112 protein-coding genes, 2 pseudogenes and 2 riboswitches (2 of these 116 only partly in view) are annotated in these 115343 nt (G+C 37.9%); of the genes and pseudogenes, 76 read left to right on the plus strand and 38 right to left on the minus strand.

The genetic code is table 11. The annotated features are described in order from the left end of the window. The 3 genes from R4Z09_RS09920 to R4Z09_RS09930 form a co-directional block, all read right to left on the minus strand. Nucleotides 1-976, minus strand: partial view of an AI-2E family transporter gene (locus tag R4Z09_RS09920; RefSeq protein WP_338452162.1) — the 5' portion only. It extends 122 nt beyond the left edge of the window; only the first 976 of its 1098 coding nucleotides appear in the window; the start codon lies at nt 974-976; its stop codon lies beyond the left edge, outside the window. Nucleotides 977-1133: 157 nt separating this feature from the next. Beyond that, on the minus strand, nt 1134-2495 hold the full coding sequence (locus tag R4Z09_RS09925) for a PFL family protein (RefSeq protein WP_338452163.1): 1362 nt from the start codon (nt 2493-2495) through the stop codon (nt 1134-1136). A gap of 19 nt (nt 2496-2514) precedes the next feature. Next, on the minus strand, nt 2515-2790 hold the full coding sequence (locus tag R4Z09_RS09930) for an ACT domain-containing protein (protein ID WP_338452164.1): 276 nt from the start codon (nt 2788-2790) through the stop codon (nt 2515-2517). A 545-nt stretch (nt 2791-3335) separates the two neighbouring features. On the opposite strand from R4Z09_RS09930, the gene proB reads away from it, so the two are divergent. Both proB and R4Z09_RS09940 read left to right on the plus strand, forming a co-directional pair. Next, nucleotides 3336-4442 (plus strand): glutamate 5-kinase, encoded by a 1107-nt coding sequence (gene proB / locus R4Z09_RS09935; RefSeq protein ID WP_338452165.1) that lies wholly within the window; start codon nt 3336-3338, stop codon nt 4440-4442. An 11-nt stretch (nt 4443-4453) separates the two neighbouring features. Beyond that, nucleotides 4454-5701, plus strand: coding sequence for a glutamate-5-semialdehyde dehydrogenase (locus R4Z09_RS09940; RefSeq protein WP_338452166.1), 1248 nt, complete (start codon nt 4454-4456; stop codon nt 5699-5701). A gap of 187 nt (nt 5702-5888) precedes the next feature. On the opposite strand, the gene R4Z09_RS09945 is transcribed toward R4Z09_RS09940, so the two are convergent. Next, the gene (locus tag R4Z09_RS09945; RefSeq protein ID WP_338452167.1) at nt 5889-6110 is read right to left on the minus strand and encodes a cupin domain-containing protein; all 222 of its coding nucleotides are present in this window, start codon (nt 6108-6110) and stop codon (nt 5889-5891) included. 317 nt (nt 6111-6427) lie between these two features. Between R4Z09_RS09945 and R4Z09_RS09950 the strand changes: the two genes are divergently transcribed. The 4 genes from R4Z09_RS09950 to R4Z09_RS09965 all read left to right on the plus strand — a co-directional run bounded on the left by R4Z09_RS09950 (nt 6428) and on the right by R4Z09_RS09965 (nt 9439). After that, nucleotides 6428-7174, plus strand: a complete 747-nt coding sequence (locus R4Z09_RS09950; RefSeq protein WP_338452168.1) for a Cof-type HAD-IIB family hydrolase — start codon at nt 6428-6430, stop codon at nt 7172-7174. 69 nt (nt 7175-7243) lie between these two features. Then, nucleotides 7244-7663 carry a hypothetical protein gene (locus tag R4Z09_RS09955; protein WP_338452169.1) on the plus strand — a complete coding sequence of 140 codons (420 nt, stop codon included), beginning with the start codon at nt 7244-7246 and terminating at the stop codon, nt 7661-7663. 234 nt (nt 7664-7897) lie between these two features. Then, nucleotides 7898-8710, plus strand: coding sequence for an alpha/beta hydrolase (locus tag R4Z09_RS09960; RefSeq protein ID WP_338452170.1), 813 nt, complete (start codon nt 7898-7900; stop codon nt 8708-8710). A gap of 63 nt (nt 8711-8773) precedes the next feature. Continuing rightward, nucleotides 8774-9439 (plus strand): Yip1 family protein, encoded by a 666-nt coding sequence (locus tag R4Z09_RS09965; RefSeq protein WP_338452171.1) that lies wholly within the window; start codon nt 8774-8776, stop codon nt 9437-9439. A 91-nt stretch (nt 9440-9530) separates the two neighbouring features. Here R4Z09_RS09965 and R4Z09_RS09970 read toward each other — a convergent pair whose 3' ends face one another. Together R4Z09_RS09970 and R4Z09_RS09975 are read right to left on the minus strand one after the other, a co-directional pair. Continuing rightward, nucleotides 9531-9737, minus strand: coding sequence for an aspartyl-phosphate phosphatase Spo0E family protein (locus tag R4Z09_RS09970; protein WP_338452172.1), 207 nt, complete (start codon nt 9735-9737; stop codon nt 9531-9533). A 253-nt stretch (nt 9738-9990) separates the two neighbouring features. Next, nucleotides 9991-10143 (minus strand): YpzG family protein, encoded by a 153-nt coding sequence (locus tag R4Z09_RS09975; protein ID WP_338452173.1) that lies wholly within the window; start codon nt 10141-10143, stop codon nt 9991-9993. A gap of 124 nt (nt 10144-10267) precedes the next feature. Here R4Z09_RS09975 and R4Z09_RS09980 point away from each other — a divergent pair, with 124 nt between their 5' ends. The 9 genes from R4Z09_RS09980 to R4Z09_RS10020 all read left to right on the plus strand — a co-directional run bounded on the left by R4Z09_RS09980 (nt 10268) and on the right by R4Z09_RS10020 (nt 17071). After that, nucleotides 10268-10591, plus strand: a complete 324-nt coding sequence (locus R4Z09_RS09980) for a late competence development ComFB family protein (RefSeq protein WP_338452174.1) — start codon at nt 10268-10270, stop codon at nt 10589-10591. A 346-nt stretch (nt 10592-10937) separates the two neighbouring features. After that, entirely contained in the window at nt 10938-11513 is a 576-nt protein-coding gene (locus R4Z09_RS09985; RefSeq protein WP_338452175.1) for a hypothetical protein, read from the plus strand. A gap of 83 nt (nt 11514-11596) precedes the next feature. Next, nucleotides 11597-11752 carry a hypothetical protein gene (locus R4Z09_RS09990; protein WP_338452176.1) on the plus strand — a complete coding sequence of 52 codons (156 nt, stop codon included), beginning with the start codon at nt 11597-11599 and terminating at the stop codon, nt 11750-11752. Nucleotides 11753-11815: 63 nt separating this feature from the next. Further along, complete coding sequence (mnmH, locus tag R4Z09_RS09995) at nt 11816-12913, plus strand: tRNA 2-selenouridine(34) synthase MnmH (RefSeq protein ID WP_338452177.1); 1098 nt, start codon at nt 11816-11818, stop codon at nt 12911-12913. Nucleotides 12914-12993: 80 nt separating this feature from the next. Continuing rightward, nucleotides 12994-13185 carry a hypothetical protein gene (locus tag R4Z09_RS10000; protein ID WP_338452178.1) on the plus strand — a complete coding sequence of 64 codons (192 nt, stop codon included), beginning with the start codon at nt 12994-12996 and terminating at the stop codon, nt 13183-13185. Between the two features lie 689 nt (nt 13186-13874). Further along, the gene (ltrA, locus tag R4Z09_RS10005) at nt 13875-14645 is read left to right on the plus strand and encodes a group II intron reverse transcriptase/maturase (protein ID WP_338452179.1); all 771 of its coding nucleotides are present in this window, start codon (nt 13875-13877) and stop codon (nt 14643-14645) included. 518 nt (nt 14646-15163) lie between these two features. After that, nucleotides 15164-16408, plus strand: coding sequence for a group II intron reverse transcriptase/maturase (ltrA, locus tag R4Z09_RS10010; RefSeq protein WP_338452180.1), 1245 nt, complete (start codon nt 15164-15166; stop codon nt 16406-16408). A 118-nt stretch (nt 16409-16526) separates the two neighbouring features. Continuing rightward, nucleotides 16527-16760 carry a hypothetical protein gene (locus tag R4Z09_RS10015; protein WP_338452181.1) on the plus strand — a complete coding sequence of 78 codons (234 nt, stop codon included), beginning with the start codon at nt 16527-16529 and terminating at the stop codon, nt 16758-16760. Beyond that, nucleotides 16742-17071, plus strand: a complete 330-nt coding sequence (locus R4Z09_RS10020; RefSeq protein WP_338453240.1) for a group II intron maturase-specific domain-containing protein — start codon at nt 16742-16744, stop codon at nt 17069-17071. The genes R4Z09_RS10015 and R4Z09_RS10020 overlap by 19 nt, the downstream gene beginning before the upstream one ends. An 81-nt stretch (nt 17072-17152) precedes the next feature. Here the strand turns inward: R4Z09_RS10020 and metH are convergent, their stop codons facing one another. Genes metH through R4Z09_RS10040 form a run of 4 tightly spaced genes read right to left on the minus strand, consistent with a single transcriptional unit; the run spans nt 17153 to nt 24733 of the window. Continuing rightward, a complete protein-coding gene (gene metH, locus R4Z09_RS10025) occupies nt 17153-20596 on the minus strand; it encodes a methionine synthase (protein WP_338452182.1) in 3444 nt (1147 codons plus the stop codon). After that, nucleotides 20589-22436, minus strand: coding sequence for a bifunctional homocysteine S-methyltransferase/methylenetetrahydrofolate reductase (locus R4Z09_RS10030; protein ID WP_338452183.1), 1848 nt, complete (start codon nt 22434-22436; stop codon nt 20589-20591). The genes metH and R4Z09_RS10030 overlap by 8 nt, the downstream gene beginning before the upstream one ends. 4 nt (nt 22437-22440) lie before the next feature. Further along, nucleotides 22441-23622, minus strand: a complete 1182-nt coding sequence (metC, locus tag R4Z09_RS10035; RefSeq protein WP_338452184.1) for a cystathionine beta-lyase — start codon at nt 23620-23622, stop codon at nt 22441-22443. Beyond that, nucleotides 23615-24733 carry a methionine biosynthesis PLP-dependent protein gene (locus R4Z09_RS10040; RefSeq protein ID WP_338452185.1) on the minus strand — a complete coding sequence of 373 codons (1119 nt, stop codon included), beginning with the start codon at nt 24731-24733 and terminating at the stop codon, nt 23615-23617. The genes metC and R4Z09_RS10040 overlap by 8 nt, the downstream gene beginning before the upstream one ends. Before the next feature lie 166 nt (nt 24734-24899). After that, a riboswitch (SAM riboswitch) is annotated at nt 24900-25014 on the minus strand. A 248-nt stretch (nt 25015-25262) separates the two neighbouring features. On the opposite strand from R4Z09_RS10040, the gene R4Z09_RS10045 reads away from it, so the two are divergent. The 3 genes from R4Z09_RS10045 to odhB all read left to right on the plus strand — a co-directional run bounded on the left by R4Z09_RS10045 (nt 25263) and on the right by odhB (nt 29692). After that, complete coding sequence (locus tag R4Z09_RS10045; RefSeq protein ID WP_338452186.1) at nt 25263-25445, plus strand: hypothetical protein; 183 nt, start codon at nt 25263-25265, stop codon at nt 25443-25445. A 175-nt stretch (nt 25446-25620) separates the two neighbouring features. After that, nucleotides 25621-28458, plus strand: a complete 2838-nt coding sequence (locus R4Z09_RS10050) for a 2-oxoglutarate dehydrogenase E1 component (RefSeq protein WP_338452187.1) — start codon at nt 25621-25623, stop codon at nt 28456-28458. Continuing rightward, nucleotides 28445-29692: a 2-oxoglutarate dehydrogenase complex dihydrolipoyllysine-residue succinyltransferase gene (gene odhB, locus R4Z09_RS10055; protein ID WP_338452188.1), complete on the plus strand. Its 1248-nt coding sequence runs from the start codon at nt 28445-28447 to the stop codon at nt 29690-29692. Before R4Z09_RS10050 ends, odhB begins: the two co-directional genes overlap by 14 nt. 40 nt (nt 29693-29732) lie before the next feature. On the opposite strand, the gene sda is transcribed toward odhB, so the two are convergent. Beyond that, nucleotides 29733-29864 carry a sporulation histidine kinase inhibitor Sda gene (gene sda, locus R4Z09_RS10060; protein WP_338452189.1) on the minus strand — a complete coding sequence of 44 codons (132 nt, stop codon included), beginning with the start codon at nt 29862-29864 and terminating at the stop codon, nt 29733-29735. 229 nt (nt 29865-30093) lie between these two features. On the opposite strand from sda, the gene R4Z09_RS10065 reads away from it, so the two are divergent. After that, nucleotides 30094-30297: a DUF6501 family protein gene (locus tag R4Z09_RS10065; RefSeq protein WP_338452190.1), complete on the plus strand. Its 204-nt coding sequence runs from the start codon at nt 30094-30096 to the stop codon at nt 30295-30297. A 55-nt stretch (nt 30298-30352) separates the two neighbouring features. On the opposite strand, the gene R4Z09_RS10070 is transcribed toward R4Z09_RS10065, so the two are convergent. From R4Z09_RS10070 to R4Z09_RS10080, 3 genes are all read right to left on the minus strand, one after another. Next, nucleotides 30353-31219, minus strand: coding sequence for a YhcN/YlaJ family sporulation lipoprotein (locus tag R4Z09_RS10070; protein ID WP_338452191.1), 867 nt, complete (start codon nt 31217-31219; stop codon nt 30353-30355). 156 nt (nt 31220-31375) lie between these two features. Next, nucleotides 31376-32158: a membrane protein insertase YidC gene (gene yidC, locus R4Z09_RS10075; RefSeq protein ID WP_338452192.1), complete on the minus strand. Its 783-nt coding sequence runs from the start codon at nt 32156-32158 to the stop codon at nt 31376-31378. A gap of 33 nt (nt 32159-32191) precedes the next feature. Further along, the gene (locus tag R4Z09_RS10080) at nt 32192-32479 is read right to left on the minus strand and encodes a hypothetical protein (protein ID WP_338452193.1); all 288 of its coding nucleotides are present in this window, start codon (nt 32477-32479) and stop codon (nt 32192-32194) included. Nucleotides 32480-32771: 292 nt separating this feature from the next. Here R4Z09_RS10080 and R4Z09_RS10085 point away from each other — a divergent pair, with 292 nt between their 5' ends. Next, nucleotides 32772-34244 (plus strand): nicotinate phosphoribosyltransferase, encoded by a 1473-nt coding sequence (locus tag R4Z09_RS10085; RefSeq protein ID WP_338452194.1) that lies wholly within the window; start codon nt 32772-32774, stop codon nt 34242-34244. A 33-nt stretch (nt 34245-34277) separates the two neighbouring features. Beyond that, nucleotides 34278-35099, plus strand: coding sequence for an ammonia-dependent NAD(+) synthetase (nadE, locus tag R4Z09_RS10090; protein ID WP_338452195.1), 822 nt, complete (start codon nt 34278-34280; stop codon nt 35097-35099). Nucleotides 35100-35148: 49 nt separating this feature from the next. Here the strand turns inward: nadE and pflA are convergent, their stop codons facing one another. The 3 genes from pflA to R4Z09_RS10105 all read right to left on the minus strand — a co-directional run bounded on the left by pflA (nt 35149) and on the right by R4Z09_RS10105 (nt 39048). Next, nucleotides 35149-35904 carry a pyruvate formate-lyase-activating protein gene (pflA, locus tag R4Z09_RS10095; RefSeq protein WP_338452196.1) on the minus strand — a complete coding sequence of 252 codons (756 nt, stop codon included), beginning with the start codon at nt 35902-35904 and terminating at the stop codon, nt 35149-35151. Nucleotides 35905-36019: 115 nt separating this feature from the next. After that, the gene (pflB, locus tag R4Z09_RS10100) at nt 36020-38281 is read right to left on the minus strand and encodes a formate C-acetyltransferase (RefSeq protein WP_338452197.1); all 2262 of its coding nucleotides are present in this window, start codon (nt 38279-38281) and stop codon (nt 36020-36022) included. Nucleotides 38282-38601: 320 nt separating this feature from the next. After that, nucleotides 38602-39048, minus strand: a complete 447-nt coding sequence (locus tag R4Z09_RS10105) for a cupredoxin domain-containing protein (RefSeq protein ID WP_338452198.1) — start codon at nt 39046-39048, stop codon at nt 38602-38604. A 352-nt stretch (nt 39049-39400) separates the two neighbouring features. Here R4Z09_RS10105 and R4Z09_RS10110 point away from each other — a divergent pair, with 352 nt between their 5' ends. Together R4Z09_RS10110 and R4Z09_RS10115 are read left to right on the plus strand one after the other, a co-directional pair. Continuing rightward, a complete protein-coding gene (locus R4Z09_RS10110; protein WP_338452199.1) occupies nt 39401-40588 on the plus strand; it encodes an oligoribonuclease in 1188 nt (395 codons plus the stop codon). A gap of 65 nt (nt 40589-40653) precedes the next feature. Beyond that, a complete protein-coding gene (locus R4Z09_RS10115) occupies nt 40654-40785 on the plus strand; it encodes a YuzL family protein (RefSeq protein WP_338452200.1) in 132 nt (43 codons plus the stop codon). 47 nt (nt 40786-40832) lie between these two features. On the opposite strand, the gene R4Z09_RS10120 is transcribed toward R4Z09_RS10115, so the two are convergent. Then, nucleotides 40833-42455 (minus strand): ABC-F family ATP-binding cassette domain-containing protein, encoded by a 1623-nt coding sequence (locus R4Z09_RS10120; protein WP_338452201.1) that lies wholly within the window; start codon nt 42453-42455, stop codon nt 40833-40835. Nucleotides 42456-42788: 333 nt separating this feature from the next. On the opposite strand from R4Z09_RS10120, the gene R4Z09_RS10125 reads away from it, so the two are divergent. Continuing rightward, nucleotides 42789-42983 (plus strand): hypothetical protein, encoded by a 195-nt coding sequence (locus R4Z09_RS10125; RefSeq protein WP_338452202.1) that lies wholly within the window; start codon nt 42789-42791, stop codon nt 42981-42983. 73 nt (nt 42984-43056) lie between these two features. Here R4Z09_RS10125 and R4Z09_RS10130 read toward each other — a convergent pair whose 3' ends face one another. Next, complete coding sequence (locus tag R4Z09_RS10130) at nt 43057-43656, minus strand: SCO family protein (RefSeq protein WP_338452203.1); 600 nt, start codon at nt 43654-43656, stop codon at nt 43057-43059. Nucleotides 43657-44081: 425 nt separating this feature from the next. Here R4Z09_RS10130 and R4Z09_RS10135 point away from each other — a divergent pair, with 425 nt between their 5' ends. Next, nucleotides 44082-44267 (plus strand): cold-inducible protein YdjO-related protein, encoded by a 186-nt coding sequence (locus R4Z09_RS10135; protein WP_338453241.1) that lies wholly within the window; start codon nt 44082-44084, stop codon nt 44265-44267. A gap of 1276 nt (nt 44268-45543) precedes the next feature. Here the strand turns inward: R4Z09_RS10135 and yhfH are convergent. Further along, nucleotides 45544-45654: a protein YhfH gene (yhfH, locus tag R4Z09_RS10140; protein ID WP_338452204.1), complete on the minus strand. Its 111-nt coding sequence runs from the start codon at nt 45652-45654 to the stop codon at nt 45544-45546. Nucleotides 45655-45981: 327 nt separating this feature from the next. Between yhfH and R4Z09_RS10145 the strand changes: the two genes are divergently transcribed. The 7 genes from R4Z09_RS10145 to R4Z09_RS10175 all read left to right on the plus strand — a co-directional run bounded on the left by R4Z09_RS10145 (nt 45982) and on the right by R4Z09_RS10175 (nt 52655). After that, on the plus strand, nt 45982-48051 hold the full coding sequence (locus R4Z09_RS10145; protein WP_338453242.1) for a PBP1A family penicillin-binding protein: 2070 nt from the start codon (nt 45982-45984) through the stop codon (nt 48049-48051). Between the two features lie 143 nt (nt 48052-48194). Further along, nucleotides 48195-49286 (plus strand): branched-chain amino acid aminotransferase, encoded by a 1092-nt coding sequence (locus R4Z09_RS10150; protein WP_338452205.1) that lies wholly within the window; start codon nt 48195-48197, stop codon nt 49284-49286. A gap of 33 nt (nt 49287-49319) precedes the next feature. Continuing rightward, nucleotides 49320-50120, plus strand: a complete 801-nt coding sequence (locus tag R4Z09_RS10155) for an HAD family hydrolase (protein WP_338452206.1) — start codon at nt 49320-49322, stop codon at nt 50118-50120. A gap of 82 nt (nt 50121-50202) precedes the next feature. Continuing rightward, on the plus strand, nt 50203-50514 hold the full coding sequence (locus R4Z09_RS10160) for an iron-sulfur cluster assembly accessory protein (RefSeq protein ID WP_338452207.1): 312 nt from the start codon (nt 50203-50205) through the stop codon (nt 50512-50514). 145 nt (nt 50515-50659) lie between these two features. After that, nucleotides 50660-51469 (plus strand): uroporphyrinogen-III synthase, encoded by an 810-nt coding sequence (locus R4Z09_RS10165; protein ID WP_338452208.1) that lies wholly within the window; start codon nt 50660-50662, stop codon nt 51467-51469. Nucleotides 51470-51560: 91 nt separating this feature from the next. Beyond that, nucleotides 51561-51998 (plus strand): peptidylprolyl isomerase, encoded by a 438-nt coding sequence (locus R4Z09_RS10170; RefSeq protein WP_338452209.1) that lies wholly within the window; start codon nt 51561-51563, stop codon nt 51996-51998. 183 nt (nt 51999-52181) lie between these two features. Next, complete coding sequence (locus R4Z09_RS10175) at nt 52182-52655, plus strand: N-acetyltransferase (protein ID WP_338452210.1); 474 nt, start codon at nt 52182-52184, stop codon at nt 52653-52655. A gap of 47 nt (nt 52656-52702) precedes the next feature. Here the strand turns inward: R4Z09_RS10175 and R4Z09_RS10180 are convergent, their stop codons facing one another. After that, nucleotides 52703-53635, minus strand: a complete 933-nt coding sequence (locus R4Z09_RS10180; RefSeq protein WP_338452211.1) for a manganese-dependent inorganic pyrophosphatase — start codon at nt 53633-53635, stop codon at nt 52703-52705. A gap of 595 nt (nt 53636-54230) precedes the next feature. On the opposite strand from R4Z09_RS10180, the gene R4Z09_RS10185 reads away from it, so the two are divergent. The 9 genes from R4Z09_RS10185 to R4Z09_RS10225 all read left to right on the plus strand — a co-directional run bounded on the left by R4Z09_RS10185 (nt 54231) and on the right by R4Z09_RS10225 (nt 64923). Further along, on the plus strand, nt 54231-54755 hold the full coding sequence (locus tag R4Z09_RS10185) for an HD domain-containing protein (RefSeq protein WP_338452212.1): 525 nt from the start codon (nt 54231-54233) through the stop codon (nt 54753-54755). A 131-nt stretch (nt 54756-54886) separates the two neighbouring features. Next, entirely contained in the window at nt 54887-55339 is a 453-nt protein-coding gene (locus tag R4Z09_RS10190; protein WP_338452213.1) for an SRPBCC family protein, read from the plus strand. Nucleotides 55340-55730: 391 nt separating this feature from the next. Next, the gene (locus tag R4Z09_RS10195) at nt 55731-56549 is read left to right on the plus strand and encodes a pyruvate, water dikinase regulatory protein (RefSeq protein WP_422392294.1); all 819 of its coding nucleotides are present in this window, start codon (nt 55731-55733) and stop codon (nt 56547-56549) included. Nucleotides 56550-56551: 2 nt separating this feature from the next. Continuing rightward, a complete protein-coding gene (ppdK, locus tag R4Z09_RS10200; protein WP_338452215.1) occupies nt 56552-59224 on the plus strand; it encodes a pyruvate, phosphate dikinase in 2673 nt (890 codons plus the stop codon). A gap of 101 nt (nt 59225-59325) precedes the next feature. Next, on the plus strand, nt 59326-60324 hold the full coding sequence (locus R4Z09_RS10205; protein ID WP_338452216.1) for a zinc-dependent alcohol dehydrogenase family protein: 999 nt from the start codon (nt 59326-59328) through the stop codon (nt 60322-60324). Between the two features lie 71 nt (nt 60325-60395). Further along, nucleotides 60396-60905 (plus strand): dUTP diphosphatase, encoded by a 510-nt coding sequence (locus R4Z09_RS10210; protein WP_338452217.1) that lies wholly within the window; start codon nt 60396-60398, stop codon nt 60903-60905. Nucleotides 60906-60961: 56 nt separating this feature from the next. Continuing rightward, a complete protein-coding gene (locus R4Z09_RS10215; protein WP_338452218.1) occupies nt 60962-61720 on the plus strand; it encodes an exodeoxyribonuclease III in 759 nt (252 codons plus the stop codon). A 183-nt stretch (nt 61721-61903) separates the two neighbouring features. Beyond that, nucleotides 61904-64459: a DEAD/DEAH box helicase gene (locus R4Z09_RS10220; RefSeq protein ID WP_338452219.1), complete on the plus strand. Its 2556-nt coding sequence runs from the start codon at nt 61904-61906 to the stop codon at nt 64457-64459. A 149-nt stretch (nt 64460-64608) separates the two neighbouring features. Next, nucleotides 64609-64923 (plus strand): metal-sulfur cluster assembly factor, encoded by a 315-nt coding sequence (locus R4Z09_RS10225; RefSeq protein WP_338453243.1) that lies wholly within the window; start codon nt 64609-64611, stop codon nt 64921-64923. Between the two features lie 52 nt (nt 64924-64975). Here the strand turns inward: R4Z09_RS10225 and R4Z09_RS10230 are convergent, their stop codons facing one another. Then, nucleotides 64976-65752: an IclR family transcriptional regulator gene (locus tag R4Z09_RS10230; protein ID WP_338452220.1), complete on the minus strand. Its 777-nt coding sequence runs from the start codon at nt 65750-65752 to the stop codon at nt 64976-64978. 306 nt (nt 65753-66058) lie between these two features. Here R4Z09_RS10230 and R4Z09_RS10235 point away from each other — a divergent pair, with 306 nt between their 5' ends. The 13 genes from R4Z09_RS10235 (at nt 66059) to R4Z09_RS10295 (ending at nt 77240) form a co-directional block, all read left to right on the plus strand. Next, nucleotides 66059-67546, plus strand: a complete 1488-nt coding sequence (locus R4Z09_RS10235) for an aldehyde dehydrogenase (protein WP_338452221.1) — start codon at nt 66059-66061, stop codon at nt 67544-67546. Between the two features lie 124 nt (nt 67547-67670). Beyond that, the gene (locus R4Z09_RS10240) at nt 67671-68450 is read left to right on the plus strand and encodes a 2-keto-4-pentenoate hydratase (RefSeq protein WP_338452222.1); all 780 of its coding nucleotides are present in this window, start codon (nt 67671-67673) and stop codon (nt 68448-68450) included. A 39-nt stretch (nt 68451-68489) separates the two neighbouring features. Then, a complete protein-coding gene (locus tag R4Z09_RS10245; RefSeq protein ID WP_338452223.1) occupies nt 68490-69272 on the plus strand; it encodes a 2-keto-4-pentenoate hydratase in 783 nt (260 codons plus the stop codon). Nucleotides 69273-69312: 40 nt separating this feature from the next. Next, a complete protein-coding gene (locus tag R4Z09_RS10250) occupies nt 69313-69504 on the plus strand; it encodes a 4-oxalocrotonate tautomerase (protein ID WP_338452224.1) in 192 nt (63 codons plus the stop codon). Nucleotides 69505-69689: 185 nt separating this feature from the next. Continuing rightward, complete coding sequence (locus R4Z09_RS10255) at nt 69690-70310, plus strand: branched-chain amino acid aminotransferase (RefSeq protein ID WP_338452225.1); 621 nt, start codon at nt 69690-69692, stop codon at nt 70308-70310. Between the two features lie 243 nt (nt 70311-70553). Next, complete coding sequence (locus tag R4Z09_RS10260) at nt 70554-70982, plus strand: cell wall hydrolase (RefSeq protein ID WP_338452226.1); 429 nt, start codon at nt 70554-70556, stop codon at nt 70980-70982. A 51-nt stretch (nt 70983-71033) separates the two neighbouring features. After that, a riboswitch (TPP riboswitch) is annotated at nt 71034-71141 on the plus strand. Between the two features lie 113 nt (nt 71142-71254). Beyond that, entirely contained in the window at nt 71255-72061 is an 807-nt protein-coding gene (gene thiM / locus R4Z09_RS10265; protein WP_338452227.1) for a hydroxyethylthiazole kinase, read from the plus strand. A gap of 12 nt (nt 72062-72073) precedes the next feature. Further along, nucleotides 72074-72880 carry a bifunctional hydroxymethylpyrimidine kinase/phosphomethylpyrimidine kinase gene (gene thiD, locus R4Z09_RS10270; RefSeq protein ID WP_338452228.1) on the plus strand — a complete coding sequence of 269 codons (807 nt, stop codon included), beginning with the start codon at nt 72074-72076 and terminating at the stop codon, nt 72878-72880. After that, a complete protein-coding gene (thiE, locus tag R4Z09_RS10275) occupies nt 72877-73530 on the plus strand; it encodes a thiamine phosphate synthase (protein WP_338452229.1) in 654 nt (217 codons plus the stop codon). Before thiD ends, thiE begins: the two co-directional genes overlap by 4 nt. A 288-nt stretch (nt 73531-73818) precedes the next feature. Then, entirely contained in the window at nt 73819-74085 is a 267-nt protein-coding gene (locus tag R4Z09_RS10280) for a 2Fe-2S iron-sulfur cluster-binding protein (RefSeq protein ID WP_338452230.1), read from the plus strand. Between the two features lie 15 nt (nt 74086-74100). After that, nucleotides 74101-75993 (plus strand): XylR N-terminal domain-containing protein, encoded by a 1893-nt coding sequence (locus R4Z09_RS10285; protein WP_338452231.1) that lies wholly within the window; start codon nt 74101-74103, stop codon nt 75991-75993. Nucleotides 75994-76182: 189 nt separating this feature from the next. After that, on the plus strand, nt 76183-76923 hold the full coding sequence (locus R4Z09_RS10290) for an AzlC family ABC transporter permease (RefSeq protein ID WP_338452232.1): 741 nt from the start codon (nt 76183-76185) through the stop codon (nt 76921-76923). Next, nucleotides 76914-77240 carry an AzlD domain-containing protein gene (locus tag R4Z09_RS10295; protein WP_338452233.1) on the plus strand — a complete coding sequence of 109 codons (327 nt, stop codon included), beginning with the start codon at nt 76914-76916 and terminating at the stop codon, nt 77238-77240. Before R4Z09_RS10290 ends, R4Z09_RS10295 begins: the two co-directional genes overlap by 10 nt. A 71-nt stretch (nt 77241-77311) precedes the next feature. Here R4Z09_RS10295 and R4Z09_RS10300 read toward each other — a convergent pair whose 3' ends face one another. Further along, a complete protein-coding gene (locus R4Z09_RS10300; protein ID WP_338453244.1) occupies nt 77312-77683 on the minus strand; it encodes a cytochrome-c oxidase in 372 nt (123 codons plus the stop codon). A 154-nt stretch (nt 77684-77837) separates the two neighbouring features. Between R4Z09_RS10300 and megL the strand changes: the two genes are divergently transcribed. Together megL and R4Z09_RS10310 are read left to right on the plus strand one after the other, a co-directional pair. Then, nucleotides 77838-79046, plus strand: a complete 1209-nt coding sequence (gene megL / locus R4Z09_RS10305; protein WP_422392258.1) for a methionine gamma-lyase — start codon at nt 77838-77840, stop codon at nt 79044-79046. 214 nt (nt 79047-79260) lie between these two features. Next, nucleotides 79261-80178, plus strand: coding sequence for a CsxC family protein (locus tag R4Z09_RS10310; protein WP_338452235.1), 918 nt, complete (start codon nt 79261-79263; stop codon nt 80176-80178). Between the two features lie 103 nt (nt 80179-80281). Here the strand turns inward: R4Z09_RS10310 and R4Z09_RS10315 are convergent, their stop codons facing one another. From R4Z09_RS10315 to R4Z09_RS10325, 3 genes are all read right to left on the minus strand, one after another. After that, nucleotides 80282-81613, minus strand: a complete 1332-nt coding sequence (locus tag R4Z09_RS10315) for a hypothetical protein (RefSeq protein ID WP_338452236.1) — start codon at nt 81611-81613, stop codon at nt 80282-80284. A gap of 223 nt (nt 81614-81836) precedes the next feature. Beyond that, nucleotides 81837-82625 carry a CsxC family protein gene (locus R4Z09_RS10320; protein ID WP_338452237.1) on the minus strand — a complete coding sequence of 263 codons (789 nt, stop codon included), beginning with the start codon at nt 82623-82625 and terminating at the stop codon, nt 81837-81839. Between the two features lie 302 nt (nt 82626-82927). Further along, entirely contained in the window at nt 82928-83719 is a 792-nt protein-coding gene (locus R4Z09_RS10325) for a CsxC family protein (RefSeq protein ID WP_338452238.1), read from the minus strand. Between the two features lie 181 nt (nt 83720-83900). Between R4Z09_RS10325 and R4Z09_RS10330 the strand changes: the two genes are divergently transcribed. Beyond that, nucleotides 83901-85091 carry a ParM/StbA family protein gene (locus tag R4Z09_RS10330; protein WP_338452239.1) on the plus strand — a complete coding sequence of 397 codons (1191 nt, stop codon included), beginning with the start codon at nt 83901-83903 and terminating at the stop codon, nt 85089-85091. 14 nt (nt 85092-85105) lie between these two features. Beyond that, complete coding sequence (locus R4Z09_RS10335; protein WP_338452240.1) at nt 85106-85495, plus strand: hypothetical protein; 390 nt, start codon at nt 85106-85108, stop codon at nt 85493-85495. Between the two features lie 128 nt (nt 85496-85623). Here the strand turns inward: R4Z09_RS10335 and R4Z09_RS31020 are convergent. Together R4Z09_RS31020 and R4Z09_RS10340 are read right to left on the minus strand one after the other, a co-directional pair. Continuing rightward, nucleotides 85624-86010: pseudogene (locus tag R4Z09_RS31020) on the minus strand (CotY/CotZ family spore coat protein). After that, entirely contained in the window at nt 85988-86185 is a 198-nt protein-coding gene (locus tag R4Z09_RS10340; RefSeq protein ID WP_338452241.1) for a hypothetical protein, read from the minus strand. The pseudogene R4Z09_RS31020 and the gene R4Z09_RS10340 overlap by 23 nt, the downstream one beginning before the upstream one ends. 339 nt (nt 86186-86524) lie before the next feature. On the opposite strand from R4Z09_RS10340, the gene R4Z09_RS10345 reads away from it, so the two are divergent. The 4 genes from R4Z09_RS10345 to selB all read left to right on the plus strand — a co-directional run bounded on the left by R4Z09_RS10345 (nt 86525) and on the right by selB (nt 93247). Then, nucleotides 86525-86725: a cold-shock protein gene (locus tag R4Z09_RS10345; protein WP_150439352.1), complete on the plus strand. Its 201-nt coding sequence runs from the start codon at nt 86525-86527 to the stop codon at nt 86723-86725. A 183-nt stretch (nt 86726-86908) separates the two neighbouring features. After that, entirely contained in the window at nt 86909-88054 is a 1146-nt protein-coding gene (locus R4Z09_RS10350; protein WP_338452242.1) for an exonuclease SbcCD subunit D, read from the plus strand. Continuing rightward, on the plus strand, nt 88051-91191 hold the full coding sequence (locus tag R4Z09_RS10355) for an SMC family ATPase (protein ID WP_338452243.1): 3141 nt from the start codon (nt 88051-88053) through the stop codon (nt 91189-91191). The genes R4Z09_RS10350 and R4Z09_RS10355 overlap by 4 nt, the downstream gene beginning before the upstream one ends. 175 nt (nt 91192-91366) lie before the next feature. After that, nucleotides 91367-93247 carry a selenocysteine-specific translation elongation factor gene (selB, locus tag R4Z09_RS10360; RefSeq protein WP_338452244.1) on the plus strand — a complete coding sequence of 627 codons (1881 nt, stop codon included), beginning with the start codon at nt 91367-91369 and terminating at the stop codon, nt 93245-93247. 61 nt (nt 93248-93308) lie between these two features. Here the strand turns inward: selB and R4Z09_RS10365 are convergent, their stop codons facing one another. Then, nucleotides 93309-94358, minus strand: a complete 1050-nt coding sequence (locus R4Z09_RS10365; RefSeq protein ID WP_338452245.1) for a M42 family metallopeptidase — start codon at nt 94356-94358, stop codon at nt 93309-93311. A 224-nt stretch (nt 94359-94582) separates the two neighbouring features. On the opposite strand from R4Z09_RS10365, the gene R4Z09_RS10370 reads away from it, so the two are divergent. After that, the gene (locus R4Z09_RS10370) at nt 94583-94816 is read left to right on the plus strand and encodes a hypothetical protein (protein WP_338452246.1); all 234 of its coding nucleotides are present in this window, start codon (nt 94583-94585) and stop codon (nt 94814-94816) included. Between the two features lie 22 nt (nt 94817-94838). Next, on the plus strand, nt 94839-97202 hold the full coding sequence (helD, locus tag R4Z09_RS10375) for an RNA polymerase recycling motor HelD (RefSeq protein WP_338452247.1): 2364 nt from the start codon (nt 94839-94841) through the stop codon (nt 97200-97202). Nucleotides 97203-97281: 79 nt separating this feature from the next. Here the strand turns inward: helD and R4Z09_RS10380 are convergent, their stop codons facing one another. From R4Z09_RS10380 to R4Z09_RS10395, 4 genes and pseudogenes are all read right to left on the minus strand, one after another. Next, entirely contained in the window at nt 97282-98916 is a 1635-nt protein-coding gene (locus R4Z09_RS10380; protein WP_338452248.1) for a PhnE/PtxC family ABC transporter permease, read from the minus strand. Beyond that, nucleotides 98903-99673, minus strand: a complete 771-nt coding sequence (locus R4Z09_RS10385) for a phosphonate ABC transporter ATP-binding protein (RefSeq protein ID WP_338452249.1) — start codon at nt 99671-99673, stop codon at nt 98903-98905. Before R4Z09_RS10385 ends, R4Z09_RS10380 begins: the two co-directional genes overlap by 14 nt. Before the next feature lie 12 nt (nt 99674-99685). Further along, nucleotides 99686-100585, minus strand: coding sequence for a putative selenate ABC transporter substrate-binding protein (locus R4Z09_RS10390; RefSeq protein ID WP_338452250.1), 900 nt, complete (start codon nt 100583-100585; stop codon nt 99686-99688). Nucleotides 100586-100996: 411 nt separating this feature from the next. After that, a pseudogene (locus R4Z09_RS10395) lies at nt 100997-101273 on the minus strand (ABC transporter ATP-binding protein); the annotation flags it as partial. On the opposite strand from R4Z09_RS10395, the gene R4Z09_RS10400 reads away from it, so the two are divergent. The 3 genes from R4Z09_RS10400 (at nt 101272) to R4Z09_RS10410 (ending at nt 104443) form a co-directional block, all read left to right on the plus strand. Beyond that, on the plus strand, nt 101272-102222 hold the full coding sequence (locus R4Z09_RS10400) for an L-threonine 3-dehydrogenase (RefSeq protein ID WP_338452251.1): 951 nt from the start codon (nt 101272-101274) through the stop codon (nt 102220-102222). The pseudogene R4Z09_RS10395 and the gene R4Z09_RS10400 sit on opposite strands and share 2 nt — an antisense overlap. 227 nt (nt 102223-102449) lie before the next feature. After that, nucleotides 102450-103364 carry a VOC family protein gene (locus R4Z09_RS10405; RefSeq protein WP_338452252.1) on the plus strand — a complete coding sequence of 305 codons (915 nt, stop codon included), beginning with the start codon at nt 102450-102452 and terminating at the stop codon, nt 103362-103364. Nucleotides 103365-103408: 44 nt separating this feature from the next. After that, on the plus strand, nt 103409-104443 hold the full coding sequence (locus R4Z09_RS10410; RefSeq protein WP_338452253.1) for an amidohydrolase family protein: 1035 nt from the start codon (nt 103409-103411) through the stop codon (nt 104441-104443). An 82-nt stretch (nt 104444-104525) separates the two neighbouring features. Here R4Z09_RS10410 and R4Z09_RS10415 read toward each other — a convergent pair whose 3' ends face one another. Together R4Z09_RS10415 and R4Z09_RS10420 are read right to left on the minus strand one after the other, a co-directional pair. Further along, nucleotides 104526-104798, minus strand: a complete 273-nt coding sequence (locus R4Z09_RS10415) for a hypothetical protein (RefSeq protein WP_338452254.1) — start codon at nt 104796-104798, stop codon at nt 104526-104528. Nucleotides 104799-105021: 223 nt separating this feature from the next. Further along, nucleotides 105022-105915, minus strand: coding sequence for a LysR family transcriptional regulator (locus tag R4Z09_RS10420; RefSeq protein WP_338452255.1), 894 nt, complete (start codon nt 105913-105915; stop codon nt 105022-105024). Between the two features lie 414 nt (nt 105916-106329). On the opposite strand from R4Z09_RS10420, the gene zupT reads away from it, so the two are divergent. From zupT to R4Z09_RS10440, 4 genes are all read left to right on the plus strand, one after another. Then, nucleotides 106330-107136, plus strand: a complete 807-nt coding sequence (gene zupT, locus R4Z09_RS10425) for a zinc transporter ZupT (RefSeq protein ID WP_338452256.1) — start codon at nt 106330-106332, stop codon at nt 107134-107136. A 614-nt stretch (nt 107137-107750) separates the two neighbouring features. After that, the gene (locus tag R4Z09_RS10430; RefSeq protein WP_338452257.1) at nt 107751-108773 is read left to right on the plus strand and encodes a polymer-forming cytoskeletal protein; all 1023 of its coding nucleotides are present in this window, start codon (nt 107751-107753) and stop codon (nt 108771-108773) included. 168 nt (nt 108774-108941) lie between these two features. Further along, the gene (locus tag R4Z09_RS10435; RefSeq protein WP_338452258.1) at nt 108942-109454 is read left to right on the plus strand and encodes a DUF3231 family protein; all 513 of its coding nucleotides are present in this window, start codon (nt 108942-108944) and stop codon (nt 109452-109454) included. 23 nt (nt 109455-109477) lie between these two features. Then, nucleotides 109478-109639 carry a hypothetical protein gene (locus R4Z09_RS10440; RefSeq protein WP_338452259.1) on the plus strand — a complete coding sequence of 54 codons (162 nt, stop codon included), beginning with the start codon at nt 109478-109480 and terminating at the stop codon, nt 109637-109639. Between the two features lie 80 nt (nt 109640-109719). Here R4Z09_RS10440 and R4Z09_RS10445 read toward each other — a convergent pair whose 3' ends face one another. Further along, nucleotides 109720-109839 (minus strand): DUF4023 domain-containing protein, encoded by a 120-nt coding sequence (locus tag R4Z09_RS10445; RefSeq protein WP_338452260.1) that lies wholly within the window; start codon nt 109837-109839, stop codon nt 109720-109722. Nucleotides 109840-110036: 197 nt separating this feature from the next. On the opposite strand from R4Z09_RS10445, the gene R4Z09_RS10450 reads away from it, so the two are divergent. The 5 genes from R4Z09_RS10450 to R4Z09_RS10470 all read left to right on the plus strand — a co-directional run bounded on the left by R4Z09_RS10450 (nt 110037) and on the right by R4Z09_RS10470 (nt 113786). Continuing rightward, a complete protein-coding gene (locus R4Z09_RS10450) occupies nt 110037-110933 on the plus strand; it encodes a DMT family transporter (protein WP_338452261.1) in 897 nt (298 codons plus the stop codon). A gap of 245 nt (nt 110934-111178) precedes the next feature. Beyond that, the gene (locus R4Z09_RS10455) at nt 111179-111949 is read left to right on the plus strand and encodes a phosphosulfolactate synthase (protein ID WP_338452262.1); all 771 of its coding nucleotides are present in this window, start codon (nt 111179-111181) and stop codon (nt 111947-111949) included. Further along, nucleotides 111931-112461, plus strand: a complete 531-nt coding sequence (locus R4Z09_RS10460) for a histidine phosphatase family protein (RefSeq protein ID WP_338452263.1) — start codon at nt 111931-111933, stop codon at nt 112459-112461. Before R4Z09_RS10455 ends, R4Z09_RS10460 begins: the two co-directional genes overlap by 19 nt. A gap of 35 nt (nt 112462-112496) precedes the next feature. After that, the gene (locus tag R4Z09_RS10465; RefSeq protein ID WP_338452264.1) at nt 112497-113210 is read left to right on the plus strand and encodes a phosphoadenylyl-sulfate reductase; all 714 of its coding nucleotides are present in this window, start codon (nt 112497-112499) and stop codon (nt 113208-113210) included. Nucleotides 113211-113324: 114 nt separating this feature from the next. Continuing rightward, nucleotides 113325-113786 carry a YndM family protein gene (locus R4Z09_RS10470; RefSeq protein ID WP_338452265.1) on the plus strand — a complete coding sequence of 154 codons (462 nt, stop codon included), beginning with the start codon at nt 113325-113327 and terminating at the stop codon, nt 113784-113786. Between the two features lie 99 nt (nt 113787-113885). On the opposite strand, the gene R4Z09_RS10475 is transcribed toward R4Z09_RS10470, so the two are convergent. Continuing rightward, nucleotides 113886-114065, minus strand: coding sequence for a small acid-soluble spore protein H (locus R4Z09_RS10475; RefSeq protein WP_338452266.1), 180 nt, complete (start codon nt 114063-114065; stop codon nt 113886-113888). 425 nt (nt 114066-114490) lie between these two features. Then, a protein-coding gene (locus R4Z09_RS10480) for a ribonuclease J (protein ID WP_338452267.1) crosses the window boundary here: on the minus strand, nt 114491-115343 show its 3' portion. Its footprint extends 818 nt past the window's final position; the window shows 853 of its 1671 coding nt (coding positions 819-1671); its start codon lies off the right edge, out of view; the stop codon is at nt 114491-114493.

The following is a 115343-nucleotide window of genomic DNA, read 5'->3' on the forward strand; positions in this document are numbered from 1 at the left end:
TTCCGGCAACAAGGAGAATGATAATGATGGTGGCTGGGTGAGTATCCAATCTTTTTCCCAGTATAAGCGGAGAAAGCACATTCCCCTCAACCTGCTGGGCAATTGTAATGACCACGATAACCAAAATTGCTTTTGTAGGTGAATCAAATAATGCAATAATAACGGCCGGCGCACCGCCCAAAAAAGGTCCGACATATGGAATAATATTTGTAACAGCAACGATTAAGGCCATGACCAGCGCATACGGCAGATCAATAATGACATAACCGATAAAGGAAAGGGTTCCTACAAATAAAGCAACGGTTACCTGACCGTTTATGTATGCGGCCAGTGTTTCGCCTGTTTCTTTCAATGTTTTTAAGCCTTCATCTCGATACGAATGGGGAAGAAATTTTGCAATTAAAGCCGGAAATTTGTCTCCATCCTTGAACATATAAAATAACAAAAAAGGAACGGTCACAATGGTAATAGCAATATCGGCTACTACACCGACAATGCTTGAGATGCTGTTTGTGATTCTCGTAGGAAGTGTGGCAGCATAATTATTAAGTTCTTCTACAATATTGCTTATCGAAATATAGTCTTGTGTCATGACCCACTTGAATTGTTCCGAGTCGGAAAGCTGATCTAAAAATAACATCGTTTGCCGATAATACCTTGGAACATCATTTACGAAGGCTGTTACCTGCTTTGAAATCATGGGAATCAGATTGCCGATAATGAGGCCGATCAGGCCGATAATCACAACATAAATCACAATAATCGCGAGTAAACGCGGTAATTTAAGTCGTTGAAGATACCCGACAAAGGGATTTAATAGAAAAAATAAAAAACCAGATATAAGGATTGGAAAAAATAATGTCGAGAAGAAAATCCCTATTGGTTCAAATAGAAATGAGATTTTAGTTGATAAATAAATAATGCCAATGATAATTAATATTTGCAGTGTCCAATATTGAAATTTCTTTTTTGCCAAATGTTTCACCTTTTCTTCTAAGATAGGATTATTATAACAAAAATAGCGTTATTTACATAATTTTTAAACGAATCTGATGTTAGAATTGGATACAAAAAAGCTTGGATATGTATCCAAGCCAAGGAATGTAATCTGTATACATTAATTAATTAATTAATTAATTAATTAATGATTGCAACGGTGCTGGTATTCTTCCAGCGCGCCGAATCATTTTTTCTGAGCTGTAAGGATTTACGCCCATAACAGGTGCACGACCCAGCAAGCCGCCAAACTCTACCATATCACCTTCTTTTTTACCTGGTACAGGTATGACACGTACTGCGGTTGTTTTTTTATTAATCATACCAATTGCTGCTTCATCTGCGATAATGGCGGAAAGAGTAGCAGGAGTTACATCACCTGTTAAAGCAATCATATCAAGACCAACAGAGCATACACATGTCATGGCTTCAAGCTTTGACAATGTCAGGGCATTATCGATGATGCCGCGGATCATTCCGTTATCTTCACTAACAGGAATAAATGCACCGCTTAAGCCGCCGACATAAGAACTAGCCATGGCTCCGCCTTTTTTTACCGCATCATTCATTAAGGCGAGAGCAGCGATTGTGCCATGGGTTCCAACTCTTTCTAAGCCAATTTCTTCAAGAATTTCTGCGACACTGTCATTTTGGGCATTTGTTGGAGCAAGTGATAAATCCATGATCCCAAATGGAACGTTCAAGCGCTCTGCCACGACACGGCCGATTAATTCTCCGGCACGGGTAATCTTAAAGGCTGTTTTTTTAATGATATCGGCAACTTCGCCAAGATCGGAATCAGGGTATCTTTTCAATGCATTTAATACGACACCTGGTCCACTTACACCAACGTTTAATACAACCTCGCCTTCACCTGCACCGTGAAAAGCTCCAGCCATAAATGGATTGTCTTCCACAGGGTTACAGAACACAACGAGCTTTGCACAGGCAAGTCCGTTTTCATGCTTTGTTCGCTCAGCAGCTTCTTTAATAATGTTCCCCATTTGTTTAACTGCATCCATGTTGATGCCTGAGCGGGTGGAAGCTACAGAAACCGAAGCACATACACGTTGTGTCACACTTAAAGCTTCTGGAAGTGCATCAAGTAATGTTTGATCCCCTTTTGAAACTCCTTTATGTATAAGTGCAGAAAATCCGCCGATAAAATCAACTCCGAGAGAAACTGCCGCCCGGTCAAGTGTCTTTGCTAGTTCGACTGCTTGCTCTTTCGTGGCCTGACCAAGTATCTCTGAAATGGGGGTGATGGAGATTCTTTTATTAATGATTGGAATTCCGAATTCTTTTTCCGCTTTCTCTGCTACATCCTTTAAATCTTTTGCATATGTTGTGATTTTCTCATATACACGCTTGTTCATTTTTTCAAAATCACGATCGGCACAATCGCGAAGATTGATTCCCATCGTTACAGTCCGGATATCTAAATTTTCGACTTGAACCATGCGAATCGTTTCAATCATTTCATTAATAGCAATGTTCATGGATGAAAAACCCCCTTTCTTAAACGCGATGCATTGCTTGGAAAATTTCTTCTAATTGCAGGGTGATGTTTAAACCAAGAGCATCACCAATTTCGGTTAATTGCTTTTGTAGTCCTTCAAGGTCGTGATAATCAGTAACATCGACAAGCATCATCATCGTGAAAAAATCCTGTAAAATCGTTTGACTGATGTCGAGAATATTTACTTTGTTTTCAGATAAAATGGTTGTTACTTTGGCAATAATACCTACTTGGTCTTTCCCAACCACACTTACAATTGCCCGTCTTTGCTTCATTTCGTTCACCTCGGAGTCATAATTTGTCGCGTATTCAAGTCAATATTATTCTCTTTTTTCACTATATATATATATTGTAGAATAATGTGAAAAAATATCAATATTTTTAACACTCATTCATTTCGGAATAGAGCATCAGCCTGGTATGAAGTATTGACATCTGAACTCTTCGTGTGCATAATAATAAAAAATGAACGATATTTGAACGTCGACGATGGATCAGTACGAGATCCTTTTTGTGCAAGAGAGTGAGGTTTGTAGCTGGAAGACCTCATCACAAGAAAGCCTCAGAACCTGCCGTCCGAGTCCTGTGTTAAACACGGGCGCTAAAGTTTAGCGTTATCCAATCAAGCGGAATGCTGATTTCGGCATTCAATGAAGGTGGTACCACGGAAACTAGCCCTTTTCGTCCTTTACATAGAGGATGAAAAGGGCTTTTTGTGTAACGTGGACCACTAATAAAGTCTTATTCTTTTTGAATTAATGTCTGGAAACTGAAAATTATGAATATGTTTGTTAAAATATAAGAAGCAGAGGGTTGAACAATGGAGAAGAAACGAATTGTTGTTAAGATTGGTAGCAGTTCATTAACAAACTCAAAGGGTGAAATTGATCAAGAAAAGTTTAGCGATCATGTTGAAGCAGTTGCTGCGCTGCGAGAACAGGGCCATGAAGTTTTATTAGTATCATCAGGAGCAGTAGCGGCTGGTTTTTCCAGACTTGGCTATCCTACAAGGCCTGTAACACTTAAAGGAAAACAGGCTGCTGCCGCTGTCGGGCAAAGTTTATTAATACAATCGTATATTGAACAGTTCAGTGGCTTTAATATTATACCAGCGCAAATATTATTAACCAGAAATGACTTTTCGAAAAAGGACCGTTATCGAAATGCCTTTCAGACCATTTCCGAACTTTTGGATAGGGGGATTTTACCGATTATTAATGAAAACGACACGGTGTCGGTTCAAGAACTTACATTTGGTGACAATGATATGCTGTCAGCACTGGTCAGCGGACTCGTACATGCTGAACAATTGATTATTTTAACAGATATCAATGGCCTTTATGATTCGAATCCTCAAGTGAATCCTCTAGCAAAGAAATGGACCCACATCGCTGATATTACGGATGAGATGATGAGTGCAGCAGGGGAGTCAGGTTCAAAGGTCGGTACCGGCGGAATGAGATCCAAATTGGAAGCCGCTAAAACAGCATTGTCCCTTGGAGTCAAAGTCTTCATCGGCAAAGGGTCTGGTAAAATGAAATTATTGGAAATCCTTGCTGGGAACGGAGATGGAACCTATATTGGCGACGACACTCTGACAACGATCAATACCCCAAAGCAATGGATTGCTCTTCATTCAGAGGTAGCTGGAAAAGTATATATTGACCGTGGTGCGGAATTGGCCATGACTCTTGAAGGCAGAAGTTTATTGCCAGCGGGGATTTATGATATTGTTGGCAGGTTCGAAAAAGGAGATGTTGTAGAGGTTTTTGGTTCAACAGGTCTAATTGGTAAAGGGGAAGTATATTATTCTTCAGAAGAATTGAAAAAGGTAATGGGAAAACGAAGTGATGAAGTAGAAAAAGAAATGGTAGTCGCAGCTATCGAAGTGATTCATCGGGATAATTGGGTGAAAGTAGACAAATAAGGAGGAAAATCATGAGCGAAGTGTTAGAAAAAGGGAGAGCAGCTAAAAAGGCAAGTTTTCAATTAAACGGAAAAACAACGGCAGAAAAAAATGAAGCGTTAGCGCGCATATCCGAGCAGCTGATCATTGACCAAGCTGAAATTTTGGCAGAAAATTCCAAAGACTTAGAACATGGAAAACAGAAAGGACTGTCAGATTCAGTCTTAGACCGGATTATGCTGAATGAAAAACGAATAAAGGATATGTCAGAGGCTATCCAGCAATTAATTAAACTTGAGGATCCAGTCGGTGAGATCCTTGAGACGATCCATAAGGAAAATGGATTAATCATTGAAAGTAAACGGGTACCGATTGGTGTCATCGGGATGATTTATGAGGCAAGACCAAATGTGACAATTGATGCTGCCACATTGGCAGTGAAAACAGGTAATGCCATCATTTTAAGAGGAAGTTCATCAGCACAATATTCTAATTATGTATTGACGAAGACAATTCATCGCGCACTTGCCAAAACAAATCTGCCAATAGATGCAGTACAATCGATTGAAAATACAAATCGAGAAAGTGCAAAAGAATTGTTCCACTTAAATGACTATTTAGATGTGTTAATTCCACGTGGAGGCAAAAGTCTAATCGATACCGTAGTGAAGGAAGCATCTGTACCGGTTATAGAAACTGGTGCAGGAAACTGTCATCTATTTATTGATGAAAGTGCTAAACTGGAAATGGCTGTTCGTATTTCCATTAATGGGAAAACACAGCGGCCATCTGTATGTAACGCGATTGAATCAATCCTGGTTCATGAAAACTGGTTTAATCAATATGGCGAAGAGCTAGTTGCTGCTTTAACAGAAAAAGGCGTGGAAATTATTGGTGATGAAAAGGTTTGTCAAAAATTACCATCCACAAAACCTGCAAGTGAAGAGGATTGGTACACAGAATTTCTAGCTCTTACAGTTAGTATAAAGGTTGTTTCAAATGTAGATGAAGCGATCGAGCATATCAATAAATACGGCACAAGGCATTCTGAAGCCATCATTACTGAAAATCAAGAGCACGCAAATAGTTTCTTAACTTTTGTTGATGCTGCAGCAGTTTATCATAACGCGTCGACAAGGTTTACGGATGGATTTGAGTTTGGTTTTGGTGCAGAAATTGGAATTAGCACGCAAAAATTACATGCACGCGGACCTATGGGATTAAAAGCGTTAACATCTAATAAATACTTTATTCGCGGCGAAGGTCAGGTACGAGGGTAATAGCCATAGTTACTAAGAGGAAGGATAGTCCAGAGGCTATCCTTCCTCTTGGTATGTAATAAAGAATGGTTATATATTTGGGGTAAATTGATCGCTTGGGATTTTACATAAAGTAACATATAAACTAACTGGTTCATTACTTTAGTTTTTAAATGCAAACTCTTCATCCCCTGATGCATGAATGAGATCATGCCGTAATGCCCGTTTCTTTTCCATTAATGATTAATGTTCCATTGCCTTTTAACACATGTAGAAATAATTCTGAACCTGGATGAGTATGGGTGGGGAGTTCCTTACCAGGTATGAAACTAAGCAAAAATACTGTATTTCCACCCTCATTGAATAAGATTCGTTTCGTAAAACGGTTTTCACTATACTCAATCGCATCTAAAATTGATTTTTTTTCCATTGGTATATACCTCTATTTTTTCAATCTATCATAGATTTTTTACCTTATATTGAAATACGATGCATTTTAGCATCGGCTAAAAGAGATTAGAGAGCTTCGTTGTGGCTGTAATATTGATTTAGGATTATAATAGTGCAAGGGTTACGAAATTCTCATTATTTCTCGGGAAACCGCAAAAATAGACATTTCAGCTCATGTGGTTGTCATCTACTGTAATATCTTTGGGATTTTATTGTTAAATTGTCACAAAGAGGCGGTTTATCAATCAAATGTCACGTATTTTTTAACAAGCATTATCGGTAAGGGAGTCGATAATATTGAATTATTCGCAATCAAATAGGGAAATAAAATTAATCGCATTAGATATGGATGGTACATTATTAAATAACCAGCAGGAAGTATCCAATTCAAACCGTGAAGCGATTAGTCAAGCTAAAGAAAAAGGAGTACAGGTTATACTTTGTACGGGACGCTCGATCATGACATGTCACGAATATGCCAAATCTCTTAATCTGTTATCAAATTTAGTTACAGTAAATGGCGGTGAAATATGGGATCAAGGAAAGCTGTTGGAAAGAAATGCGCTACAATCTGAACAGGTCCAATGGATGTGGGAACTTTCGCAAACATATGGAACAAAGTACTGGGCGACAAGTATTGACCGTGTTTGGCGAAATCAAATGCCTGACAACATTTTAGCTCATCAATGGCTCAAGTTTGGTTATGATATTGATGATACCGAGATTAGGCATGCGATCTTAAAACAGCTCAAAGATAAGCCATTTCTTGAAACGAGCAATTCTAGTCCGGTAAATATTGAAATTAATGCTGCAGGCATTAACAAAGCACAAGCGATAACGAAAGTTTGTGACCGTTTGAATCTATCGTTAGACAATGTTATGGCTATCGGGGATAGTTTAAATGATATCCTGATGATTCAAAAATCAGGTCTTGGTGTTGCAATGGGAAATGCTCAGGAAGAAGTGAAGCATGCTGCTGATTGGGTAACAATCACGAATCAAGAAGACGGAGTAGCAGAGGCAATAAAGCAATGGGTATTATAATATTTCAATTTACTTGAAAAAGTCATGTACCTCCTTAAAATAAGAAATATAGTTATAGGGGGAGAATGTATGTTAAAGACAACGAAAAAGTTAATAAACGAACAAGAAGTGATATGGATATTAAAAGAAATTGTAGAAAAATCTTATGAAGAAATAAAAGATGAGGAAGTTCTGCTTTGTTTGGAATGTGCGGACGTTGATTTGGAAATTGCTACCTCAAATCACTTTGAATTTCAAGAAGCGATTAAAAAGAATTTTGAACTAGATAAATTTGGCGAGATCCTTGATTATGATGGGTATCGACAATTAATGTATGAGTTGTATGATTATTTTATTGAACTGCATATTTCTAGCGGCTTTTTTGACTTTTTTCCTGAAGGTGAATATGAAGTAGAGGGAGAAATGATATTATCCGATTCCGATATTATTGCGCCGAAAGGGAAATTTTACGCTCCGTTTGAGCATGCATTGCTAAACAATAAATCCTGATTGTTTGTTAATGTGAACAGAATCAATTGACAAAACAGTTTTTATTAAATATAGTAGTTTTATATACTTGACGACGTTTATTAAGCATGTAAAAGATAGGATGAGTATCTTCAGGATCTCTTCTTATCTTACTCTATATTGTATAGTATATCGCAAAAATTTTTAACATTAAAACCAAGTAAACTTATAAGATATATTAGAAAAGGGAGTTTTAAAGCGAGAAAGGGGCGATAAATGATGAAAAAATCAGTATTTATAAAATGGAAGAATGAACAATTAGCGGCGGTGATTGATTATCCTACAAACTTGGAGGAAGGGAAAAACTATCCCCTTATCATTATTTGTCATGGCTTTATTGGCAGCAAGGTGGGTGTTGACAGGTTATTTGTGAAAGCTGCAAAAGAACTGACTCAAGATCAATTCATTGTTTTGCGCTTTGATCTCTCGGGCTGTGGAGAAAGCAGCGGTGAATATGGAAGAACAGGATTACATGATTTTATTAATCAATTAGAAACTGTGATTGATTTTGCTTGTCGAGTAAAACACGTGGATCCTGAACAAATCACTGTACTTGGACATAGTTTAGGTGGGGCAACAGCTGTATTAACAGCAGTTAATGATAAACGGGTTAAACGTTTAATTCTCTGGTCTGCTGTGGCTAATCCATATGAAGATATTCGCAGGATTGTGGGCAAAGAAACAGTCCGTTCCTTAAAGTACCGGTCTGAAATTGATTATTTAGGTTACACACTGACAGAGCCTTTCTTTGAATCATTGGCACGCTACCAACCGTTACAAATAGCTGATCGTTTTATTGGAAATGTACTGATTGTCCATGGCACTGGCGATGAAGAGATCCCTGTCCGTTATGCAAAAGACTATGAACAGGCGTTTTCGAAACGGGCATGTGGAAATGCAGCAAGCTATGAGATTGCTGGAGCCAACCATACCATTTCCAATGGCGGACATTTTACAGACCTAATCCATATTACGAGGAAATGGATCAGAAATGACATGAAAATAACCCTAAATCAAAACGTATCTTGAAACTTTTTATCGAGCTTTGCGTTTGAATAACAGATAAGATTATTCAAGGAGTGAGCAGTAGAAATGGAAAAAGAAGTACAGGGGAAAAAGCCAGGACCAATGCTGTTGGGAATGTTTTGGAGTCCAGGGGAACAATTTAATAAGATCCGCCAAAATCAGCGGATATGGATTCCACTCTTGATTGTCACTGTGTTAAATATTGCTGCGTATCTGACTATAGCGTTGTCAATGACAACAGAGGATTTAATGCTGCCTGGTATGACATTTGATGAAGCGGCAATGACGCTTGCAATTGCAAAAGCGACAACCGCTGTGTCCGGATTTGTAGCACCTATTTTTGCTATTTTGGTTTCAACGCTTATTCATTTTATTATTGTGAAGACCGCTAGAAAAGAAACATCATTTAAGCAATTATTCTCAATGAATACATATATTTATTTTATTAGTGCTGTTGGATCATTATTAAATTTCGCTATTATGGCAGTGATCGGCATGAGCAGTACAGATGGGTATATCACAAGTCTTGCTCATTTATTAAATAGTAAATCAAGCGTGTTAGGTGCATTCGAGTTATTTAGTATTTGGACAATGATTTTAACCGCACTTGGGTTACATAAGGTTGGTCAGCTTTCTAAAGCAGTATCCTTTACGATCGTCATTATCTTCTTCTTGATTAGACTTAGTTTTGCTGCACTGGGTACCTTAATTTCCGGGATAACTGGACTATAAGGAAATGAAAAATTTGCATTGGTGTAAACGTGAATAAACAAACAAACAGGGTTTCCTGTCTGTTTGTTTATTCACGTTTTTATGAAAAAACTCAAAGATCTGATGTATTGTTGCAGCTTTGCTTATCAAAAGATTGATATAAATATATATACTCATCTAGTTTTTGACTAAGATGGAGGGTTTTTTCATGATTTAACCCTTCTTTTATCCCGGTAAGAACAAGCTGCTCTCTCAAGGATTGAATATGCTGCAGCAATTTCGTTTTTAATAATGGATGATTGGTCGCCGCTATATCCATCATATACCCCCGTGCTTATTTTATCCTAGTTCTTTTGTAACAGTTTTCGGACCTGTTATATGTGATTTTTCACACAATTCAGTATTATCCTAACCATTTTAACATAAAGCGAAGAAGAATATACAGAAAAAGTCTGTAAATTTCGATTTAGTTTTTTGTTTCCATTTAATTCATTTGTTCCCAAATCATTTGGTTTTTATACAAAAAAGAAGGAAGCTGATTTAACAGCTCCCTTCTACTTGAATCAGCTTTCTTACCAATGATGGGCCTTCGCGTTACTGCGCAAAATAATATTATTTTGACTTCTCTTTGTTTGTCCATTTACTTGTGACTTTTGATGCTTAGGTCTTGTCCAAGTATGAAGGAAAAGCTCAGAGTGAGAATCTACATGATCTCTGTAACTCATCGAATCACCTCTTCATTAGAATCGCTGAAACTAGTGATAACCAATTAAGGTATCATTTTTCAGTATGCAGTAAATAAAGCATTCCTATTCATGTAAAAGGGCAAAATTCTATGGTATGATGAATTTGAAAAAAAGTCATTTAAAATACCCAAGATTGGATGAAATGATGGATAAAGGATTTTATAATGTAATGGAAGAAGTACTTACAACTCTTGTTAATGTTCTCATGATGAGTCCTGATTACCAAACCTTCTGTCATTGTCAAAAATGCAGAAATGATATTATTGCGCTTAGCTTAAATAATCTTCCGAGTCATTATGTAACAACAGAAGAGGGACGAAATAGGGTATTTGAGTATTTAAATAGGGAAGAAAATCGAAAGTGGATAAATAAGAAAATTATTCAGGCCATCCATATTGTCGGAAAGTATCCAAAACATGATCGTTAAATTCCAAAAGAGTAGTGTCAATTATTACAGCTGAATCATCATGATTGCTGTATACTATTTATATCATAGACGAATTGTTATATATATGGCTGTGTTAAGAACAATGCTGGTTTTTAGTTAGCAGGTTGATTGCAGTGGAGGGCACGTAGACTCCTGCGGGAGAAGCGAGACAGGCAAGACCCCACAGACACGCAGTGTCGAGGAGGCTCGGCGGTCGCCCCTAAGGTGCGCGAAGTGCCCGGAACGGAAATCAACAACCATGTTTAACAGAGCCAATTTATTAAATAATTGAACGAAATAATGGAAAGAAATTCTCATGAAAGGATATCTTTCGGAGGTATATAATATGAATATGTATGAAATGATTCTTTCTTATCTCGATCAAACAGGACCGGCGAGTATTCCTTCTATTTGTCAGCAAATAAATTCTGATCCCCAATTTATGAAAGAAAGAGACAAGCCTGTTAAACAAACACATATCAAATCAGTAATCACTAGAAAAAGGGATCTTTTTTATGTTCATAATGATATTGTCTCGTTGCTTCCGGATAGGAATATTGTTTCATTAACCGCTAATGTTGATAAATGTGGAGGTCCTTGGTTACGAGTAAAAGTCGACTTCATCCATAATAACTTTATCTTTTTTGAAATGAATCTTGATCCTTCCCAACATTTAGAATATAAGCCGGTTGCACCCGGAAGTACTGAAGAGTTTAAAAGGGAGATTTACCGTTTGAATATATGGGACTGGCAGGCAATTTATGAGAAGCAAGGAATTGTTCTCGATGGTACGAGCTGGTCTATTTGCTTGGAAACAAGGTCTAAAATATTTAAAAGTGAAGGACTGCAATGTTTTCCTAAAGGATGGGCAGAATTCTGCCGAGCGCTTACAAAGTTAACAGGAAAAGATTATACAACCTGACATTACCGGAAAGAATGTGGACGTATAGGATTTCAATAATTGTGAAAAATGATACGTAAACATGTTATTTGGAGGTATTGAGGTTGAAAGAGGAGAGAAACAGCTGCAGCGATGAAAAGGACATTTTACATCATCTTTTAGAAGAACAAATTGCTATTATTTGCGTAAAGGAAGAAGAAGAGCAGTTACGGAAAGAATTGACGAACAATCATTCTCAAGGTAAAAGAGAAGGATATTAGAGAAACTAATATCCTTTTTATCGTGAAGATTATGAAAGCAGTATAGTTACGGAGGCAGTTATTTTGAAAGATATTACCGTTAAAGAATTATTAGAAATGGAGCATGTTGTACCGGTTGATGTAAGATCACCAGGTGAATATGAGGAGGCGTCGATTCCAGGTGCAATAAATATTCCAATTTTTACGAATGAGGAGAGAAAAGAGGTTGGAACCCTATATAAACAAAAAGGGCCCCAAGAAGCGAAATGGCGGGCAATGGAAATTGTTTCACCAAAGCTTGTACATGTACTCGGCTCCATAAAAAGTATGAAGGAAGAAGGGAAACATCCAGTGTTATATTGCTGGCGGGGTGGGATGAGAAGTGGATCGATCGCAACCTTCTTAGATTTTTCCGGCATTGAATCTATTCGTGTATCTGGAGGTTATCGCGCATATCGACAGTATATTTTAGAGCAGATCCCAATGTTAATCCCCGATCAGGCTCTTGTTTTACATGGTATGACTGGTACTGGAAAAACGGAAATATTAGTTCAACTGCAGAAAAAGGGCTATCCAGTTATAGATTTAGAAGGAATTGCCGCTCACCGCGGGTCGCTTTTTGGTGCAGTAGGCTTTGCGATTGATGGGAACAATCAAAAAGTCTTCGACAGCTTATTATACGAGAGTCTGAGAAAGATCCAAGGGTCTTCATATTTTATCGTCGAGGCGGAGAGCAAGAGAATTGGAAAAGCAGGCCAGCCAGATGAACTTTATGAGAAAAAAATTAATGGTTTAAATATTTATTTAAAAGCTTCAGTAGAAACAAGAGTCATGCGAATATTTGATGAATATGTAAAACCAAATGAACATGAGCAATGGTTTCATGACACAATTCTTGAAAAAGTTGGATTACTAAAAAAGCGAATAAAGAATGATGAAGTTTATAACGCTTTATTGGAAGTTACAAGAAACCATCAGTATAAAGAGGTCATTCGTTTATTATTGATCCATTATTATGATCCACGCTATCAATATAAACAGAATGAATATAAAAATGATTTCACGGAAATACAGGCAGATGATCTCGATACGGCGATCGCAGAAATTGAAACGTATATTGAACATCATTTGCCGGACAGTTGTAATAGCACCGGAACTGTAAACAGCCTGTCATCTTTTTGATGGACAGGCTGTTCTTTTGCTGAAATTGGCAGACATAAGTTAAATGGCTGGGGTTAATCTTATAGTAAGGAGTGATTAACGTGGCTAAAGCAAAAACGAAAGATTATCTTACGACTGCTCCCAAAAAGGAAATGATGACGATTGAAAACGGTTCGATTTTTCCAAATGAAAAAATTGTGCCCGGTGATTCCGTAGATGAACATAAAAGAATCGAAGAAGCAAATATGATCATCACAGGCGCTGAAATAGGGCAGCAAAATGAGAATTTATAAAAGAACAAAAAAGAAATCGGCTGATATAGCCGATTTCTTTTGTGCGCTTGGCAGCGCATCGCTCTAATGGGTAAAAGTCCCTAACGTGCCGTTGTGGCGGAAATGTATAGCTGACAGGTAGTGCGAGTGTCGTGAGATTTCGTGCGGAGGACTTGAAGGCAAAACTCGGAACAGGTGGCTGTAACCATGTTGGCTGGTAAGATGGGATAACCTTGCAAAGGATGGGGAAGTCCAATACCACTCTGTATCTTATTAGTTATGAGGACTGGTTTCGAGTGAAAGGCGATGACGTGACCCAAGGAGATCTTATCTTCTCCACAAATTGGTGGTAACCCTTTTTCAAAGCCGCGATGGACGAGAAATTGACTATGGAAGGTGAGAAGTCAGAGCAGGGGATAGTAGTGAATAAACTTGTCGGAAATGCCACAAAGATAAGTGACTCATCACAATGTTGGTAAGACAGACGTTGACCCAAAAGGCAATGAACTGATGCGAAGCCCGTCTGCCCATGTAAGAAAAGCATTACGAACCTATTTACTCGTCATGTACTAAACAGAAGTCAATGAGGTAGATAGCCTAAGAATCGAGACCGAAAGAAAGTAGGTTGTTTAGGGCGTAGTACTAATATCAAATATCGACCATTGGGCTACCTATTCAGTCGATATTGTATTGGGAAAGGAAACGAATACATGAATGAATCAATAGGAAAACGAAGCTTACGTGTAGTTGAGAGTTCTAAAAAGAAACGCAAATGGTACAGTCTAATTGATAAAATCTGGAACTATCAAAACCTGGAAGAAGCCTTCAATGATGTGAAGAAAAACCGAGGCTCGCATGGTGTGGATAAAGTAACAATTAAAGATTATGAAATAAAATTGGAACACAACTTAAGAGTGCTCCAAGAATCTTTGCGTACTAAAACATACCGGGTAAAACCTGTCAGAAGAGTGTATATTCCAAAAGCTGATGGTTCTAAACGTCCATTAGGAATACCAACAGTTGAAGACCGAATTCTTCAAGCAGCAACGAAGAAAATACTTGAACCTATCTTTGAACAGAAGTTTCTAGACTGTAGTTATGGATTTCGTCCTAACCGTAGTGCACATATGGCTATTGACAAAATCCGTAAGGATTTGATGGAAGGTTATATGTATGTAATTGACGCCGACATTAAGACGTACTTTGATGCAATCCCCCACGATAAACTTATTAACTTAATTAAAGAAGAAGTAGTGGATAGCAGTGTTTTAGCTTTAATTGTACAGTTCTTAAAATCGGGAATCCTTGAAAACGGTGTTTTCTACGAAAACGATAACGGGAGCCCTCAAGGCGGCGTAATTAGTCCGCTACTAGCAAATATCTATCTACACCCACTTGATGAAATGATGACTAAAAGAGGTCACCGCATTACAAGGTATGCAGATGACTGTGTGCCACGAAAGCAAGGAAAGTGTGCCTAACGGCACCCCCAATAAGCTATGCTGCACTTGAGATGAGAGTAGGCCTCTCGCAATCGCTATACAGGTAGAGATTGCAAACCACCCTATGGTGCTGTAGTCAAAAGCTATGGTATTGAGCGTTAGGGAAAAGGCAGAGCAAGACTCTGTCAGGTACGTATTAAGGAGACGAAAACCACTGAACCGCTGAAGAAGTATCGAAAGCGTAAGGATGTCATCAAAACTGAGGGGGAGTCGTTAACTCGGGATAAGTTCGGAGGGAACCTGTTTACTGTCCGTTCGGTGACCGGTATAAAGGCGGCGTGAACTTAATATAGGCTTGAGTGTGGAACGTGGGAACCTACGACATGGATGCCAAGGGAGAGATTTCAAGTGGAAGCCCCACAAGAATCAGAGTACCAATGCCATGTATAGGGGCGGAATAACTCGTAGTAGCTATGAAACCTCCTAACGGAGATGGAGCAAAGGGGTTATGTTATTCAGTTTTATTAACAGGTCAACCATTAAATTGGGAGGAACTTATGAATAAGACAAAGTCGTACAATATATCCAAAAAGGCAGTTTATGAAGCCTTTCTTAGAGTAAAAGCAAACAAGGGGTCAGCTGGAATTGATCATGAGTCAATAGAGGAATTTGAAGTGAATCTAAAGGATAATCTCTACAAACTGTGGAACAGAATGTCCTCAGGAAGTTACTTTCCACCAGCAGTTAAAGCTGTAGAGATTCCTAAGAAAGCTGGTGGCACTAGGACACTAGGAATTCCAACTGTTACAGATAGAATTGCACAAATGGTTGTGAAACTGTATTTTGAACCCTCAGTGGAACCTTTCTTTCATGAGGACTCTTTTGGTTATAGACCAAATAAAAGTCCCATTCAAGCATTGGAAATAACTCGTAAAAGATGTTGGAGATACAATTGGGTTCTGGAATTTGATATTAAGGGCTTATTCGACAACATTGATCATGGGTTATTAATGAAAGCAGTGGAAAAACACACAAGTATTAAATGGGTGAAGCTATACATTGAAAGATGGCTAAAGGCACCTTTTCAAACAAAAGAAGGAGTAAAAGAACGTACTTCTGGCACACCGCAAGGTGGAGTCATAAGTCCAGTTCTTGCGAACCTATTTCTACACTACACATTTGATAAATGGATGACAATTAACCATCCTAATAATCAATTTGCGAGATATGCAGATGATGCTGTCATTCACTGCAAGTCAGAAGCTGAGGCAATAAGACTGCTTGAATCATTAAGTAATAGGATGAACGAATGTAAACTTGAACTACATCCAAATAAAACAAGAATTGTATATTGTAAAGACTCAGATAGGAAAGAATATCACGAAAATATTTCGTTTGATTTTCTAGGATATACGTTCAGGCCAAGACGTTCTAAGAATAGATGGGGAAAGCATTTTATTAACTTCACACCAGCGATTAGTAGCAAATCTAAGAAATCAATTCGACAAAAAGTAAGGGATTGGAAGCTACAGTTAAAAGCTGATAAGGACCTTACTGACCTATCAAATATGTTTAACTCAAAGATAATAGGATGGATAAATTTCTATGGAAAATTCTACAAATCAGAAATGTACCCAACATTAAGGCACATCAACAAAGCCTTAATAATGTGGGCAAGAAAGAAATACAAAAGGTTAGCTCGTCACAAGAAAAGAGCAGAACATTTCTTAGGTAGAATTGCAAATCAGAATCCCAAGTTATTTAAACATTGGGAAATAGGCATTAAACCTACGGCTGAATAATGGGAGCCGGATGAGCTGAGAGGTTCACGTCCGGTTCTGAGAGGGGCTACTGGGGAGGTTCCAGTGGTCTACTTGCCTCGTCATCTGTTGCAAATCAAGAAAGGGTGCTGAAAGGGTTTTGAGAACGGTAGTTAAGCTATTAGAAGAAGGGTTGGGTTTAAAAGTCCATCCTGATAAAACCAAGATTGTAGATAATCTTGTAGAACCGTTTATTTTTCTAGGATATGTTTTCAAGCAAGGATACTATCATTCACCATCAGACAAGGCAGTAAAGAAATTCAAGAAACGTATCAAAGATGTAACGAAAAGAAATCAAACATTAAATCTGGAAGAATTCTTAAGCATCGGTTGAATCCCATCATCAGAGGATGGGGTAGATACTTTGGTATTGGATTTTCAAAGAAACTGTTTCAACAACTGGATTCATGGATTCGAAGAAGGCTTCGGATGATTCAACTAAGAAGTTGGAGGAAAATAAGAAAGCTCCACAGGGAGCTTCGAAAAAGGAAGTGGGACGGCGAACTTCCTCATCTCTCAATGACTAAATGGAGAAGTTCGTTGACCCAACATTTACATTTTGCGATTCCTAATGAAAGGTTTCGTGAAATAAAACTTGTTTTTCTTCTGGATATTTATAATGAACTACATCCCCAGCGGGGATAAGCATGGAGGAGCCGTATGCGATGACCCGCACGTACGGATCTGTGAGAGGCGCATGATATTTTCATGCGCCTACTCTATTCTTTATCGCAGAACATTAAAATATCTTGCTTCAGGATGAGAAAAGACAATTGCCGTAACACTTGCTTCAGGCTCCATCATAAAGCCTTCGGTAAGCTCAATTCCAATTTCCTCAGGAGAAATCAACTGGAAGAGTTTCTTCTGGTCCTCAAGATCAGGGCACGCAGGGTAGCCGAATGAGAAACGCTGTCCTTGATATTTTGCTGCAAAGCGATCCTTCATCGTAAAGTTTACTGGATCAGGGAATCCCCAGCGATCACGAATTTGACGATGGATTAACTCAGCCAGTCCTTCGGCTGTTTCTAAAGCTAATGATTGCAGAGCATGACTCTCCAAAAATTTACCATCATTTTTTAAGCCGTCTGCGATTTGTCGGATGCCTTTTCCTGCCGTAACTGCAAAGAAGGAGACATAATCCATTTCTCCACTTTCAACTGGTTTTAAAAAGTCCGCCAAGCATAGGAAGGGCTCTTCCTCTTGTCTAGGAAATTCGAATGTCTCGATCACTTTTCCAGTGCCATTTGGATCGTAAATAAGCACCTTGTCTCCATCTGATTGTGCCGGGAAAAATTGATAGGCAGCAGCCGGTGAAATCCAGCCGTTGTTCGATGCATCCTCGATTAAACCATTAACCATGTCGTTTAATTTAAGAGCTTTTTCGTCCTTTTCTTGAAGAAGCTTTTCTAGTTTTCCTTTTAAGCCAAGATGGTGGCCGATTAGTGTCTGTTTATTGATATACGGTTCAACATGGGATAGGGTATAAGACTTCAATAAATGGCGCTTTGTATCCTGTGGAACAAAAACAGGCGCATCTGTGCTGACTTTTTTACGGACTTTCACTGCCACAGTACCCGTTGGTCGCACGTAAGGCTCAAGCGGTACTGCATTTTGCTTTTCTATTTTTGCTTGAACCAGTTTTTCAAACTCTGCCGGGTCTTGAAGCTGGTTAGCAAGTGACAGCCCGTTCATCGCATCTTTTGCATAAAGAACAACACCATCATACTCTTTGGAAATTTTATTATCTGTAAATTTCCGTGACAGAGCTGCACCCCCGACTAGTATTGGTATGTCAATTCCGGCCTGCTTCATATCATGAGCCGTAATAACCATTTGCTGGGCCGATTTCACCAGTAAGCCTGATAACCCAACCATATCTGGTTGTTCTTTTTTAATCGTTTGAATTAAATCTGCCGGAGCCACTTTAATGCCAAGATCAATGACCTTATAGCCGTTATTCGTTAAAATGATATCAACAAGATTTTTCCCGATATCATGTACATCACCTTTAACTGTGGCCAAAACAATTTTTCCTTTTGTAGCCGACGAATCATTTTTTTCCATGAACGGCTCTAAGTGAGAAACAGCTGCTTTCATAACCTCGGCGCTTTGCAGTACTTCAGCAACAATTAATTGGTTATCATTAAATAATCGGCCCACTTCTTTCATGCCTTCCATAAGTGGCCCGTTGATGATATCAAGCGGTGCAGAGAAGCTCTCTAAAGCCAAGTCCAAATCAGGGATCAGCCCTTCTTTTGTCCCTTCCACAACATAGTAGGCGAGGCGTTCTTCAAGAGTCATATCCGGAAGACTGCTCTTTGTTTCCTTTTTCTTATCACGGTAAAAATCAGTAAACTCTGCTAATGTTTGATCCGTTGTTTCAAATAGAAGACGCTCTGCCATGGCAACTTCTTCTTTTGATATGGATGCAAAACGTTCCAGCTTTTCTGTGTTGACAATCGCATAATCTAGTCCTGCTAAGGTGCAGTGGTATAAATAGACGGAATTTAGGATTTCACGTCCAACCGGTGGCAACCCGAAAGAAACATTACTCACTCCGAGAATCGTTTGGACTTCTGGGAATTTTTCTTTAATCAGACGAATCCCTTCAACCGTTGCTTTTGCGGAGCCGATATATTGTTCATCACCGGTACCAACAGGAAATACAAGCGGATCAAAAATGATATCCTGTGGCGGAATTCCGTATTTTTCTACTAACAGCTGATACGATCTTTCAGCTATTTCCAATTTCTTTTCAGCTGTAACGCCCATCCCTTTTTCATCAATTGTTCCGACCACGACAGCAGCACCGTATTTGTGGATTAGTGGAGCAATGGCCTTGAATCGGTCCTCGCCATCCTCAAGGTTAATCGAATTAATAATTGCTTTACCTTGGGAGTAGGTTAGAGCCTTCTCTATTACAGCATCATCGGTAGAATCAATGACAAGTGGGACCTTTACTTTTTTAACTACTTCTTTAATAAAGTTCTCCATGTCAGCCATTTCATCGCGGTCAGGATCCGCAAGGCAGATATCAATAACATGAGCTCCTTTTTTCACTTGAGCCCGGGCTATTTCTGCTGCTTCCTCGTATTTTCCTTCCGCAATTAGGCGTTTAAACTTTCTCGAACCAATGACATTTGTTCGTTCCCCAACCATAATGGGCCTTAGTGTCGGGTCATCATAGATGAAAGGTTCAATACCTGACACCATGTGAAGCTTATGCTGTTCACGAGTTCTTGGCTGGTAGCCTTGCATTGCTTCTGAAATGACTTTAATGTGTTCAGGTGTCGTGCCGCAGCATCCGCCGACAACATTTAGCCAGCCTTCAGCAGCAAAACCTGACAATTTTTGCGCAAGAGACTCAGGTGTTTCATGGTAATGGCCTTCCTCATCGGGCAGTCCGGCGTTAGGATAGCAGCTGACAGCCGAGGTAGATAACTTTGCAAGGGAACGGATATGATCCTGCATAAATTCTGGACCGGTTGCACAGTTCAGTCCAATGGCGATTGGCTTCATATGCTCAACTGAAATATAGAATGCCTCAATTGACTGGCCAGCCAGCGTTGTGCCCATTGGTTCAATTGTTCCAGAAATCATAAGCGGGAGAGTGTTCCCTGTTTTTTCAAAAGCCTGTTTGATTCCTAGAAAGCCTGCTTTTACATTTAATAAATCCTGGCTTGTTTCAAGTAAAAGGACATCGGCTCCGCCGTCAATAAGACCGCGGGCCTGCTCTTCATAATCTTGGGTTAACTGAGCAAAAGTTGTTCCACCTGTTACACTTAATGTTTTGGTCGTCGGCCCCATAGAGCCGGCAACATATCTCGGCCATGCCGGGGTAGAGTAGTCGTCAACTGCACGTCTTGCGATTTGGGCAGCTGTTTTATTAATTTCATAAGCTTTGGCTCCTAAATCGTACTCATCAAGCACGATTCTTGTTCCGCCAAATGTATTGGTTTCGATTATATCTGCACCTGCTTCTAAATACTGCCTGTGAATCGATTCAATCACATCAGGTCGGGTGATGTTTAAATTTTCATTACAGCCTTCTAACTGTTCGCCGCCGAAGTCATCTGCCGTGAGGTTTGCCTGTTGCAGCATTGTCCCCATGGCACCGTCCATAATGAGAATTTTCTTATTCATTTGTTCTGTTATTGAAGCTTTAGACACGGTGTTTCCTCCTTAATCTCTCTGATGTATGCTTGGCATATTCAGATAGTTCAGCGGTCATTTCATAGCGTAAAAATGGTGTAATGAGATAGATACCGTTAAATAATTCAGCCGCTGTATCGATAAGTGATTTTGTTATCTTAATCCCTTCCTGAGCGGCTTTTATCGGATCATCATTATAGACTGCCATAGAATGACGGATTGAATCAGCAATTTTAATCCCTGGTACTTCATGATGAAGAAATTCGGCATTTTTGCTGCTTGTCAATGGCATCAGTCCAATATAAATAGGGGTATCTAAATGTTTTGTTTCTTCATATATACTGATAATTTTGTCTTCTGAATATACAGGCTGGGTAATAAAATAATCTGCACCGTAGGATATTTTTTTCTCAAGTCTTTGTACGGCTTTATCGAGTTGGCGTACATTTGGATTAAAGGCTGCTGCTACAGAAAAAGATGTTTTTTGACCTAAATCTTTACCTGAAAATGATAATCCTTCGTTAAATTGCTTGATCATTTGTATGAGTTCAAAAGAAGAAACATCGTATACAGAAGAAGCTCCAGGAAAATCACCAACTCTTGCCGGATCACCGGTAATCGCCAGCAAGTCGTTTAGACCTAACGTGTGCAGTCCCATTAAATGGGATTGCAATCCAATTATATTCCTGTCACGGCATGTGAGATGGATCAGCGGACGTACCCCGGTTTGCTGTTTTACCAAATAGCCTAATGCCGAATTGGATACTCTTGGAGAAGCAAGTGAATTATCTGCCATTGTAATCGCATCAATCCCTTTTTCTTTTAGGGCTTCCACACCTTTAAAATACTTGTCTGTATCCAATTTTTTAGGCGGATCCAACTCAACAATCACCGATGGCCGTTCCTTCACTATGTTTTGCAAGGGAGGAAATTCACGTTCAATTACTGGTAATGAAATAACAATTCTCTCTTCTTTTATTGTTAATTTCTTTTTACTTACAGGTTCAGCATGTTTTAGCTCTAAAGCAAATGCACGGATATGCTCGGGCGTTGTGCCGCAGCAGCCGCCAAGCAGCCTGACGCCTTGTTCACGGAAGGATTGGGCCGATTTTCGGAAATAGTCCGGATCGCCATCATAATGAAAGACTCCGTCCGTATAGGCTGGCAGCCCGGCATTCGGATAAGCGGATAAGAACGCTTTCGCTGGTATTGCTACTTGTTCTAATGCCCTCAGCATATGATGCGGGCCAAAGCGGCAATTTAAGCCGACAACGTCAGCACCTAAGCTTTCAAGACGGGTTAGAGCTTCACTGACTGTTGTATGGTCCTGCAGTAAACCAACCTCCTGCATTGATACTTGGGCAATGATTGGTACATCCGTTTCTTTTCTAGCAATCGCAAGTACTGTTTCCAGTTCTTCTAAATCATAATAGGTTTCTAGTAAAATACCATCTACACCTTCAAGCAGTAAACAGTACAATTGTTCACGAAAACTTCTTTTTATTTCTTCGATTGAAAGAGACTGTGGGTTGATTCCGCGATTACCGCCCATGCTGCCAACAACATATGCATTTGACTGAACTGCTTGTTTAGCGAGCTGAACAGCCTTACTATTGATTTCTTTTACAGATTCTTCCAAACTGTAGCGGCTAAGCTTTAAATAATTAGCAGCATACGTATTTGTTTGGATAATTTGGGCACCAGCATCCAAATAGGCTTTATGGATATCCAAAATCTGTTCTGGATGTGAAAGGTTCAGCTGTTCAATACAGCTGTCCTTCCCGTATGAATAGAGGAGAGTGCCCATTGCACCATCGGCGATTAATATCTCATTTTCCAGCCTTTTTAAAAAATTCATGTAATCAACCCCGGTCAAAATTCAAATTTATTTGTTTTACTTTATCAAGTGCATTGGAAAAATCCTTTATTAAATCATCTGGATTTTCAAGTCCAACTGAAAGACGTAACAGACTGTTGGTAATTCCACGCTGTGCACGCTCTTCTTCTGGCATTGCCGCATGTGACATTTTAGCAGGATAGGAGAGAATCGATTCAACTGCACCCAGACTGACAGCAAAAACAGGAATTTTTACATTTTCAACAAATGTTCTAAATACAGCTTCGTTCTTTAAATCAAAAGATAGAACAGCACCGGCTGAAGATGCCTGTGAGAACTGAATGTCATATTGCGGATGGTCAGTCAGCCCAGGATAATAAACTTTATTCACGAGCGGATGCTCCTTGAAAAAGTTGGCCAGTTTTTCAGCTGCTTTAACTGAATGCTCAAGTCTAACATGAAGTGTTTTTAAACCGCGAAGCACAAGCCATGCATCCTGTACGCCTAGAACAGCACCAAATGAATTTTGTAAGAAATATAGTCTTTCAGCAAGGGCAGGATCTTTCACAACTGCCAGTCCTGCCACAACATCACTATGCCCAGACAAAAATTTAGTGGCACTGTGCAGAACGATGTCGGCACCAAGTGTCAGCGGCTTTTGAATCGCAGGTGTTAAGAACGTATTGTCAACAAAGGTTAAAGCACCATGCTCTTTTGCCAAATCGCTAACTGCTTTAATATCCGTCACTTTCAATAATGGATTTGAAGGAGTCTCGACATAAAACAGCTTTGTGTTCGGTTGAATGGCCTGTTTAATGGCCTCGATGTCTGTCATGTCAACAAACGTATGACTGATTCCAAACCGCGTTAATACCTGTGATACCATGCGGAAGGTACCACCGTATACATCCTCGGAGATCACGACATGGTCATCCTTTGAAAGTAATAAAAAGGCCGTTGAAATGGCAGCCATGCCGGAAGAAAAGGCAAAACCGCGGCAGCCCTCTTCTAATTCTGCAATCACTTCTTCCAGTGCCTCTCTTGTTGGATTACCACTTCGAGCATAATCATATTTACCAAATGTATCTATATCTGCTTGATGAAATGTAGACGCATGTTGAATAGGAACACTTACAGCTCCAGTTGCCGGATCCAATTTATATTTATTATGAAGTAAATTTGTTTGAAATGTATATTGATCACTCATGAATTACGATCTCCTTTTTAACTGCAGCTAATGATTGTGTTAAATCATTGATAATATCTTGTACATTCTCAATCCCTACAGAAAAGCGTAATAATCGATTATCAACACCTGTTTCATTGCGGACTTCTTCAGGGATGTCGGCATGTGTTTGTGTAGCCGGATAGGTGATAAAGCTTTCAACTCCGCCAAGACTTTCGGCAAAACAGATTAATTTTAGATTTTGTAAGAAAGGATTTACCCATTTTTCACTTAAAATGCGAAACGAAACCATTCCGCCATGACCCGGGTAAAGAACATCTGTAATGCTTTCATGCTCTTTTAAAAAGGAGACAATTTCCTTGGCATTTTGCTCGTGGCGCTCCATCCTTAAAGAGAGGGTTTTCATCCCGCGCATTAATAACCATGAATCAAACGGACTTAACACGGCACCAGCGGCATTATGGTATTTTGCGATTTGCTCACAAAGTTCAGTCCCTTTGGCAACAATTAACCCAGCAAGGACATCATTATGGCCGCCTAAATATTTTGTGGCGCTGTGAATCACGATATCTGCTCCAAGTAGAATTGGCTGCTGCAGGACTGGAGTATAAAACGTATTATCGACAATCAATAATACATTGTGTTTTTTAGCAATTCGTGCAGCTTCAGAAATATCCGTTTGCTCCATGAGAGGGTTTGTCGGAGTTTCAATGAAGATGGCTTTAGTTTGAGGGGTGATTTCTTTTTCAATATTATTGACATCACTAGTATTTGTATAGCGACAATTTAATCCCCATTTTTTAAAGCCTTCTTCTAGAATACGATATGTCCCGCCATATAAATCCTTTGAAACAATCCATTCATCACCAGATTGAAATAATGAAAGAACAGTTAAAATGGCAGCCATGCCGGAGCTGCATGCATATCCGCGGTCACCGCCTTCTAAATCTGCAATCGCTTCTTCAAGAATCTGTCTTGTCGGATTAGCTGTACGGCTGTAATCAAAGCCGGTTGACTGTCCAATTCCTGCATGCCGGTAGGCGGTAGAAAAATAGACAGGTGTATTGACGGTACCAGTTGCTTCTTCGCTTCTATTTCCAATTTGCGCTAACTTTGTGTCGGTCTTATACATATGAAAACACTCCTTATTCTTTAGAAAAGAGGGGGATCGTTCTCCCAGCCGTCTTTCTATGCTGATTTTTCTTATTAGTGTACTAGGTTAAGAAGGCTGTCTTAATTATAAATAAAAAAAGTCTTCTTTAGAAGAAGACTTTAGTTTAATGAATAAACAGGACTTCTTCTTATCTTTCAAGTTTATGAATAAACTTGATGGAATTAGCACCTTTTCAATGAATGACATTGAAGGTTGCTGAGGTGTCCTTGGGCCATCCCCTCTACCTCTCTTGATAAGAAAATATGATTAATGTCTTAAACTTTACTACAATAGAATAAAATATGCAATTCTTTTTTATAAAAATATCGATAATTTGCATTCTTAAAAAGTTATAGAAAAATAAATGAATTGAATAAAACCCTTTATTTAAATATAATTTTATTATGTAAACATAAAAACAATTGTAAATAGTTGAAATAAATTCATAAAGTTTGAATAATTTTCTGAAAATAACTTTTATAATAGATGATAAAGGAGGAATTCATACATGATAGAACCAAGTAAACATTGTCATCATCGCTATAATAAGATAGAGGAAAACTTTGCTAATACGAATCAAGATGGAATTGAAATGTCTGTCACAAAAGGTCCAAAAAATAAATGGTTACTCTATCTTCATGTTGATTATCCATTCACTCCGACGGAGGCGAAGAGATACCTCCGCATTTGAAAGCAGAACACAGCTTTATTTTCAGTTTGTAGATGATTTATAACCGGGTATAACCCGGTTTTTTATTTGCCATGAATGGCATTAGTGTGATTGTGAAGAAAGGTTCATAAACTTTGTATAAGTAAAATAAACATCCTAGTAATGGCAAACTATTTTGGAGAGGAGTCCGTTTTTCATGGAGAAGCCAAACAGGGATGTTCACGGTTTTAAAGACCTATATGGACAAAATCTTGGCTATGTTCTAGAAATGTATGAAAAATATAGGGAAGACCCTCTTTCAGTACATGATGAGATTAGAGCATATTTTCAAGATTGGGAAGGAGCTTTATTCTATAATGTTAAACAAGAGCAAAAGCAGGCATATTCAGAAAATTGGTTTCAAAAGATCAAGTCAGCGATTAAGCTGGCTGATAAAACTCGTGATTATGGACACTTAGCAGCAGATATTTATCCTTTGAATAACCACGTTCCTGAAAGAAGTCATATAGAGCCTGCTCGTTATGGATTGGAAGAGTCTGATTTAGCGTTAATTCCGGCAGAAATCATCTGTCAGCATGGGCCGGAGTCACTTCAAAATGGTTATGAGGCATTTGAATATTTGAAAAAGGTATACACAAGTAAGCTGGCCTATGAATTTCACCACGTAAGCAATTTTGAAGAAAAAAACTGGCTGCAGGAAAAAGTTGAAAATGCTTCATTTTCAACAGCTTTCCATTCAGAAAAACAAATTAATTTATTAAAGAGATTAATAGAAGTTGAGGAATTTGAACGGTTTCTCCACCGAACCTATGTGGGCCAGAAACGGTTTTCGATCGAGGGATTGGATTCCTTAGTACCTTTATTAGATGAAATAATCGAAAAAACGGTAAAAGCTGGTACACACACAATCAATATTGGAATGGCCCATCGAGGACGCTTAAATGTGCTTGCCCATGTCCTAGGAAAACCATATGAGAGAATTTTTGCCGAGTTTCAGCATGCTCCCAATAAAAAACTAGTACCATCAGAAGGCTCAACCGGCATTAACTTTGGCTGGACAGGGGATGTGAAGTACCATTTAGGGTTGGACCGGCAAATAAAAAAAGAGAGTACCCGGTATATTCGGTTAAATTTAGCCAATAATCCAAGTCATCTTGAGTTTGTCGGAGCTGTTGTTGAAGGCTTTACGAGAGCAGCCCAGGACCGTCGAAATGAAAAAGGCTATCCAAAGGAGAATCCGAACTCCGCCATATCGATTATTATTCATGGTGATGCAGCATTTCCTGGCCAGGGAATTGTCGCGGAAACATTAAATCTTGGAAATTTAATAGGATTTCGGACGAATGGGACGATCCATATTATTGCTAATAACACAATTGGCTTTACAACTGAATCCCATGATTCCCGCTCCACAAGGTATGCAAGTGATTTAGCAAAAGGATTTGAAATTCCAATTGTCCATGTAAATGCTGATGACCCTGAAAGCTGTTTGAGAGCAGCAAAACTGGCTTTTGAATATCGTCGAAAATTTCAGAAGGATTTCTTGATCGATATAATCGGTTACCGACGTTATGGCCATAACGAAATGGATGAGCCAATGATTACCAATCCACTCATGTACCGAGTCATTCAACAACATCCATCAGTTAATGACATTTATGGGGGGAAGCTTTTGCAACAAGGGACTATAACTGAAAACATAAAAAAATCATTTGAAGAAGCAGTTCAAAAGAAACTGCAAAAATCGTATGAAAATGTAACGGCAGTAAAGCCAAAGGCTGAGATTTTAGATCCGCCCCAAACGATCGAAAAAGGCTTTGGAAAAATAAATACTGCAATTTCAATGGAAAAATTATTGACATTCATTCGCGAGCTTCACACCTGGCCTGCTTCATTTACGATCAATCAAAAGCTGGGAAAAATATTACAAAAAAGAAGGGACATATTTGAAAAAGAAGGAAAAATTGACTGGAGCCTAGCGGAAACTCTTGCCTTTGCATCGATTTTAACGGATGGAATCCCAATACGATTGACAGGTCAGGATTCAGAAAGAGGAACATTTGCTCAAAGGAATCTTGTGATTCATGACGAGAAGACCGGTCATTCCTATTCACCGCTTCATGTATTATCAACTGCAAGGTCTTCCTTTGCCATTCATAACAGCCCATTGTCAGAAGGCTCTGTCCTCGGATTTGAATATGGTTATAATGTGTTTGCCCCTGAGACGCTTGTACTATGGGAAGCGCAATATGGTGACTTTGCCAACTCAGCCCAGGTGATTTTTGATCAATTTATTGCAGCAGGCAGGGCAAAGTGGGGGCAAAAATCAGGCCTAGTCATCCTGCTTCCTCACGGTTATGAGGGGCAAGGACCAGAGCATTCCAGTGGAAGGATTGAACGATTTTTACTACTGGCTGCTGAAAATAATTGGACAATTGCTAATCTAACTAGCGCCGCACAATATTTTCATATATTAAGACGACAAGCAAGTTTGTTAAACGAGGATGTTGTTCGTCCACTCATCATCATGACACCGAAAAGTTTACTTCGCAATCTGTTTGTAGCCTGCACTAGCTTGGATTTAAGTAAAGGGGAATTTCAACCTGTGATAGAGCAGCCTGGTTTGGGAAACGATGCGGCGAACGTGGAAAGGATTGTTTTTTGTACAGGAAAAATAGCGGTGGATCTAGCGCATCAGCTCCAGTTTGAGAAAGATTTGGAGTGGCTTCATATCGTAAGAATTGAAGAGATCTATCCATTTCCTGAGAATGAAATACGGGAAATCATACGAAGGTTTCCCAATTTGAAAGAACTTATTTGGGTGCAGGAGGAGCCAAATAATATGGGAGCTTGGTATTTTGTTGAACCATTCCTAAGAGCAATCGGAGCACTAAATAATACACCTGTTTCTTATATAGGAAGACGGCGCAGATCAAGTCCTGCAGAAGGGGATCCAAATGTTCATAAAAAGGATCAGGCAAGGATTATTTCACAAGCTTTAACAAAAGGGGGAGAAACCCGTGGGAGAAATTAAGGTTCCTGAACTAGCTGAATCAATTTCAGAAGGGACACTTGTTCAATGGTTAAAAAAAACAGGTGATAGCATCCAGAAGGGGGATTATGTAGCTGAACTCGAAACCGATAAAGTGAATATCGAAATTATCTCTGAATACAGCGGAATTCTCTCTGAATTAAAAGTTCGCGCAGGAAGTACTGTCACAGTCGGTGAAGTGATTGCTGTAGTAAATGAAAAACACATATCCAACGAAACACAACCAGAGACAATGGACGTGGATGAGCATAAAGAAGACCCAGCATCTATTGTACACCCTATGGCAAATTTTCCAGCTTATGAACCAACTTCTGCGAGTAAGAAATATCTGATTGTATCACCGGCAGCCAGAAAATTAGCACGTGAAAAGGGCATCGATCTTAGCAAAGTTTCTCCTGCTGATCCTCTAGGCAGAATACGGCTGCACGATGTTCAAAGATATAAGCAGTCTGATGATATTGAACATACAGCAAATATGGCAGCGAGGGAAACAAAAACCATCATTACAGCTGAAGAAAAACCTGTCGAGAGAATTCAAATGACAAGACGCCGGCAAACGATTGCCAGAAATTTAGTGGAAATGAAGCAAAAAACAGCGATGTTGACTACGTTTAATGAAATAGATATGACAAACCTATTAGACCTCAGAAGCCGCCGCAAACAACAGTTCCATGAGGAGTACGGAGTAAAGCTCGGCTTTATGTCCTTTTTCACAAAAGCGGCTGTTGCCGCCTTAAAAAAATCCCCTTTATTAAATGCTGAAATCCAAGAAGCCGAGATCGTTGTTAAAAAATATTATGATATCGGGATTGCGGTGTCTACAAATGGAGGTTTAGTTGTTCCGGTAATTCGAGAAGCAGATCGAAAAAATGTGGCTGAATTAGAAAAGGAGATTTACGAATTGGCTGAACGGGCGCGAAATAATCGCTTAGCTATTAGTGACCTGCAAGGCGGAACATTTACGATTACAAATGGCGGTGTCTTTGGGTCACTTTTGTCAACACCCATGCTTAACGGTCCCCAAGCAGCGATCTTGGGCATGCACTCGATTCAGCTCCGGCCTGTGGCCGTAGATGAGGAAAAAATCGAAAATCGCCGGATGATGTATGTTGCTTTAACATATGATCATCGGTTGATCGATGGCAAAGAAGCTGTAACGTTTTTAAAACAGATTAAAACGTTCATTGAAGATCCTGAATCCTTGTTATTTACTTAAAAAGGAAAGAGCAAAGGGGAAACCTTTGCTCTTTTTTCGATTATTTTTTAATTGGCTTTAAACCACGCTTTTTGATTTCTCCTTGCAATACTCTAATCCAATCTTTATCATTACCTGATTTCAATGCATCACGATACGAGACAATTAATTGTTCATTACTCATAATTTTCATTGTGCATACCTCCAAGATAAAGGATAGAATATTCAATATTATTCTATTTTAAAGAATTTATGAAGATTTTAATAGCACAATGTAAAAAAATTCACATTTTTTTCATTTTCTCTATTCTGTCCTTTAACAAAATGTTCACAAAAAGGAATCAAGAATAGATAGTTGCTCTAGGAAGTGGATACTTATATACTATAGAATATGTTATAAGTAATAAAAAGGAGATATAAAAATGATTCATTTAGACTGGCATGAACGAAAAACAATTAAAACAGTAAAATGCATCCATACGAATGCGAAAAAGTATATTGTCAACGATGTGTTAACACCAGGAAAAACATATGATGTAAAAAATGAGACAGATGAGTTTTATTTTATTATTGATAATACCGGCAAAGTGGGCGGCTTCTACAAGGACTATTTTGAAAATGCATAAAAAAGTGACACATTACTGTTTAACTTTAAACAGTAATGTGTCACTTTTTTTGAATTTATCTTTCAGTTGGGAATACACGGCGGACTAATTCGCCAAATTCATCAAAAAATCCTTGAATAGGACGTCCGTTACGGATATCTTCAGCATAAGATGTTGTCCGCTTATAAAAGTCAGGGTTAACAGAAACATATACATGTTCAACGCTGCGGTTTGTTGCTTTTACCACATCAGAAATTTTTTTCTCTACATCAGCCGTTAACTTTTTATTGGCATTGTCTGTTAATTTTACCGCAACATAGGCATTATTATCCGTTAATATCACATTTGCCCGATCAACTTCACGCATTTGGGCTATTTTCTCGGCTGCGCGATCCGCAACTTCCATACGATTACGTTTATTTACGTTATTTCCATTTATATCATTATCTGCCGTATTATTGGCGATATTTCTTGCTGTGATATCTCTATTTTGATTATTACTTACGTTCCTTGTAGTAATACGTCTATTTTGATCATCATCAGCACGATAACTTACATTTCTTGTTCTATTTTGAACATTTGATGCAGGATTGTTTACGGAACGATCTGAATAGACATCATCTCTATTTGTATTATCCTGGTCACTAATATCTCTTGAAACCCAATTTTCAATATCATAATTATCTACAAGCCTGTCATTAAAACGCCCATTCCAATAAGCGTTATTGTCGCTTACATTTGTGATGATTCCTCTGTTATCATTTCCGGCAATATCATCGTCCCAAGTGTTACGATACCCATCTGTACGATTTGAAACGGTTCGCAAATTGGCCGTGTCTTGGGTTCTTGCCGTATCATTCATGGCCGTATCATCATTTGTACCGCAGCCAGTTAGAATGAGTGACGATAGGGAAACAGTGGTTAGCAAACATTTCCAATTCATCAATATAGCCCTCCTTCTGTAAATTGTACAGTTATAGTTTGACAAGATGGCTATATCCTATTCGCAAAAGGTATTGGGAAAAATTTGTACCCATTACGCCTGGTGTATCATCGTAATAAAAAATCATCCGGCTGCTGTGCAGACGGATGATCAAGTTTATGCTTTTTCAACATTTACGTTTTTCATTTGTTTAGGCGTCTGGTATATTTTCCTTCCAAGATAGGTTTGGAAAATAAGGAAGCTTCCTCCGACTACCCAATATAAAGGCAATGCTGCAGGAGCATTCAGCGATACAACAACAATCATAATGGGTGATACAAGCCCCATATATTTCATTTGCTGCTTCTGCGCTTCCGGCATTGTTGATTGGGAGACTTTAAATTGTAAATAGTATACGATACCTGCAAGGATGGTGATTCCAATATCCGGCTGGCCTAGACTGAACCATAAAAACGAATGGGTTGCTATTTCATGTGAACCACGGATTGCGTAATAAAAAGCCATTAAAATCGGCATTTGAATTAATAGTGGTAAACAGCCCATATTTAAGGGATTTACCCCGTGTTTTTGATATAAACCCATCATTTCCTTTTGGAGATTCTGCTGTTCCTTTGGGTCCTTCGTTTCTTTTATCTTTTTCTGAATAGCATCCATTTCAGGCTTTAATTTATCCATTTTTTCTTTCATATTTGCCTGTGTTTTGTATTGCTTAAGCATTAAAGGCAAAAGAATTAGCCGGACAAGCAGTGTGACTAAAATGATTCCCAAACCATAATTATCGTGAAAAAGATGGGATGTCCATACGATTAATTGTGAAAATGGTTCAACGAAATAAGTATGAAAAAATCCAGTACTCTTTCCGCTGTCCGCTGAACATGCTGATAGAAGGGATGTTAACAATAATACAAGTGTAAAAAAAATCTTTTTCTTAGTTTTCATTCTTTCCTATTTCCTCCAATATCGTTTTTTTTCTTAAAAGATCGAGGAAATAGTACTATCAGGTTCTTCACTAAGATTCTTTTTTCTTCTGACATAAATTAGAATCCACATTAGTTGTTTATTAATTGGTAATTGTTTTTTATTCTGTTGTAAACGTGTCTTCTTTTGCAGCTGGACATCTGAAGCTGCGTAGACGGAATCAATGTATTTGAATTCTATATTTCGTATCCATAACCATTTTACGGAAAGTCCAAATAGGATACTAACATACAATGTATAATCAACTTGCAGATTAGTTAAATCCAGTAAAAGTTCTAACAAATAGTTCACCTCAAGATTTGCATACAAACAGTAAGGGTTTGGTGCAAGTATAATTGATTTTGCTTATTTAAGCAATGGAACAAATTTTTACAAAGCAGTTTTTTAATAAGGACGGAAAGAATTGAAAAAATCCTCTGTTAAAAAAATCTGTTAATTAGACAATAACTAATAAAAGGATATAATATTAATAGAAAAAATATGTAAGTAAAGTGAGCGAACTCACGGATATGATCATAAGCTGACAATGATGATTATCATGTTAATGGGGTAAGTGAATTTTGGAGGTCTAGTCATGGTGAAGAAGTTTTTGGATGATAGTTTAACATTACACACTGATTTATATCAAATCAATATGATCGAGACATACTGGGAAGATGGGATACATAATCGCAGAGCTGTATTTGAAGTTTATTTTCGCAAACTACCCTTTGGGAATGGATTTGCTGTATTTGCCGGTTTAGAAAAAGTAATTGATTATTTAAAAAATTTACGATTTACAGAGGCTGATATTAATTATCTAAGGAATGAATTAAGATTTCAAGAAGATTTTCTTGATTATTTACAAAATCTTCGTTTTACAGGATCCGTTCGCTCAATGGCAGAAGGAGAAATCGTCTTTGCGAACGAACCGCTTATCCGCATTGAGGCAACCCTAGCTGAAGCCCAGTTAGTTGAAACGGCTATTTTGAACATTGTGAATTATCAAACTTTAATCGCCACGAAAGCTGCCAGAATCAAACATATTATCGGCGATGAAACGGCGATGGAATTTGGTACAAGACGTGCACAAGAAATGGATGCTGCCATTTGGGGTACGCGTGCCGCCTATATCGGTGGATTTAGTTCAACCTCCAATGTTCGCGCAGGAAAATTATTTGGCATCCCGGTTTCAGGAACACATGCGCATTCGCTTATACAAGCTTATATTGATGAATACACGGCTTTTCATAAATATGCACGTCGCCATAAAGATTGTGTATTTTTAGTTGATACATATGATACGTTAAAATCAGGAGTGCCGAATGCCATTCGGGTGGCGAAGGAATTGGGAGACTCGATTAATTTTGTCGGAATCCGTTTAGACAGTGGAGACCTTGCTTATTTATCGAAGGAAGCGCGTAAAATGCTTGATGATGCAGGTTTTACGAATGCCAAAATTGTTGCTTCGAATGACCTTGATGAGTATACAATTATGAATTTAAAATCTCAAGGTGCAAAAATTGATGTTTGGGGAATTGGTACGAAGCTGATCACAGGGTATGATGAACCGGCTTTAGGAGCTGTCTATAAAATTGTCTCGATTGAAGATAATAATGGAAAAATGATTGATACAATTAAAATTAGCGGGAATCCAGAGAAAGTTTCGACCCCAGGATTAAAAAGGGTGTATCGGATTATTAATTTAGCAAATCAAAAATCAGAAGGGGATTATATTGCCTTAGATGATGAACGTCCAAATACAGAGGCTAGTTTAAATATGTTCCATCCAGTCCATACCTATATAAAGAAGGATGTAACAAATTTTGAAGCAAAAGACCTTCACCATAATATCTTTATCAATGGGGAGTTGGTCTACCAGGTTCCTGACCTAGCGGAAATTCAAAAGTACTGTTTGCAAAATATGAACTATCTATGGGATGAATATAAGCGGTCATTAAACCCGGAGGAATATCCAGTAGATTTAAGTCCAAAATGTTGGGAAAATAAGCTCAATAATATTGAGGCTGTCAACCAAAGAGTAGGCGAGTATCTTGAAACGTATTAATTCATGCTTTTTGAATAGATGGGAGGGATTTGCATGAATATGCAAGAGCGAATAATGAAAGAGTTACATATTCAGCCTAAAATTGATCCGAAACTAGAAGTACAAAGGAGAATTCAATTTTTAAAGGATTATATATTAAAAACAAAAGCAAAGGGGTTTGTTCTCGGAATAAGCGGCGGTCAAGATTCATCTCTAGCTGGACGGCTTGCCCAGTTAGCGGTTGAGGAGTTGAGGGCTGAAGGGTTCGATGCTAAATTTGTTGCTGTTCGGCTCCCGTATGGTGTGCAAAAGGATGAAGATGATGCAAAGAAGGCTCTGGACTTTATTAAAGCAGATGAGGAATTTATCTTTAATATTGAAAAAGCAGTTAATGAAGTAAAAGCGGAATACGACCGTAATACAAAAGGTGCTGCATTAAGGGACTATCATAAAGGGAATGTAAAAGCCAGAATGAGGATGATCGCTCAATATGCAATTGGCGGTCAAGAGAACTTACTGGTCATCGGAACAGATCATGCAGCAGAAGCCGTTACAGGATTCTATACAAAATATGGTGATGGGGGTGCAGACCTAGTTCCGCTCGCAGGTTTAACTAAAAGACAAGGAAAAGAGTTATTGAAGGAATTAGGTGCGGAAGAAAGCATTTATTTAAAAGTTCCAACTGCCGATTTATTAGATGAGAGACCTGGTCAGGCGGATGAAACGGAACTTGGTATATCATATGATGAATTGGATGATTACTTAGAGGGGAAAACGGTATCACCAACAACTGCGGAAAAAATTGAAAAGAGATATTTGGCAACGCAGCATAAAAGAGAAATGCCGGCAAACTTATTTGATGACTGGTGGAAATAGACTGAGGAAAAAAACTGCTGGATCAATAAAAAAGTGCTGTCCTGATGATTTAGGACAGCACTTTTTTATTAAACGTAAGCGTTTCGGTCAGTGTTGCATAAGCTGCATTCACTTCTGCATCACTTGGAGGCTCAACATCTTTAAGAGGATACTCGAGACCAAGGGCATCCCATTTATAAACTCCGAGCTTATGGTATGGGAGGACTTCCAGCTTTTCAACATTCTTCAACGTGCCGATAAACGCACCAAGTTCTTCCAGATCCTTTACATCACCCGTAACACCAGGGATGAGAACATGACGAATCCAGACTGGAATTTGGCGTATAGATAAAAGATAAGCAAACTGCAGGATATGATCATTTGCCATGCCTGTCAATTGAATATGTTTTTTTCGATTAATATGTTTCAGGTCTAATAAAATTAAATCTGTATAATTTAACAATTCGTTAAGCTGCTCTTGAAAAAGAGGTGCGGTTGAATAACAGCCTCCCGATGAATCGATCGTCGTATGAATTCCTAATTTTTTACATGCCTTAAATAATTCAATCAGAAAAGGCATTTGTAACAAGGGCTCTCCTCCGCTTACTGTAATGCCACCACCTGATGATTCGATAAATGGGAGGTATGCAGTTAAATCCTCCAATATTTCCGATACAGACATTTGTTTCCCTGTACCTATTTCCCAAGTATCTGCATTATGACAAAATTGACAGCGGAGCAGACAACCTTGTGTAAAAATGACATAACGAATCCCAGGTCCGTCAACAGTACCAAATGTCTCTATGGAATGAATATTTCCTTTCATACGATCATCACCCTTCTTTTTAAAACATCAAATGTAAATAGGCAATCTGTAAATGATCCAGGAAGAAAATTCAAAGAGAAGAGGTGAAACCCTTCTCTTTGAATATCGTTAATCATTAAGCATGAACAGGTTCTTTTGGTGCAGATGTAGACATACTTTCATGGAATGTACGATTAATTACATCGATCTGCTGTTCACGAGTAAGCTTAATGAAGTTGACCGCATATCCGGATACACGGATCGTTAATTGCGGATATAATTCAGGATGTTCCACGGCATCTAATAATGTGTCACGGTTTAATACATTTACATTGAGATGATGTCCGCGTTTTGTCATATAACCGTCAAGCATTGCAACAAGATTATTTACTTGTGATTGATCTTCACGTCCAAGTGCTTTTGGAGTGATCGTAAAGGTATTTGAAATGCCATCTAATGCTGACTCATATTTTAATTTTGCAACTGAAGTCAGAGAAGCAAGTGCTCCTTTTGTATCACGGCCATGCATTGGATTTGCTCCTGGTGCAAATGGTTTACCTGCTTCACGGCCATCAGGAGTTGCTCCTGTTTTCTTCCCATACACGACGTTTGATGTGATGGTTAACACTGATTGAGTAGGTACTGCACCACGGTATGTTTTATGCTTTCTAATTCTGTTCATGATTCCATCAACAAGTTCGACGGCAATCTGGTCAACTTGATCATCGTTGTTTCCATATTTAGGGAAGTCGCCTTCAATTTCGTAGTCAACAACTAGACCGTTTTCATCACGGATTGTTTTCACTTTTGCATATTTAATCGCGCTGAGTGAGTCAGCAGCAACAGAAAGGCCGGCAATACCGCAAGCCATCGTACGAAGAATTTCACGGTCATGAAGAGCCATTTCAATTCTTTCATAGCTGTATTTATCATGCATATAGTGAATCACATTCAGTGTATTTACATATAATCCGCATAACCAATCAAGCATTTTATCGTACTTTTGCATAACCTCTTCGTAATCTAAATACTCAGCAGTTATCGGCTGGAAGGATGGTCCGATTTGTGTTTTATATCTTTCATCAATACCGCCATTAATGGCATATAATAATGCTTTTGCAATATTCACACGAGCTCCGAAGAACTGCATTTGTTCACCAATTCTCATCGCTGATACGCAGCAGGCAATTCCATAGTCATCGCCATAAATTTCTCTCATCATGTCATCATTTTCATACTGAATCGCACTTGATTTGATAGACATTTTTGCTGCATATTCTTTGAATGCTTCAGGTAGTTTAGTAGACCAAAGAATCGTTAAGTTTGGTTCTGGAGCAGGTCCTAAATTATCTAATGTGTGTAAGAAACGGAAAGAGTTCTTGGTCACTAATGGACGACCGTCAAGAGCCATACCTGCAATTGATTCTGTTACCCATGTTGGGTCGCCGCTATATAATTCGTTATATTCTGGTGTTCTAGCAAATTTTACAAGACGAAGTTTCATAACAAAATGGTCAACTAATTCCTGTGCTTCTTTTTCTGTTAACGTTCCATTTTGTAGATCTCTTTCAATGTAAATATCTAAGAAAGTGGAGGTACGGCCAAGGCTCATAGCAGCGCCATTTTGTTCTTTAATAGCTGCTAAGTAACCGAAGTATAACCACTGAATTGCTTCTTTTGCATTTTTTGCCGGCTGTGAAATATCATAGCCATAAGAAGCAGCCATTTGTTTTAATTCTTTTAAAGCACGGTATTGCTCACTGTATTCTTCGCGGTCACGAATGACATCATCTGACATAGTGCCGTCGCCGATATATTGATATTCTTTAAGTTTTTCTTGCATTAAGAAATCAATTCCGTAAAGAGCAACACGACGATAGTCACCAATAATTCGGCCGCGTCCATATGCATCAGGTAATCCTGTAATGACACCAGCGTGACGGGCAGCTCTCATTTCTGGTGTATACGCATCAAAGACGCCTTGGTTATGAGTTTTGCGCCAATCTGTAAAAATATTTTCAACTTCTTTGTCTAATTCGAATCCATATGAATCCAAAGCAGTTTTAGCCATGCGAATTCCGCCAAAAGGCATTAATGAACGTTTAAAAGGTTTATCAGTTTGGAAACCAACAATTTGTTCAAGATTTTGATTTAAATATCCAGGACCGTGTGAAGTGATAGTAGAAACGATTTTTGTATCGGCATCCAATACGCCGCCAGCTTCGCGTTCTTTTGTTGATAGGTCCATTACTTGATCCCAAAGCTTTGTTGTTGCTTCAGTAGGCCCTTCTAAAAAGCTGTCATCACCTGTATAAGGGGTAAAGTTCTTTAAAATAAAATCTCTCACATTAACTTCTTTTTTCCATACTCCATTTGTAAAACCTTTCCATTGTTCCATTATTATGTCACCTCATGGGATTAAAATAGTGATTCATTGTTTTCTAATAGCTGTTAGTACAATTACTACGATATTAGTGTAACAGATTGTTTGTTAAAAACATCACATAACATATGAACAATTTATGAATGTTTGATAAACCCTTTAATAATAGGGGTTTATAGATTTTTCTAAATTATGATATTTTTAATAATTTGTTATTTTTATAGAAACTGTATCACTAACAATTGAATGTTTGTTTGGCTGTTATACAAAAACAGGCGGATTTGAAGTAGCTAATCCAGCCTGTTTCATATGATTTATTGCGTTTTGCATGTATTTTAATCTACAACGATATAAGCGATCATTGGTCCTTCATGTTGGTTATCTGTATGGGTAAGGCAAATTAAGCGATAGACACCTTCTTCATTAATTTGCAGAGGGACAGTTGTTTCTTCACCCTTTTTAATCGTTCCTTTAATGTTTGTATTTTCAATCATAAAAGGATGTTCTTTTCCGTTAATGCCTTGGATAGCTAATTGGACCTTTTCACCTGCCTGTAAAAAGATGGTTCCAGGATCCCAACGATATGATTCAATTTTCGTACCATCAGGCAACTCAGACGAAAATTCACCGGTTACAAGGTGGATTACCCGCGCTTTTTCTGCTTGCTTAAATACTGCTTCATTTTCTTGATTGATAAAATACCATCCACCTGCAGAAGCTATAATAACCATGAAAATAATACAAAACCATAAAAGCCGTTTCTTAATGATAACAAGCTTCATTAAGTTTCCCCCCTTTTTAACTAAGGCTTCCATCCTTAAAAAGTCTTGTTAGCTAGTATATGCGGACAAGTGGGGTGAACTTGTCATCAAACTTGAAAACTTTTGTTGGAACCTTCTATAGAAAGAATATATTTGTTAGAATTCACATTTTTTCGTTCTGACAGAATAAACATTTTGTATTAAACGAGGATTTCTTTTTGACAATAGGCAGGTAAAGATATAATGTTTTATTATTATGTTTCCTTCGAAAAATTCCCAAGAGCTCATGGAAATGGTCAAGCTAGGTGTACAGATCGAAACACAAGATATAGGCTTATCTTACATACAATGAATACTGGAGAGGTGGTTTACTTTGATTCATTTATATACTCATAATGATTTGGATGGACTTGGATGCGGAATACTGGCGAAAATAGCCTTTTCTGAAAAAGTGGAGGTTCATTATAATTCTGTAGCCAGAATCAATTCACAAGTTGAACGTTTCTTTGAATCAACGAAGCAAAATCAGATTAATGAAAACACCATTTGGATAACGGATTTAAGTGTCAATGAGGCAAACAGTAAACGAATGGAACAGTTTGTTCAAGAGGGAGGTAAAGCGCAGTTTATCGATCATCATAAAACAGCCTTGCATTTAAATGAATACAGCTGGGCGAAGGTAACAGTTGAATATGATGATGGGAGACTAACATCTGCGACTTCATTGTTTTATGATTTTTTATTAGAAAATCATTGGTTGACACCAAAGAATTCAATTAATGAATTTGTGGAGCTCATCAGACTGTACGATACGTGGGAATGGGAAAAAAACGATGAAATAAAAGCGAAACAGCTGAATGATTTATTTTCACTTTTATCGCTGGATGATTTTGAAGGAAAGATGATTGAAAGACTGAAATCAGAAGATGGATTCGCATTTAACGAGTTTGAACAGCAGTTATTAAAAATGGAAGAAGAGAAAATAAATCGCTATATTCGAAAGAAAAATCGCGAACTCGTTCAAACGTTCATTGATGACCATTGCGTTGGAATAGTACATGCTGAAATGTATCACTCTGAACTTGGGAATGAGCTTGGCAAAGAAAATAGTCATCTGGATTATATTGTGATCCTGAATATGGGCGGAAAAAAGGTTAGTTTCCGTACGATTCATGATCATGTCGATGTTTCTGAAGTGGCAGGTAAATTTGGCGGCGGAGGACATGTTAAAGCATCAGGTTGTACAATGAATGAAACAGCATATAAGCTTTTTGTTCATGAAGTTTTTCCGCTTGATCCCTCCAGACTCGATGCGCCGAAAAATCAACATAACCTTAAAAACAAGCCAGAGGGCTCGCTGTATGAAAATAATAATCGTGAAAAATGGCTCATTAAAGAACATAATCAGCAGTGGATTGTTGAAAGTGGCAGCAAAACATTACCTTTGACCTTTAACAGCTTTACCGAAGCTGAGCACTTTGTCAAACGCCAATATAATGCTGCACTGTCAAGAGATGACCAGTACATCGAATATATGAAAAATATAAAAAATAAAGGATAAATCTCTAAATGATTCAAGCATAAGAAAGATCATAAAACGGCAACATAAGGGTGGAGGTGTTTGATATGGGAAAACGTAAACAAGATCCATCCAAAACAGGACTTAGTTCATCCCGCGTCGAGGGGCAAGGTACTACAACAGAGGAAACAGGTATGCGGGAATTATCCTCTGCACGAAAAAAGACAAAACAATCATAAAGAAACGCAAAGGGAGCACCCTTTGCGTTTTTTTATGTGAAAGTTTATTAATTTTGGTACATTGATGAAATTTGTTTTTGTAGTTCGCTGTCATCTAAATATTCATCATATGTCATTTGTTTATCAACGATGCCGTTTGGTGTAATCTCAATAATGCGATTAGCGATCGTCTGAATAAATTGATGGTCATGTGATGAAAAAATGAGAGAACCTTTAAATGCTATGAGCCCATTGTTTAGAGCAGTGATTGATTCAAGATCTAGATGGTTTGTTGGTTCATCTAATAATAATACATTAGATCCGCTTAACATCATTTTTGAAAGCATACAGCGAACCTTTTCTCCACCCGAAAGAACACTTGCTTTTTTCAAGACTTCTTCACCTGAAAATAGCATTCTTCCTAGGAATCCTCTTAAAAAGCTCTCGCTTTCATCTTGTGGAGAAAATTGACGCAGCCATTCAACAAGATTTAAGTCGCTGTTTTCAAAGTAACGGGAGTTATCTTTAGGAAAATAGGCTTGTGAGGTAGTCACTCCCCATTTAAAGGTGCCGCTGTCTGCTTCCATTTCTCCCATTAATATTTTGAATAAAGTGGTTTTTGCGGTTTCGCTTGTTCCAACCAAAGCAATTTTGTCATCTTTATTCATGATAAAACTGATATTATCTAATACCTTTACACCATCAATCGTTTTTGTAATTCCTTCTACTCGTAATAAATCATTTCCAATTTCACGATCTGGTGTGAAGCCGACATATGGATAGCGGCGTGAAGATGGTCTAATATCATCTAAGGTAATTTTATCAAGCAATTTTTTCCGTGATGTTGCTTGTTTGGACTTAGACGCGTTCGCACTAAAGCGGGCAATGAAATTTTGTAGTTCTTTAATTTTTTCTTCTTTTTTCTTATTGGCATCTTGTGCCATTTTTAATGCCAATTGACTTGATTCATACCAGAAGTCATAATTTCCTACATAAATTTGAATTTTCCCAAAGTCAAGGTCAGCAATGTGGGTACAGACTTTATTTAAGAAATGACGGTCATGGGAAACAACGATAACAGTATTTTCAAAGTTGATGAGGAATTCTTCAAGCCACTGAATGGCCTTAATATCGAGATGGTTGGTCGGCTCATCAAGTAAGAGAACATCCGGTTTTCCAAACAAAGCTTGTGCAAGTAATACTTTTACTTTTTCAGCTCCAGAAATATCAGCCATTTTTTTATGATGGAGCTCTTCGTCAATTCCAAGTCCTTTCAATAGAATGGCTGCATCTGACTCTGCCTCCCAACCATTTAATTCAGCAAATTCACCTTCAAGCTCAGCTGCTCTCATACCATCTTCGTCAGTGAAGTCCGCCTTCATATAGATAGCGTCTTTTTCCTGCATCACTTCATAAAGGCGGCTGTGGCCCATAATAACGACTTTTAATACTTCTTCTTCTTCATATTCAAAATGGTTTTGTTTTAATACAGCTAAACGTTCACCAGGACCAAGCTGAACTGATCCTGATTGCGGCTCAAGATCGCCGGATAAAATTTTCAGAAATGTTGATTTTCCTGCGCCGTTTGCACCGATTAATCCATAACAATTTCCCGGGGTGAATTTAATATTTACATCTTCAAATAATTTACGATCTCCATAACGAAGACCTACGTTACTTACAGTAATCATTTACATAGATTCCTCCAAAACACAATATGAAACGATTATACCATTTTTATTGGGGAAGAACATCTTTCATGAATATATATAGGTAGATCAAGCTGTTTAGGCAGGTTTCGTGGAAAAAAAGATGGAGGTTTTGAAGTCTGTCATAGTGATAAATAAGGAATAAAGTAGTAAATTTTATGAAAATTTTAAATTATTGCAGGAAAACAGTGAGGGAAACTCGTATTTTTATAGTATGGAACAGCGATTGTCATCCTTTTATCATTATTCATTCATATTTTATTAATATTTACCATGTACAATAAGTTCAAAGAGATTAATAAAGGAGTTTTTAGTATGCCTAGCAAACAGCTAATTGATTTAGTGAATCGGCTAAGGAAGTCTGGGATACAAATTAGTTTTTCAGAGCCGCGTTCCAAAATTTCATTGTATTTACCTGACAAAACGGATTTACCGCGGGAAATAGGAGACAAATCGCTTCATCAGGACGGAAAAAGAAAGCGAAATCTTACGGTACTAAAGTTTATTTGAAAGTTACAGGCAAGAATGCCGGCATTCTTGCCCATTTTACTTTCACTTTCAGTCCATTTTTTTGTTCTTTTTACTAGATTTCAGCCATGATTTTATTAAAAATCTCATCCTTGTTAAAATCCTCGCCCATAGGAAATTTCTTTATAAATTTATTATTTTCATCAATTAAAAAAACAAATGTACTATGAACATAAAAACCATCACCAGGGTCCCTGTATTGGAACTGGAACGTATTAGCTAATTCCTGTATTTCCTGCTGGTCTTTTTTGATATTATTCCGATCACCTGTTAATAAGAGCCAATTACCATCATCCTCAATATCAAATGTGTCCATATATGTCATCATTTTATTTGGTGTATCTCTATAAGGATCAATGGTAATGGTTAGGAATTGAATATTTTTACCGTATACGCCTGCTTTTTCTAAATCCTTCTTTAGCATATTCATTTTTAAGGTAGTTGTTGGACATATATCCGGACAATGCGTGTACATAAATTCAACTAATTTAAGTCTCTTTTCTGATTCTGCAAAAGTATACTCTTCACCATGCATGGTAATCAGGGAGATGTCATCAGGCACTTTGGCAGATATATCTCGTATGACAAAAAATGAAATGCCTGCAGTAATTCCAATAATAACAATGATAGCACTTAGAATATAAATCCTTTTCACATTATTCCCTCCCCCATGTTTAAGATATATAAAAATTATGGATAATCATATGGATAAAATGTGAACATGAGTGATTATTCGCAAAATAACGAACAATTTTGACAGGGAGCATAGGAACAATTCCTTAATTAGAATAAACTTTATGATTAACATCATTTTTCTATAAATCATGTTATAATAATAAGAAAGAGAATGTTCTGAAAACTAATTAAACCAGTTTGATAAATATTTGTATGACAAACGAGCCATCATTATCCATTCGCTGTAAATTTTTTAGATTCCCTGTTAAATTTTTTCAATTTGATCATACTAATAATGATTAAATGATTTTTCACCCATGTAACAGCATGGTGGTATCCTAAAATGGTTAGTTCCATTCTTATCTATGTGAAATGGACTTTCACAAAAACTAGGGGGCGATTCCGATTTTTTTTAACAGAAAAGGTCAAGAGGATAAATTGGAAAATATAATGGAGGATGTGGAAGTATATTCCTGCAGTGATTCTGCCTGTAACGGCTGGATGAGAAAGGATTTTGCATCCGACGATTTAAAATGTCCTTTATGTGGTCATGAAATGACAATGGAGATTCGGGAGCTGCCTAAAATTTAAACTACACTTCTTAAGTGTAGTTTTCTTTTTCTGATCGGTTTAAAACGCCTTTTTGGTGTTTATTTAAAACTTATTGTAAAAAACATTATTCACAGAAAATTCACAATTTAAGCGTTTACAATTAATGATTATAAGCTATAATAAAGGTGTAGAAAAGATAAATAAAACTTTTACAGAAAAAGGATTTAACACCTTCGGAGGCTCAACCATATAGTGTTCGTTTCGTTAAAGAAATGAAAAAACTATATCCTTTCACTTGAACGGTAAAAAGTTATTCTAAGCAAGCAAAAGTGAATAATGGCTTACTTGTAAAGGTAAAAGGGAGCTTTCAAAAAATTAAATACAAGGGGGAGTTCAAACGGAATAGAGTATAAAATTAAGCCTATAAAATTGGAACGAGAATAGCTTGAAAAACCTTTGGAAACTATCCATTGGTAATGAAAACTGCAACAGACTTAATAGTTATTAAACACCAGTTAAACAAATGCAATAACTGTAAAAGTTAAAATAGCATTAGGTTATGGCAAAATGTAAGTAGCTCAAAAAGTTACAAATAATAGTTATGGCAAAATGCATAAAGCTTAAAAGGTTTTGAGCAAAAAGTTAGAACTGCAAGAACTTAAAATGTTCTGGAGCAAACGGTTATAACAAAATGCCGGCTTTAAAAGTTAAACGCACGAAGTGATAACTAATATTCAGTAGCTTAAACAGTTGCAAGCACGTAGTTATAGCAAAGATGCCAACAACTTATAAAAGTTACAAGCACAGTTTAACCGATTGCAATAGCTTAAAAGTATCAGGCACTAGTTATAACACTATGCAAAAGAACTTAACCCAGTCACTAGCACTGACTGAAAAATAAATATTAAGGGTTATAGCAATGTGATAGCAGTTAAGAGTAACGACGAGTTTCATGAATTATACGCTAATAATAAACTCTAAACCCAATAATCATCATACTCATAAAAGTGAAATCATTATTTCACTTAGGTATATGATTAGAATCCCACTACCCTTGAAAAACCCTTTATCGATCAGGAGAGTCGATAACACAATAGTCAAACTAGTGATAGCGAAACAAACACACATTGGCTGAAAAGCTAGAATTATAGTGAATGAGCGCAGGCTATATTTGAAAAAGTGTTCGCATATCAGCTGATGACAATGGTTGGGTCTCCAAAGGTGTTAATAGCAAAGCCCTCCTTAACAGGAGGGCTTTTTCCTATGTCTACGATTAATAAATAGTCTGCGGAGGAGATAATATTTGAAGTATTGGTTATTCTGATTTCTTTGCGAGGCATCGATCACATTCCATTAAATGTGATTCAATTTGTTCGTTCACTGATTGACCGCATTCAGGACAGATTTTTTTCGTTTTTACTTGCATTTTACCATCTCCTTTTATAATACAGATTTTTCAACTTTCCTGTTGTTATAATACAGTATATCTGAAACCATCAGAAAAAGAAACTGTTTTTTAAAAATAAATCTGAAAATATCAAAAATTAGATATATCTTACATTGATTCGATTATGAATCATAAGTAAGCTTACTGTGTGTTAATCTTTTCAATTCTATTTAATATAAGCTAATATTAGTAAATAATAAGGATAAACCTTTTAAAAAGATTAGAGGAGAAGAAATGGAAAGATTTCAACCTATATGGAATGTAATCAAAAAAGTTTGGCATCGTTTAAGTCCTCCTGTGATCAACATGCTAAAACGGATATTGGAAGTAATCAGGAATTTTTGGAGGAAGAAGCACTTAACACAAATTCTTTTATTAAGCGGGCTCACATTCGTATTATTGACGATTCTCTTTTTTGCTTTTACGGCCTCACAGGCCAATGTTCAGTCTCTTCGGGAAGGGTTAACACAAACAACCGTCATATATGATAAAGATGGGGACGTAGCAACAAAGGTTGATACGAATCGAACGGAGGGAATTAATGTAAAGAATCTGCCGGAATATATTCCAAATGCAGTGATTGCAATTGAAGATCGGCGGTTCAAAGAACATAATGGCTTCGATTTAAAAGGTATGGCAAGGGCGTTCTTTAACAACCTTTTTGCAGGCAGTATAACTGGCGGCGGTAGTACCATTACACAACAACTAGCCAAAAATGCTCTTTTATCTCCAGAACAAACCTATCGCCGGAAGATTGAAGAGTTATTCTTGGCTGTTGAAATTGAAAAAAATTATTCAAAAGATGAAATTTTGAGTATGTATTTAAATCAAGTATTTTTTGGAAGCGGGTCGTGGGGCATCGATCAAGCAGCAAAGAAGTACTTTAACAAGGATATCAGCACGGTCACAATAAGCGAGGCTGCTATGCTGGCCGGATTGCTGCAATCGCCATCTGCTCTTAATCCATATCGTCATTACGATCGTGCAATGGAAAGAAGAGATGTAGTCCTTCATAGTATGAAGGAGCTTGGGATGATTACAGCTGCAGAATATGATTCGGCAAAGAATGAAAAAATTATTTTAGAAGACGGCGGTGGCAGCTATATCAAGCGTGACTATCCGTATTATGTTGATGCAGTGTTAGATGAAGCGATTTCTAAATATGGTCTTACACAGGAAGAAATTATGACAAGGGGTTATCGCATTTATACCGAAATGGATCAAAATATCCAATCCGTGTTAGAAAAAGTGTATAGTCATGATTCCGTGTTCCCTGCTGGAAAAGGAGGAACGCTTGTTCAAAGTGGATCGGTGCTTTTGAATCCTGAATCGGGAGGTGTTCTCGGCCTTGTCGGGGGCAGAGGAGATTATGTTTTCCGTGGCTTCAACCGGGTTACGCATATGAAAGCTCAGCCGGGATCTACATTGAAACCGCTCGCTGTCTATACTCCTGCACTTGAAGCGGGATATGAACCGACATCGATTCTAAAAGATGAACCATTGCAAATTGGGGATTATGCACCAGAGAATTTCTCGCATACGTTCCAAGGTGAAGTCCCGATGTACGAGGCTGTAGAACAATCATTAAATGTCCCGACTGTGTGGCTGTTAAATGAAATAGGCTTAGAAAAAGGAATTGCTTCCTTAGAAAAATTCGGTATTCCGCTTGAAAAAGAAGATCATTACCTTGGGATTGCATTAGGGGGAATGAGTAAAGGGATTTCTCCCTTGCAGCTTGCTGAAGCATATACCGTTTTTGCCAATGAAGGGGTAAGAGAGGATGCCCATTTCATTACGAAAATTATTGGGCCAACAGGTAATGAGATTGCTGAGTACAAAAAAGAATCAACAAGAGTGACATCGAAAAAAATCGCCAAGGAGATGACATCGATGCTACTTGGTGTTGTCGAGTCTGGGACAGGTAAAGGCGCTAAGATTCCTGGAATGCCGCTTGCCGGTAAAACAGGTTCTACGCAGCTTCCTTATAATGATATAAATGGAACAAAAGATCAATGGTTTGTCGGTTACACACCCAATATAGTTGGTTCCGTCTGGCTTGGTTATGATCAAACAGACAGGGAGCATTATTTATCAACCAGCAGCTCTGAAACAGTGGTACCGATTTTTAAAACTATAATGGAGAGTATAAAACCATATATAGAATCAAGTGAATTTACGACAGATTCTGTACGGGCTCAACAGTCAGAGGAAAAGGAAGACTATAAGCAGATGCTTAAAGATCAAACAGATAAATGGAAAGAAACCTTTAGTGAAGAAGCTCCAAAGTGGAAACAAAGACTTAACCAAGGATTGAATTATGCCGAAGAAAAAGGCAGACAATTGAAAGATCTGATTGAAAATTATATTGAACCTTAAAAATGTGATCTTGATATTCGATAAAAAATGATAAAATAGACATTTTTCAAAATAATTTATCTTTAAAATTTAATATTTTGTGATAAAGTATTACTATCAGATTTTTCATATTTAGTTTTATATTTAGATTGGAGACGAAAATCATGTCAAACGAAAAAATTAGTATCACCCTAACCACAAATAAAAAACAAAAACCTGATGTCAATAATCTTGTATTCGGTAAGGTTTTTACTGATCATATGTTTGTGATGGATTATTCATCAGACAAAGGCTGGCATGATGCACGGATTATCCCTTATCAACAAATTACAATTGAACCATCCGCGATGATTTTTCATTATGGACAAACTGTATTCGAGGGTTTAAAAGCATATTACTCTGCTGAAGGAAAAGTGCTGCTGTTTAGACCTGAAAGAAATATGCAAAGACTAAATCAATCCAATGACCGGTTATGTATTCCTAAAATTGATGAAGAATTAGCCTTACAGGCACTGAAAGAGCTTATCAATATTGATCGTGATTGGATACCAAAGGCTGAAGGGACTTCTTTATATATTCGTCCATTTATTATTTCAACAGAGCCGGCACTAGGTGTACATCCTGCCCATCAATATAAATTTATGATCATTTTATCTCCTGTAGGTTCCTATTATGAAGAAGGAATTCACCCGGTTAAAATTGCTGTGGAAAGTAAATATGTGCGTGCGGTGGCCGGAGGAACAGGTCAAGCTAAAACTGCCGGCAACTATGCATCCAGCTTAAAGGCACAGGAAGTAGCTGAAGAGAATGGATATTCACAGGTATTATGGCTTGATGGAGTAGAAAAAAAATATGTTGAAGAAGTAGGAAGTATGAATATATTCTTCAAAATCAATGGTGAAGTCGTAACACCGAAATTAAATGGAAGTATTTTACCTGGTATTACTAGAGATTCGATCATCCATTTATTAAAACACTGGAATGTACCGGTCGTTGAAAAAAGAATCTCCATTGATGAAGTATATCAAGCTTATAAAGACGGCGTGTTAGAAGAGGTATTTGGAACTGGAACGGCAGCGGTGATTTCACCAGTTGGTGAGTTATACTGGAATAATGAAAAAGTAATTGTGAATGGCGGCCAAACAGGCGAGCTATCGATGAAATTATATAATACATTAACAGATATTCAACTTGGAAAAGAACCCGATCCATTTGGTTGGGTAGTAGAAGTTGAGCAGAAAGCTGTAAATAAATAGACTGATTTTTTCAATGGGGAGAGGAAAACCTGAATGATTAAAGCAATTTTTTTTGATCTTGACGATACGCTTCTATGGGATCAACGAAGTGTGAAAGAAGCTTTTACTGCTACCTGTCAAGTGGCGGCAGATAAATACCAAGTAGACCCTGAAAAACTTGAAGAGTCTGTTCGGGAAGAAGCAAGAAACCTGTATGCAAGCTATGAAACCTATGCATTCACACAAATGATTGGGATAAATCCATTTGAAGGTTTATGGGGGAATTTTCTCGATGATGATGATCAATTTCGTAAAATGAAAGAAATTGTACCAGGTTATCGAAAAGAATCATGGAAAAAAGGCCTGGGACGGCATGGTATTAAAGATGATGAATTTGCTGCCCTTTTAGCTGAACGTTTTCCAGAAGAAAGACGCCGTAAACCATTTGTTTACGAAGATAGTTTTTCTGTTTTAGATCAACTAAAAGGAAAGTATAAGTTATTATTATTAACAAATGGTTCACCTGACCTGCAGCAAACAAAGCTTACCATAACACCTGAACTTGTTCCTTATTTTGATCAGATTGTCATCTCAGGTGCTTTTGGAAGAGGAAAACCTGATCCATCTATTTTTGAGCATGCTCTATCATTGCTTGAACTTCAAAAGGATGAAGTCCTTATGGTTGGGGATAATTTAATGACGGATATATTAGGTGCAACGCGTGCAGGCATTAAATCAGTTTGGATCAACCGCACGAATAAAGAACGCAATGAAGTGATCCCAGACTATGAGATTAAGCAATTAGATGAGCTTTTTACTATTTTAGAAAGCCTAAAAGTGAAAGAAGTAAATTAACTTCGACAGGCTCCAGTTATTTGCAATTTTTTAGGAAGAATGAGATTATATCTTTATTCTTTGTGATGGGAGTCAGTGGAATATGAAATGTAAAATCAATCGCCATGCAGCTAAAGTATTAAAGGAAATGATAGCGAATGAAGGGGAAACAGGGAAAATGATCCGTGTTTACATAACCCATATGCATGGAGATCACGCACATTATGATCTTCGATTTGATGAACGAACAGAATATGATGAAGTAGTGAAAACCGATAAGGATATAGATATATTGCTGGATACTAGAGAAGAGTATTTAGACGGTGTATGGATCCAATATTACTATGTTCCTGATGAAGGATTTGTCATTACAAACCCTGTAAAAGACCGGCTTCACCATGATCATCATCATTAAAATAAGATCTAGTTCAAGCCTCGGATTCAGTCGTGAACCGAGGCTTTTTAATTATCATGACAGAAAGTTCACTAGATAATCTATCAAAAACAATCAATATATGTAAAAATAAAAATTGGATGAATAATGGAAAAGGGTGATTCTATTGGGTAATGCATTAGCAGGAAAACTTATCGTGCTTGGAGCATCGCGCAAAACAGAGGAAATGACAACACTAATCGAGAAGCAGGGAGGAACCGCTACCGTGCGCTCGCTGCAGGGAACCGTATTTAAGGCAGATGAGGAAGTGAAGCATGATTTAGAGAATTTTGTTAAAACAGGTGCTGACTGGGTTATCTTCACAACAGGTATTGGCTTCCAAACATTACTTGATCTTGCAGAGAGGTTAGGATTAAAAGAGGCTTACATTAAACAACTTCAAAAGGCAAAGATAGCCACCAGAGGCTATAAATCAGCTGCTGCGATAAAGAAATTTGAATTGAACTGTGAAGCTTCCGATGACGATGGTACGACACAGGGGCTTATTCGTCAGTTAGAGAATATAGATTTAACGGGGAAAAAAGTGGTTGTTCAGCTTCATGGTGAAAAGGCTCCAGCATTAATGAGTTTTTTAGCAGCAAAAGGCGCTGTAACAGCCCAACTCCTGCCTTATCAGCATATTCCGCCATTACAGGATACCGTTGAAACTTTGTGCCAGGAAATTTTAAATGACAAAGTTGATGCTGTATGTTTTACAACCGCCATTCAAGTACATTCACTATTCAACCTTGCGCAAGAAAAGGGAATTGGAAGTAAGCTTATCACTGCTTTTAAGGATAAAACAGTTGCAACAGCAGTTGGTAAAGTGACGGCTGAAGCATTACGTGAAGTGGGCATTGAACGAATCGTTGTACCGGAGCATGAACGAATGGGTGCAATGATTGTGGAATTAGCGAATTTTTTTGCTGCTAAATAAAGACTCTTCGACTGTTCCCTTATCTTTGTGTAATGATGTAAATAATGTTATGATTATTTTGTTTCACTAATTAATAAGGAGTTGGATACGAATGGCTAAAAAAGGATACATACAAATGCAAAATGGGGAAAAAATTGAATTTGATTTATTCCCAAATGAAGCACCCGGTACTGTAGAAAATTTTGAAAAATTGGCTAACAGCGGTTTTTATAATGGGGTAATATTTCACCGCGTAATCCCTGGGTTTGTTTCGCAAGGGGGAGACCCAACAGGAACTGGTATGGGCGGCCCTGGTTACACAATCAAATGTGAAACAGAAGGTAATCCACATAAACATGAAGTAGGTTCATTATCAATGGCACATGCAGGAAGAGATACTGGCGGCAGCCAATTTTTCATCGTTCATGAGCCACAGCCGCATTTAAACGGAGTACATACTGTTTTCGGAAAAGTAACATCTGGAATGGATACCGTACTTTCTATGAAAAATGGTGATGTAATGGAAAAAGTTGAAGTATTTGATGAGTAATAAATAATTTGTGTGAAAAGCAGCTAAGGAATTTAACTTAGCTGCTTTTTTCATGCACAAAAAGTTAGGCAGTAAAATAAAATGGCTTATAATTATACAATTTTGTGATTATTTATTGACTTTTTCTGAAAATAAAGTATGATAATAAACATTAAAGATAATTCGATAAAGGTGAGGACAACAATGGTTGAAATCAGAAGAGCAAAAATTTCAGATATTGATAGATTACATGAGTTAATCAATATTTATTCAGAAAAAGAGATACTACTGCCAAGAACGAAAGAATCACTCTATCAAAATATTTTTTCAATCTTTGTTGCAGAGAAGGATGGAGAGGTCGTAGGGTCCGCAAGTATAACCATTTTAGATAAGGAATTAGCGGAGATTCGTTCACTTGTTGTTGATACATCTGCATTAAAGATGGGTATTGGGAAAATGCTCGTGGAAAAAATAATCGAGGAAACAAAACGATTACGAATTGAGAAGTTGATTTCACTTACGTATCAAGTTGAATTTTTTCAAAAATGCGGGTTTGAAGTAACGGTAAAGGATAATATGCCGCAAAAAGTATGGAAGGACTGTATCACTTGCCCAAAGCTGCATAACTGTGATGAAGTTGCCATGATTATGTACGTGAAGGATAACATTTATGTTTAATGAATTGGACAAAAAAGAAGCATGGAATTTTCCATGCTTCTTTTTTATTAAAGAGCTTTTAATGTATCAGTTAATACTGGTACGATTTGTTTTTTACGGGATACAACGCCTTTTAAAACAGCTGTGTTATTGTCTAGTTTTACATTAAAAGCTGTTTCAACTGCATTGGTCATCTTTCCAAGTGCAAGACCAACGGAATCATTTGTTAAAATATCTGTCACAACAAAGAAGAATAAATCAAGGTTTTGGTCTGCAATAGTCTTTGTAATAGCTGCTTCAATCTCTTTTTTATTGTTAAGAACATCATCTGTATCGACAGCATTCACTTGAGCAACCATGACTTTATAATTGCCCATGTCAAAGCCTTTTGCATCTAGAGAAATTAACTGTTCAACTGTTTTGTCGCTAAGATCAGCGCCAGCCTTTAGCATTTCCAAGCCGTATTTTTCTGGGTCAACACCGGCAATTTCAGCTAATTCACGTGCAGCAGCGATATCTTGCTCTGTACATGTTGGTGATTTGAATAATAAAGAGTCGGAGATAATGGCTGAAAGCATTAATCCGGCGATTTCTTTCTTAATTTCAACACCATGTTCTTTATACAGCTTGTTTAAAATCGTGGTTGTACAGCCAACTGGCTCAGCACGATAAAAAAGTGGATCGCTTGTTTGGAAATTGGCAATACGATGATGGTCAATTACCTCAAGAATTCGAACTTGATCAATATCATCGGCGCTTTGTTGACGCTCGTTATGGTCAACCAAAATAACCTGGCTTGTTTCAGCGGCTACTTTTTCTACTAAACGAGGTACGTTGACTTGAAAATAATCTAATGCATATTTAGTCTCTCCATTAATTTCGCCAAGACGGACAGGCTCAGCATTTAATCCAATCGCAGATTTTAAATTTGCATAAGCGATTGCCGAACAGATCGAGTCTGTATCCGGATTTTTATGTCCGAGAACAAGAATTTTTTCCATATTTGTACTCCTTATGTAAAATTTATTTGTGAAACTTTTAATTCCTATCTTAATGATAAGTTTCATCACACATATATTAACACATTTTTAACATAAAAAAGTCAATTTTTATTCATATTTTCTCCATTTCCTATTTAATTAGTCAGATATAGGGAAATTAAATAAAATTGGTGTTATTACGATTTCTTTTATTTGCGGTGTTAACCCGAAAATGTTGATTTTTGTCACTTGTTGATTGCAGTGGAAGTCACGAAGACTCCTCGAAAATTCTATCGAATTTTCTCGTGCGTGGGCGGATTCAAGGATGCAATTCAATGTCCTGCGGGAGAAGCGAGACAGTCGGGACCCCGCAGACACGAAGTGTCGTGCACTCGGCGGTCGACCTAAGGTGCACGAAGTGCCTGGAACGGAAATCAACAACACCTATGTTAATAGACCCTTTTTATTAAAATTTGTTTATATATGGGACCAATTGTCCAAACGATAAATATAATAGAAGAACAAATTATTTGTCAACAGAATTCAAAAAAGAGTAAGATAGATAAAATATCTTCATGTTCTAAGAAGCAATCATTTTTGACTGGAGGGAGAACGTATGAGAGATGTTTTATTAACAGACATTTTCAACCACCATATAGCCCAAAAATATGTTACCCGATCTGGTTTGGTTCATGCAATTGCTGTTGCCTATCATGCATTTCAATTGGCCAAAGAGCAGAATGTTGATGTTGATAGTGCTGCTAAAGCAGCTTTTCTCCATGATATCGGACATTATACATGGTACAAGAATGGTAAATGGGATTATGATCTTTACAGACAAAATGATATTCATGCTATCAAAGGAGCAGAAAGAGCCCATAAATTATTAATCCGTTTAGGGGAGAATCCTGTCAAAGCAAAGGAAATTGCCCTTGCGATTCTTTTTCATACAGATTCCTATTTTCCCGGCGGTGAAATTGTCAGGACACCATTACAGGAAATTGTCAAAAAGGCGGATGAAAAAGATGAAGAGCCCGGAGGCAGTCATCATTATCGAAGAATTGAACAAACCCGTGCCTTCCGACTATTACAACGTTTAGATCAAAAAATAGATAAAGAATATGCGAAAAGAAATGGTTGAGTCTGGCATGCACGTGCCGGACTTATTTTCAATTCTAAATCCTTTTTATCTCGTAAGAATAATCCTCGCTTTTTAGGAATAAGTCTTAGTTTATACATGCGCTTATTACAACAAAAGGGGGATGGAACACGATGTCTTCTCATATACACAAAATGGAAGTGAATGTCCCGATTGAAAAGGTTTGGAAATTCGTTAACTCTATGGATGCGTGGGCACCGCTCATTCCTGGTTATATTGACCATGAGATTATAAATGAGCGGGAATCGACTTGGACGTTCAAAAGTGTTTTCGGTAAGATTATAAAGAAAAAAATTCAGCTTAAAATTGAAATAACCAATTGGATTGAACCTGAAAAAGTTATGTTTAATCTGATTGGAATAAATGAAAATATAAATGGTCATGGTTATTTTAAAGCAGTCAAAATCTCAGAGAATAAAACAAGTATGACAGGTTTCTTGGATATTACGGCAGGGGGAACGCTGGCAAAAGTAATGAATCCATTGTTAAAAAACAGTATACCAGAAATGACGGAGGAGCTGACAATTGCTGTTGGACAAAAGATAGAGGAAATGGTAAATCTTTGATGTAAGATGAGAGTAAGTCAATATTTTATTAAAAAACTATTTTAATATTTAAAAAGGATAGATAATTAAGGTGAAAGCCTATATATCTATCCTTTTTTGCTATATAATAATTTTAAATTACCTGCACTTTGTAAAAATGTTCACTTTTTAACGAAAAAAATGTTCACGAGTTTTTTTAAATGTGTTATTCTATATTCATAAAAAGTATAACATAATTAAGGCGATGTTAATCATTAATATGAAATGGTGTAATGGTAGACCAAACTAGCGGTAATGAAGATTTGTTTTCTATTTCAAATAATGGAAAAAATTATAGATAGTATCTATCGAAAAACGACGTCATAAATTCATTTGCGAAGTCCCTCGCCGATGAAAAAAGGGTGTGAATATTATCTTATCAGAAAAAGAAGTTGTATACGTTGTGTCGGATTCTGTTGGAGAAACGGCTGAATTTGTTGTAAAAGCGGTTGCAACCCAGTTTAACGGGGGCTATGTTGACATACGCCGGCATTCCTATGCAGAGGATAAAGAAGACATTGAGGAAGTCATTGCGATGGCAAGACAGACGAACTCAATTATTGCTTATACGATTGTGATTCCAGAATTAAAGAAATATTTAGACCAGCGTGCAAATGAAGAAGGTATAATGGCCGTTGATCTATTAAATCCACTAATGGAATCTTTTATGAAAAGATTTAAAAAAGAACCGAATCATCAGCCAAAATTAATGAGAAAGCTTGATGATGAATATTTTAGACGGGTAGAAGCGATTGAATTTGCCGTTAAATATGATGATGGGCGGGACCCACGCGGTGTTATGCGTGCGGACATCGTCTTAATCGGTGTATCGCGCACATCGAAAACACCTCTTTCGATGTATCTGGCCCACCAAGGCTATAAAGTCGCAAATGTCCCGTTAGTTCCTGAGGTTTCACCTCCTGAAGAATTATTTAAAATTCCGCGAAACAAATGTGTTGGTTTAGTTATTACACCTGACAAACTGAACGAAATCCGAAAAGAGCGGCTCAAGGCACTCGGTTTAAAATCTGAGGCTAATTATGCCAGCTTTGAACGAATCCTTGTCGAGCTTGAATATTCGGAAAAGATAATGAAGCGGGTAGGCTGTCCAGTTATTAATGTATCTAACAAAGCAGTTGAAGAAACAGCGAACCTTATTATTGATATTTTGAAAAGTGAGAGGAGCAGGTAATCATGAGTAAATTTGTTTACTTATTTAATGAAGGAAATAGTGAAATGAAAGATTTACTAGGGGGTAAAGGGGCAAACTTGGCTGAAATGACAAATATTGGTTTGCCGGTGCCGTTTGGCTTTACCATTTCTACCCAGGCTTGTAATGATTATTATGAAGCCGGTAAGAAAATATCCCCGTATGTAGAAGAGCAAATCCTAACTGCATTAAATACACTAGAAGAAAAATCCGGGAAAACGTTAGGGGATCCGCAAAATCCATTGCTTGTTTCTGTACGTTCAGGTTCCGTTTTTTCTATGCCAGGTATGATGGATACCGTCTTAAACCTTGGGATGAACGATGAAACAGTAAAAGGTGTTGCCAGTTTAACAGAAAATGCCCGTTTTGCTTATGATTCATATCGCCGCTTTATTCAAATGTTCAGCAATGTTGTACTTGGCATTGACAGTTTTTATTTTGAACAGTATTTAGAAGAAATTCGGGAGCAAAAAGGGTATCATGCTGACCCTGAATTAACTGCTGAAGATTGGCAGGAAGTCATTATTGGGTACAAAGAAATTGTTAAAAAACACACGAAAAAGGATTTCCCGCAGGAGCCTAAACAGCAATTATTCTTAGCAATTAATGCAGTATTTGATTCTTGGAATAATCAGCGTGCCATTATTTACCGCCGTTTAAATAAAATCCCTGATCACTTAGGTACTGCTGTTAACATTCAAAGCATGGTATTTGGAAATATGGGGAATGATTCTGGAACAGGCGTTGCATTTACACGTAACCCATCAACAGGTGAAGCGATTCTTTATGGTGAATACTTAATCAATGCACAAGGTGAAGATGTAGTAGCAGGAATTCGTACACCGCAGCCTATTCATGTGCTTGAAAAAGACATGCCTGAAGTATATAAAAAATTTACGGCAACATGTCAATTGCTTGAAGACCACTATAAAGATATGCAAGATATCGAATTTACCGTTGAGCGCGGAGAATTATATATTCTGCAAACCCGGACTGGAAAAAGAACCGCTCAGGCAGCCATTCGAATTGCTGTTGAAATGGTAAAAGAAGGAATTATTGATAAGAAGACTGCCCTTTTACGTGTTGACCCTGAGCAGTTAGATCAGCTGCTGCACCGCCGAATTGATGAATCATTTGAACGTAAACAATTAGCAAAAGGTCTGCCAGCATCACCAGGAGCTGCAACAGGGGCTGTTGTATTTGATGCAGATGAAGCAGAGCAATTAGGAAATGACGGCAAAAAGGTTATTCTAGTCCGTCCTGAAACCACTCCAGACGATATTCACGGGATTGTTGCTTCGCAGGCAATTGTAACAAGCCGTGGAGGAATGACAAGCCATGCTGCCGTTGTTGCACGTGGAATGGGAAAAGCGTGTATTTGCGGATGTGAAACATTAAAGATTGATTTGGCTGGAAAGAAATTTAATGTTGGAGATACGGTTGTCAATTATGGTGATGTCATTACCATTGATGGTTCTACAGGGGAAATTATGCTAGGTGAAATTCCAATGATCGACCCAGAGCTTTCTGATGAATTCCAATTACTGCTTTCTTGGGCAGATGAAACGAGAAAATTGGGTGTTCGTGCGAACGCTGACAATCCGGAGGATGCTGCGAAAGCCTTGGAATTTGGTGCCGGTGGAATTGGATTATGCCGTACAGAGCATATGTTTATGGATCCAAAACGAATTCCGATTGTTCAAGAAATGATTTTAGCTGAAAACTTTGAAGAGCGAATGATCGCTTTAGATAAATTATTGCCAATGCAGCAAGGAGATTTTGAAGGTATTTTTGAAGCTATGCAAGGACATCCGGTAACCATTCGCTTGCTTGATCCTCCAATGCATGAATTCTTACCTGATAAAGAAGAACTTTTAGTGGAAGTGACAAAGCTGCAACTAACAGCTCCTGATTCACCTGAATTAAAAGAAAAAGAATTCTTGTTGAAGAAAGTAAATCAATTGGCTGAATTTAATCCAATGCTTGGTCATCGTGGATGCCGTTTAGGAATGATTTTCCCAGAGATTTATGAAATGCAGGCAAAAGCGATTTTCAATGCGGTTGTAACGTTAATGAATAAAGGTGTTTCAGTGAAGCCCGAAATTATGATCCCGCTTGTTGGTCATGTAAATGAGCTAAAGGCTATGCGTCAGCTTGTTGTAGAAACAGCAGAAAAAGTAAAGGCAGAAGCGGGTAAGGACTTTGACTATCTAGTTGGTACAATGATTGAAATTCCACGCGCTGCTTTAACAGCAGATCAAATCGCTGAAGAGGCTGATTTCTTCTCATTTGGAACAAATGATTTAACACAAACAACATTTGGTTATAGCCGTGATGATGCTGAAGGTAAGTTTTTACAAACGTATATTGAGCAAAAAGTACTTCCAGAAAACCCATTTGCCGTTCTAGATCAGCAAGGGGTAGGTAAGCTGGTTGAAACAGGTGTTAAGCTTGGTCGCCAAGTGAAGCCTACATTAAAAACCGGTATTTGTGGGGAGCATGGCGGTGAAAAGTCTTCAATTGCGTTCTGCTATGAAGCAGGATTAGATTATGTCAGCTGTTCACCATATCGTGTACCATTGGCACGTCTTGCCGCTGCACAGGCAACTATTCGTCATGAACAATTAGATGAAAAGGAAGCAATTGCTTCAAAATAAAGGATCAAAATGAGAGCATCTCCCGAGCGGTGCTCTCATTTTCTGTTTCATGTTACAATAGAACAATATCTATTATTATTACATATTGGGGAGTGATTTAAATGAAAGCACAAGTGATTCATTCATTTGGAGATCCTTCTGTGTTTCAAGTTGAAGAGGTACCGGTGCCATTGGTTACACCTGGACATGTATTAATTCAAGTGAAGGCCACAAGTGTAAATCCGATTGATACGAAAATTCGCAGCGGCTTCGTACCTGCCGTATCTCCGGCCTTTCCGGCTATTCTGCATGGGGATGTAGCTGGAATTGTTGCAGAAGTGGGAGAAGGAGTAACAGATTTTAAACCTGGGGATGAAGTATATAGCTGTGCGGGCGGTTTCAAAGGGACAGGCGGTGCACTTGCTGAGTACATGTTGGTAGATGCAAGGTTACTAGCACATAAACCAAAAAATTTGTCGATGGAAGAAGCTGCAGCGATCCCGCTTGTTGCAATTACAGCTTGGGAAGCCTTATTTGACCGTGCTAAATTATCTGCTGGAGATGAAATTTTAATTCATGGAGCAGCAGGCGGTGTAGGACATGTGGCCATCCAATTAGCAAAGTGGGCAGGTGCGAAAGTATATACGACTGCATCTAACCCTACAAAACTGAAGCTAGCGAAAGAGCTTGGAGCTGATGTGGCAATTAATTATAAGGAAACCTCTGTAAAAGAGTATGTGGACAAGTATACGAACGGTAAAGGATTCGATTATATTTTTGACACAGTTGGAGGAGAAAATTTAGATCTTTCATTTGAGGCTGCTGCCTTGCATGGAACAGTTGTCGCCATTGCGGCCAGGTCTACACATGATTTAACTCCGCTTCATTCAAAAGGGTTAACTTTCCATGTTGTGTTCATGCTTTTGCATATCCTAAATGAAAATCACCGCCAGCAAAATGGCGAATTTTTAAAGAAAATTACATCGGTTATTGAAGAAGGCAAACTGCGGCCATTAATTGACCAAAAACGTTTTACATTTGATGAAGTTGCCGAAGCTCATCAATATTTAGATTCGAATCAGGCAATCGGGAAAATCGTATTAGTTAATAATTGGTCATAAACCTTTTGTTCATAATAATATGATTATGTTAACTTAATGTTAGGAAGAATCGGTTAAGAGGATGAATATACATGAATATCAAAAAGTTATGTCAAATGCAAAAGGTTCTCGACGAAAGAATCGTTAAAGAGCATAAGCTAGAAGGCAAAGATTTAGAAGAAAATATAATTCTTGCGCTTCTCGTTGAAATTAGTGAATTAGCAAATGAGACACGCTGCTTTAAACATTGGAGTACAAAAGGACCAAGTGAAAATCATGTTCTATTAGAGGAATATGTTGACTCGCTCCATTTTTTCTTAAGTATTGCAAACCATAACGGGTATAACGTAGACCGATTATTAGAGGTATACACAAGGGATTTTAAACAGACAAGAGATGCAATGACACTTGTGTCTTCATTTATTAATGTAACAGAGAAAGTTGTTACAATGAAGACTGCAAATGACGCATTTCACTATATTGATGCATTTGCAGCCTATATCGACCTGGGAAAAATCCTTGGGTTCACCTGGGAGGAAATCCAACAAGCTTACGTGCGAAAAAATGAAATTAATCATCAACGTCAGGATAATGGTTATTAAGGCAAAAACTTCAATGCTATTATACAAATATAGAAGAGACACCAAGGGGAAATGGAATGAAATTAGTATCATGGAATGTAAATGGGATTAGAGCATGTGTCAAAAAAGGATTTTTAGATTACTTTATGAATGTTGATGCAGATATATTTTGTATCCAGGAAACAAAATTACAGGAAGGTCAGATTACACTTGATCTTGATGGGTATCATCAATTTTGGAATTATGCTGAACGAAAAGGCTATTCCGGTACAGCTATTTTTTCGAAAAAGGCACCATTGTCCGTTTCATACGGGATTGATTTGGCAGAGCCTGATACAGAAGGTCGGGTGATTACGCTCGAGTTTGCTGATTATTATGTTGTGAACGTTTATACGCCAAATTCAAAACGAGACTTAACTAGGCTGGGGTATCGGCTAGTTTGGGAAGACGCGATGAAAGAGCATTTGCTTAAGCTGAATCAACATAAACCAGTTATTTTTTGCGGTGATTTAAATGTCGCTCATCATGAAATTGATCTCAAAAATCCAAAGCCGAATATTGGGAACTCCGGCTTTACTGATGAAGAAAGAAACAAAATGACCGATTTATTGGATGCTGGCTTTATTGACAGCTTCCGCTTTTTTTATCCAGAACGTACGGATAGTTATACATGGTGGAGCTATATGGCTAAAGTACGTGAGCGGAATATTGGCTGGAGAATTGATTATTTTCTTGTATCACATGCCTTAAAGGAACATCTTAAGGATGCTCAAATCCATTGTGATATATTAGGGAGCGATCATTGTCCGATTATGTTGGAAATAGATATGGGGTAAGAAAGTTGCAGGATGGTGCTTAAGCTATCCTGCTTTTGTATTGTGGATGAAAGATTCAGTAGAATAAGATCAATAATAATAATAATAATATAATTGTGATAAAGAAACAGAACGTAAGTTCTCTTTTTTTAGTCAAGTAGAGGACATGATTCTTTTTAATAAATCGTAGTGAGGGGAATAAAAATGAAGAAAATAGCGTCCATTTATCCTGAAGCAATTGAACGCACAAAGCAGAAAGTCTGTGAAGATATCATGGTCTACTTACAAGAGAAAGAAAATATGCCTTCCTTTGCGGAATATGTTCATAACCGAAAGCATTATATCGGGCAAATCTGGTTAAATGTGTGGATTACTCAAGCATCAAACAAAATCCCCCGCGCAGAAAAAAAACAATATTTACAATCTCGAGGAATTGAAGTTGAAGGTGTTGACCGCAAAACCATCAACAAAGTATTTCGTAATGAAATTAAAGCTTATCATCCCTTTTTGATTGAGGATTGGCTACATAGTAAATTTTCCGATGCTGAGGAACAATGGGCAAATATGTATGAACAGGCAAGAACGGAATATCAAAAACGTCAGGAAGAAGAAGCGGTCAAGCAGAAAAAACTGAAGATGATGGAGGAAATTGAAACTGAAGTCCATGCTATTGTGAGAAAACATCAGCATCTATTTTATTTACATACGAGAAAATTTGTCGCAGATCATCTTAAAGCCGATTTTGAAACAAGAACAAGATATCAAAAGCTGAACCCGCATGACATTGAAGTACGTTTGATTCCGCAAGGGTTTTTCTTAGCTGAGGACTATTCCTTAGTAAAAGATTTTTTTGAAGAAGTTACAGGAAATATTCAAAAAAACGATTACTGGAACAGCTATCACTATGAGTATGAAACCTATTATGATTTATATGACACTCGGATTCAAGAATTTTTGGAAGACATGATGCAGAAAAAAGTAAAACAGCTGCTTTCACCGGAAAATGTCTTCGACTATGAAGAAACGCTTATGGACTTAGCATTATCAGATATTATCAGTGACATGATCTATGATTACAGCGTTGAATTATTGTCATATATTAGTGATGAATATATTGAGGATTTATTAAAATTGGTTAGCATTCCTTTTGATGAAAAGGTACATGAAAAGATTTTTGTAGCAGATATCCGATTAAGAGAAAAAAGAATAGCAGAAGAGAAGGCTGAAATAAAGCGGAGGAAAGAAGAAGAAGCACGTATAATAAAGGATATATTTGAATTAGAGTATAATCCTCCAACGGGGAGAAGTGTGCAATACGTATTACATATCGGTGAAACGAATACAGGAAAAACTTATCATGCCCTTCAGCAGATGATGAATGTGAAGAGTGGTTTGTATTTGGCGCCGCTTCGTTTGTTAGCACTTGAAGTTTATGATTTTTTAAATAATAGGGGTACCCCCTGCACATTAAAAACTGGGGAAGAGGAAAAAGTGATTCCGGGAGCCAGGCATATTTCCAGTACGGTTGAAATGTTTCATGAAAAGGATTTATATGATGTAGTGGTAATAGATGAAGCACAAATGATTTCCGATAAAGACCGCGGCTTTTCTTGGTATAAGGCGATTACAAGGGTTCAAGCAAACGAAGTTCATATCATTGCAAGTAAGAATGCCAGAGAAATGCTTATTCAACTACTGGGTCATTCAAAAATAGACATTATTGAATATAAGCGCGATATTCCACTAAAGGTGGAAGAAAAAGAATTTAAAATTAAACAAGTAAAAAAAGGCGATGCATTAATCTGCTTTTCAAGGAAACGTGTCCTTGAAACTGCATCAAGGCTCCAACATGATGGGCATTCTGTCAGTATAATTTATGGCAGTATGCCGCCCGAAACTCGAAAAAAACAGGTTGAGCGTTTTATCAATGGCGAGACGAGTATCGTTGTCTCAACAGATGCGATTGGAATGGGATTAAATTTACCCATTCGACGAATCGTGTTCTTAGAGAATAGCAAATTCGACGGGACTTCGAGAAGAATACTTACTTCACAGGAAGTTAAACAAATTGCCGGCCGTGCTGGCCGAAAAGGACTTTATAATATCGGTAAAGTAGCCTTTACAGAAGATATTAAAAAAATGAGCAATCTTCTTTTACAGGAGGATGAGCCAATCCATACATTTGCTATTGCTCCGACAAACAGTGTGTTTGAACGATTTCAAAAGTACTATCGTGATCTTGGAACATTTTTTGAACTCTGGGATAAATTTAAGAGTCCGAAGGGAACAAAGAAAGCATCGCTTACAGAGGAAAGGGAGTTATATGAGCGCATCAGGGGTACGGAAATGGAAGCGCGTCTTTCACTGACAGACCTTTATGGTTTATTGCATCTGCCCTTCTCGTCACGAGAACCTGAATTGATAAAGCAATGGGAAAGAACTGTAGAAGCAATTGTGGCTGGGAAAGATCTGCCTGAGCCAAGAATCAAAAAGCGGACATTGGAGGATTTGGAACTTTCCTATAAAACAATCGGACTTCATCTTTTATTTCTCTATCGCTTAAACAATCGTACAGAGGCAGTTTATTGGGAACGGCTCCGAGAAGAAATCAGCATGTTAGTCCACGAAAAACTTAAAACAGAAGTGAAAAACATGCAAAAAAAATGCCGACAATGTAACAGGAAATTACCGTGGGATCATCGTTATGCGATTTGTGATTCATGTTATGCAAAGAGATATAGGGATGAATTTGATTACTGAGCATAATAAATAATCTAAAAAGATAAAATACTTTATTCTTATGACCGAGATCACATGCCTTGACTGACCCTTATGATAAAGTGTTATTGAGAAAGGTTATCAAACATAGTAGAGATTTCATTGTATTATTCAGAATTGAGGTGAAGGCGATAGGAAAAGAATTAGTGGATCGTATATATGAATTGCTTGAAGATGTAGTGGACCCTGAGCTTGGTGTTGATATTGTCAATTTAGGACTTGTTTATGAAGTAGACGTAAACGAAGAAAATCAAGCGTTCATCAAAATGACGATGACATCAATGGGCTGTCCAATGGCTGGCCAAATTATGGCGGATGCGAAAATAAAGCTGTCGATGAATATAAAAGAATTGACGGATATTCAGATTGATATTGTATGGAATCCGCCATGGGGGAAGGATAAAATGTCCCGCTATGCAAAAATTGCCCTTGGAATCCGTGATTAGTAATGAAAGAGGCTGACACCTTTCGAATCAGCCTCTTTTATCTGGTGAATAATTATTTTGAGTAGCCCATATTCCGCGAAATTTCAATGCTGGCACTGATGATTTGTTTTGCGAAAGACGGAACTTTTAGCTGGTTAATTCTCTGCTTTGGACCCACGATCGAAAGGGAGGAAACTACTTTTCCAGTATAATTATAAATAGGGGCTGCAATCGTTACGACTCCCTCTGAAAATTCCTCAATACTGTAGGCAAAGCCTTTTTCTCTTATTTCTTGAAGATGGGCTCGCAATTTGTCCGGGTCTGTAATCGTATTTTTGGTGTATTTTTTTAGTCCGTTTTCAATAATAGTATCAACAACATCGTCATCAGAAAACGCCATGAATACTTTTCCTGAACTGGTACAATAAGGAGGATTCCTTTTCCCGACATGTGTTAGATATCTAACTGGGTGATTACATTCAACTTTTTGAATATAAATTACTTCTAAATTATCGAAAACGGATATATGTGCAGTTTCGCCAATTGTTTCGACAAGTTTATTCAGGACAGGCTGTGATTCACGGAATATATCCATGTGACTGTTGATGACACCGCTTAAGGTTAGAATAGAAAAACCTAGGCGATAAGTTTTTGTTTCAGGATCTTTAAATACAAAACCTTCACTGGCAAGCGTCGCCATTGTTCTGCTTACCGTACTTTTATTCAATCCAAGCGAGGCAGATATTTCACTGATTTTCTTTTCCGGTTCATCCATTGAAAAGCTGTTTAAGATCCGTAAAGCGTTTTTTACAGAAGAAAGATAATTTTCCCCTTCATTACTATTTGCCATGATCATTCCTCCAGAAATCATTTCATATAAATAAACACCGTTGCTATATATGAAACATGATATATATGAATCAATATAGCAGAAAAGTGCTATAATTAAAAGGGATATAAGATGAAATCTTCTCAGTGTTCTTTCTCAATCTTTTCCCTTTTTATTAATAAAAAAAGCAGTGAAAATAAAAAAACATCAAAATTTCCACTTTGTTTCATATAGAGCAACTAGGGAGTTGTATATGAAACTAGAGAGCGTTATCATTACTGTAGAAAAACAAACCAATATGATTTATAATCAAGGGGGATATATATAATGGCAGTAGAAGCAAAAAATACTATTGTTGAACCTATTGTTAAAGCATTTGATTGTTTACATTTTATTGACGGTAAATTTGTTCCGTCTGTAGATGGAAAAACTTTTAATAACGTGAATCCTGTAACAGAAGAAGTTTATGGTACAGTTGCAGAAGGAAGTAAAGCTGATATTGATTTAGCGGTTGCAGCTGCTAAACGTGCTTTTGAAGAAGGTCCTTGGGGTAAAATGAGTGTTCAAGAACGTTCAAAAATCATCCGCAAGGTTGGAGATATTTTAGAAGCAAGACAAGAAGAGATCGCTCAATTAGAATCTTTAGATACTGGAAAGCATCTTAAATTCTCACGTCACGTTGATGCACCGCGTGCAGCAGCAAACTTCCATTTCTTTGCTGACTATATGATTTCTGTAGGAACAGAAGCATTCCAAGATGAAGTTCACGGTGCGATTAACTACGGTTACCGTCGCCCAATCGGAGTAGTTGGACTAATCCAGCCATGGAACCTTCCATTATTCTTATTAACTTGGAAATTGGCTCCAGCATTAGCAGCAGGATGTACAGTTGTTATTAAGCCTTCTGAATTAACGCCAATGACTGCAACAAAATTAATGGAAATTATGAAAGAAGCTGGTGTTCCAGACGGAGTTGTAAACATAGTTCACGGTTTTGGACAAGGTGCTGGAAGTGCGATCAACAAACATCCTGATATCGCAGGTATTGGTTTTATCGGACAAGTTTCAACAGGTGCTAAGATCATGGAAGAAGCTTCTAAAACATTGAAAAAGCTTTCTTTCGAATTAGGCGGTAAAAACCCTAACATCATTTTCGCTGATGTTGATATTGATGAAGTTGTTGAAACAACGATTAAATCAAGCTTTACAAACCAAGGGGAAGTATGTGTCTGCGGTGAAAATATCTTTGTTCAACGTTCTATCTATGATGAATTCGTTGAAAAATTAGCAGCAAGAACAAGACAATTAAAAGTTGGTAACCCATTCGATATGGCATATGACCAAGGCGCATTAGTTGCAAAAGTACATTACGACAAAGTAATGAGCTACTTTAAAATTGCTGAAGAAGAAGGTGCTACTTTCGTTACAGGTGGTAAGCGTCCTGAAGGATTAGATAAAGGATATTTCGTTGAGCCAACGATTATTACTGGCTTGGAATATGGAGCTCGTTGTACTCGTGAAGAAATCTTTGGACCAGTTGTTTCAATCATTCCATTTGATACAGAAGAAGAAGTAATTGCGATGGCAAATGATACCCGTGTGGGATTAAGTAATACAATCTGGACAAACGATATCCGTCGTGCACACCGTGTTGCACAATCAATCGAATCTGGATTATCATATATCAACTGCTGGTTCGTTCGCGATTTAAGAACTCCATTCGGTGGTACAAAAGACAGTGGACTTGGCCGTGTTGGGGGAGTTCACAGCTGGGAATTCTACACTGAAATAACAAACATTTGTGTGAAGTTATAATTCTTAAATACATGAAGAAATAATGCACGGTTTTTTAGGTAAGACCGTGCAATATTTTCGTAAACTCCATAGACTTTCCATTAAATAGCTATTTAAAAAAAGTACATAAGAGAGGATGAAAGAAATGACTAGTAAAATTGAAAAATTTGCTGCTTCTCTTGCACAAGCTGAAGTAACAAAGGTTGGAATTGATCCACTTACAGTAGTAGACCCGGAGATTACTGTTGATGAGGCGTACTATATTCAATTAGAAAATATCAAAAAGAAATTAAGCGAAGGACAAAAAATTGTCGGTAAGAAAATTGGCTTAACTTCTGTAGCTGTACAAAAAATGTTGGGTGTTGATGAGCCTGATTATGGTCATCTTTTAGACAGCATGGTAGTGGAAAATGGCGGAACGGTTGATACAAAAGACATGCTCCAGCCAAAAATTGAAGGCGAAATTGCTTTTGTCTTGAAAAAAGACTTAAAAGGGCCAAATGTAACAGCTGTTGATGTTATTCAAGCAACAGATTATGTACTTCCAGCGTTGGAAATCGTTGACAGCCGTGTGCAGGACTGGAAAATTAAATTGCAAGATACAGTAGCTGATAATGCTTCCAGCGGTTTATATGTATTAGGCGGTAAACCAACAAAGCTTGAGGATATTGATCTTGAGTTACTTGGCATGGTTCTTTATCAAAATGGCGAAATGGTAAATACTGGTGTTGGTGCTGCGGCACTTGGCAATCCTGCAACATGTGTAGCATGGTTAGCTAATCGGTTAGCTGATTATGATATTTCATTAAAAGCTGGTGAAGTAATCCTATCCGGCGCCCTATCAGGAATGGTAGTTGCAAACGCTGGTGATTCATTCACAGCAAGATTTGCACACTTAGGACAAGTTAGCGTAAATTTTAAATAATCCGTACGAAATAGATGATGATACAGGGAGGAAAAGCAAATGGCAAGTGAAATCATTAAACAAATTACAGAATATTTAGTATCGGCTGAAGTTGAAAAACGTGAAGTGGTAAAAGTAACGGCAAATATCAAGCCTGACTTAACTGTTGAAGAAGCATACGAAGCGCAAGAATTGCTTGTGCAAACAAAATTAGATCAAGGTCACAGAATTGTTGGTCCTAAAATGGGTTTAACAAGTAAGGCTAAATGGGATCAAATGGGTGTATCCGAGCCTATCTACGGTTATGTATTTGATTATATGTTAGTGGATAACGGCGGAGTAGTGCCATTCCAAATCCATCCGAAGGTTGAAGCAGAAATCGCTTTCCTTATCGGTGAAGATATTGAAGGACCTGGAATTACTGGTGCTCAAGTATTAGCGAAAACAGAATATGTTTTACCTGCACTTGAAATCATTGACAGCCGTTATGAAAACTTTAATTTCACACATACTGATGTTATTGCCGATAATGCTTCTACATCAAGAGTAGTATTTGGTAATACATTGAAAAAACCTAGTGAATTAGATCTTGACTTAGTTGGAGCAACTTTAGCTATTAACGGTCAAATTAAAGACCTTGGTGCTGGTGCAGCTGTTTTAGGTCATCCTGCTAATGCAATTGCTGTCCTTGCAAATATGCTTGCAAGAAAAGGCCAAAAGATTAAGAAGGGTGATCTAATCCTTTCTGGTGCTTTAACTGGCGCAGTATTATTAAATGTTGGTGATTTTGTTTCCGGTAAATTTGACGGCCTTGGTGAAGTTACATTTACTATGGGTGAATAATTTTTCAAAAGATCATCTTAAATGAGAAAGGGGTATTGTTATGCCATTCATTCAAATTAACATTATGGAAGGTAGACCACCTGAGAAAATTACAGAATTAATCAGTAATGTAACAGATACTGTATCAGAAACTCTTGGTGCTCCAAAGCAAAATATTCGCGTATTGGTTACGGAAATGCCTAAGACACATTGGGGAATCGCTGGTGTTCCAGCTTCTGATTTAGGAAGATAATAGCAGTTTAATCAATAGAAAAATCGAACTGAGCTCTCATCAGTTCGATTTTTTGCGTTTACGATTATGTCAATTTTCCATTCCTTCATGAAAATATTTGCAATTTTGCTGTAAAACCTTCAATATTATTAGCGGTTATGTACATAATTAAGACAAGTAAAATAAACAGAGGATGGTCAAAGATCATGTTAAGGAAACAAATGAAACAATATGTAGAAAAGCTTTTAGCCGAAGGAAAAGTTCCGCTTGAGGTTTATAAAGTAGAGAAGGAATATATAGAAAGGCATCAGTTGCTTTCGGAAGAAATGAATACATCTATTTCACTTCTCGAAAAAGAGCCGTTTAACCGTTTTCAGGACAACGTCTATATTGAAAGAAGTGATAAAGAAACAGAAGAGTTATCAGCAGTGGAATCATCATCTTTTTTAGACCAGCGGATTGATTATTTTAAAAAGAATATCGATCAATTTATGTATTTGGAATCGCCATGGTTTGACATCATTGGAGTTGACGCAATTTCCTTTGAAGCAGATAGTGTATTTGGAAATTATGATGTCATGTTAGGTTTAAAATTGCCAAAGAAATCTAAAGAATTAATTAAAGCTTCGCTAATTCGTGGCTTTCAACATGAAACAGCTACATTTGATTTGATGTTTAGCGAGAACGATGGTCTTTGGGATTTGAATTTTTCTTTAAACGAGCTCACGGACTTTCATGAGGAATGGACCATTAGGGAAGCCTATAACGCCATATATGACCTGCTGTTTAAACTGGTAGAGGATGTAGAAGTGGACATTTCGAAATAGAAAATTAATGATCTGCTGTATGGATACTGATTGTAAGTTAGGCAGCAGGCATAAATTTATCGTAATAATTATGTTAACTTAATAGGATCATCGACAAGAAACTTTGTTCATCAAAGAAGGGCAGGGGTTTTTGTCATTCTTCATGCCATTTGAATAGGATATGAGGGATGATAGGAAAAAACTTCTGCATACGGGACGGAATCGGTCTTATGATGGAAGTGTACCAAAATGGGAGGTGAATCTATGGCGGTAGTAAAGGCTACTGAGTCAGATATCAACTTGTTAGCCAGACTGCTTAGAGCCGAAGCTGAAGGTGAAGGCCAATTGGGAATGCTGCTGGTTGGAAATGTTGGGATTAACCGGATAAGAGCCAATTGTTCAGATTTTAAAGGTCTGCGGACCGTACCACAAATGGTATTTCAGCCGCATGCCTTTGAAGCAACAACGAAAGGGTACTTTTATCAGCGGGCAAGAGAAAGTGAAAAACGCTTAGCCCGCCGCGCTATAAATGGTGAGCGGAACTGGCCAGCAAAGTATAGCCTATGGTATTTTCGGCCGCAGGGAGATTGTCCACCAACCTGGTACGACCAACCGCATGTTGGACGTTTTAAACTTCACTGTTTTTATGAGCCGACAGGCGAGGAATGCAGCAATGTGTATTCCACATTTTAATTCTTCCTTTACATTTTCTCAGTATAGTATTATGATTAATAAGAATATTAGTACATCTACTAGGGGTGCCTTTTTTGGCTGAGAGAAAAACATGACTTTTTTCAACCCTTTGGACCTGATCCGGCTCATACCGGCGTAGGAAAGTAGGAAATTAATTACTTTCTTATCTTACTATACCAAGTCAGGTCCACCAAAGGGCCTGGCTTTTTTAGTTGCAAGCGTCATTGTTAATGCTCTTGTTGATTTTTAGTAAAAAAGAGGAGGAGAGAAGGATGGAAAAGTCAAAAGTACATGCTTTATTAAAAAGGGTTCGAGAGATAAATCCACTCATACATAATATTACCAATATCGTAGTAGCCAATTTTTCTGCCAATGGGCTCTTGGCACTTGGGGCATCACCAGTGATGGCAGATGCAGTTGAAGAAGTAGACGAAATGGCAAAGTCCGCTGATGCTGTCGTTTTAAATATGGGAACGTTGAATCGAGAGTCTCTTGAAGCGATGATTGTTGCCGGAAAATCAGCAAATGAACAAGGTGTTCCTGTTATTTTAGATCCAGTCGGAGTGGGGGCCACTTCATATCGAACAGAGGCTGCCTCAAAGCTGATTAATGAAGTGAAATGTTCGATTATCCGTGGTAATGCAGCTGAAATTGCCAATCTTATCGGGGAAAAATGGGCGATTAAAGGCGTTGATGCGGGCAACGGAAATGGTGATGTTTTTGCCCTCTCCATGGCAGCTGCTAAAAAACTTAAAACAGTTGTCGTTGTAACAGGGAAGGAAGATATAATCAGCGATGGGCAATCAACAAACTCTGTCCAAAACGGTCACTTTATTTTAACAAAAGTAACGGGTACAGGCTGTTTGTTATCTGCAATTGTTGGTGCATTTGCTGCAGTTGAAAATAATTACCTGGACGCAGCGACAGCAGCACTTGTTTTTTACGGAGTCGCAGCTGAAATTGCTGCAAATAAAACTGATGAACAAGGGCCTGGTAGTTTTCAAATCGAGTTCCTTAATCAGCTTTCACTTGTATCTTCATCTGAAATAGACCTGTATGGTTCTTTCCATACAAAATAAGGAGGCAGACAGATGTTTAAAGCATTAACAATTGCCGGCTCTGATTCGGGTGGCGGTGCCGGAATTCAGGCAGATTTAAAAACCTTTCAGGAATTGGACGTATATGGGATGTCTGCAATCACAGCCGTAACAGCCCAAAATACATTAGGTGTACAGGGAGTTCAGCCAATTTCTAAAGAGATGATTGCAGCACAAATTGACGCAGTTGCACAAGATCTTGGTGTAGATGCGCTGAAGACAGGTATGCTGTTTTCAAGCGATATCATAATAACAGTTGCGGAAAAAATTCGTCATTATGGATGGAATAAAGTAGTTGTCGATCCGGTCATGATTGCAAAAGGCGGGGCACCATTATTGCAGCAGGAAGCTGTCACAGCTGTAAAAGAAAAATTGCTTCCATATGCATTTATCGTTACGCCTAATATCCCGGAAGCAGAGGAATTAACAGGCTTACGGATTCAATCTGAAGCTGACAAAATCGAGGCAGCAAAAAAGCTGATTAGTTATGGTGTGAAGAATGTCATAATTAAAGGCGGCCATGATGAAAATACAAACGAGTCTATTGATTTATTATTTGACGGGAAAGACTCGTATACCTTTACAAGTCACAGAATCAATACAAAAAATACCCATGGGACAGGCTGCACTTTTTCAGCTTCTATTACTGCCTGTCTTGCGAAAGGGTTATCTGTTTATGAGTCAGTCGTCATTGCAAAACGGTTTATAACCGCAGCGATCGAAGCTGATCTTGAGCTGGGCAGTGGACACGGACCGACAAATCATTGGGCATACAAAAGAAAAGCAGGGATAACAGTATGAAAACATTTAATCAGGATTGGCTAAAGAATGCCTTATCATTGTATTTTATTATGGGATCAGTTAATACGAAGAAAAAGCCAAGCATTGTTTTAGAAGAGGCCGTCCAAGGCGGTGTCACATGCTTTCAATTTCGTGAGAAAGGAACGGGTGCATTAGCTGGTCCGGAAAAATATGCTTTAGCTGAAGAGCTGAAGTTTATCTGTCAAAAGGCTGGCATTCCTTTTATTGTCAATGATGATATTGAACTGGCGTTGGCACTTCATGCAGATGGTGTTCATATCGGACAGGAAGATGAACCAGTGAGAATTGTCAGGGAGAAAGTAGGAGATAAAATCCTTGGTGTGTCTGTTCATAATTTTATGGAGGCTCAAAGTGCACTTCAGGTTGGTGCTGACTATTTTGGAGTCGGACCCATCTACCCGACTAATTCGAAAGCTGATGCAAAGGAAGTCCAAGGAGTAAAAATTATCCGGGACCTGCGTTCAGAAGGCTTCACGATTCCGATAGTCGGTATTGGCGGCATTACAGCAAATAACGCGGGGGAAGTCATTAAAGCAGGAGCAGATGGTGTTTCTGTTATCAGCGCAATAAGTCTTGAAGAATCTCCGAAAATAGCCGCGGAAAAATTAAGAGAGGGTATTGCAATTTAATGTTTTCTAATAAAGCCTGTGAGAGAATTTGTTATTTATTCATATAATAAATTTTCTCAACAGGCTTTTAATATCGTATAAAATCAAAACTTAACCGACACTTTGTGTTTGATTAAAAGCATCTATTCAGTCAGTTAGTGTTATTGTTTACAATAAATGTAAGCGTTATCGTTATATAATAGGATCATTCGAGATTATATGTCTGAATAGTAAAAACTTATTCACAAATTAGTAACAAACATTAAAAAGTTTTATTATTTTAAATAGATTAAAAGGAAGTGCATCCTTATGTTTAGAATTAATATTAATAATCAATCTTTTCTATGTGCAAAAGAATGTAAAGTTGTTCAAGCTGCACGTGAACAAATGGTGAAGGTACCCTGTGCTTGCGTTGGCGGGGGATGCGGCATTTGTAAAGTAAAAGTATTTTCAGGTCAGTATGAAATGGATAAATATGCAAAAAGTGCTTTATCAGATGAAGAGGCAAGCGGGGGGTATATTTTATTATGTAAGGCACATCCGTTAAGTGATCTTCAACTCGAATTGATTTCTTAGAAAGAGGGGAATGGAATGCATACAACAATACATTTATTCGATCAAGCAGATTCAGAACTATCACGAAGTCTACAGATTCAAAATCGATCTATTATTGTTGATGCATATGCATTTGGAACATTAAGAAAAGATTTGATTCGTAATATTGGGATGGAACGGACAAAGGGATTTTTGTTTCGCTATGGATGGAATATGGGTGTCCGAGATGCTAAGGAATGTAAAGAAAAAGACCTATATCAAAGTGTGAACGAACTAATTGAATATGGTCCTGTCATGCATTCAATAAAAGGGTATGTAGAGTCAAAAACGTTAAAACTAGAAATAATAAATGAAAACGATATCATAACTTTGCGGATGGACAGCGCTTGGGAGCATTCCTTTGAAGCGGATGAACATCTGGGTCAGATCGGAATGAGTACTTCCCCTGTCTGTTATACACTTTCAGGCTATGCGAGTGGTTTTGTTACAGAAGTATTCGGAGAAAAAGTCATCTTTAAGGAAACTTGCTGCCGTGGTGCCGGGAGCAGCGAGTGTATTGCCGTCGGTAAAAGCTGCACACTTTGGGGAGATGAAATTAAAGAGGAACTGAATTATTTAGAAGAAACTCCGATCTTAAGAGAGCTGGAACTAACTTATGAAAAACTATTACAAGAACGTGATCAATTAACCCTTGTTAGTCATATTAATAAACAATTAACGGAAGAAGTGGTAAAAGGGAGCAGTCTGGAATCAATCATTGCTGCCCTATTTCAATTAAGTAATATACCAGTAATCGTACACAATATTCATGGTCATCCCATTACCTTTGCCGGATTCAATAAGATGGCGAAAGGTTTTACCCCGAATGGACTATTTCAATACATTAATATAAATATGTCAAAGGATTCTGTGTCACAAACATTTCAGCCCATGAATAGTAAACATGAGCATTACACGATGTTAACACATCCTATTTATTTACAGGAAAAAAGAATGGGGTATTGTTCATTTATTTTTAAAGAACATCAACAGGACTTACAAGGTTTTTCTAAACTAATCATAGAAAAGGTTGCTTCCATTTGTTCATTGTGTTTTCTTTACGAAAAAACCAAATTAGCTTCGTTTGAACAAATGAAAGGCTATTTTTTAAAAGAAATACTGAGCGGCCAGTATACGTCAGAAGATGAACTAGTGACAAAAGCGAGTCTTTTTCAATATGAATTATCTAAACCCTATTTCTTATGTATTATTGGTTATACATTCAATGCACAGGATTTTCATAATGAACAAGGTTTTTGTCGGGAAGTCATGGCATCGATTTCTCATTATTTTGCTAAACAGAAGCTTCAAGTCATAATGGATCAAACAGTTCACCAAATTGATTTATTTGTGACTGATTATTTCACAAGCAAAGAGGGGAAATATTCCTTTTTTCAAGAATTAATTGTTTTTTTGCATTCCAGATTTCCGGGATCCCGTTTTTATATGGGAATCAGCAAAAGAACGAGCTCGATCCTGCTTGCACCTGGTGCCTATAAAGAAGCTCTTGGTGCCCAAAGAATGGGAACAAAAAACAACCAATTAATCTTTTTTGACTCCCTTGGAATGGTAGGAACGTTGATAAATAAAAATAATGAAGCTAATGTTAGAGAAATAGCTCATTCTTTACTAGGAAATGTAGAGATGAATGGTCAAAAAAATGGCGATTTGATTAGAACACTCTATTTATTTTTATTAAATGGAGGGAATTTAGAAAAAACAGCGGATGAATTATCCTTATCCATCAGTGGTTTGCGCTATCGGGTGGCTAAAATTGAAGAATTGCTACAGCAAGACATTCGCAATCCGCTTATCAGCTGTCAGCTTTTAATGGCGATTCAAGCGTTAATCATTTTAGGTGATTTAGATATTAAAACGCCAGTGATATAAGGCTGGAAAATGAATGATAGCAACAAGCAGTAGGTTTCCTTCAGAAACCGTACTGCTTTTCTTTTTGTGAACATATTTTTCATTATGATATGATAGAAGGGGCTGCATCATAATTCTATGTTGTTTAAATTCATATATCAGTATTTATCATTTAACGAACAAAATGACACCTTTGGTTAGACAGGAGTGATGGATGTGAGTCAGAAAAGCCTCGAATTGAATCGTGATGCGGTAATGGTTAATGAAGAGAGTTTTTGGATGGGTGTGAAGGATTGTGTCCCGACCTTGCTTGGATATTTAAGCATAGGTTTTGCTGCAGGGGTTGTCGAAAAGACAGCAGGTCTAAGTATAGCAGAAATTGCACTGATGAGTCTTTTGCTTTATGCTGGCTCCGGACAGTTTATTGCAGCCGGGATGATTGCTGCCAGCAATCCTATTTCAGCTATTATTTTTACCGTTTTTTTTATTAACTTACGGCATTTATTATTAAGTGCCGCAATTGCACCTTATTTTCGTCACTTGACTCCAGGGAAAAATATGTTTGTTGGATCTTTATTGACCGACGAGACCTTCGGCGTTTCCATTACCCATCTGCAAAATAAAAAGCAAGCAAGTTACAAATGGATGATGGGTTTAAATATTACAGCATATTTAAACTGGTGTATTGCCAATATTGCCGGCGGGTATTTTGGCAAGTGGATTCCCAATCCGGAAAGCTTCGGACTTGATTTTGCATTACCGGGAATGTTCATTGGCCTTTTAGTCATTCAAATTTTAAGTCAAAAAAAATATTTTGTCGATATCATGGTAGCCATTAGTGCGGTTATCATTGTTGTTATCGTCAGCTTTTTTTCTTCAGGGAGTACAGGTGTTATGGTGGCGGCTATATTAGCTTCCACAATTGGGATGGTGATTGAAAAATGGAGGTAAGATGGACAATATTTGTGCTCATTATTGGTTGTGCATTAGTGACATTCATTCCGCGGGTATTGCCTCTGATGTTACTGAGTCAAATGGAATTACCCAAATGGGTGATTCGATGGTTAAAAAATGTTCCTGTTGCTGTGATGGCAGCATTGTTAGCACAAGAGTTGTTATTATCTGAAAATCAATTTTCGATTTCTGCCAATATCTTGAAATTAGTAGCGGCTATTCCCGCTTTTGCCATTGCGCTGTTGACTAAAAGTCTATTAGGAACGGTTATGGCCGGTGTTATTTTTATGATGATTTTACGTTTTATATTTTAATTTATAGCCTTTTTCAATCTAAAAACCACTTTGCAAAAAAAGCAAAGTGGTTTTTACATAGAATGAAAGAATTATGCCCTTGGTTTCATATTCATTAATACATTCAACGCAAATAAAACAATCGCCAGTACCATAACCGTTCCACCTGCGGCAACTACAGGTACTAAAGCTTCTTGACCTAGGATAAGGAAAAATAGTCCAATCATCATAACAGGCAAGGAAATATTATGAAGCCAAAAATGAGTTTTTGCCAGTTTTGTTGCCGCAAGATCAGGGTAAATACTGTAGATTGCCCCGATTACGGCTAATGACAGCCAGCCTAATAAATTGACATGGGCATGGACCCCAACAAAATCATAGGAATGGGCGATAGACATATACAGTCCAAAACCAACGCCGATAACAAAATAAACAGACGAAATCTGGATTAAACGGATTCCCATCATTTGAAAGCCTCCCTTGAAGTTCATTGATACACTAAACTATATGCATTATGAAGCTAAAAAAGACTTTCAGTGTTATTAAGGATAGAAATTGAAAAGATGACATCCAAAACAGAAGTATCAAACATATCATATAGGTAAATAGATTTAATCAATGAAAAAAACAGGAGGGTGCAATGTGAAGGAGAAAAAACGACGATTTGAAACAGAGGTCATTCATTTAGGCTATCGATCAGAAAAACATGATAACAGTTTAATTCCTCCGATCTATCAAACATCAACATTTACGTTTGCCAATGCGGAGCAGGGTGAAAAGCGGTTTGCCGGTGGGGAAGAGGGGTTCATTTACTCGCGGTTAGGAAATCCAACTGTCAAGATTCTTGAAGAGCGTGTCGCAGCATTGGAAAAAGGTGAAGCGGCTTTAGCTTTTGCCTCGGGAATGGCAGCCGTATCTGCTGTTTTAATGACTTTAACGAAAACCGGTGATCATATTCTATGTTCAAATGGCGTATATGGTTGTACCTTTGATTTTCTGCAGCTACTAAAGCAAAAATACCAGATCGAACATGACTTTTCATTAATGGATTCAATGGAAGAACTCGAACGCAAGATTCTGCCAAATACAACCTGCATCTATATTGAAACCCCTATCAACCCAACGATGAAGCTAGTTGATTTACAAATGGTGGCACAACTAGCGAAGACAAAAGGTATACCCGTTGTTGTCGATAATACTTTCTGCTCTCCTTATTTACAAACTCCACTTTCCCTTGGCTGTGATGTAGTTATTCATAGTGCAACAAAGTATATATGCGGACATGGTGATGTCATTGCCGGATTAGCAGCAGGCAGTAAAGACTGTATGGAAAGAATTGCCCGCACTGTACAAAAGGATGTCGGCGGGATTCTCTCTCCATTTGATGCCTGGCTTTTACTGCGAGGCTTGAAGACTCTCCCGGTGAGAATGGACCGACATTGTGAAAATGCCAAGAAACTGTTTATGTTTTTAAAGGATCATCCTAAAATTGAAGCCATTTATTTTCCTGGTGACAGTCAGTCTCCTGATTATTCCATTATGAAAAAACAAATGAAGAAGCCTGGCGGCATGATCTCCTTTACAGTAAAGGGAACAAAGGAAACAGCACAAAAATTGATGAATCACTTAGAGTTAATAAAAATTGCTGTAAGTCTTGGTGATGCAGAAACGCTCATTCAGCATCCGGCCACGATGACCCATTCAGCTGTACCAGAAAAGGATCGTAAAAAGATGGGGATAGAAAATAATCTGCTCAGGTTGAGCGTAGGCCTTGAAGCATGGGTGGATATAAAAGCAGATTTGGAACAGGCACTGGCGAAAATCTAATCAATTAGGGCTATGATGGACAGCTTACAGTTACCTTATTGTGTGGTTGTCCTTTTTTACATAAAAAATAGGTAAAAGTCTATAAACCTTTGTCCATACCGATTTAGTTTTTACGCATATACAATAGTAAGTCGAAAGAAACAGAGTGTGATTGGTTTAATAAAAACAAACCTTTCTAAGTTCTTTTGATAATTATGTTAAGGAGTGATATGTAATGAGAAGAAATTCAAGCGCTAGTCGTTCTAGAAATAATTATGGTTTTAATTCGTCAGGTCTATATCCAAATCAGTACCATGGTCATTCAGGTACAGGGAACGTCCAAAATGAGCAAGTGAAGGCAAAGATTGTAAACTCTGACTACTATCCGGTTGCTCCATGGAGGGGCGCTGTAAAGCTTGATTACCCATTTGTCGATGCAATTGTACAACTGGCAGACTTTGAGCTGGAAATCGATGTAGAAGCAGATATCGAGCTGCCAACTCCGGCGAAGGAAATCAAATCTGTACGAAAAAATGTTTCTTTAAAGCAATGTAAGGCAGTTCCTTCCTCACATTCACCTGATGTTGTAAAATTATTTATCACTGGGATCCTCCATAAAAATATTCAGTATGTAGAATCAGGCAGTGGCTTTGTTAGAGATTTTGCTGTCGATGTTAAGTTTTCAACAATTAAAAGGGTAGAACTAGATAATCCGGTAATGAATCCATTCGGCCAAGAAGACTTTGAATTCAGCCAAAAAACCTCTACTCATGAATACCGTGAAAGCAATAAATCCGGACACGGTGCAAATCCTCATGTTTCCGGTTTTGAATCATTCGAGACATTTAATGAGCCAATTGAATGTAAGCTTTTAGGTACGAAAATCAGAGAATTGGATCTATTCAACGATTTTGACCATGGTGGAAGATTTAATCATATTACTGAGAAAGCTGAACTTAGATTGTTCATTCGCTTAACACAAATGCAAAAGGTCATGTTAGAGGACTCAGATAATGATTATTCAAAGTATCACAAGAATTATATGAAGAATGACAATAACAATAAGAAAGACGGTTATGAAAGTAAGAACTACAAGAATGAGGACTACAACAAAAATGATGACGATGATGACGACAGGTATGGTAATAATTAAGCAAATACCTTTGCAATTTTTACATGTAAGTCCCTCAGAAAAAGACTGCTGGTTAGTTCTGAGGGAAAATATAAAAATCCATCCAAATCTGGATGGATTTTTATTACAAATGCGTGGATATTGGTATATATTGGTTTTGCATCAAATGAATCATTAAACGAGCTCTGCCTTGAATATCAAGAACTCCATTCTGCGAAATAAATTCATTGTGCCAAATCATATCATAGTTTGTTAATTCTGTTTGAACAGGATGCGTATATTGCTGTGTAATTTCTTGATGCATTTGGATTGTATTCTCCTGGTACATATACTCTTTTTCATGGACTTCAGGTAATATTGGAGCGATCAGCCAATCAACATTTGTCGTTGTCGTCCATGGAACACTTAGCTTTATTGATTGAAGAGAATGAGGATCGTTCTCTCCAATATATTCAATATCTGCAATAAATTCACCTTTTAAGAATAACTTCGGCGCAGGCAGAATAACTTCGCTGTCTAATAAATGAATGCTCCAGTCAACCTTCGTTATTTCATTGAGTGGAAATTCAAGAACCAATGAGTCATAAAGATCAACATCAATTTCAATATGACTAAGCAATACAGGCATTTTAACGGTTGGCAGGGTGAGTTCCTTTTTTGTAGTCTTCTCATCGAACGTTGTTATCTCATCTTCAATCGAGGAAGATTCCTCACAGAGTGCTGATACTTCGAATGATGAGGATTCCTCGAAAACAGAGGATTCCTCAAAGGCAGAAGATTCAACATATACAGAAGAGGACTCTTCAAATATGGAAGACTCCTCTAAGACCGAAGAGGACTCTTCTATTAAAGAATAATATTCTTTATTGTCAGAAGACTCTTGTGATGACGATGACTCATCTTGGAAAAAAAGCTGCCTTAGTTGAAACGGATTTCTCTGACCTAAAGCGTCATCACTAGACGAGGACTCTTCAAGCATGGCAACAAATTGATCGACTAATTTTTCATCAGATGAGGATTCCTCATCAACTGAGGATTCCTCATCAACTAAGGAGTCAGCTTCATGTGAATGTGTCTTGTCTTTAACCGGGTCATAAAATGTGTGCTCATTATTCGCTTCATGAAAGTTTTGATCAGGGTCATTTCCTGCTTTTTCTTTTAATATACTATCTTTTTTATCGGAATCCCGTTCGAATGTTTGAGAGATGGATTGCTCCTCTAGTTTACTAGAATCCGTTTCGTTATTGCGAACCTTTTTCGTATCGTTATACAGCCGTTCTTTTTTCTCTGATTGAACATGTTTTATTTCATGGTCATTAATGACAGGAGGGGTAAAAAGTAACGGTTTAGCAGTTTTATCTGACATGGACTTTTCCTTTTTATTCTCCTCTAAAGATGATCTCGCCTCGGTTTCGGGAGTCTTTTTAACGGATCTATTTGTGTTTCGGTTGTTCATGGCATAGTCATAACCCCTATAATCCATTGCTGGGTAGTAGTAGGGGGAAGGGAACGGTTGATACTGGTATGGAGGATAGGGTACGTGTCTTCGTCCTTTTTTCATTCCATAGGAAGGACTGCTCTAGTAGCCTCCTTTCCGTACACCTCCTTTTCTCAAATGAAAAGTTTTTAAATCTCTAAAGGGATGTATACAGAGATCTTTGTATAATCCCTTTACTTGTTTAAATATCACAATCATCCCAATCATGATGATCATTCGTTGTTGATGTTACACGAATTTGTTGGTTTTGAAGGACCTTTACTTTAAAGTAAATGACCATTTTGTCTTCTGTCATATTAAATGTTCCTTCACCCAGCGGGAATTCTGAATGGATTGAAGGATCCCGCGGCATGCGATTGACAGCCTCACTCCATTCAACTACATTACTTGAGATTAAGTCACAATATGGTAGTTCATTATAAAATTGACTGCTCTCCTGATGGAATTGAGAAAGGTCGCTTGAAATCAATTCATCTTTCTCTGGGAAACCAACAGGTAGCTGTTGTGCTACCATAAAATCAAATTCCTGACGTTTGTTTTTTTCCGGTAAAACTGGTTTAGAAATAAAATCCTTAATTTCGGTGATTAGTTCAAAAGGAATATGCTCTGTACGGGAACGCAAATCCGTTCCAATAGAACCATTAATTGGTGATTCTCTGTTTATAGTTAAATCGCCGCCTGCGTATTGGATGTTTTTACGGACAAATCCTTTGATAAATAGTTTATTGGTTGGCAGCAAAAGACGGCATTGTGTAATGACTAATCTTCGCTTAACATCTTTAATTTCTACTACTTGATCTGGTGAAAAATCAGTTGTGTGAGTGATATCTACCTGTAAATCAAGCTCGGCTAATACGACTGGAACCTTTGTAACAAGTTTTCCAATTGAGACATGTGGATAATGATGTTTTGATTTTTCACAATCGCAGTTTTCATCACAATGATGGTTGTGTTTTTTATAATCTGACATTATAATCTTCCTCCTCAGGGCTTCAGAATAGTGTATTCTATGCCGTACAAATGACTATGTATGGGTATTCGCCCAGAGACAAACATAGAAAACAAGGGAAAACGCCTTGATCGATGATTTTACAATGTTTTTTCACCTAGAAAAATTTATTTTTAAAGCAGCCGTATAAAATAGATGAACCGATTAAATAAGTTATCATATAAATGAATAAATAATTTAGGCAAAAAAACAGCATTATCATGTATCCGATTAAGAAGTACATGATAATGCTGGTCTATTTTATGAAAAATTAACGGTGAGTTTTAAAATATAGTTGGTGGTGTGGCGACAGTTACAAATACCTGTTGATTTTGCAAAACTTTTATTGTAATGGTTAAGACCATTTTCTCGACCATTTCATGGAAAAATCCTTCTTCAAACCATTCTTCGCCGTGAAGCGGTCTACGGTCAATGGCCTCATCCCATTCAGAAATCTTGCTTGAAATAAGCTCACAGAATGGGAATTGATTGTAATTCTGTGTGCTCAATTGATGGAATTGGGATAGATCACTCGAAAGGAAACGGTCTTTTTCCGGGAATCCTTTGCCTAATTTTTGTGAGCGAAAGAATTCATATTCAAAGCGTGTATTTAATACTGGACGCTGCGGCGGTGAAATAAATTCGTCTGCAGGAATAACTGTAGAAACTTCAAATGGTACATCGATTGTATGTGACTTCATTTCGGAAGTGATGCAATTGTCAGAATCGCGGTATGTTGGCGATGCGTATTGAAAATTCTTTCTGACAAACCCTCTAATAAATAAGCGGGCATCGGCAGGCTCAAATACATCCTCAGGTTCTGTAACTGGGTCTAATATCAAACTGCATTGAATGATTTTTACTCTTTTTTTCACATCTTTGATTTCTAAGACAGGGTCGTCAAAATGAATATTTGCACTTAGTGACGTAGTGATTGTTCTTTGTGCTAGGGTAATCGGTACATGCGCAAGGACCGTACCATGTGCCGTAATAGGCTCAGTCTCTTCACTATCAACTTCATCTAATGTTGAAGAAATATTTAAATCGACACACTCTTTTTTATGTTCTTCGCTCATTTTTTTTTCCTCCTTAATATCTGTGTTCCATTTATCCTATGCATGTTTACTATCTCCGCTTAGATAAATGTATCAGTGTAAACGTGGAATTTAGACAAAAAGACGATAGTCCTTTTATAAATGGGTACTTGCACACCTAAATGCCCATCCTGCATAAGATTCAAGAGGAGGTTGATACCCGATGGATAACAAACATTTTCTTGCTGTCGATATTGGAAACAGCTGGTATAAAGCAATCGCTTCTGATGCTGCGTTGGTTAACGAATATCAAATCCCAAATGCATTAGCGTTGTTTGATGAAGAATATTACGAAAAACCGTATGATGATGAAGATATCAATTTTGAAGAAAATTTAATCATTGAAATTAAAAGTCATGCCATTGTTGATAAGCGGGAAATTTATTATATCGGCAAGAGTGCAGCAAAACAGCGCGATGTTAGTTTAACTGCTATTAATAACCAGAAGGTCGATGAAGATCGTACGTACATTCTTTTATTTGGTCTTGCAGCCTATCACGCGGTGTTAGTAAATCAAGAAGAAACAGAGATTAACTACCATATTGATCAATTAGCTGCATCCCTGCCTACGACACAGTACAAAGAGAAAAAGGATTTATTTAAACAGCGTTTGATGGGCACTCATACCGTTATTTTCCATAAAGTACCCGGTATGCTTGAGCCGAAAGAGGTAACGGTTAAGCTTCATGTTCATGATGTTGTTATAGGGGTTGAAGGGGCATGTGCATACCTTGGGCTTACAAGGGATCAGGATACATTAGGTATTAAAGATGATTCAATTGTGAAGGATTCCCTAAAGGGCGTTATTATTGGTGATTTAGGCGGAGATACGGTTGATTTTGTCGGCATCAAAAACAATAAACCGGTTGCTTCTGTAGAAGGGGAACCATTTGGCATCAATCAGTTTCTTGACCATATTATTCAAAAGGTAAGCAAAAATGAATTTTACCGCTTTGACTCTCGTTCAGAATTGGAAGAGAAACTGGCCAAAGGACAATCAGAATGGTATGTTGAGCCGTTTGCAGGAGTCAAAAAAGATATTAGTAAATATATCATTCCCCAGTTAAGAGCAATGGCGATTAAGTATCTTGAGTATTTTGACCGTGTCAGAAGCAGTTCAACTGAAATTAAAGGTGCCGCTAGGTATATTGCCGTCGGGGGAGCTGCAAAATTAGCAAAAAAACAAATTCAACAGGCTTCAGTCAAATGGGCTGAAAGAGGGCGTCCAATTCAACTCTTTTTCCCTGAGGATATGGAGAAGCTAAATGTTCTTGGTTTAATGATTCTTGCGAAAATGAATCAATTAAAGAAAGATCAAGTAAGTACGATTGATTATGAAACCGTAAAGGTATAGAAGGTGTGACGGAAATGTCGAAAATCTACACAGATTACGTCAACAAAGTGGCGATTACGATTCCCGATAAATTCATTGATGTGAAAACAGGTGAATCTTATTCTGTCCCGCTAAAAGTACAAGAGCAGATAGAATATCATGCTGAGAACAGTACCCTTGTTCATCTCGTCATGTCTGCACTTACCAATTACCTTCATCCCCAAAAATTGGGCGGGTCAAGCGGGGGAAATGATGAAATTCTAAATGAACTATCGGAAATAAAAAGAATGTTAGAGGAAATGCCTGCCTTTCCAATGAACAATGCTAATCAAGCAAAGATCATACAGCGTAAGAAACCATTAAAAGCTGATTTTCATGTCGATTTGAAAGAATTAGAGGAAATTCTTGAGGCTTTTGGTGGATAGGGAATGCAGATAAAATGATAAAGCTGATTCATAATGAAGGAGATTGACTATACAATGTAAAATCCAGATGCTGGAGATATTTATTGTATTAGTCTTCCTTGTTATGAATCAGCTTTTTTTTGCAGCTACTATAGACAAACCGCTGGTAAGCAGGAGACAGCGCAGAAACAGGATAAATCAACGGTTACACATACACCTGTTCCGACTAAGTCCTTGACCTTCTTATAGTTAATTTGGCAGCAAGGTGATTGCGTGTTGTGATCATGTTTAAACACTAATAGTTCTAGAACGGCACATCCATCGTTAATAACTTTAATTTAAAAAATAAAAGAAGTAAAACAAGCATATTTTTTCTGCCTTGTCTTCTGGCAAGTATATTCCTTTACTCCGGTGGCTTTGAATGGTTTGCCATCCTCGCGATAAATAATAAATGGAATCGTATTTTTCCTCATTTCTTTTTTCTTCTTGGCAAAAAGGTCAGCCATACAGGATTTACAGTCTGAACGATGCTCCATTCTTCGCTTTTCGACTTCTTTTTGGGCCTGGAGAATAGCTTTCCTTTACACAGTTTTCATGATGTTCTTTGGCATCATGCTTATTTATGCAATCATCATCGCTGCTCTCCTCCCAAAAAAGAGAAAAGAAGCGTTTTGTGTCGTTATGTTTGCGATTAGGACGGTACATGTCCATTTTCGAACACTCCTTATTTATTCAAACTTAAAATTAGTTTATGGTTTTAGCTGTTTTTTGCTTGAGAATCATGTCAAAAATGGAGAACTTATATTAGGTGATAATTTATTTTGAGAGGGCTTACATCCTTAATATAACAGGGTTTTAGTTCTTCTGAATCTTGACATTTCTTACTAATAATGATAAATTTTATTTAACCGTTATGCATCGTGTTAGATTATTGCATGCTGCTTATTCACAGGTTTGACCTTAGTTTGGATGAGTAATGAAAGTAAAGCTATCAACGTTGTAAATGGTAAATTTTATGTGGCTTAACAGCCAATAGGAGGATTTTTTTTCATGAAAAACGGTAAAGTTAAATGGTTTAACTCAGAAAAAGGTTTCGGATTCATCGAAGCTGAAGATGGAAACGATGTTTTCGTTCATTACTCTGCAATCCAATCTGAAGGTTTTAAAACATTAGAAGAAGGTCAAGAAGTATCTTTCGAAGTAGTAGAAGGTGCTCGTGGACCACAAGCGGCTAACGTAACTAAATTATAATTCAATATCTTTATCTAAACAGCTCAGCCAATGGTTGAGCTGTTTTCTTTTTTGTCTGTGATCTTAATGTATACTACTTTATGACAATATTGATTAAGCTGCCAAAATAAGGTTCACTCCCCTTTTTCTTATTTTGTTATAATAGAAGAATGCGAGAAAAGTGAAAAAATGAGGTGAAGCGATTTGAAATTTATCCATACTGCTGATTGGCATTTGGGGAAATTGGTACACGGAGTTTATATGACAGAAGACCAGCGGATTCTCTTGAATCAATTTGTCAGTCTTGTCGAAGAAGAAAAGCCTGACGCTGTCGTCATTGCTGGAGACCTCTATGATCGCTCAGTTCCTCCGACAGACGCCGTCGAGCTATTAGATGAGATTCTTTTTAATATAAATGTAGACTTGAAAATACCGGTTGTGGCGATAGCAGGAAATCATGATAGTGCTGAGCGCCTTTCATTTGGAAGTTCATGGTACCAGAGCAGCCAGTTTTATTTAGCAGGAAAGCTTTCGAAGGAGTTTCGACCAGTTTCAATAAACGGAGTGAATTTTTACTTAGTTCCCTATGCCGAACCGGGGATTGTCCGGCAATTACTCGAGGATGACACGATTCATACGCATCAGGATGCAATGAAAGCCATTATTCATCAAATCGAAAAGAGTATGAATGTAAATGAACCGAATGTGTTTGTTGGTCATGCTTTTGTATTGGGAGGAGCAACCAGTGATTCGGAGCGGACCTTGTCTGTTGGCGGTTCGGGCTGTGTTTCCGTAGACCTTTTTGAGCCATTTTCTTATACGGCATTGGGACATTTGCATAGCCCGTCTGCGATCAATCACAATACAGTAAAATATTCCGGATCGTTAATGAAATATTCCTTTTCAGAGGCCAAACAAAAAAAATCTGTCTCCATCATTGAAATCGATGAGAAGGGTCAGTTTGATTTACGTTACCGTTCATTGTCACCGAGATTTGATATGCGTGAAATGGAAGGAAGCCTAGAGCAGCTCTTGGATCCGCAATTTTATCAGAATGAAAAAGTGGATGATTATTTAAAAATTACCTTGCTTGATGAAGGAGCACTCCTCGATCCAATTGGAAAGCTGCGCCAGGTTTATCCAAATGTGCTACATCTTGAGAAAAAAATTCACTTAACGGATATGAAGAAAAAGCAGCACCTTCAACGTTTAACAGATCACAAAAAATCGGAACTTGAGTTATTTGAAAAGTTTTATACAGACATTACAACGCTTGAGTTTACTGAAGAGAAACGCAAGGTAATGAGTGAAGTCATTGGAAAGGTATTAAAGGAAGAGGTGGCAAAATGAGACCGTTAAAATTAACGATGCAGGCATTTGGTCCATATGCTGCCAGAGAGGAAATTGATTTTACGAAGCTCGGTTCACGGACGATGTTTGTCATTTCAGGGAAAACAGGTGCAGGGAAAACCACGATATTTGATGGAATCAGCTATGCGATCTATGGAAAGGCAAGCGGGGAAGACCGAAATGGACCGGATCTTCGCAGTCAATTTGCCAGTGAGGATCTTTCAACTGAGGTAGAACTTGAATTCAGCCTGCGAGATAAGACGTACCGAATCAGCCGTTCACCACAGCAGGAAAAGAAAAAAGACCGCGGCGAAGGTTATACAACAGTTGGAGCAAAGGCAGAGCTTTATGCTGCCGATGAGACAGGTAAGTTTGAGATCCTTGCATCGAATGTTCGTGATGTTGATGTAAAGATAAAAGAGATTATGCTGATTGACAGCAATCAATTCCGGCAGATTCTGATGATTCCGCAAGGTGAATTTCGTAAGCTATTGACATCAGATAGTAAAGAAAAAGAAATCATACTGCAGCGCTTATTTCATACGGAAATTTACAAAAGAGTCGAAGATAAGCTGAAAGAAGAAGCAACAGGGTTAAAAAATTCTGTCGATAGACAAAAAAATGAACGCAATCAAACGCTTAGCCGCATACAGGCGGTATTACATGATGACCTTAAAAAGGCATTGCAGGAAGACGGTACGAATGATGTGAAGCTCCTGCCCTTACTAAAAGAAGAGATCGAGCTGCTAATGAAGGAACTCTCGCAGCTGCAAAACGATATAAAAGTACATGAAATGGAAAGGGATAAGATTCAGCAGCAGTTGTTTGAAGGCGAAGCGATCATGAAACAACTGCAAACACGTGAAGAACTAAAGAAAAGAAAACTTGAGCTAGAAGCGCAAAAGCAAGCAGTTACAGAAAAAGAATCAAGTATTGTTCTTGCTCAAAAAGCGGCCGTGCTGACAAACCAGGAAGCACTTTGTCATCGTTTAAAGCGTGAGCTTGACAGCGCCAAAGCAAATCAAGATGTCATTTCGGCAAAAAAAGCGGATTTAATAAAAGCACATTCAGAATGGGAGATTAGGTTAAAGGAAGAGAAAGAAAAAGAATCTGAGCGTCAAACTCATCTTGATACCGTGAACCGATTAAAACAAATCGAAGCGGATGTCCGCTCGCTTTCCTTATTCAGCCAGGAAGTATTTCGTATAGATAAACAATTACAGGAAGCCTCTCAAGAGAAAAAGGCCAGTGAAGAGCGAATCAAAACGATTGAAAAGAATGTCCAAACATTACAGGCTGAGAAAAAACAGCTGGACGAAGAGCAGCTGACGTACTTCGAGAATGAACGAAAGATGGACAAACTGGGGCATATCTTCGAACAAATCCTGAAATGTGAGCAGCAATATAATAGTTATGTTCAGGCTGGGAATGACTGCATCTCTAAGGCGGGAATGTTCGAGCAAGCACAATCCCGCTATGAGGATGCAGTGGTTCTCGTTTTGGAGTTGGAGCAAAAATGGCTTCATGGTCAAGCGGCTATTTTAGCGGACAAGCTGCAAAGTGGTGAGGAATGCCCTGTATGCGGATCAACCCACCACCCGAATCCGGCTGTTAATACAAAAGAGGCAATTCCGTCTGAAGAGGACTTAAAAGCCGCAAAAGAGCAGCGCTCTGAGCTGGAAGCCGAGAAGCGGAAGGCTGAATCGTCTCTAATTAAAGCTCAATCAGCAGAAAAAGCATTAGAGGAAAGTGTTACTGAGCTTATGAGAAGTATTGCTAACGAGCGCGGAGAATTCAGGATAAACGAATTAGACTTTGTGAAGAACGATGTAAGGGATGAAAGACAACAGTTTCGTTTAAAACAAGATTATTTAAAGCAGCAAAAGAAAAGATTGGAAATAGTTGGAATACAGATAGAAAAATATGAACATGAAATCAAGCAAAAATCTGAGCAGCTAGCAGACTTTACGGAAAAAGTAAATCGTTTAACGATTCACTTTACAGAAAAAAATACGCTGCTTATGCAAATGAAGGAGAAAATTCCAGGGCGTCTGCAAACCATCTCCGCTTTTGAAAACGAACTGCTAAAAGCTACTCAGGATTATGAAGTGTTAGTGAAACGATATGAACAAGTACAAGCAAACTTCCAAAAAACAAATGAAATGCTTCTAACCGAAACAGCACGTTATGAGGAAGCTGAAAAACAAACCCAAGCACTAGAGCAAAAGTTAAACGTTGAACGGGAAGTTTTTAAGACAACAATGGAACAGCAAGGCTTTAAGGGGTATACGTCATATGAAGCGGCTAAAAAAACCGAGCAGGAAATACAAGCGCTGCAACAAGAGATTCGTAACTACCATGAAGAATACCGCTCAGTAAAGGATCGCTTTGAAGAATTGAACAGCGTGCTTGCTGATATAAAGAAACCTGATCTCGCGCAATTGAACGCTGAGTTTGAGAAGATTAAGCAGGATATTCTAGATTTACAAAATCGTTATAATCAGCTCTATGTAAGAAAAGTAGACGATGAACAAATTACGAAAAAAATTGAAGCGATTAACGATGAAATAAAATCTCTTGAAGAAAAGTATGAATTAATCGGACATTTATACGAGATGGCGAAGGGACAGAATAATCAGCGGATCACGTTTGAGCGATATGTATTAGCTGCATTTTTGGATGATATCCTAAGCGAAGCAAATCAGCGTTTAAAGAAGATGACAAGCGGTCGTTATGAGCTGCTTCGTAAAACAGATCGTTCAAAAGGAAATGTTCAAAGCGGCTTGGAATTGCTTGTGTTCGACCAATATACCGGTCAAGAACGTCACGTTAAAACCCTTTCGGGCGGTGAAAGCTTTAAGGCGGCGCTGTCATTGGCATTAGGATTAGCAGATATTGTACAACAGTATGCCGGCGGTGTATCACTTGAAACGATGTTTATTGATGAAGGATTTGGGACACTTGATCCAGAATCATTGGATCAGGCAATTGAGGCTCTCATTGAAATCCAATCAAGCGGACGGCTCGTCGGGATTATTTCCCATGTGCCGGAGTTAAAGGAACGAATCGATGCTAGGCTAGAAGTGGTAGCAACAAAAAGCGGAAGTCGAACAGAATTTCAATTTCTTAACGGTTGATCAGGTGTAGATTTGCATACGGGGAAGCTTTCATTCCTTGTATGCTTTTTTTGTTAGAAAATGTTATAGGCAGTCCATCCTTTACTAAAAGAAACAGATAGTGCTGGAGTAGGTCCCGCGACTCGGCAGCATGCTATAATAGAATTAAAATGTACATAAAAGCAGGTGACAGCAGGTGAATAAACGATATTTTACAATTGGTATGGCAGGTCATATCGATCATGGAAAAACAACACTGACAAAAGCTTTAACAAATGTAGATACGGATCGGTTAAAGGAAGAAAAGGAGCGGAATATTTCCATCGAGCTTGGTTTTGCACCTTTATTCGAGGATGATGAAATTCAAATTTCTGTTGTCGACGTACCGGGACATGAACGTTTTATCAGGCAGATGATCGCCGGTGTCGCCGGTATTGATCTGGTTGTTTTAGTTGTCGCAGCTGATGAAGGAGTGATGCCGCAGACGAGGGAGCATCTTGAAATTCTAAAATTTCTCGGGGTAAAAAACGGTATAGTTGCGATTACGAAAATAGACCGCGTGGATGAAGAACTGATTGAGATTGTGAAAGAAGATATTTTTGACGAGTTACAGAACACGGTCTTTGAACAGGCCCCGTTTGTTCTCGTTGATAGTCTTTCACATAAGGGGGTCGAAGAATTAAAAACGGATATCATTGACACATTAAAAGCACAGGAAATGCGTGATGTTCGTGGAGCCTTTCGTTTACCAATTGATCAGGTTTTTACAGTTAAAGGACAAGGGACAGTTGTGAGAGGAACCGTCTATGAAGGATCGATTGAAGAAGGCCAGGTTCTAACGATTTTGCCAAAAGGTCTGCATGTAAGGGCTAGACAGATTCAGGTTCATCATCTTCAGGTTCAGCATGCATTTGCCGGGCAAAGAGCAGCGATTAATCTTTCCGGTGTGACAAAGGAGGAGCTGGAACGCGGGGATGTACTTGTTTCTTCGGAGCATTTTATCGTGACGAAAACGATTGATGTCGCGATGCAGGTTGTCAGTGATTTAGACTATATCGTGAAGCAGCGTATGCCGATCAAATGTCATATCGGTACTTCCGAGGTCATGGGGCGGATTGTCTTTTTTGACCGTAATACAATTGAAACGGAGAATGATGAAGTCCTGTGTCAGTTGAGGCTTGATGAAGAAATTGTGACGAAACGCGGTGACCGCTTTATTTTACGAAGACCGACACCAACGGAAACAATCGGCGGCGGCTGGGTGATTGAACCGCGCGGCGAAAAATATAAATTTGGTTACAGGACAATTGAGCAGCTGGAGCAGAAAAAAGTCGGAACAGCAAAGGAAAGAATAATCGCAGCCCTTGTCGAAGCAAAAAGCCTGTCATTACATGAGCTGATAAAGCGGACATCACTTTCTGAGGAATCTCTTTTAACCGAGTTAACTAGTTCGGAGTTTGTTCTTATTCATAAAAAGGAATATACGATGCAATCCATTATGGAGACACTTTTAGAAGAATTCACAGATCGGATTTCCTATCACCATACCCAGCATTCCATGAAACCGGGGATAAATAAAGCAGAGCTATTACATCATTTACAAAAGGACTTTCCAAAAACATTGTTAGAATATGTTCTTGACTATGGTGTAGAAAGAGATCTATTAAGCAAAAATGGGCAATTTGTTGCATTACACAATTTCATCCCCCATGTTCCAAAAAACTGGCAAAAGCGTACGGAAAATATGCTCAGTAAGTTGAAACAGGATGGATTTCAAGTTCGCTATCTAGCCGATTATTTTAAGGATGATGGAATCCCGGACTATCTGGTTAATGATATCAAACATTTTCTTGAGGAAGAAGAGAAGATTGTGTCACTCGATGGCCAATACTATTGGCATGGAGAAGTGTTTCAAGAGGCTGTAACGAGGCTAAAATCAGAAACAACATCAGCGTTTGATATAGGGATTGCAAAGCAAATACTTGGACTGTCCCGAAAGCTGATGATTCCTTTCCTCGAGAAGCTTGACCAACTCCAGTTAACTGTAAGGGAAGAGAATAAGCGGTTTTGGAAGTAATCAGTAATCATATGATATAGAAAAAGAAACAGCCAGAATCACCGGCTGTTTCTTTCTATATTCAGAGAATCATTTCCGACTGTATATAATGGAATAACAGCTCGGCTGTCTCTTCGAGTGCTTGTTGATGTGTTCGCTCAAACGCATGGGACGAATCAATACCAGGTCCTACTAACCCATGAATAATATCATGCCCCGCCCGAAGTGCAGCGGAAGCATCGGAGCCATAGAATGGATAGAGATCAAGTTTGTATTGTATGCCATGTTCTTGGGCAAGTTTTACAAGTCGTTTTCTAAGTTCATAATGATACGGACCGCTGGCATCCTTTGTACAAATGGACACGGTATATTCATCTGTTGACTGCCCATCACCAATCGCCCCCATATCGACAGCTAAGAATTCAACTGTTTCCGGTGTAATATTTGAATTACCGCCATAACCGATTTCTTCATTATTTGATATAAGAAAATGAGTCGTATAGGGCAGTGTAATGTTTGCGGTTTTGATTCTTTTGATAAGCTGTAAAAGAATCGCAACGCTTGCTTTATCATCTAAGTGCCTTGATTTAATAAATCCCGAAGGTGTGATTTCAACCCGTGGATCGAAGGAGACAAAATCGCCGACCTCGATGCCCAGCGCACGTACATCCTCTTTCGTGCGGACTTTTTCGTCGATTCTGACTTCCATGTTTTCTTGATTTCGTTCCTTTTTATCTGCATCCTTATAAACATGTACAGATGTTTGGTGCATCAGGATCGTACCGCTGTATTTTTTTCCGGAAGCCGTTTCGATTGTACAATATTCTCCTTCAATCGAGTTATATTTGAAACCACCGATTAAATCGAGCTTTAATCGGCCGCTATCTTTTATTTCTTTCACCATCGCACCTAAAGTATCGACGTGAGCGGTAAGCATTCGATGGTGCCTTGAATCACTGCCTGGCAGTGTGGCAATCAGTCCGCCTTTTCGGTTTCGTTTTGTTTCAATCTTAAGCTCTGATAAATAATCTTCGACAAAAGAAATGATTTCATATGTATTTCCGGATGGACTCGGAATTAATAACAGGTCTTTTAATAGCCTAATCGTTTCAGCATTGTGATGAATGGACAAAAGCAGCCTCTCCTTTCTTTAATTACAACCGTCCTTAATAAGTATACCTCTAAATGTAAAAGTTAAAAAAGAATGAGCATTATATAACTAAAAAACAATACGGATAGGGGACGGAAAGAAGCAAGCTTTCATTTGATACTATTAGGAAAGATAGATATAATTTGAGTTATGTTAGAAGAAAGTTGCATAATTGCTATTATTTGAATATAAAGGGGAATGTAGGAATGAGTAATTGCAAATTAGACCACAGTCATGAAGACGTACTAAAAAAATATGAATCACAAAGTTCTTTCTTACCCGATGAATTAAATGGTAAGTTCGAAAGCTATTTTTCAAAAGAGCATACACAAGCAGAATTAAATGAAATGTTTCATCTGCTGAAAAAATATGACTTATCGTCTGTAGAGGAAAAAGAAGCGCGAAATAAGCAAATGCTGCTGTTGTTAAATAAGGATTAACCGGTTTAGTAGGAGTGGTCTTATGAGTAAAGAAGAAGCGAAGGAAATGGCCAAGGAACAAGAGCGGATCAATCATATGATTATTGAGATTGATCACACAATAAGGAAATTGCAAAATCGCACAAGCGATATTAAATCAGATACTATTGAACTAAGAAAAACATTTTGGCAGGATGTAACAGTAAATCTTGATGAACCTGATGATGTCATTGAAACGTTTACAAGTATCAAGCAGCAGGCTGAGTTATTATCTGAGCGGGAAAGAAGTCATGGTCAGCTTCATAAGCGGTTAAAAACATTAGCAAGACTAAAAGATTCGCCATATTTCGGCAGAATTGACTTTAAAGAGGACGGGGAAGCGGAAGAGCACATTTATATAGGGATTGCCTCCTTTATGGACCGAAACGAGGAGCAATTTCTAATTTATGACTGGCGCGCGCCTATCTCAAGCCTTTATTATGATTTTCCTCCTGGCTCGGCTTCATATGAAACACCCGAAGGAACGATAACAGGTGAAATGACGTTAAAACGACAGTATATTATCCGAAACGGTCAAATGATTTCCATGTTCGATACAGGAATTACGATTGGAGATGAGATGCTGCAAGAAGTACTTGGGGCAAATGCAAGTACGCAAATGAAAAGCATTGTCGCAACCATCCAAAGAGAGCAAAATCAGATCATTCGTAATGAAAAAAGTAAATTGCTCGTTGTGCAGGGGGTTGCCGGCAGCGGGAAAACATCTGCAGCGCTGCAACGAGTGGCCTATTTACTATACCGCTACCGTGAAACACTATCATCGGAAAATATTATGTTATTTTCGCCTAACCCATTGTTTAACAGCTATGTGTCGACCGTGCTTCCTGAACTTGGCGAGGAAAATATGAAGCAAACGACCTTTCAAGAATATTTGGATAGTCAATTAGGAACCCATTATCGAGTCGAGGATCCGTTTTCCCAGTTGGAATTTATATTGAATGAAGAAGCATCGGCCTATTATCACACAAGACTGGCAAGTATTCGTTTTAAAGGCAGTCTTCACTTTAAAGCTCTAATCGATTCATTTCTCGATTCTATTCATCTTGGCGGTCTTTATTTTAAAGATATCTTTTTCCGAGGCAGGGTGATTGTCTCCAAAATGGATATGCTCGATCAATTCTATCAGTTGGACGCTGCGATGTCGATTCCAAATCGAATTCAAATGGTAAAGGACTGGATCATGAAAGTCCTCAGAGCACAAGCCAAAAAAGAACAGAAAAAGAGCTGGGTGGAAGCGGAAATCCAATTTTTAGAGAAGGAAGATTACTTAGCAGCCTACAATTCCTATAAGAAAAAACACGGCTCAGGCGAAGATACATTTAATGATTTTGAGGAAGAGCAGAAATTTCTTATTAAACAAGTTGTCAATCGGGAAATGAAGCCGCTGATACACAGTGTGAAACGATTGAAATTTATAGATATGAAGAAGATTTACCAGCAGCTATTTACAGAGCAGCTGGAAATTGAACAGCCTTTTCCACCGGAATGGGACCAAATCAGACAAATATCAATCACTGCTTTGGAAAAAAATATTCTTCCATATGAAGATGCGACACCGTTTTTATATTTGAAGGAACGGATAGAAGGTAAAAAGGTGAACTTAAGTATTCGTCATGTATTTATTGACGAAGCCCAGGATTATTCGCCATTTCAGTTTGCTTATTTAAAGGAGTTATTTCCATACAGCAAAATGACTTTATTAGGTGATATGAACCAAGCGATTTTTCTTCATTCCAAGGATATGGTGAATATCTTTCAAGTGGATCCTGATTCAGAAAAAGAAACAATCACCTTGACGAAAAGTTACCGGTCTACGAAACAGATTGTAGAATTTACGAAAGGATTGGTGATTGACGGGGATAAAATTGAACCGTTTAATCGAGAGGGCAGGAAGCCGACATTATCCATCGTGTCTGATGAACAGGATTTACAGTGTAAAATACTCGAGTGTATTCAAACACTGCGTAATAGGGGATATCAAACCATTGCTGTGATTGGTAAAAATGCAAATGAGACAAAGCATGCTTTTGAAGGATTGTCCGGTAAAGTAGATGGATATTTAATGGAAAAAGGCTCCATTCATTATGAAAAAGGGCTCGTGTTTATTCCGGCCTATTTAGCAAAAGGAATCGAATTTGATGCCGTTATTATGTACAATGCTTCGCAGAAAAACTTTGGCCGGGAAATGGAGCGCCAACTTTTTTACACTTCCTGTACGCGGGCGATGCATGAGTTACATTTATTTTCTATTGGTAAAGAGAGCATGTTTATTACAAGACAGCCTCAAGCTACCTATGATGTGTTGCCGAATTCTGAAATCTTGGAGCTGGGGGAGAGAAAGCACTAGGGCTGCAAAAAAAGATCGTAATGCTTGACCCTAAGGGTGTGGGCATACGATCTTTTCCTTTTTCAGGCAGCAGAGTTCCTTATTTTGCTGCTTTCCGTGCTGCCTCTGAAAAAAAATCGGCAATAAAAACGAGGATGCAGTAGCACAAGAGCAAGAGGGTAACATCTGTATAGTGAAAAAAGCTTAAACTCATTTTAAATTGCTGACCTAAACCACCTGCACCGACAAAACCAACGACGATTGTTGTCCGCATGATAACTTCCCAACGGTATAAAATATACATTAAAAACTGCGGCATGACGGCCGGCAGTACTCCATATAACAGCATTTGACTTTTCGAGGCGCCGCTTGAGGCAAGATTACGTACTGGACGTTCATCCAAGTCTTCAATTACTTCAGCACAAAGTTTTCCAAGAATACCAAAGTTATGAAGCGCCAATGCAATTGCGCCAGGTAAAACACCTGGTTTTAAGATAAAAACAATAATCATCGCCCAAACAAGTTCCGGAATGGCGCGACTGAAAATATACATCACGCGGATAAACCCAAAAAGAAGCCAGTTATACCATTTCTTCATTAACGTAAGTGATCCGTCTGCGATATTTCTAGCAGCAGGAACGACGGTTAAAAACATCGCAATCGTTGATATACCTATCGCCATGACACTCATTCTAAGCGTTTCATAGGTGAGTTTGAGGGCTTCTTTCCAGGCCTCGCTATTTAAAAAGGCAGGCTGGCCCACTTCGCCGATTCCAAATAAGCCAGCGAAAAACTCTTGAGCATAATAGGCATTTTTTTCCGAGAATAAATCCTTCAGACTTGCCTGCTCTATTGCAAATATAAACCACCATGACATACCGAGAAGAGCGGCTGTAAGGAACACGGAAAAGGTGACAAAGGTAAAGCCTTTTTTTGCTTCGTGCATTCCTTTGCGCAATTGGACGCTCCAGTTGTCGACAAGTACAACAATTCCAATTAAAAAGAAAAGAAACGTCCATACTTCGTCATATTTTAAGTCATTTAACGATAACTGAATTTGAAAGCCAAGTCCTCCTAAACCAACAAAGCTCATGATAGCTGATGAGCGGATTGCACATTCGAACCGGTACATCGTATAGCTGATGATGTTTGCGCGAACAAGTGGAAAATACCCATAAAAAAGACATTGCAGCTTCGAAGCACCTGATGAACGAAGCGCTTCGATTGGTTCCTCTTGAACATCACTCAGCATATCGGCAAATATACGTCCTAATATCCCACCGTAAGGAATGCCTAAGGCTAAAATGGCGGAAAGAGGGGATAAACCAAAAATAGCAACAAAAATTAAAGCCCATACAAGCTCATGAATGGCACGCAAAAATCCAAGAATGCCTCGAAAAATCCCTTTCGAAATCAGTTTAGTGCTCTTTCGGTCATGTAAAATCCCTGACGCAAAAATACCGAAGAAAAAGGCAATGAAAATGGCAAGTGCCATGCCGCAAACCGCATATGCAAGCGTAATCCACGTCGATTCAATTGCCAGTTGGATTATTTCAGATGATAAATTCGGATGTAGGAGAGCTTCGCCAACTTGCCGAATGGTTGCTAAGCCGCCGGAATGAACTAAATTCTCATTCCATTTAACGGCAAACAGACTCCAAATAAACACTAAAACCAAAAAGACTGTTAAAACATTTTTGCGCTGCCCTTCGAGCGTGTATTTAAGATTCCCCATTATCTGACCGCTCCTTTAGCTGATAAAGATCAGACAACAACAAATCACTTACTTTTTCGGCAGGCAAATCAAAAAAGACTTCACCGTTTTTAATCGCAATGATCCTTGTAAAATATTTTCTTGCATATTCCACTGAATGAAGGCTGGTAATCAATGTTTGATTTTCTTCCTGCGCAAGTTTCGTTAACATCGAAAGAATATCTTCAGCACGGGCAGGATCCAATGACGCTACCGGTTCATCAGCTAAAATAATTTCAGGACTTTGTAAAAGCAAGCGGGCTAATGCGACGCGCTGCTGTTCGCCGCCGGATAATTTTGAGGTTTGCTCCATGAATTTATCGGCTAGGCCGACTCTTTCTAATGCTTTTAGGGCAGCTTGTTTTTCCTGTGGAATAATAAGTGAGACCAGTGATTTAATCAACCCCCAATCTGCCAAGCGACCGGATAACACGTTATGAATTACAGGGAGCTGACCGACAAGATCAAATTGCTGCCTGATAATACCGATTTTTTTGGCTAATGTTTTGCGATTGGTTAATTTTTCTGAGGGAATTCCAGCAATCACAAGCCTTCCTTCATCAGGCTTGACTATTGTGGCAAATGTATTAAGAAGGGTTGTTTTCCCTGCACCGCTTGGTCCGATTAGTGCAATCAATTCCCCCTTTTTAATAGAAAAAGAAAGGGAAGATAAGGCTATCTTCCGCTCATAGTATTTCGATAAATTTTTTACTTCAATGATTTCTGTAGATGATGTCAACCTCTTCACCTTCTATTTAATAATGCCAACTTCCTTGGCAACTTGTTCAATTGCCTCATAATTACTATTTTTAGTTGGAATAAAGTTCTCTGATTGGAATAGTTCCATAATTTCCGGCTGATCCGCACTGTTAAGGGAAAGAAGAGCATCGGTTACTTTTTGTTTTGTTCCTTCGCCAAATTTATCATCAACTTTGTTGATGGTCCAATGATAATCATAGTAGCTTGGCGTTGTATAGAAAACATTTACTTTGCTTGTATCAACTTTCTTTTCTGCAACTGCCGCATCCCAGACGGAAATGTTTAACACACCGGCCTTCATGGAACCAGATTCAACTAATTTGTAGGTTTTGTCGTGTGAGCCGGAATAGTTTGGCTGGCCGTCGAAATCCTTTTCCGGGTTAATGCCTGCTTCCTCTAAGAAATAACGCGGCATTAAGTGACCGGATGTAGAGCTTTCGCTGCCAAATGTAAAGCTTTGGCCTTTTAAGTCTTCAAGACTTTTGATATTCGTGTTTGTACCTGCGATAAAAACGGAATGGAATTCCTCATCTATTGGTCGTTGCGCAATTGCTTCAGCTTCAGGTACTACGTTTCTAGCTTGTACGCCAGTTAGACCGCCGAACCAGGCTAATTGAATTTCACCGCGTTCAAAAGCCGTAACTAGTGCAGCATAATCGACAGAAGGTACATATTCAACTTTAAGATCTGTTTTTTCGGTTAAATAATCAGCTAATTTACTTAAGCTTCTATTCATATCGGCAGCGTTTTGGTCAGGAATCGCACCGATTTTAAAAATTTCTTCATTGTCTTCTGTCCCTTGAGTATTTTTTTCAGCTTCTTCATTACCAGAACAAGCAGACAGTAAGATTAGCAATAGCAGGGTAAAGCTAATTGTAATGAGCTTTTTCATTATACAGCCTCCAGTTAGTTGTTTATACCTATTTATTATAACGAAATAATTTGTTAATGGATAGATTTATTCTATTAATAATCATTCATTTTATCGATTGATGAAACAGGTATGTATCTGTTTTTCCGTTTTATAAAGAAGATTCCACCGGCTAAGATCCGGTGGAATTATGTAAGATTTTTTATGACTATCTACTGATACATTAAAACTAGTTAGTAAGTTTTTGTGACCATTTTTCCACATTCCATACTTTTATAATCCAGCCCTCATAGAATTCAGGTCAGGCTCATGGCATACAAGAACAATTGTCCCATTGTATTTTTTTAAAGCGCGTTTTAATTAATAGTTTTTCTAACTCTTCGGTGTTGCATCAGCCATTTTCGCTGTTACTTGGTTCAGTTCATTTTCCTATTCATACAATGGAAGAAAGGCATCCTTCAAGACATCACGCATGGTTTTACCCGATGTTAGGACCGTGTTTTGATCAATAATAGCCGTATTCAACATTTGGCTTCCAATCTTCTGTTCCGGAGTTGTGTATTATGATATTCATTAAAGTTGATTTCCTAACCCCGTTTGCTCCTACCAAACCGACATGATCTTCCGCTAATAAGCCAAAGGAAACATCCTTAAATACAGTTTTATCGCCAAATGTATGGCTTAATTTATGAATGGAGAGGGTTACTATGAAACGAATCATGATTACGGGTGCATTAGGCCAAATAGGTTCTGAATTAACGCTGTTTTTAAGGAAACACTATGGTGCAGAGCATGTTTTAGCAACAGATATCAGAAAAAATGATACAGAGGTTGTCAGGTCAGGACCATTTGAACTGCTTGATGTAATGGATCGAAAAGCTTTTAATGAAGCAGCCGGCAGATTTCATGCCGATACGATTATCCATTTGGCCGCTCTTTTATCCGCAGTTGCTGAAGGAAATCCACTTTTAGCTTGGCACCTCAACATGGGCGGCTTATTGAACGCACTTGAGACGGCAAGAGAACAAAAAGCTCAATTATTTACGCCAAGCTCCATTGGGGTATTTGGACCTTCGACACAAAAAATCATGACTCCACAAGAAACAGTACTTCGTCCCGTCACAATGTACGGCGTAAATAAAGTGGCGGGTGAGCTTTTGGCCGATTATTATTTTCATAAATTCAGTGTTGATACAAGAGGAATAAGGTTTCCCGGCTTGATTTCCTATATGACCCTGCCAGGGGGAGGAACGACAGATTATGCCGTTGAAATATTCTATGATGCGATTCAAAACGGCCGTTATACTTCCTATTTAAGGCAAGGAACGTATATCGATATGATGTATATGCCTGATGCTTTGAAAGCCATTGCAGACGTGATGGAAGCGGACACTAAACAGCTTAAGCATCGCAATGCCTATAATGTCACGGGCATGAGTTTTTCCCCGGAAGAACTCGCATTGGAAATTCAAAACCATCTACCAGGCTTTACCCTTGAATATAAGATTGATCCTGTCAGACAGAGGATTGCTGACAGTTGGCCTGATCAAATTGATGCAAGTGCCGCCAAGAACGAATGGGGCTTTGTCGCTCAGTATGATCTGCCAAAAATGACAAAGGATATGATTGAAAAACTATCAGATAAGCTCGCACCATAAAGGATTGGGAAGTGCCCGGAACAGAAATCAACAACTACGATTATCAGATCCTACTGCTATAAAGCATATTATTTGACTTTTTATGAATAAAATGAGTTATACGAAATCAAAAAAATATTTTCAATAACCGAGCTAATTCCCAAAAATATATAATTAGACAAATAGTCGAATTTCAGTTAAATTTGTAATATATTCAATTAATTTTTACTGCAACAGGAGGAATACTAATGATTCGTTATAAAAAATTAGGCTATGTCGTATTAAACGTAACAGATTTAAATAAATCAACTGATTTTTATGAAAATGTAGTAGGAATGCAATTTGTTGAACGTGAAAATGAAACCGTATACCTAAGAAGCTCAAGAGATCACCATAATTTAATTCTTGAACAAGGTCCTGAAGCAGGATTAAAACGCGTTGCGTTCGAACTTGAAAAAGCTTCTCAATTCCAAGGTGTATTTGACTATTTAACAGAGCAAGGCTTAAACCCAGTAGAATTGAGCAAAAAAGAAACGCAAAGCCTTGCACAAGGCAGAACATTACGATTCAAAGATCCTATCATTGGTGTTACTTATGAATTCTATGTCGAAATGATGCAAATGGGCTTACCGTTTGTTCCTAAAGATGCAAAAATCACAAGATTCTTACATGTAGTATACGATACAAACCGCTTTGATGAGTTATTAGACTTCTATACAAATGTATTAAACTTCGTAGTTTCTGATACTTCAGGTAGAGAAACAGCATGGGCATGGTTACGTGCATTCCCTACACCATATCACCACAACCTTGCGATTACAAAAGGTCCTGAGAACAAATTAAATCACTTAGCATACCAAGCTGAAACTGTTGATGATATAGGTAAACAAGTTAATCGCTTAAATGATCAAAATGTTCCTATTCTTTTTGGACCAGGAAGACATCATCCATCAGGAAGTATCTTCCTATACTTTGCTGATCCAGACGGCTTAACATTGGAATACAGCCAAGGAATGGAAGAATTCCCTGAAGAAGGTGCAAGAGAACCACGCCGCTTAGAGCCAAGTAAAGAAACAATCGATGAGTGGGGCGGAACACCAAAACCAGACTTTGCTAAATATGGAAAAATCATTCAAGAGGATCTTGCAAAGGTCGAAAACTAATCGATAAAACTAACATAAAATAACATAAATGAGGAGGGGACATTTTGTCTAAAGAAAAACATTTTCGTGTAGATTTTCATGCGCATATTATTCCTGGTAATTTCCCTGATTTCGAAGAAAAATACGGCGACAATCGTTTCCCAACATTAAAGCATACATGTGATTGTGGAGCGGAAATTTATAAAGACGGTAAATCATTCCGTAAAATTGATGATAATGCTTGGGATGCAAAAAAACGTATTGCCCAAATGGATGAAGAAGGAATCGACGTCCAAGTCCTTTCTCCAATTCCGGTTACATTTGCGTACTGGGCAGATGCAGAAAAGTGCTTAGAACTGTCAAAAGCACAAAATGATTTTATCGCTTCTGTTGTTGCAGAATATCCTGACCGTTTTGTCGGACTAGGAACTGTTCCATTACAAGATGCTGATTTAGCAATTGCTGAAATGGAAAGAGCGATTAATGAATTAGGCTTAAAAGGAATTGAAATCGGAAGTAATGCAAATGGTAAAACGCTAGACGATCCAGAAATTTTACGCTTCATTGAAGCAGCTGCCAAAATGGAAGTACCTATTTTTGTTCACCCATGGGCTACTGTTGGTGTAGAAAGAATGCCTAGACATAACTTTATGTATTCGATCGGTATGCCATCAGAAACAGCACTTGCTGCTGGAAGCTTGATTTTCAGCGGTATTTTAGAGAAGTATCCAAACCTAAAAATTTGCTTCTCACATGGTGGAGGCTCATTCCCTTATGTATTAGCTCGAATTGATCAAGCATGGGAATCATGGCCGCATATCCGTACAACGGAAGAAAAACCAAGCTATTATGCAAAACAGCTGTATTTTGATACGCTTGTTTATGATCCAAAAAATCTTCAATTTATGATTGATAAATTTGGAACAGATAAATTGATGGCAGGTTCTGATTATCCGTTTGTATTACGTGAAATTCCATCAGGAAAAGTAATTGATGTGATGGAGCTTGATGAAGAAGACAAGAAAAAGATGCTTGGCGAAAATGCTGTTAAGTTTCTTGGTTTAAATAAAGCAAATTATGTAAAAGAACCAGTTAAGTAAAAATAAGATTTTATAAAAAGAGAACTTTACCTTTTATACAGGATGTATAAGGAAAAGTTCTCTTTTTATTTATATATGAATTTTATATACATTGGAAAATAGGCTTCTCCTTTAAAATGCTTTTTAATTTAAACATAATTGTGTTAAAACACTCATTTTTGTACGTTTGTACAAGTGCAGCTTTTAAATTGTGTTTCATAAAAAATACATCTATTTGTTTTTGCACGTAACGGACAATTTGCTCTTTGTAAAATAGCTTCTTTCTCACAATTTTTTCATTTACATCATCCGTCAATGAGTAAACAAATTTGATCATGGCTAGTTCCATATTACCGCAAAATTCAACGATATTCATTTCTAAATACCTCCTTGTTGTCAATAGTTTAAGTATGATATTTACATTATCTTTACAATGCATGTACTCATTTTAAAGTATTTGCTTAAAAAATCAACATAAACGACAAAACTTGTCAAAAAATACTTTATTCATAAAAAAAGGCCATTTCTTGGGAGCTGGAAGGATTCATTTATTCCAGATCCTAAAGAGATGCCCTTTAGTTTGTCCTTTATATGAAAGATTAATTTAAACTTCGATTCTTTAAAGTGGTTTCAAAAAATTGTAAAAATAAGTGGATTCTATCCAATTTTGGAGAATTCTTCTTATAGATACCTGCAATATTAAAAGTAAGGTTTTCAAATTCCGGAAACGGAATCAATACGTAATCATGATTAATGACGTCAGGATCATTACCCAGTGATAGTTCAGGAATAATACTAAACCCCCAGTTGTTTTTCACCATTAAGTTAACCATTTCAAAGCTGCCGACTTCAATGCGCTGCAAGTCCTCGACACCGACTAATTTTTCATCAATTTTTACCCAAATAGGTGTTTCTCGCCGATAGCAAATCATCGTTTGACCAACTAAATCAGCCTTTGTAATTTCTGATTTTTGTGCCAAAGGATGGTCTTTTCCTACGACAAAGATAAGCTTTTCATGAAACAGCAATTGATACTCTAGATCATTAAATGGGATCACATCCCTTACCAGACCAACGTCGATTATTCCCTTTGTAATCATATTAGAAATTTCAATTGAATCGATTGCTTCAACTAAATCAAAAGATTTCTTATTTTGCTCTCTTAATAAGGATAATATTTCTAAGATGATAAAGACAGAGAAGGCAGGAGATAACCCGATTGTTAGTGTTGGAGATTTTAAAAGGTCAATGGTGTGTCTTGCTTCATTCATGTAATTAAGTATTTTTCTGGCAAGAGGAAGTAAAGCGCTTCCTTCTTCTGTCAAAAGTATTTTTTTTCCGTCTCGATAAAATAATTTACAATCTAGCTCTAATTCAAGTTTTTGAATTCTTGCGGTTACGGCTGGCTGCGTTAAATTGAGATACTCTGCTGCCCGTGAGTAATTATTAAATTCATAAACGGTAATAAACGTTAAAAGTTGTTCGTTATCCACGTTTATCCCTCCTGTAATTTATACTTTATTGCTTGTTAATATCAATCAGATTTCACTATGTTGGAATAATGGTGTTTTTTTTAACGAGGGGATTTAGTCATTGAAATGAAATAGCTATTACCATTAATAATAGTATTTAATTTGAAATCTTTCAATTTATTTCGACAAAATATTTATTTATTGTGTCTATATATTTAACGTCAATAGTTTAATGAATTAATGTATATACGTTATTTATCTTATTAATAAGCGTATTCATTGCAAGTTATTTTTACTGTAGATTAAAATGTTGATCATAGGAAACTTTTTGTGGTCAATGCATATGTTAAAACAGATGATTTTTTTATGATTAAAGTTGCCTTTACAAAACATATTTTAATTTGTTCAAAAGGTTTTATAGAGGAGAGGGAATAAATGACGGAGGATGTATTATTGGCATTGGGGCTGACGCTGTTTGCTGGTTTAGCCACGGGTATTGGTAGTATCTTAGCCTTTTTTACGTCAAGGACAAATACAAAGTTTTTGTCATTAGCACTTGGATTTTCCGCGGGCGTAATGATTTATGTCTCCATGATTGAAATTTTCGTTAAAGCGAAGGATGCGCTTGTCGGTGCGATGGGGAAGGTGCCGGGTAATTGGGCAACAGTCGGTGGTTTTTTTGGCGGGATGTTATTAATTGCCTTGATTGATAAATTCATTCCAAAACAAGGAAACCCTCATGAGTTAAAAAGAGTAGAGGAAATGAGACAGGTTCCTTCTGCAGCTGATCCCGCCCTGTTAAAAATGGGTACATTCACAGCCCTTGCAATTGGAATTCATAACTTTCCTGAAGGGATAGCCACATTTGCCTCTGCAATGCAAGATCCTGCTTTAGGGATTGCGATTGCCGCAGCGATTGCGATTCATAATATCCCTGAAGGAATTGCTGTATCGGTACCTGTTTATTTTGCAACGGGAAGCAAGAAAAAAGCATTTAAGCTTTCATTCTTATCAGGTCTGTCAGAACCAATTGGTGCCCTCTTAGCCTTTTTCGTGCTGATGCCATTTTTAAATGATATTATGTTCGGGGTCATTTTTGCAGCTGTTGCAGGAATTATGGTCTTTATCTCGCTTGATGAGTTATTGCCGGCAGCTAAAAAATATGATGAAGCACATACATCGATTTACGGAATGATCGGCGGTATGGCTTGCATGGCTTTAAGCTTACTGTTGTTTCTTTAATAAATCTGATTCCGAGAAAAGTCCCAATTGGGACTTTTTTTGCATGGCAGCTGTCTAGAAACACACTTTTTAATTAAGGAAATAAATGATTATTTTAGCAGGAAAAGATACGACTAAAGTCTTAAACAAAACACTAAGGAGGAAAATGTATGAAACTGAAAGCATTACTAACATCAATCTCTATACTCACAGGATGAAAATCATAACATCACTGCTTCATACACGTTAACAGTGCCTAAATTAACGGTTCAAAGTCCAAACTTTAAAATCCAAGGTGGAACGAACGGTTAAAGGTGATGTATTAGTGGAAGCACAAGGCTTTACATTGGATAAGACAGCTACTATTGACTATGCTAATGAAGATGTGAAATCTTCGGCTATCATAGACGGTAAAGTGACTGGTTCGACCGAAACAAATCAATAATAAAATAAGAAAATGACGTATGCACTGGCATACGTCATTTTCTTATTTTATCAAGTTCTTTACTATAAAAAATGTGAATTTATTATGATCACAAATTCACAAAATGTACATATGCAACTCGTTTATAAATAAACAAAATATGATAAATTGAGTTCAGGAAGTACTATTATCATCCTAGGAGGAAAAGCACATGAAATTCAAAGCATTATTAGCATCAACATTACTAGTTGGCTCTTTAGCTGCTTGTGGAACAGATGAGAAAGCATCTGACGAAACAGCAGAAAAAGCAACAGCACAAGAATCAACAGAAACAAAAACAGAAATAGCTGAAAAAGCCGATGCGGTTACTACAGCATCAATCGTAAATGATGCAGAGGGACTAAAGAAAGCTGCAAGTACTGAAGGAACATGGATTTTTGCTATTCTTAATGACGTAACCATTGATGATGAATTAGTTGTAGCTGGAGAATTTCATGATAAAGGAGACGCTGCAAATCCAATCTATCGTAAATTTGCACCATATGCACAAGATGAGAATCACAATGTGACTGCAAGATATACATTAACAGTACCAAAAATGACTGTACAAAGTGAAAACTTCAAAGTACAAGCAGGTACTGTAAAAGGTGATGTTTATGTAGAAGCAAAAGGCTTTACGCTAACTGCTGATGCTACAATCGATGGAAACATTTACTATGCAAGCGAAGACTTAAAAGCAACTGCAGTGATTGAAGGTAAAGTAACGGGGGCACAAGAAGTGAAAGTAGCCTCAGCTGATGCAGATGTTGTAACAACAGCTTCAATCGTAAAAGATGGAGATGCGTTGAAGAAAGCTGCCAGCAAAGAAGGAAATTGGATCTTCGCTATTCTTAACGATGTAACGATTGATGACGAATTAGTTGTAGCTGGAGAATTCCATGATAAAGGCGACGCTGCAAAGCCAATCTATCGTAAATTTGCCCCATATACACAAGATGAGAACCACAATGTGACTGCAAGATTTACATTAACAGTACCAAAAATGACTGTACAAAGTGAAAACTTTAAAGTACAAGCTGGTACAGTTAAAGGTGATGTATACGTACAAGCAAAAGGCTTTACTTTAACAAAAGATGCAACAGTTGATGGAAATATCTATTATGCAAGTGAAGATCTAAAAGGAACTGCAGTAATTGAAGGTAAAGTAACTGGAGCTCAAGAAGTAAAAAAATAATAGCTAAAAATGATTTTCAGTAATAAAAAGCGTTCTGGCGTTCTGTTTATAACAGAATGCTTTTTTATGGCTAATTATTCCTCTCATGATATCCCTGCAGGTTGGCATCATATTAATGCCACGCTAAAAAAAAGGGGCAATGGTATGTACAAATTGAGGGGGATGATTATGGGTATACTTAGCGGAAATCCGAAAGAAGAGCCATTACATTATGGCGAGGTTTTTGCCTTATGGACTCATTTAAACGCATCAAAAGCATTTGTGGCAGGATATGAAACACTTTTAAATCATATTGGTGATGAGGATTTAAAAAGACTGGTTGAGGACGTATTAGAGAATGGAACAAAAACCGAGATTGAAGAGGTCGAAATTGTTTTAAAAGAAAATGGTGTCGGTCTACCTCCAACACCACCAGAACGTCCAAAGGCCTGTTTAGAAAATATCCCAGCCGGAGCGCGCTTCATGGATCCGGAAATTGCCAATCAGCTTGGCGTTGCCCTCGCAGCAGGTCTTGTCAGCTGCAGTACGGTTATTGGACAGTGTATTCGCGAGGACATTGCAATGATGTACGGACAATTCCATATGAAAAAGGCACAATATGCAGCGAAAACGTTAAAGCTTTTAAAGGAAAAAGGCTGGCTTGTACCGCCTCCGCTCCATCTTGATAAAGCGGAATGCTAAGTCAAAAGGAGTGGTAACCTATTATGTCAAAAGCAGGCGAATTTCAAAATAAAGAACAATATACAATGCCAAATGCATTAAAACAACAAAAGGACTTCCGTTACCGGGTTGGTTACACTTCTACAACTGGTAATGAAACAAATGGGAAGGAAGAGCCAGGTAAGCGGTCAGATCTCGAAAGTTAGTCTTTGCTGTTAAGGCTCGTACATCAAAATATTCATAAGATAGAACGCTTGAGTCTTTAATCAAGCGTTCTTTTCTTGCTTTAATGTTGTTTGTTTGGTAATTTTCCGCTTGGATTTCCTCTGCCTTGGCGTTTACGATTTTGTTCGTCTTTTTGCTGTTTTTCATGCAGCTTTGCAACAAATTCGTTTGTATTCTCCATATTAATCCCTCCTTTTTGAATGGACGCTAGTTGTTACTGTCTCCATTTGCTCTAAAAAGATGTATCGAAAAGCATGATCCTTCATTATTTCTAGCCGCGAATGACAATGAATAAGTTTTGAATGTGGCGCCTAATAAGTACTGAATGGACTGAAGATATAGTAATATAAGGAAGAATAGATGTTTCAGGGGGTACATATGAAAGAACATTATAAACTCATAAGTGTGATGCTGATCTTTGGCAGTATCGGAATTTTTGTGAAAAAGATAAATCTTTCTTCAAGTGAAATTGCTCTTTTAAGGGGAGCAATTGGAGGATTATTCCTGCTCGGGACAAGTTTTCTTGTGAAACAAAGGTTTTCCTTTAAAGCAATCAAAGCGAATGTTGTCCTTTTAGTACTATCCGGTGCCGCCATCGGTTTTAATTGGATTTTTTTATTTGAATCCTACCGCTATACTACAATATCTAATGCAACATTAAGCTATTATTTTGCACCTATATTTGTCATGATCCTCGCACCTGTAGTTCTAAAAGAAAAACTTACAGCCGTTAAGGTAGGCAGTATCATAACAGCTATGATTGGATTGTTTCTCGTTGTCGATATCGGCGGAGGGAATGGAAACGCTCCGCTGCAGCATATAGTCGGTGTCTTGTATGGCCTATTAGCAGCAGCCTTTTATGCAAGTGTTATTTTAATGAATAAATTTATCAAAAATTTATCTGGCTATGAAACGACTTTAGTCCAATTATGGGTTGCTGCTCTCGTACTGTTTCCATATGTCTATCTGAAAGAACAATTGGACTTTTCAGGATTGAATGCAGAGTCTCTTATATTTATTTTGATTATTGGGGTTGTGCATACCGGAATTGCGTACTTTCTTTATTTTGTCTCAATTAAGAAGCTTCAAGGCCAGACGATAGCCATTTTGAGTTATATTGATCCCATATCTGCTGTCATAATGGCAGCAATTTTCCTGCAGGAAAGCATGAGGGTAATTCAGATCATCGGCGGTATACTTATTTTAGGCTCGACATTCTTCAGTGAGAGGCTTGAAATGAAGCTTCAAACAATGCAAAAGACAAAAGCATCTTAAACAACGATAGGGGCTGTAGGCAAATAAAGCTTTTTGTCTATACCCCTTTTTTCATGTATGGCTGATTCTTCGAATAAGAGTAATTTACATAATATAATTATAATAAAATAAATTTTAAAAATAGCACTATGTGCTAAATACACATTATCTAGATTGACTTTTTCCAATGGTAAAAGCCCAATATCTACACACATACCCAATAATTGAATAATCTATGTTAGATATATAGAGGAGGCGCATTCCCGATGGAATTTTTAGATTTACCAAAAAGGACCTCAAGAAGCCGGAAGTTTGGACTAACATCGATTATTGATAAAGGTACCCCAATAGGGGAACTAGAAAATCTCTTAAAAGACTATCATCACATAATTGATATTGCTAAGTTTGGAATGGGAACTGCTTATGTGACTCCAAACCTAAAGGAAAAAGTTGATCTGTATAAAAAGTATGACATTAAGCCATATTGCGGAGGAACATTATTTGAAAAATGTTACTTTCAAGATAAACTTCCAGATTATCTTATCAGGATAAGGGAACTGGGCATAGAATGGGTAGAGGTATCCAATGGTACGATAGATATTAAAATTGAAGACCGATTAAATATCATTAATGAAATCAAAAAGGATTTTCATGTGATTGCAGAAGTTGGGTCGAAGGATTCTAATCAGGAAATGTCGATTGTCCAGTGGCAGGAGGAAATAAATTTATTATTAGAGGCAGGGTGCGAATATGTCATTACAGAAGGAAGAGATTCGGGGACCTCTGGAATTTATGATAGAAGCGGCTGCCTTAAGGCGGATTTAATCCGACAGTTAGTCAAAGGCATAGACAGCAGGAAGGTCATTTTTGAAGCACCGAGCTCAAAACACCAAATCTTTTTTATAAATGAACTTGGGGCAAACGTCAATTTAGGGAATGTAAATATTAAAGACGTATTACTATTAGAAACCCAAAGATGCGGTTTGAGAAGTGATACGTTTTATCTGGAGGATCATGAATGCAGGCTACCTTTATAAGACATTTACCTACAGATTGGAATAAGAGGACCTGGCTGCAAGGGAGAAGAGATATTGATATTTCACCATTAACAGTAAAGCTTCAAGAAGAAATAAAGGAAAATCAATTGCTCCTGTCCAAATTAGTGCCATATGATATAGTATTGGCCAGTACTTTGAAAAGGACCCATCAAACAGCCCATTTATATGGTTACCGTGCAGAAACAGAAGGACTCTTGGATGAATTAGATTTTGGACCGTTCGAAGGCCGTCCAAAGGAAGAGCTTTTAAAAGCTAACGGTGGTATGTGGGCGAATAATCCGCGCGAAATGATCCTCGGTGAAAGTGTCTTGAACCTGGAGAAGCGGATCCTTTTGTTTCTCCAAAAGTATCGGGAGCGAAAGAATATCCTTGTATTCGGGCACGGCTCATGGATGAGAGCAATGATTTCGTATGCTCAATATGGTCATATCAATAATATGAATCAAATAATCATTCGAAACAATGAATGTATGACAATACAATTTGACTAATTTAAAGAGTGTCCTGGGAAACGGAGGGGTAAATCTTGTCAGAAAGTTTATCGTATGAAAAATGGAATGATAAGAAAATCGAAGCCATGCTGGAACATTTTAAAGATTATTATGATGTTTTAAAATGGTCTTTTAAAGAGTATGGAGATGAGATTGTCTATGCATGCAGTTTTGGCGCAGAAGGGATTGTGTTAATTGACTTAATTTCAAAGGTTAACAAAAATGCTAAAGTTATTTTTCTGGATACAGGGCTTCATTTTAAGGAAACGTATGATTTAATTGAGAAAGTAAAAGTGCTTTATCCTTCGTTACACATTACAAACGTGAAACCAATAAGTTCTTTAGATGAACAAGCAAAATGGTATGGAGAAGAATTATGGAAGCACAACCCAAACCTTTGCTGTCATATGCGGAAGGTGGCTCCCCTTACAGAGGCATTAAAAGATGCCAAAGCATGGATCTCTGGTTTAAGAAGAGAGCAATCTCCAACAAGAAGTAAAACACAATATATCAATAAAGATGATAAATTTGGGAAGATAAAAATCTGTCCACTCATCCATTGGACATGGGAGGATATACAAACCTATATAAAATTAAACAAGCTGCCTTATAATCCGTTACATGATAAAGGATATCCCAGCATCGGATGTGCTCCTTGTACACAGCCAGTCGTTGAGAACGGAGATCAGCGCGCCGGCAGATGGGCAGGATCTTCAAAATCGGAATGCGGTTTGCATCAAAGTTCATAAAGGGCAATACCAGTAAAGAAGGTTCCAATCGTGGGATTTTCTTTTTTTTGAGTATTTTACACGAATAGAGGTCAAAAATATATCCATAATAATATTCAAAAGGAGATGGTGAGAATGAAACATGTAAAAGCATTGGCAATCAAATTTATTTCGACTTTTGTTCTATTGTATGTGATCCTTGGTTTATTTTATGGGATGGAAACTGGAAATATCTTTTTACTCTCTCTCGTTTTAGCGATTGTTTCCTATATAATTGGTGATATTCTCATTTTACCAAGGACAAATAATACCACTGCAACACTTGCAGATTTTGGACTTGCATTATTGGTGATCTGGTTTATGAGTGAAAGCTTTACACGTGGAGATAATTTATTTAGAGTGTCCTTGTTGGCTGCGTTAGGTGTGACAATATTTGAGTATTTCTATCATAAGTATGTATCAAATAATGTTACGAAAGAGGATAATCAAACTCTTAAACAGTCTACAAATTTACGGTTTCAAACAGAGGCTTCAGAAGAGCTCTCCCCTCAAAAGAAAGAACTCAAAAATGATATAGATAGGGACGACCTTTACTAACATGTATGAAAACATCTGGATGAAAGTTCAGGTGTTTTTTTAATAATAAAAACATCCAAACACTTAATTAAAGCGTTTGGATGTTAGAGAAGGGGAATATTAATGCTCTATTAAGCTGTTTAGCGGTACCTCTTGTTCGTTTTCAGGTGAATCAAGAGGATAGATTCTGGCTATTTCACGGCTTTCATCAACATGTTGAATATAAACAGGGACATCATTGTACGTAACATTGACTAAATTTGGCGAAACTGCAATTTCTTGCGCTCTTTGTTTATTCATTTGGAATACCTCCTTTAGGTTTTGTAACATCTTTAATTTTTGCATCAAATCATTCATGTATCCTTTTTAAGAATAAAGCTTTAAAACTTTAGTTACTAATATCAATAAATCCCCTCACGATCATAAGATGAGATTTTGGCAACTTTATCTTTTTCCGACAGAAGGTTAGTGCGAGAAAGGCTTCGCACTGTAAAATATCCAAGCACCATTCGTCTTCACGCACACCGAAGTTGCGAAAACCAAGCTAAAGTAGGGTGCGTGGTGAGTTCAACGTACAAGTTTGCAACACTTGCAGGAGGCTCACGCCACTTGTACTGCTAACCGTCGGTGCGACGGGGATAGCCTGCTAAATAACCGAGGGATACCTCGGTGTTCGCAGGAATCTCCATCTTCAAATTTTCGTTACAAAATTTAGGTGGAGTAGTTTAAATCTCAATGATGATGGGAAGGATCATAGGCTTTCTTTTCGTCTCACTATAAACATATTGACCGACTGCCTTTTTGATATGTTGTTTGACAACCTTCCATTGATGGTGTCTATTTTCCTTTTGTAACTCTTCAATTGTTTTTTTCGTCTTTTGATTTATTTCTTTTATGAGATCTTCAGAGTCCTTAACGAATACAAATCCGCGTGAAATGGTATCAGGTCCTGCGATAAGATTTCCTTCATTTTTACTGATTGTAATTACGATGACTAACATTCCATCCTCTGACAGTTGCTTACGGTCTCTTAAAATAATATCTCCCACATCGCCAACACCCCAGCCGTCAACATATGTATCTCCCGAAGGTATTTTTCGGGTCTGACGGGCAATACCGTGCTCAATATCAACGACATCTCCATTATTGATAATAAACATATTATTTTTTTCAACTCCAACAGACTCAGCTAATAAGCAATGATGATGCAGCATTCGATACTCACCATGAATCGGAATAAAATAGGTTGGTTTCATCAGCGTAAGCATTAATTTCAAATCTTCCTGATACCCATGCCCTGATACATGCATGCCTGTTTTATTTGAACCGCCGTAAATTACTTTCGCACCGAGCTGGAATAGGTTATCAATGATTCGTGATACACTTTTTTCATTTCCTGGAATCGGAGAGGCAGCTAATATCACCGTATCGTTTGGTAAAATGGATATATCCCGATAACTTCCGCTAGAAAGACGTGAAAGAGCGGCTAATGGTTCGCCTTGACTGCCCGTACAGAGTATCACTACTTTTTCCGGCGGAAGCTCGTTAACTTGATAGGGCTCTATCAGCATGCCATCT

Source organism: Niallia oryzisoli (assembly GCF_036670025.1).
Taxonomy (GTDB): domain Bacteria; phylum Bacillota; class Bacilli; order Bacillales; family Cytobacillaceae; genus Bacillus_BD; species Bacillus_BD oryzisoli.

What these genes read in the sequence shown, in the direction of transcription:
- R4Z09_RS10260 (WP_338452226.1), top strand. Translation starts at nt 70,554, where the DNA reads ATGGCGGTAGTAAAGGCTACTGAGTCAGATATCAACTTGTTAGCCAGA.
- R4Z09_RS09985 (WP_338452175.1), top strand. Translation starts at nt 10,938, where the DNA reads ATGAATATGTATGAAATGATTCTTTCTTATCTCGATCAAACAGGACCG.
- R4Z09_RS10220 (WP_338452219.1), top strand. Translation starts at nt 61,904, where the DNA reads ATGAAGAAAATAGCGTCCATTTATCCTGAAGCAATTGAACGCACAAAG.
- R4Z09_RS10250 (WP_338452224.1), top strand. Translation starts at nt 69,313, where the DNA reads ATGCCATTCATTCAAATTAACATTATGGAAGGTAGACCACCTGAGAAA.
- pflA (WP_338452196.1), bottom strand. Translation starts at nt 35,904, where the DNA reads ATGAAAGGAAATATTCATTCCATAGAGACATTTGGTACTGTTGACGGA.
- R4Z09_RS10315 (WP_338452236.1), bottom strand. Translation starts at nt 81,613, where the DNA reads ATGAACAACCGAAACACAAATAGATCCGTTAAAAAGACTCCCGAAACC.
- proB (WP_338452165.1), top strand. Translation starts at nt 3,336, where the DNA reads ATGGAGAAGAAACGAATTGTTGTTAAGATTGGTAGCAGTTCATTAACA.
- R4Z09_RS10145 (WP_338453242.1), top strand. Translation starts at nt 45,982, where the DNA reads ATGCTAAAACGGATATTGGAAGTAATCAGGAATTTTTGGAGGAAGAAG.
- R4Z09_RS10280 (WP_338452230.1), top strand. Translation starts at nt 73,819, where the DNA reads ATGTTTAGAATTAATATTAATAATCAATCTTTTCTATGTGCAAAAGAA.
- R4Z09_RS10115 (WP_338452200.1), top strand. Translation starts at nt 40,654, where the DNA reads ATGGGAAAACGTAAACAAGATCCATCCAAAACAGGACTTAGTTCATCC.
- R4Z09_RS10050 (WP_338452187.1), top strand. Translation starts at nt 25,621, where the DNA reads ATGGAGAAGCCAAACAGGGATGTTCACGGTTTTAAAGACCTATATGGA.
- R4Z09_RS10295 (WP_338452233.1), top strand. Translation starts at nt 76,914, where the DNA reads ATGGAGGTAAGATGGACAATATTTGTGCTCATTATTGGTTGTGCATTA.
- thiM (WP_338452227.1), top strand. Translation starts at nt 71,255, where the DNA reads ATGGAAAAGTCAAAAGTACATGCTTTATTAAAAAGGGTTCGAGAGATA.
- R4Z09_RS10185 (WP_338452212.1), top strand. Translation starts at nt 54,231, where the DNA reads ATGAGAGATGTTTTATTAACAGACATTTTCAACCACCATATAGCCCAA.
- yhfH (WP_338452204.1), bottom strand. Translation starts at nt 45,654, where the DNA reads ATGCAAGTAAAAACGAAAAAAATCTGTCCTGAATGCGGTCAATCAGTG.
- R4Z09_RS10460 (WP_338452263.1), top strand. Translation starts at nt 111,931, where the DNA reads ATGCAGGCTACCTTTATAAGACATTTACCTACAGATTGGAATAAGAGG.
- R4Z09_RS10180 (WP_338452211.1), bottom strand. Translation starts at nt 53,635, where the DNA reads ATGGAAAAAATTCTTGTTCTCGGACATAAAAATCCGGATACAGACTCG.
- metC (WP_338452184.1), bottom strand. Translation starts at nt 23,622, where the DNA reads ATGAGTGATCAATATACATTTCAAACAAATTTACTTCATAATAAATAT.
- R4Z09_RS10240 (WP_338452222.1), top strand. Translation starts at nt 67,671, where the DNA reads ATGACTAGTAAAATTGAAAAATTTGCTGCTTCTCTTGCACAAGCTGAA.
- R4Z09_RS10070 (WP_338452191.1), bottom strand. Translation starts at nt 31,219, where the DNA reads ATGAATTGGAAATGTTTGCTAACCACTGTTTCCCTATCGTCACTCATT.
- R4Z09_RS10325 (WP_338452238.1), bottom strand. Translation starts at nt 83,719, where the DNA reads ATGAGCGAAGAACATAAAAAAGAGTGTGTCGATTTAAATATTTCTTCA.
- R4Z09_RS10245 (WP_338452223.1), top strand. Translation starts at nt 68,490, where the DNA reads ATGGCAAGTGAAATCATTAAACAAATTACAGAATATTTAGTATCGGCT.
- R4Z09_RS10150 (WP_338452205.1), top strand. Translation starts at nt 48,195, where the DNA reads ATGTCAAACGAAAAAATTAGTATCACCCTAACCACAAATAAAAAACAA.
- ppdK (WP_338452215.1), top strand. Translation starts at nt 56,552, where the DNA reads ATGAGTAAATTTGTTTACTTATTTAATGAAGGAAATAGTGAAATGAAA.
- R4Z09_RS09975 (WP_338452173.1), bottom strand. Translation starts at nt 10,143, where the DNA reads ATGAGTTACAGAGATCATGTAGATTCTCACTCTGAGCTTTTCCTTCAT.
- R4Z09_RS09925 (WP_338452163.1), bottom strand. Translation starts at nt 2,495, where the DNA reads ATGAACATTGCTATTAATGAAATGATTGAAACGATTCGCATGGTTCAA.
- R4Z09_RS10355 (WP_338452243.1), top strand. Translation starts at nt 88,051, where the DNA reads ATGAGACCGTTAAAATTAACGATGCAGGCATTTGGTCCATATGCTGCC.
- R4Z09_RS10380 (WP_338452248.1), bottom strand. Translation starts at nt 98,916, where the DNA reads ATGGGGAATCTTAAATACACGCTCGAAGGGCAGCGCAAAAATGTTTTA.
- R4Z09_RS09955 (WP_338452169.1), top strand. Translation starts at nt 7,244, where the DNA reads ATGTTAAAGACAACGAAAAAGTTAATAAACGAACAAGAAGTGATATGG.
- R4Z09_RS10470 (WP_338452265.1), top strand. Translation starts at nt 113,325, where the DNA reads ATGAAACATGTAAAAGCATTGGCAATCAAATTTATTTCGACTTTTGTT.
- helD (WP_338452247.1), top strand. Translation starts at nt 94,839, where the DNA reads ATGAGTAAAGAAGAAGCGAAGGAAATGGCCAAGGAACAAGAGCGGATC.
- R4Z09_RS10155 (WP_338452206.1), top strand. Translation starts at nt 49,320, where the DNA reads ATGATTAAAGCAATTTTTTTTGATCTTGACGATACGCTTCTATGGGAT.
- R4Z09_RS10105 (WP_338452198.1), bottom strand. Translation starts at nt 39,048, where the DNA reads ATGAAGCTTGTTATCATTAAGAAACGGCTTTTATGGTTTTGTATTATT.
- R4Z09_RS10065 (WP_338452190.1), top strand. Translation starts at nt 30,094, where the DNA reads ATGATTCATTTAGACTGGCATGAACGAAAAACAATTAAAACAGTAAAA.
- ltrA (WP_338452179.1), top strand. Translation starts at nt 13,875, where the DNA reads ATGAATGAATCAATAGGAAAACGAAGCTTACGTGTAGTTGAGAGTTCT.
- nadE (WP_338452195.1), top strand. Translation starts at nt 34,278, where the DNA reads ATGAATATGCAAGAGCGAATAATGAAAGAGTTACATATTCAGCCTAAA.
- megL (WP_422392258.1), top strand. Translation starts at nt 77,838, where the DNA reads ATGAAAAAAACAGGAGGGTGCAATGTGAAGGAGAAAAAACGACGATTT.
- R4Z09_RS09945 (WP_338452167.1), bottom strand. Translation starts at nt 6,110, where the DNA reads ATGGAAAAAAAATCAATTTTAGATGCGATTGAGTATAGTGAAAACCGT.
- R4Z09_RS10170 (WP_338452209.1), top strand. Translation starts at nt 51,561, where the DNA reads ATGGCTAAAAAAGGATACATACAAATGCAAAATGGGGAAAAAATTGAA.
- R4Z09_RS10310 (WP_338452235.1), top strand. Translation starts at nt 79,261, where the DNA reads ATGAGAAGAAATTCAAGCGCTAGTCGTTCTAGAAATAATTATGGTTTT.
- thiE (WP_338452229.1), top strand. Translation starts at nt 72,877, where the DNA reads ATGAAAACATTTAATCAGGATTGGCTAAAGAATGCCTTATCATTGTAT.
- R4Z09_RS10335 (WP_338452240.1), top strand. Translation starts at nt 85,106, where the DNA reads ATGTCGAAAATCTACACAGATTACGTCAACAAAGTGGCGATTACGATT.
- R4Z09_RS09930 (WP_338452164.1), bottom strand. Translation starts at nt 2,790, where the DNA reads ATGAAGCAAAGACGGGCAATTGTAAGTGTGGTTGGGAAAGACCAAGTA.
- R4Z09_RS10415 (WP_338452254.1), bottom strand. Translation starts at nt 104,798, where the DNA reads ATGAATATCGTTGAATTTTGCGGTAATATGGAACTAGCCATGATCAAA.
- R4Z09_RS10330 (WP_338452239.1), top strand. Translation starts at nt 83,901, where the DNA reads ATGGATAACAAACATTTTCTTGCTGTCGATATTGGAAACAGCTGGTAT.
- R4Z09_RS10400 (WP_338452251.1), top strand. Translation starts at nt 101,272, where the DNA reads ATGAAACGAATCATGATTACGGGTGCATTAGGCCAAATAGGTTCTGAA.
- R4Z09_RS10175 (WP_338452210.1), top strand. Translation starts at nt 52,182, where the DNA reads ATGGTTGAAATCAGAAGAGCAAAAATTTCAGATATTGATAGATTACAT.
- R4Z09_RS10125 (WP_338452202.1), top strand. Translation starts at nt 42,789, where the DNA reads ATGCCTAGCAAACAGCTAATTGATTTAGTGAATCGGCTAAGGAAGTCT.
- R4Z09_RS10390 (WP_338452250.1), bottom strand. Translation starts at nt 100,585, where the DNA reads ATGAAAAAGCTCATTACAATTAGCTTTACCCTGCTATTGCTAATCTTA.
- R4Z09_RS10160 (WP_338452207.1), top strand. Translation starts at nt 50,203, where the DNA reads ATGAAATGTAAAATCAATCGCCATGCAGCTAAAGTATTAAAGGAAATG.
- R4Z09_RS09970 (WP_338452172.1), bottom strand. Translation starts at nt 9,737, where the DNA reads ATGGATATAGCGGCGACCAATCATCCATTATTAAAAACGAAATTGCTG.
- R4Z09_RS10120 (WP_338452201.1), bottom strand. Translation starts at nt 42,455, where the DNA reads ATGATTACTGTAAGTAACGTAGGTCTTCGTTATGGAGATCGTAAATTA.
- sda (WP_338452189.1), bottom strand. Translation starts at nt 29,864, where the DNA reads ATGAAAATTATGAGTAATGAACAATTAATTGTCTCGTATCGTGATGCA.
- yidC (WP_338452192.1), bottom strand. Translation starts at nt 32,158, where the DNA reads ATGAAAACTAAGAAAAAGATTTTTTTTACACTTGTATTATTGTTAACA.
- R4Z09_RS10445 (WP_338452260.1), bottom strand. Translation starts at nt 109,839, where the DNA reads ATGGAGAATACAAACGAATTTGTTGCAAAGCTGCATGAAAAACAGCAA.
- thiD (WP_338452228.1), top strand. Translation starts at nt 72,074, where the DNA reads ATGTTTAAAGCATTAACAATTGCCGGCTCTGATTCGGGTGGCGGTGCC.
- ltrA (WP_338452180.1), top strand. Translation starts at nt 15,164, where the DNA reads ATGAATAAGACAAAGTCGTACAATATATCCAAAAAGGCAGTTTATGAA.
- R4Z09_RS10300 (WP_338453244.1), bottom strand. Translation starts at nt 77,683, where the DNA reads ATGGGAATCCGTTTAATCCAGATTTCGTCTGTTTATTTTGTTATCGGC.
- R4Z09_RS10045 (WP_338452186.1), top strand. Translation starts at nt 25,263, where the DNA reads ATGATAGAACCAAGTAAACATTGTCATCATCGCTATAATAAGATAGAG.
- R4Z09_RS10215 (WP_338452218.1), top strand. Translation starts at nt 60,962, where the DNA reads ATGAAATTAGTATCATGGAATGTAAATGGGATTAGAGCATGTGTCAAA.
- zupT (WP_338452256.1), top strand. Translation starts at nt 106,330, where the DNA reads ATGACGGAGGATGTATTATTGGCATTGGGGCTGACGCTGTTTGCTGGT.
- R4Z09_RS10235 (WP_338452221.1), top strand. Translation starts at nt 66,059, where the DNA reads ATGGCAGTAGAAGCAAAAAATACTATTGTTGAACCTATTGTTAAAGCA.
- R4Z09_RS10210 (WP_338452217.1), top strand. Translation starts at nt 60,396, where the DNA reads ATGAATATCAAAAAGTTATGTCAAATGCAAAAGGTTCTCGACGAAAGA.
- R4Z09_RS10040 (WP_338452185.1), bottom strand. Translation starts at nt 24,733, where the DNA reads ATGTATAAGACCGACACAAAGTTAGCGCAAATTGGAAATAGAAGCGAA.
- pflB (WP_338452197.1), bottom strand. Translation starts at nt 38,281, where the DNA reads ATGGAACAATGGAAAGGTTTTACAAATGGAGTATGGAAAAAAGAAGTT.
- R4Z09_RS10440 (WP_338452259.1), top strand. Translation starts at nt 109,478, where the DNA reads ATGTCAAAAGCAGGCGAATTTCAAAATAAAGAACAATATACAATGCCA.
- R4Z09_RS10370 (WP_338452246.1), top strand. Translation starts at nt 94,583, where the DNA reads ATGAGTAATTGCAAATTAGACCACAGTCATGAAGACGTACTAAAAAAA.
- R4Z09_RS10340 (WP_338452241.1), bottom strand. Translation starts at nt 86,185, where the DNA reads ATGGACATGTACCGTCCTAATCGCAAACATAACGACACAAAACGCTTC.
- R4Z09_RS10290 (WP_338452232.1), top strand. Translation starts at nt 76,183, where the DNA reads ATGGATGTGAGTCAGAAAAGCCTCGAATTGAATCGTGATGCGGTAATG.
- R4Z09_RS10285 (WP_338452231.1), top strand. Translation starts at nt 74,101, where the DNA reads ATGCATACAACAATACATTTATTCGATCAAGCAGATTCAGAACTATCA.
- R4Z09_RS10320 (WP_338452237.1), bottom strand. Translation starts at nt 82,625, where the DNA reads ATGTCAGATTATAAAAAACACAACCATCATTGTGATGAAAACTGCGAT.
- R4Z09_RS10205 (WP_338452216.1), top strand. Translation starts at nt 59,326, where the DNA reads ATGAAAGCACAAGTGATTCATTCATTTGGAGATCCTTCTGTGTTTCAA.
- R4Z09_RS10405 (WP_338452252.1), top strand. Translation starts at nt 102,450, where the DNA reads ATGATTCGTTATAAAAAATTAGGCTATGTCGTATTAAACGTAACAGAT.
- R4Z09_RS10255 (WP_338452225.1), top strand. Translation starts at nt 69,690, where the DNA reads ATGTTAAGGAAACAAATGAAACAATATGTAGAAAAGCTTTTAGCCGAA.
- R4Z09_RS09940 (WP_338452166.1), top strand. Translation starts at nt 4,454, where the DNA reads ATGAGCGAAGTGTTAGAAAAAGGGAGAGCAGCTAAAAAGGCAAGTTTT.
- R4Z09_RS10030 (WP_338452183.1), bottom strand. Translation starts at nt 22,436, where the DNA reads ATGAATTTTTTAAAAAGGCTGGAAAATGAGATATTAATCGCCGATGGT.
- R4Z09_RS10085 (WP_338452194.1), top strand. Translation starts at nt 32,772, where the DNA reads ATGGTGAAGAAGTTTTTGGATGATAGTTTAACATTACACACTGATTTA.
- R4Z09_RS10435 (WP_338452258.1), top strand. Translation starts at nt 108,942, where the DNA reads ATGGGTATACTTAGCGGAAATCCGAAAGAAGAGCCATTACATTATGGC.
- R4Z09_RS09960 (WP_338452170.1), top strand. Translation starts at nt 7,898, where the DNA reads ATGATGAAAAAATCAGTATTTATAAAATGGAAGAATGAACAATTAGCG.
- R4Z09_RS10450 (WP_338452261.1), top strand. Translation starts at nt 110,037, where the DNA reads ATGAAAGAACATTATAAACTCATAAGTGTGATGCTGATCTTTGGCAGT.
- R4Z09_RS10345 (WP_150439352.1), top strand. Translation starts at nt 86,525, where the DNA reads ATGAAAAACGGTAAAGTTAAATGGTTTAACTCAGAAAAAGGTTTCGGA.
- R4Z09_RS09965 (WP_338452171.1), top strand. Translation starts at nt 8,774, where the DNA reads ATGGAAAAAGAAGTACAGGGGAAAAAGCCAGGACCAATGCTGTTGGGA.
- R4Z09_RS10430 (WP_338452257.1), top strand. Translation starts at nt 107,751, where the DNA reads ATGAAATTCAAAGCATTATTAGCATCAACATTACTAGTTGGCTCTTTA.
- R4Z09_RS10230 (WP_338452220.1), bottom strand. Translation starts at nt 65,752, where the DNA reads ATGGCAAATAGTAATGAAGGGGAAAATTATCTTTCTTCTGTAAAAAAC.
- R4Z09_RS10475 (WP_338452266.1), bottom strand. Translation starts at nt 114,065, where the DNA reads ATGAATAAACAAAGAGCGCAAGAAATTGCAGTTTCGCCAAATTTAGTC.
- R4Z09_RS10190 (WP_338452213.1), top strand. Translation starts at nt 54,887, where the DNA reads ATGTCTTCTCATATACACAAAATGGAAGTGAATGTCCCGATTGAAAAG.
- R4Z09_RS10455 (WP_338452262.1), top strand. Translation starts at nt 111,179, where the DNA reads ATGGAATTTTTAGATTTACCAAAAAGGACCTCAAGAAGCCGGAAGTTT.